Consider the following 106,051-nt stretch of genomic DNA (forward strand, 5'->3'; position numbering starts at 1 on the left):
GCCTCGACCTGCCATTGGGTGCCACTGAGCGCTACCTGCCCGCACCGGCCCCGGCGCTGCAAGCCCCCGGCACTGTGCGCGTAGCAGTGGTGGGCGCGCACCTCACCGGCATGCCGCTGAACGTGCAACTGACCCGCCGCAACGCGGTGCTGGTCGAGCAAACCCTGACCGCCGACACCTACCGCCTGTACGCACTGCCAGGCACCGTGCCGCCCAAGCCGGGCCTGGCCAGGGCCGACAGCGGGCAGCCGATCATCGTCGAGCTGTGGGACATGCCCATCGCGCGCTTCGGCGAGTTCGTCGCCGAAATCCCCGCGCCGTTGGGCATCGGCAACCTGCTGCTGGCGGATGGGCGCAGCGTCAAAGGCTTTATCTGCGAGCCCTGGGCCTTGGCGGACGCGCTGGATATCACCGAGTTTGGCGGCTGGCGCGCCTTCATCGCAAGCCGGGGGTAAGCATGCAACTGGCCACGCTCAGAACCACCAAGGCCCGGCCGGACAGCCTGGCCGAACAGGTTTACACGCAGCTCAAGGCGGATATCTTCGAGTTCCGCCTGTTGCCCGGTGACCGTTTCAGCGAAGGCGAAGTCGCCGAACGCATGCACGCCAGCCGCACGCCGGTGCGCCAGGCGCTTTATCGCCTGGAGAAGGAAGGCTACCTGGCGGTGTACTTTCGCAGCGGCTGGCAGGTCAAGCCGTTCGACTTCGCGTATTTCGAAGAGCTGTACGACGTCCGCATCGTGCTGGAACTGGCGGCGGTCAGCCGTTTATGTGCAATGGACGAACCGAGCCCGGTGTTGCAGCAATTGCAGTTGACCTGGCAGGTGGAGGAGGACGAGCGCCTGCAGGAGACCCAGGCCGTGTCGGCGCTGGATGAGCGTTTTCACTGCGCCTTGGTGGAAGCCACCGGCAACCGTGAGATGGCGCGGATGCACTACGCCATCACCGAAAAGATCCGCATCATCCGCCGGCTCGACTTTACCCAGGCTGCGCGTATTGCAGCGACCTACGAGGAGCATGGGCAGATACTCGACGCCATCGCGCAGCGCCAGTGCGAACTCGCGCAGCAGTTGCTTGCACGGCATATCGAGCTGAGCAAGCAAGCGGTGCGCGAGATCACCTTGCACCGGCTGCAGCTGGCCAGGCAAAAGGCCCCGTGAGTGAACTTCTGTGGCGAGCAGGCTTGCCACAGGTTAGTCATTCGACGATAGATTTCAGCCGGGCCACTACCGCCTCACTCGCCCGCTGCATCGGCGCACGCAATTCGCTGCCGATCAGCCCCTGCAACGCCAACGCCGCTTTCACCGGCGCCGGGTTGGGCTCCAAAAACATCGTAGTGATCAACGGCACCAACTCCAGAAACGTCGCCCTGGCCTGCGCCAACTGGTTATCCCGCACCTGCTGCCACAGCGCCACAAACTGCTCGGTGCGTACATGCGCCGACGCCGCGATCGCCCCGCTGGCGCCCAGGCACAGCGCGTTGAACAGCTGGATATCCTCGCCACACAACACATCCACCTCACCACTGGCCAGCAGCGCCAGGGTATTGCCCAGGTTGCCGCCACAGTCCTTGATCGCCACGATTTGCGGGTGCGCGACGATGTTCAGCAAGGTTGCCTGCTCGAAGGTCACGCCGGTGCGGTAGGGAATGTCGTAAAGAATGATCGGCACGCTGGACGCGTCGGCCACCGTGCGGAAGAACGCTTCAAGCCCAGCCTGGGAGGGCCGGATGTAACTCGGCGCCGGCACCAGCAAACCGGCGACCGGACGCTTGAGAACTTCGCCCTGGAACTGCAGCAGTTCGAGCTGGTTGTTACCCGCCAGGCCCATCACCACGCGGTGCGCGGGCACCTCTTGCAGCACCGCATCCAGCACCGCCAGTTGTTCCTGGCGGCTCAGCGACGCGGCTTCACCGGTGGTGGTGCACACCATGATGCCGGCCACGTGCTTTTGCAGCAGGTGGCTGACCAGCCGGCGCAGGCCGGCAAAATCGATGGCGCCGTCCTGAAACGGCGTGACGATGGGCACCCAGATACCTTGAAACGAGGACATGCATTTTCTCCTGATGTTGACCGCAAAAGTCACCGTCAGAAGGGCATGGGAGATTGTGCAAAGGGCGGGAGTCCGTGGCGCTCAATGTCCTGTCAGCTCATTTGACGGGACAGCGCGCCCCGGTCACATGAGCGACTGTTTCTTCGATTTGAGGGCGTGCGCAACGCAACCTTGCGCCTTGGCAATCAAGCCAATGGCGCAAAGGTTAACGGATAAGGTTGCGGACATTCGCTGACACACCCTGAATAAGGCCTCCATCTTCATGGACTATTACGAGGTGTGTCAACAGCGCAGGCGGGGTTTATTCAAACTTTTCGATACGGGTATCGGCGTAGTAAAACGCGTTCTTGTCGGTGCTCGCCTCGAAGAAGTACGCATAGTCAGTCAGGTAGTAACGGTGGCTGACGCGCTTGTATTCATCGTTGTCGTAAGAGCACGACAGCGCCTTGGCGGTGCCCAGCAGGTTCGGGTTGAGCTCGCGGGCCTGCAACTCGCGCTCCACCACGCAGCGTGTGGTTTCAGGCTTGCCGTAGTTGCCGATGATGCTGTTCAGCGTTGAGCGCGTGGCCTGGTAAATCACCGTGTCACCTACGGGCAAGGCCTTCCAGTTACCGGTGAAGCTCAGCTGGGTCAGGGTCGAGCTTTCGGCCATGCCGCCACCGCCAAAGGTGGATTTGGACACCAGGTCAATCAGGTTGCGCCACTTCACCGATTGCGACTCATAGCCCTTGCCGCGGTTGGCTACGCTGAGTTGGCCGCTGGGCCTGTCCTGGCCAATGAAGTATTCGCTGGACAGTTCGCTGGTCGTACCTTTGTAGGTCGAAGTGCCGGTCATCTTCACGTAGTTGAGCGAGCGGGTCGGCGGGTCGAGGTTCAACTGCGTGATTGCGGCCAGCACCTGGGGTTGCACCGAGTTCAGGGCGATGGCCACCGGCGCTTTCAGGCGCGGCTTGAACGGCGGCAGGGCGGCGATTTTTTCCGGGTTCACGCAGACCTTGTTGAACAGCAGTTCGTAGTCGGCGTTGCTGCCGGCGATCTTTTGTGGCGTGGGGAAACTGTCGACCCGACCATCGCTGACGCGGTTATCGGCGTCCATGTCGTAGCCGGCCAGTTCCTTGTACGTAGCGTCCTTGCAGGACACCGCGAAGCGCTCGCGTTTTTGCGCGTAAGGGGCGTTGTAGGGCAGGTCGTTAAGCACCGTCGGGTTGTCGAACGCGGCCCAGAAATGCGTTTCGCCATTGAGCGTCTTCACGCTGCTGGCGTCGATCAACACTTGGTTTTCACGCTCGTTGGTCTGCACCAGGCGCCAGTCCGGCTTGGGCGTTTCGGCGCAGGCGCGCACGAAGGTCTGGTTGGCGGCCAGGGCTGCATAGGCCTGCGACGGCAATTTTTGCGCTGAGCCATAACGGCCGACGCTCCCAGGGTAAAGCCGCTGGGCGGCGTCCATGTACAGCAGGTAAACCTGCGGCGTAGAACAAGCGGCTTCAATCTGCAGCGTGCGGCGCACCGCGTTCGGCACAGTGGGCATCAGTAGCTCAAAGCTCAACGTATCGCCTTCGCGCACGATGCTGTTTTCAACCAGCGGCTGGCTCAGAGCCAGGGTGTACATTTGGTCGAGTTTGGCTTTCTGGGTGACACAGCCGGACAAGGTGGCGACGCCACCGATCAGCAAAAGGGAAGTAATAACGCGCACAAGAGCCTCGTTGAGTCCATTCGGAGAGAAGTCAGTGCGCAAGGGTAACGTATTGATACATATGGCACCAAGGCATCACGGAGCCCAATCATCGGATTGAACGCCTGCGCGCCGGTTGTCAGCCCATCAGTACGGCGTCACAGGTGGATGCGTGAGTGGGGTTCAGACGGCAAGCTGTTGTGCAATCGCCGCCTTGTCGATCACCGACCAGACATGCGCAAAGCGGCCGTCGATGACTTCGTAGAACACGTTCTCATCGAAGCTCACTTGCCTGCCATGGATCGGCAGCCCGAAGAATTCGCCCCTGGGCGTGACATGGAAATTCAGGCGAGTGGCAACCGTGGGCGGATCGGCTACCAGCAGTTGGATGCGGAACACCAGGTCCGGGATCTCGCGGAAGTCACGCTCCAACATCGCGCGGTAGCCGTCGAGGCCGACACGGCTGCCGTTGTAGGTCACGTCCGAGTGGACGAAATGGCCCAAGCGCGCCCAGTCCTGTTGGTTGAGGCAATCAATGTAGCCACGGTAAAGGTCGGCGAGTTCATTTCTGCTCATCAGTCTTCCCTCAAGCTCTGCGCGCCATCAACAACACCGTGGCCGCCGCCGACAACAACCCGGCGCAGCAACGATTGAACATCCGCTTGCCGCGCGGCTCGGCAAACCAGCGACGCATGTGCAGGCCCATGTAGGCGTAGGCGCTGATGGCGAGCCACTCCAGCACCAGGAACATCGCGCCCAGCAAGGCAAACTGCGGCGTGATCGGCTGCCCCGGCACCACGAATTGCGGAAGGAACGCGGTGAAAATCAGGATGGCTTTCGGATTGCCCGCCGCCACCAGAAACTCCTGACGCGCCAGTGCCCACAATCCCACCTTGGCGCCCGTCGATTGCGCCTCAGCCTGCGGATCCGCCCGCCACAGCTGAACCGCCAGGTAAAGCAGATACGCCGCGCCCAGAATCTTGACTGCATAGAACAACAACGCCGACGTCTGCAGCACCACCGCCAAGCCTGCGCAGGCGAGGGCGATCATCCCGGCGAACGCCAGCAGCCGGCCCATGCCCGCCAGGCACGAAGTGCGGTAGCCGTAGCGCGTGGCGTTGCTGACGGACAACAAGTTGTTCGGGCCGGGCGCCATGTTCAGGGCGAAGCAGGCGGGGAGGAAAAGGGCGAGGGTGGCAAGGTCCATGGCGGCTCCGGGATCGCGTGGGCGGGAAGCCAGGAGGATAAGGGCAGTGGGGCGGTTGGACAATGTGCTGGGCTTGCGACCATTCGCGCGGTTGGACGGCCGACGCCGGGAACGACCCGCTAGGCCTGTAAGTCTACCGATCTCTACTCATGGGTAAGGTGCAGCGAAATGGATAAGACAATCACCGTGGATCAACTGGCGACCACTGACCTTAGATCAATCAACGAGATTTGGCTCGGCGGTACTCACACGCAGCTGTGCCTATGGCGTGGCGAACAAGTCTTCACTCACGAAATGCTCAGCGAGGGCACCCACGATCAGAATGTCCGACGGCTGTGCGTGCAGTTGGTCGACCCTGACGATCAGGCGGCAGTGGCCAGGGTGGAAGTGATCGCGCGTGAACGCCTGGAAAAGATGGGGAAGCAGGGCGAGTTTTATCCGGCAGAAGAGGCGGACACTCACCAATTTGCGGCAAAGCCTGAATGAGTTCTGCAGCCATCTGTTCAGCACTTTTTGCACCGTCGATCCGTAGCCGTCAGCGTACCGCCTGACTGACTTCCTGACCCGTGGCTGCATCTTCCAGCCAGATCCGCAATCGATTGAGCCCAATGTACTCGGAACGCGCGATGATTTTTTGGCCGGGCTTACCTTCAAAACTCAGCTGCGCAAACATGAAGTGCTGAGGCAACCGGTATTCCAGCTGCAAGGTGTACTTGCCAGGCTTCAGCACGGCGCGCTGCGGTGAGTCGTTCCTGTAGTAATAAGTGGAGAAGGGGATATTCCCGACCTTTTTGTCGTTCACCCGAATTATGTTCAGGTTCGGTTGGCCATCGAAGAGACCACGTTGCGGCCTGCCCGCGTACGTGTCGGTTTCGACCACGGTGTAGTGCGATTCATCGCGTGCTTCGCGGGTGTCTACGTTCGAGTAGGCCGGCATTTCGGCGCAGCCGTGCAAGAAGAGCAACAGTGTGAAAAACGGTAGGGCGATCTTACGCATTGACGGGGCCTGCATCATTGTTGATCTGTCGGTCTATACCGCGCGTGCTCATGGCCATCTCCTTGGCTGACGTTCAAGGCGGCGAGTGTAGCGTGTAAGCCTTACGCGTGAAACTTGCGCCCCAGCGCATCCAGCCGCACTGCAATCGGCGGTAACTGCTCGCTGCTGCGTGCCAGGGTTTCCACATCATCGGCAGTATTTTGCGCAATGCTCTGCACCGCCTGCAGCCGCCCGACAATTTCCAGGTTGGCCGACGTCTGCTCGCGGGTGGTGCTTACGATGCGCCCGTTGAGTTCGTCGATGTGGGTGATGTCATCGCCCACCGCGCGCAGCATTTCCACCGCCACCTGGCTGTCTTCCACGCAGCGCTCAACGCCCTGACGGCTGTCGTGCATGGCTTCAACGGCCTGGCGGCTGCCTTGTTGCAAGCCTTCGATGATGGTTTTGATTTCCTGGGTGGAGACGGCGGTGCGTTGCGCCAGGCTGCGCACTTCGTCGGCGACTACCGCAAAACCGCGGCCCTGTTCGCCGGCGCGGGCGGCTTCGATGGCGGCGTTGAGGGCCAGCAGGTTGGTCTGGTTGGCGATGCTGCTGATCACTTCAAGCACGCTGCCGATCTGCTCGGCCTGCACCGCCAGGCCTTCGACGGTCTGGTTGGTGCCGACCAGCCGCTCGGCCAACTGGGTGATTTCGTGCTGCGCGCGGCCGACGCTTTGCTGGCCGCGGATGATCTGTTTGCTGGCTTTGCTCGCGTGCTCCACGGCGTGCCCGACGTGCACGGTGATGTGGCCCATGGCGTCTTCCATGCGCTGCATCGAGCCGGTCATCTGGCTGATTTCGGCCAGCTGATGCCGCGCGCCTTTTTCCAGGGTGCCGCTGGCGCTGGCCAGTTCCTGGCCGAGTTGGCCCAGGCCCTGGGAGTCGCGGGCGACGCCGTCGATCAGGAGCGTGATCTGCTGCAGGAAATGCTCGAAACGCTTGGTCAGGGACACATGCACCTTGCCCTCAGTCCGCGCGGTTTCTACGGTGAACTGGGAGGTAACGGCGAGCATCTTCTCGAGCATTTCCTGGCTCTCGACCGCTTCGCGCTGGCTGTGAATGGCGAGGTAAAGCAAGGCGATGGTTTCCATCACCACGTAGAACGCGTGGACGAACACCATGGCCCAGCCGCCGTGGTGTTCCATCACGAATACCGGGAAGCCTTGATGCTGCAGGGCATGGAACACCACGTGGTGCACGGCAATGGTCAGCGCCGCCACCAGGATCGGCAGCCAGTCGCGGTAAAACGTCAGTACCGCAAGCAGCGCAAAGATGCCGAAGTGCGCTTCGATCACGCCCTGTGCCTGGTTGATATGCAGCGCCGCCATGACCATCAGCCCGGCGCCGAGGGCACAGCGCATCAAACGGGTTCCGCCGAGGCCGCGATAGAGCGCGGTGAGCACCACGCTGGTGCCGCCGCCGACAACCACGGCTTGCAGCAAGGTGTCGTGCCAGAACGCCAGGCCCAGGGAAAACAGGAACATCAGCCAGATCAGCGCCAGCATGATGCGGTCGGCCTTGCGGTAGTGCTCCAGGAAACGTGCGCGTGCGGGCATTCACTCTTACTCCATGTGGTCTAGCCAGGAACAAAGCATGCAGCGTGCCACGATGGCCCGCAGGTGGAGCAAAGCAGTAATCAGGGGGTTGCAGAAACGGTTATCGGCATGGGGGCGGGGGACTTTAGCCACGGCTACCCGGGCGGGCAGCCGTGGAAGGGGTGGGGCTAGAAGGTGTATTTTGCGGTGAGGCCGAAGTTGCGTGGGCTGCCGTAAGTGTCGGTAGAACCCCAGATCGGGCTGCTGCCCACCGCTGAATAGTAGGTGCGATCAAAGACGTTGTTCAGGTTGAGCTGCAGGTCCAGGTTTTTGTTGACCTGGTAGCCTGCCATCACGTCGGCGGTTGCATAACTGCCTTGTTCAAGGCGGTAGGTGCTGGCGTCGGCGAGCACGACGTCGTTGTACATGCGGCTCTGCCAGTAGACGTTGCCACCGATGCGCAGTTTTTCCAGCGGGCCCTGGAAGCGGTAGGACGTGGTGAGCTTGAACATCCGCTCCGGGGTGGCGGGGTCGAAGCGCTGGTTGTTGTTTGCCGCGTTGGTGTCCTTGATGTAGTGCGCACGGGTGTAGGTAAAGCCTGCGCCGACCTGCCAATTTTCGGTGATGCCGCCCTGCAATTCCATGTCGATGCCTTGGCTGCGGACCAGGCCGGAAGCCTCATAACACGCAGCGATTGGGCATCCGGCCTGGCTGTCGGGCTGTGTCGCACGGTTTTTCTGGTCGATCTGGAACACGGCCAGGCTGGCGTTGAGGGCGCCGTTGAAATATTCGCCCTTGATGCCGACTTCGTAGTTTTCACCGACGATAGGTTCCAGGGGCTTGTCCGAAAAGTCCCGGCTCGTTTGTGGGGTAAAAATATCGGTATAGCTGGCGTAGACCGAGTGATGTTCGTCAATGTCGTAGATCACGCCGGCGTAGCGCGTCAGGTTGCGGGTGACTTTATAGTCGCCGTCGCCTTGGCGGTCATCGTAGTCGTACCAGTCCACGCGCGCACCGAGGATCACCTTGAGCGGGTCGGCCAGGTTCAAGCGGGTAGTCAGGTACACGCCGTCCTGCGTGGTGATGCTGTGGCCTTTGCCGTCGCGGGTGAAGTTGGGTTTTCCCCCATTCAGGGGGTAATTGGTGTCGTACGGCGCGTATTCCTTGGAGGTCGCGTCGTAGATGCGTTTGCTGGTACCGACGACCACTTCATGGGTACGGCCGAAGGCTTCCACCGGGCCGCTGAAGAATGTGTCCAGCCCATATTGCTGGTCGTCCTGGTGCGACTGGTAGGCGGTTCGCGCCAGGGTGGTGTTGTAGCGCGACTGGTAAGTCCCGGTGAACACGCCGTCGAGTTGCGACGCCGAGCCGGCGATGTGGAGTTTCCAGTCGTTGTCGAAGCGGTGTTCGATCTCACCGAACGCCGTGTCGATGGTCAGCTTCTTGTTTTCCCAATCGCTGCCGGGGTTGGTGGAGCGGGGCAGGTTCAGGTGATGGCCGTCGGTGCCGATGGGCAGGCCGCCCCAGAAGAAGTTGGTCTGGTCTTCCTGGCGCGAGAAGCCAAGCGTGGCGGTGGTCGCCTCGCTGAGATCGGCTTCACCGATGGCGTAGAACAGGCCGTGATTGCTTTCTTCTCCGTCGCGGAAACTGTTGGCATCACGGTACGAACCGACCACGCGGCCGCGCAAGGTACCGCTGTCGTTCAAGGCGCTGGAGGCGTCGAACTCGCCGCGATAGTCATCCCAGCTGCCGGCAGCACCGGTGATGGAGACCTGTGGCGTGGCGGTAGGGCGTTTGCGCACGAAGTTGAGCGCCGCCGAGGGGTTACCGGCGCCGGTCACGAGCCCGGTGGCGCCGCGAATCACTTCCACGCGGTCGAACATCGCCAGGTTGGGCTGCACGCTGTTGGCGTAGCCGGAATAAGCGCTGGGAATGCCGTCGAACATCATATTGTCGATGTCGAAACCGCGTGATTTGTAGGATTGTCGACCCGGGCCGTCGGCCTGGCTGAGATACAGGCCGGGGGTGTTCTTGACCACGTCGTTGACGCTGGTCATGGCCTGGTCGTCCATGCGCTGGCGGGTAATCACCGTCACCGCCTGGGGCGTTTCGCGCATGGTCAGGGGCAGCTTGGTGGCGGTCGCCATTTCGCCGGTCGTATAGGACTGCGTACCCTCGGTCGTTTCGCTCAGCTGTTGTTCGCTGCTGATTTGCGTGGCGCCCAGTTCAATCGTCCCCGCCGGCTGTTCCGCCTCGGCGGCAAAGGCTGCCGGGGAGCCTGCAAGACAGATGGCCATCGCCATCAAACTGAGTGAAAAACCGTTACCGCCAGGTTGTTGCACAGACATGAAACTGACTCTCCCCGAACGCCCTCCGTGGCGAATAATAAAAGTGTTGATAATTATTCTCATCAGTGTGACAGAGTGTGTCTGAGCAAAAAAGCCTTAAGGGAGAAATAGTTAACGAATTTTTCACATTTTTCAGGGCTGGCGTTTGGCTAGCTTTGATGCCTCAGGCCCGCCCTGGCGGCGTTCACTCGCGCTTGGCGACCGCCACCCGGCTGGTCGCCTTGACCTCGCGCAGCGCCAGGCTCGACTGGATCGAGGCAATCCCCAACTGGCGTCGCAGCACGCTCTCGACAAACTCGCTGTAGCTGTCCAGGTCCTGCGCCAACACCTGCAACAGGTAGTCCGCATCGCCGGTAATCTTGTGGCACGCCAGCACTTGCGGCAGCTCTTTCATCACGGCTTCGAAGGCGTCCGGCGCATGGTCGGTGTGGATGGCGAAGCGCACGTGGACGAAGGCGAGGATGTCCAGACCGAGCAGCTTGCGGTCGAGGTTGGCCTGGTAGTCCTTGATCACGCCTTCTTCTTCCAGGCGTTTGCGCCGGCGCCAGCAGGGCGTGAGGCTCAGGGACAGGCGCTCACTCAGTTGTGCGTTGGAAATGCTCGCGTCTTCCTGCAGCAGGGCGAGGATGGCGAGATCGGTGTCGTCAAGAGCGACCTGCTTGGTTTTATTTTTCATATAAGGCTGCAATAGGGGTAAAAACACCCGATAAAACTAGCAGCGCAAGAAGTAAAAGCAAAGAAACCCCGCAGCCGCCAGAACAAAATAGGTCGGGTCTTTTACTGGCGGATGTTTACAAATGCTGACTGTTTTTAGTGATGACCACCGTTTGCACCATGGCACCGAACTGAAGGACGGTGTGCTCAAGCCCTCGTTCGAACAACCCAGCCGCGCCGACACCGTGCGTGATCGCGTCCGCCACGTTGGCCTGGGCGATATCATCGTGCCGCGCCGCTTTGATCGGGCCTGTTACGTCAACGCCCACAGCGAGCGCTACGTGGCGTTTCTCGAAAGCGCCTGGGCCGAGTGGACCGCCATCGGCCGCAGCCACGACGCGCTGCCGCTGGTATGGCCGGTGCGTGACCTGGCCAACCAGCAGGTGCCGGACTTCATCGACGGCAAGCTGGGCTTTTTTGCCATGGACGCCGGTTCACCGATTACCCGCACCACCTGGGGCGCGGTGAAAACCAGTGCCGACATCGCCTTGACCGGCCTGGCGCTGATCGATGAAGGCCATCACAGCGCCTTCGCCCTCTGCCGGCCACCGGGGCACCACGCGGCCCGCGAGTACATGGGCGGTTATTGCTACCTCAACAATGCCGCGATTGCCGCGCAACAGGCAATCACCCAGGGCGCGACACGCGTTGCCGTGCTGGACGTGGATTTCCACCACGGCAACGGCACGCAGAACATTTTCTACGACCGCCCGGACGTGTTGTTCATCTCCCTGCACGGCGAACCGGCGGTGTCCTATCCGTACTTTTCCGGGTTCAGCAGCGAGCGCGGGGTGGGCGCCGGCGAGGGCTTCAACCTGAATTACCCATTGCCGAAAAACACCACCTGGGCCGACTACCAAGTCGCCCTGGCCGACGCTTGCCGTCAATTGCGCAACTTCGCCCCCGAAGTGCTGGTGATTTCCCTCGGCGTGGACACGTTCAAGGACGACCCCATCAGCCATTTCCTGCTCGACAGCCAGGACTTTGTCGGCATGGGCGAGCTCATCGCCAGCGTCGGCGTACCGACGCTGTTCGTGATGGAAGGCGGCTACATGGTCGATGAAATCGGCATCAATGCCGTCAACGTGCTGCACGGTTTCGAAAGCCAATCCGCCTGATTCCAATAACAACGATTGCTCGACTTTTTTCTGCCAAAACTCAAAAACATAACAAGAGGTTTTGTGATGAAAACAACCACGTCCGGGCTTTGTGAAAAGCCTGCATTGCAACGCACCCTGAGCAACCGCCATATCCAACTGATGGCCATGGGCGGCGCGATCGGCACCGGCCTGTTCATGGGCTCCGGCAAGATCATCGCGCTGTCCGGCACCTCGATCATCCTGATCTACATGATCATTGGCCTGTTCGTGTATTTCGTGATGCGCGCCATGGGCGAGCTGTTGCTGTCGAACCTCAACTTCAAGAGTTTCGCCGACTTTGCCGGTGCTTACCTGGGGCCGCGCGCAGCGTTCTTTCTCGGCTGGTCGTACTGGCTGAGCTGGAGCGTGGCGGTGGTGGGGGATGCGGTGGTGGTCGGCGGGTTTTTCCAATACTGGTTCCCGCAGGTGCCGGCCTGGATGCCCGCCGTCGGCATGCTGCTGACGCTGTTCGCGCTGAACGTCCTGACGGTCAAGCTGTTTGGCGAGGTGGAGTTCTGGTTCGCGATCATCAAGATCATCGCCGTGGTGACCTTGATCGGCGTGAGCGTGGTGCTGATCGCCAGCTCGTTTGTTTCGCCCAACGGGGTCACGGCGTCGTTGAGCCACTTGCTGGACAAACAAGCCGCGTTTCCGAATGGCCTGTTCGGGTTTTTCGCCGGGTTCCAGATGGCGATTTTTTCCTTTGCCGGCACCGAGCTGATCGGCACCGCCGCCGCCGAAACCCGCGCACCGCAGAAGACCTTGCCCAAGGCGATCAACTCGATTCCGCTGCGCATCATCCTGTTTTACGTGCTGGCTCTGGCGTGCATCATCGCGGTCACCTCGTGGCAGCAGGTATCGCCGAGCAAAAGCCCGTTCGTGGAGTTGTTCCTGGTCGCGGGGTTTCCCGCCGCGGCGGGGATCGTCAACTTTGTGGTGCTGACCTCGGCGGCGTCGTCGGCCAACAGCGGGGTGTTTTCCGCCAGCCGCATGTTGTTCGGCCTGGCGGACCTGGGGGATGCGCCGGGGATCTTTCGGCGGTTGTCGCGCAGCAGCGTGCCGTTTATCAGCCTCGCGTTTACCACCTTGCTGATGCTGGCGGGCCTGGTGTTGCTGTTTGTGGTGCCGGAGGTGATGACCGCCTTTACCATTGTGTCGACGGTGTCGGCGATCCTGGTGATTTTTACCTGGTCGATGATTCTTGCGTCCTACATTGCCTACCGCACAAAGCGCCCGGACCTGCACGCCAAATCCGTCTACAAAATGCCCGGCGGCGTGCCCATGGCCTGGTGTTCCCTAGGCTTCCTGGCGTTTGTGCTGTGCTTGCTGGCGTTGCGGCCGGATACGCGCTTGGCGCTGTGCGTGATGCCGGCCTGGTTTATCGGGCTGGGTGTTGCCTACCCGTTTTCACGCCTTAAAGCGGCGCGATACACGCCGGCCTGAGGCTACGAAAACACAATCTCGTAGGGCTCGCGCATACGCTCGAGCAGTACCTGGGCGAGCATCGGCGCCAGGCCGATCTGCGGGTCGCCCATCAACTGGCTGGCGTAAGCGTGAGCGGCGTGGAGTTTGCGCGCCACGCTCCAGCTGTCGAGGCGCACCTTGCGCGCGCGCTGCCAGGGGATCATCGCCGCGTCGCGCGCAGGCCAGTGCCAGGCCCAGATCGGCAGCTCGTACAGCTGTGCGCCAACGAGGCTGCAGGCCTTGGCGCTGGCGCGACCGACGGCGTCGTGGTCGTCGTTGCCATCGTTGCGCCAAGTGGAAAACACCACATCGCCCGGCTGCAGGTAACGCGCGATAAATTGGCTCAGCTGCGGTTCGCGGGCGGCGAGGGCGTTGTCGCAAAAGCCGCCGCGAATCCACTTCAGGCTGTGCAAGGGCATGCCCAGGCGGCGCAAGGCTTCGGCACTTTCCTGGGGCCGCACTACGCTCAGGCGGCTGGCCGGCCACACATGGGAGCCGGGGTGGCTGGCGCTGCCGTCGGTGATTGAGATCAGTTGCAGCGGGTGTTCGAGGGTGCTGAGCACTTGCAGCAAACCGCCGCAGGCGAGCACCTCATCACCCGGATGGGGCGCGATGATCACCACACGTGCGCCAGGTGGCACCAGCGCGTTTGGCGCGATAGGGGGGATTTGCGCCAGCTGCGGCGCGCTGTTCCAGACTTGCGCGGGGCCGCGGCGGCCTTCGCTTAAGGAAGCAAGCTTCATGGGTGACACATCCTTGTCGATTGATGCTGGGTCGTGGCCCGTTGACGGGACGACGCTCTTTTATCCACCGCAGGCTCCGCTGCGGCGGTTGCAGGGCCATTCAATCCTGAATTGCGCTGCACGGCATAACCAGCATAGCCAAAGATCAGTCGTTTTTACATTTAGTCATGTCGTTTTTTTCAAGACGCGAGTATCAGGCTCTTCAGATAATCGCCGAACCCACCTTGCGCACGCGCGTCCAGGCGCGCGCTGGTAATGACTTGCGGGGCATGGCTCCAGGCGATCAATGCGCCGCAGCGCTCCAGGTTGCGTACCAGCTGCACGTCTTCATGGCACGCCAGCGGCTCGAAGCCGCCGGCCCGCACATAGGCGCCGGCGCTCACGCCCAGGTTCGCGCCGTGGATATGCCGGTGGCCGTCACGGGCTTGATACGCCTGGTTATAACGAATCTGCGCCGCCGGGTCGAACCCTTCGCTCCAGGCATCGACGGTGACCGTACCGCACACCGCATCGGCCTCCAGTGCCAACTGCGCAACCAGCCAGTCGGGGGCGACACGGCTATCGGCATCGGTACAGGAAATCCAGCGCGCACCCTGATTGAGCAGGTGCCGCGCGCCGACGCCACGCCCATGCCCGACGTTGCGCGCGTGGACCTCCAGGCGTTGCACGCCAAAGCGTTCGGCAATCGCGGCACTGGCATCGCTGCAACTGTCGAGCACCACCAGGATCTCCACCGATTCACCCGCCAACCCGGGGTGGCGGGCAGCCGTCAACGCCGCCCCCAGGCAGTCGCCCAGCAACGCCTCTTCGTTATGTACCGGGATCAGAATGCCGATCATCGCAGGCCCTCAAGCGTGGCGACCGAGGTGCCATCGCGGCTCCACAGGTCGAGTAGAAAATCCTGTTCGTGGTGACGGACGACCAGCGGCATGCCCAGCCGTTCGTGCAGCAACCCATGCACTTGCTCGGCGGTCTGCGGGCAGCCTTCGATAGGCGGGCGCCAATGGCAGGCCAGCACCTGGCCGTCAGGCGTCAGGCTGGCGACTGCACGCTCGATCAAGCGGCTGAGGTCCTCGGCGTCGAGGTAGTAGCACAGCTCGCTCAACACGATCAGCTCGAACTGCTCGGCCGGCCATTGCTCGGGCAGGCGGCTCTGCTGCACCTGGGCGTGGGGGAACCCGAGCAGGCGGCCGCGCGCCAGGGCGACGGCAGCCGAGGCGGTGTCGCAACACAGCAGGCGATCACAACGCGGCGCCAATTCGGCGCTCAGCTCGCCGTTGGCGCAGCCGGGTTCGAACACCGAGGCGTAGCGCGGACGCGTCAACAGCGCCAGGGTCAGCGCGCGTTTACGTCGCTCGTACCAGCGCTGGCGAAACGCCCAGGGGTCGTCGTTATCGGCAAACAGTTGGTCGAAATAAGGCGTGGCCACACTCATACAAATACCACTTCAAAAGGTTGCAGCAGGCGTTCCACCACATACGGTGCCAGCACCGGTGGCAGACCGATCTGCGGGTCGCCCTCGAGCTGGCTGGCGAACGCATGGATGGCATGGCGTTTACGCGCGACCGCTTCGCAACTCAGCGGGATTTTGCGGGCGCGGTGCCAAGGCACCTGCCTGTCTTCCGGCGTGGCCCAATGCCAGGTCCATACCGGCAGCTCGTACAGCGTCGCACCCACCGCCTGCGCGGCGTTGGCGCTGGCGCGGCCCACGGCTTCATGGTCGCAATGGCCGTCTTCGCGCCAGGTGGTGAACACCACGTCGGTGGGTTTGAGGTAGCGCTGGATAAAGGCGCTCAACTCTTCTTCTCGCGCCGCCACCTGGCTGTCGCTGAAGCCTGCGCGCAGCCATTTCAAGCTGTGCAAGGGTAAACCCAGGCGATGCAGGGCCTGGGCCGATTCCTGCGGGCGAATCACGCTCAAGCGCTCGACTGGCCAGCGCAACGAACCCGGGTGGCTGGCGCTGCCATCGGTCACCGAGATCAGCTGGATCGGCCGGTCCAGCGCGGCCAGGCCCTGCAACAGCCCGCCACAGCCCAACACTTCGTCATCCGGGTGCGGGGCGATGATGACCGCACGATGGCCGTCGGGCACCAACTGCTCGACGCTGATCTGTGGCAACTCGGCCATCAATGTTGAAGACTGCCAGTGATGCAGTGGCGTGCCCTGGCCGACAATCGGGTTGGGTTTCATAACAGCCACCTGTCTTGCGCGTCACCAGCAACTTGCTCGCCCAGCGCGGCCAGATCGCGTTCGGCATGGCTCTGGCGCAGGTACACCGGCAGATCCGCCATCAACTGTGCGAAGTGCGGGTCTTTGCAGTAGGGCCCGGCACCCAGGGCGCGTCCGACATGGCGCATCACTTGCTCGACGGTGTCTTCGATACAGGCACGGGCCTGCTGGGCCAGTTGGCGGGCATCGGCCTTGGGTTCGCGGTCGATCTGTTGCGCACTGGCGCGCAATACGCACGCTGCGCTGTTGAGCGCCGCGTCGACTGCACCGAGGTGGGCGAGAGCATGCGGATCCGGGCGTTTGCTGCAGTTTTCACGCAGCACTTCGGCCAGGCGCTGCGCCGCGCCATACCAGCAGGCGGCGATACCGACCCCGCCTTGCCAGAAGCCGGGGCGGGAAAGGTAGTCGCCGGGGCCGCCCACGGCAATTGCACCGGCACCGTCAAATACCACTTCGACGCTGCCGGTGGCGGCCATGCCCACGGCGCTCCAGCCATCATCTGTCACGGTGATACCCGGTTGGTCCATTTGCACCGCGACCAGTTGCTGGCGACCCTGGGTATCCCACGCCGTCAACAACCCATGGCTGACGACGGCCGCGCCGGAACACCAGGCCTTGCGCCCCTGCAGCAGCAGGCGCTGGCCCTCCTGGTGCACCTGCACTTTGGCGTTCGGCGGCTCTGCGGCCCACATGCCCCAGGTGCTGCCCATAGGCGGCAAGGGGCTGCCGAGCTCGGCGATGATCGCCAGCGCATCGGTGTGGCCTTCGAACAATTTGCACAAGCGCAGGTCATGGCCTGCGACTTGTGCCAAGCGGCTGAACCGCGCCAGGGTCTGGCCGCCGCCAGGCAGCGGCAGCTGGTCCAGGCCTTCCTCCTGAAGTGCCTTCAGGGCTACGCCCAGGGCTTGCGTGTCCGCATAGCCCTGGAAGCCTTGAAGGAATCCATGCAGTGCCATTTCACACCTCTTCGTCACGCTGCAATTCAAATAGCAACAGCGAGCGGCCAGTCACGGCGTACTCGTGATCAAACTCAAAACGCTCCTGACCACGCACGGCCGGCTCATTGGTGTCGAGCATGCAGGTCCAAAACTCACCTTCGGGCACTGGCGGCAGGCGGAAGTTGACCAGGTCGTGGTGGGCGTTGACCACCAGCAGCAACGTGGCATCGGCGCCGGCGCGGCGGATCCCGGTTTCCTGGGCGCGGCCGTCCATCAACATGCCCAGGCACCGGCCATGGCTGTCTTCCCACTGTTCGGTGGTCATCTCGTTGCCATCCGGCGACAGCCAGGTGACGTCCTTCACGCCGATGTCTTCGTTGTAGTCGCCCACCAGGAAGCGACCGCGACGCAGGATCGGATAGGCCAGGCGCAGCTTGATCAGGCGTTTTACAAACTTGAGCAAGGCCTTGCCGTCGTCATCCAGTTCCCAGTTGACCCAGCCGATTTCGCTGTCCTGACAATAGGCATTGTTGTTGCCGTGCTGAGTGCGCGCGAACTCATCACCGGCCACGATCATCGGCGTGCCTTGGGCCAGCAGCAACGTGGCGAAGAAGTTGCGCATCTGGCGCAGGCGCAGCGCGTTGATTTCCGGGTCTTCGGTCGGGCCTTCGACGCCGTGGTTCCAGGACAGGTTGTTGTTACTGCCATCCTGGTTGTTTTCGTCGTTGGCTTCGTTGTGTTTGTCGTTGTACGACACCAGGTCGTGCAAGGTGAAACCGTCGTGGGCGGTGATGAAGTTCACTGAGCTGTAAGGGCGGCGGCCACGATGGTTGAACATCTCGCCCGAAGCCGTCATGCGCCCGGCGAAGTCTGCCAGCTGGCCGTCGTCGCCTTTCCAGAACGCACGCACGGTGTCGCGGAAACGGTCGTTCCATTCCACCCAGCCCGGTGGGAAGTTGCCCACTTGATAGCCGCCGGGGCCGCAGTCCCAGGGTTCGGCGATCATTTTCAGCTGGCGCAGGACCGGGTCCTGGCGGCAGGCAACGAGGAAGCTGTGGCGTTCGTCGAAGCCGTCACGGTAACGGCCGAGAATGGTTGCCAGGTCGAAGCGGAAACCGTCGACGTGCATCTCGGTGGCCCAGTAACGCAGCGAGTCGGTAACCATCTGCAGCACGCACGGGTGACTCAGGTCGAGGGTGTTGCCGGTGCCGGAGTCGTTGATGTAGAAGCGCTTGTCGTCAGGCATCAGGCGGTAGTACGACGCGTTGTCGATGCCGCGCATGGACAGGGTCGGGCCGCGCTCATTGCCTTCGGCGGTGTGGTTGTAGACCACGTCCAGAATCACTTCCAGCTTTTGCTCGTGCAGGTGCGCGACCATTTCCTTGAACTCGGCGATCTTGCCGCTGGCCAGGTAGCGCGGGTCGGGAGCAAAAAACGCAATGCTGTTATAGCCCCAGTAGTTGGTCATGCCTTTTTCCAGCAGGTGCTGGTCGTTGACAAAGGCGTGCACCGGCAGCAGTTCCACCGAGGAAATGCCCAACTGGCGAATGTGCTTGAGCACGTCATCTTCCATCAAGCCGGCGCAGGTGCCGCGCACTTCTTCGCCGACCGAAGGGTGGCGCATGCTGATCCCGCGCAGGTGGGTTTCATAGATGATCGTGCGGTCCCATGGCACCCGCACCGGCTGGTCGTTACCCCAGGTGTGCGCCGGGTCGATGACCTTGCACTTGGGCACGAACGGCGCGCTGTCGCGTTCGTCGAAACTGAGGTCGTCGTCCGGGTGGCCGATGGTGTAGCCAAACAACGCCTCGGACCATTTGAGTTCGCCCACCAGTTGTTTGGCGTAGGGGTCAATCAAGAGTTTGTTGTGGTTGAAACGATGTCCGTTGGCCGGGTCGTAAGCACCATACACGCGATAGCCGTAAATCAGCCCAGGGTGGGCGTCGGGCAGATAGCCGTGGAAGGTCTCGTCGGTGTATTCGGGCAGCTCGATGCGCTCGAGTTCCACTTCGCCGGTGTCATCGAACAGGCACAGCTCGACTTTGGTGGCGTTCGCCGAGAACAGCGCGAAGTTGACCCCAAGGCCGTCCCAGGTGGCGCCGAGCGGGAAGGGCAAACCTTCTCGAATCCGCGACGGTTCGTTGCCCGGCGTCGAAGGGGTTTTATGCGGTTTGCTCATTGTGTTGCTCCTGCAAAGGGCTTTTTTCAGGCCGAACGCGGCCGTACTGACGAAAATTCAGTGGACGAGAAAGAAAATGAAATCACCTCTTGCCGAGCGTGCCGGCAAGAGGCTTGGGGTCAAGGCTTGGGCTCTTTCGGCGCCGGTGGCTTTTTAGCGGCCGGGGCTGGCGGCTTGCTCGCGGCAGGTGCAGCGGGTTTGGGCTTGGCCGCAGGTTTGGGTGCGGTCTTGGGCTTGGCGGTTGCTTTAGGCTTGCTCGGCGTCAGCGCTTCGGCTTCGGCGAGCTTGCGTGCCATCTCCCAGTGACGCGCGTCTTCGCCATGGGGCTTGCCTTCAGATTCCCAGATCTGATGCGCCAATTCGCGTATGCGTTTGTCTTCAGTACTCATCACAATGCTCCTCACAGAAAATTTTCAGCTTTCTTGATCATCAGGATTGATAAAGACATTGACCGGGAAATCCCCCAGGGCAGCGCTGATCAACAGCTCCTTGTCTGGTGTGACTGCGCCTGTGTGAAAAAGTCCCTTCCAGTTTTGCGTTGGCGCGTCGAACGGTAATTTCACCCGCGTATCGCCCCAAACCTGCGCATTGATTTGAGGGTGAACCCCGTTTTCAAGCAACTCGAACGACCACCGTGGCACCACCACCAGCAGGCGTTTGCCCTGGTGCTCGCGGCAGAATGCAACCACGCGGTCGGCGTGTTGGCCCACCACCTCCAACGGCGTGTAGGTACCGCTGCGGAACAGTTCGGGATGGGCCTTGCGCAGGGCCAGAACCGCGGCGATCACGGCCTGCTTGATGCGCCCGTCGCGCCAGTTGAATAACAGTTCGCCGATGTCCGCTGGGGTATCGAGCGCGCGCTGCCGCGCGTTGAAATCCACCGGGCGCCGGTTGTCCGGGTCGACCAGGCTGAAGTCCCAGAACTCATCGCCCTGGTACAGGTCCGGCACACCCGGCACGGTGATGCGAAGCAAGGATTGCGCCAGCCCATTCAGGGCGCCGGACGGGGCAATGGCCTGGGCGGCGCTGCCGATGGCCTCGCGCAATGGGCGACCTTCCTCACTGAGCAGCACGCGCGACAGGAAAGCCTCCACGCCTTGTTCATAGGCCTCGTTCGGCGCGCTCCAACTGCTTTGCAGCTTGGCTTCACGCAGGGCTTTTTGCTGCCACTGCCAGAGGCGCTTTTGATAGTCGGCAAAGTCGTCAGCCTGGTCCAGCGGCCAACTGCCCAGCAGCACCTGATACAGGATCAGTTCATCACCCGCCGACGGCGCGCTGGCATCGCTGCGCAACGGCGCGGCAAGGGTGCGCCAGTGTTCGACCTGCTCGACGTACCACGGCGCGCACTCACTCAGCACGGCCAGGCGCGCGCGGGTGTCTTCGCCGCGTTTGTGGTCGTGGGTGGCGGTGGCCAGCAGGTTATCGGGGAAGGCTTGCAGCCGCTGTTGGTTGACCGCATGGAACTCGGCCAGCGGCGCGCTGAACTGCTCGGTACTGAAGCCCACGTCGTTACGCGACAGCAGCACCGCCGAGCGATAAAACGCAGTGTCTTCCACGGCCTTGGCGGCGGCCGGCGAGGTCAGTTGCTGGAAGCGCACGCAGGCATGCTTGAGGATCTTGCGCTCGCGACCCACCGGGCGATTGCGCCACGGTTGGCCGCCGAGCCATTTTTCCAGGTGCTCGAGCACCGGCCAGTCGCCTTCGCCCAGGGTACTGCGCGCGCCGTCCATGGCTTGCTGGAACACCTGGTCGTCGGCGGCGCTGCGTCCGCGGGCGCTGATATAGGTGCGGTACACCGGGAAGTGCACGATCAGTTCCTGCAACGCACGGCGGATCGCCCCCAGGGTCAGGTCGCGGGTCATCACATCGTCGCGGGCTACTTGCAGCAGCGCGCGGGCGACGCTCTCAAAGTCCCCGCCGAGGGAGCCATTGAGGATCTGCTGGCGCGCCAAGCGGGCTTCTTCTATAAACGCCGAAGGCCGCTCGCTGTTGCGCGTCCACAGCTCGGCTAGTGGCTCAAAGCCTTCAGGCTGGTGTTGCAGCAGTGACAGCTGGTTCATGAACTCGTAGCCGGTGGTGCCATCCACACGCCAGTCTTCGCGCAGGGTTTCGCCTTCGCCGAGGATCTTTTCGACGAAGATCGGCAGGTGCCTTTGCGGCGACAGCGAATCCACCCGGCGCCGCAGCTTGCGGCAATACCCGCGTGGGTCGGCCAGGCCGTCGATATGGTCGATGCGCAGGCCATCGATCAGGCCTTCGCCGATCAGCTCGAAAATCTTGCCATGAGTGGCTTCGAACACGGCGGTGCGTTCAACGCGCAGACCACCCAGTTCGTTGACATCAAAAAAGCGCCGCCAGTTGATATCGTCCGCCGCGGTACGCCAACTGGCGAGGCGGTAGGCTTGTTGCTCGAGCAACCGGTGCAAGCGCTGGAAGCCCTCGGGCTGGCGACCGTCGAACCCACTGAGCTGCTGTTCTATGGCGTGCTGCACATCACTTTCGGTGGCGCGCTCGGCCAATGCCTGCTTGAGCCAGGCGGCCTCGGCGTAGGCGTCGTCCTGGTAGGCGAGGGCGGCGAAGCGGTCGGCCAACGGTCTGAGCAGCTCATCGCTGCCCAGGATCGCCGCGTAATCGCGTGGGCAGATCGGAAAACGGTGTTCGTAATGCTCGACGTAAAACGCGCCGTGCACGGCATCGAAATGCAGGGTCAGCGTGCCGGTTTGCAGGGCCTCGCCGTAGTCGCTGCCGAGGAACGGCATCAGCAGCTGTCCCTTGAGCAGCGGGTCAGGCGAATGCCACTGGATGTCGAAGAATTCGCTGTAGGGGCTCAAGCGGCCCCATTCCAGCAGGTCCAGCCACCAGGGGTTATCGGCGCCGCCAACGGCCATATGGTTGGAGACAATATCGAGGATCAGCCCCATGTCGTGCTCACGCAGGGCCGCGACCAGGCGTCGCAGCGCCGCTTCACCGCCCAGTTCCGGGTTGACGCTGGTCGGGTCGACCACGTCATAGCCGTGCATCGAGCCGGCCCGCGCGCTGAGGATCGGTGAGGCGTACAGATGGCTGATGCCCAACCGGGCGAAATACGGCACCAGCGGCACCGCGTCATCGAGGGTGAAACCTTTATGGAATTGCAGGCGCTGGGTAGCGCGCAGGGGCAGTGCTTTCATCGGTCACGCTCATAGGCTTGGTTGCGCGCGACAGCCAGCAGTTCGAGGCGGCGCGCGGCGCCGGCGTTGTCGAGCAGGCTCGAAGCCTCGCCCGGCAGGCGGCGGCGCCAATTGGGGTGGGTATCGGTGGTGCCGGGCAGGTTGGCTTGTTCTTCAAGGCCCAGCGCGTCTTCCAGCGGCAACAGCACCAGCGGCGCACGGGTGTGACCCAGGTAGCGCACGCTGGCATCGATCATGTGGTCGGTTTCGTTGCGGATCTCTTCGACGAAGTTCTGCGGGTCCTGGCTCAAGGCTTGGCGCAGGGCCTGGCGCTCGCGCAGGCGGTGTTCGCTCCATTGCTCCACGGTGGGGGCGTCGATCAGGCCCAACTGCACATTCCAGTCGATATCGCGACTGTGCCACCAGCCATTGAGCGTCGGCAAATCGTGGGTGCTGGTGGTGGCGAGGGCGTTGTCCGGCCAGTCGAGGATCGGCGTGAATTGCCCGTCGTGGCCTTGTTCGAACAACAGCACGCGCATGCCGAGAATCGAGCGGCCGCTGAGTTTTTCGCGCAGGCCGTCGGGCACGGTGCCCAGGTCTTCACCGAGGACAATCGCCTGGTGGCGGTGGGATTCCAATGCCAGCAGGCGCAGCAGGTCGTCGACCGGGAAATACAGGTAGGCGCCTTCACGGGGCGAGGCGTCCATGGGGATCACCCACAAGCGCTGCAGGCCCATCACATGGTCGATGCGCAGGCCGCCGGCATGGGCGAAGTTGGCGCGGAGCATTTCGATGAACGCGCGAAAACCATTGCGTTTGAGGCCTTCGGGGGAAAACGCGGAAATGCCCCAGCCCTGGCCGGAACGGTTGAGGATGTCGGGTGGCGCGCCGACGGTCAGGTCGGCGAGCAGTTCGTCCTGGCGGCTCCAGGCCTGGCTGCCACCGCCGTCGGCACCTACCGCCAGGTCGGCGATCAGGCCCACGCCCATGCCGCTGCCCCGCGCCGCCCGTTGTGCGCGTTCCAGGCAACGGGCGATCAACCATTGGGCAAACGCGAAATAGCCGATCTCTTCGCGGTTGTCTTCGGCGAATTGCACCAGTGCCGGGCTCGCCGGGTTGCGCCAGTCTTCCGGCCAATGGCGCCAGTCGAGGTCTTCGCCGGCCGCCGCGCGCTGTGCTTGCACGGCTTCAAAGCGGCAGTGGTTTTCCAGGGCTTCGCCGCCCGCCTGGCGGAAGCTCAGGAAGTCGGCGTGTTGCGGGTGCTGGCCGTGGCGGAAGTCTTCATACAAGGCGCGCAACAGGCGCTGCTTGGCCTTGGCGGCGGCAGGCCAGTCGATCAGCGTGTGTTGCTCCAGCGCGTGCAACTCTTCTTCAAGGCCCAGTGCCTCGATGGCATTGCGCACTTCGCGCTCACCCAGGATGCAGGCGGGGGAGGCGTAGAGGCTGTTGAGGAACAACCGGCTGGACGGCGAATACGGGCTGTAGCGCTCGGTGTCGGCGCTGAACATGGCGTGCATCGGGCTGATCGCCAGTGCATCGACGCCGCGTTCGGCGGCCGAGCGCGCCAGGTGTTCCAGGGCCAGGGTGTCGCCAAAGCCGCCATCGCCAAGGCGGCGCAGCGCATACAGTTGCGCGCTGAGGCCCCAGGCGCGGGCAGGCTGGGTGTCGACCGCTTCGGCCACGCTGTAGCAGTGGCTGGGGGCGACGGCCAGAGTGAACACCTGGTCATTGATGTGCACCTGGTGGTAACCCAGGGCAATCACTCCGGGCAGCACGGCGTCGCCGTCGAGTCGCAGTTCCAGGGCTTCGCCGCCTTCGAGGTTGACCCGACACAGGGTGTCGGGCTCGAAGTAGCGGGCGAGGTCGAGGCCTTCGCCACTGTCGACGGTCATCAACGGTGGTAACTGTTTGTCTTGTTGCATCCGCTCCAGTTCAAGCAGGCTGGCGTCGATCTCGGCATCGGTATCGGCCGGGTGGCCCAGGCCTTTGAGAACGGCGCGCAGGGCGTCGGGTTTCACTCGTTGCGGGCGGCCGTTTGCGTCGATCCAATCGACGGCCAGGCCCGCGCGGCTGGCGAGGATTTCCAGGTTCGCTTCGCTCAAGGGTGCTCTCCAACAGGGGATAAGGTAACGCGTGCACTGTACGGCGGCAGGTGCGCGCCTTGGTCGGCAGGCGTTTGGTACAGGACGGGCGCGGCCACGGGGAGTTCAAGGGCCGTGGCGCTCAGGTTCAGATCGATCTGCAGCAGGCTGCCATTGCCCAGGCGCCAGCGCGCGCTCACGGCACCCTCTGCCAACACCTGCGCACCCAACGCCAGGCTGCCGGGCAAGTGCGGCACGATGTGGTGGTGGCGCAGGTTCAGCAAGTGGCGGTAGAGCTGGGAGTGTGCGGTGTCGGCAAACGATGGCGCCGACTGCTCGAACGTTTGCAACGCATTGGGATCTGGGATGTGCTCGCGGCGCTCCGGGTCTTTGAATGAGGAGAAGTCGGCAAACTCGTTGCGCCGGCCTTCGCGCACCGCCTCGGCGAGTTCGCCGTGGTGGTCGGTGAAAAACAGAAACGGTTCGTCTGCGTTGACCTCATCACCCATGAACATCAGCGGGATCATCGGCGACATCAGCAGCAAAACGGTCGCAGCTTCCAGCGCCTGAGGCGGACAGAGCTGGTGCAGACGCTCGCCCATCGCGCGATTGCCGATCTGGTCGTGGTTCTGCAAAAAGGCGACGAAGGCCGTGGGCGGCAAATCACCGCTCGGCTCGCCGCGTTCATGGCCGTGCCGGGTGGTATGGCCCTGGTAGATAAACCCCTCGCTCAGGCAGCGCGCGAGTTTGGCCGTAGGGTTTTCGGCGAAGTCGCTGTAATAGGCATCGGTTTCGCCAGTCAGCAGCACGTGCAGCACGTTATGAAAGTCATCATTCCATTGCGCGTCGAAATCCTGCTTCAACAGGCTTGCCTGGTTCAGCTCGTTTTCCAGCACCAGCCACACATGCCGGCCGGTATCCACTTGTTCGCGGACCCGCTGTGCCAACTGTTGCAAGAAACCCGGGTTGTCGATGGCGTGCACCGCGTCCAGGCGCAGGCCGTCGAAGCGGTACTCGAGCAACCACATCAACGCGTTGTCGAGGAAGAAGTCGCGTACTTCGCGGCGGTCGAAATCGATCCCGGCGCCCCACGGGGTGTGCACGTCCTCCTGGAAAAAACCTGCGGCGTACTGGCCCAGGTAATTGCCGTCCGGGCCGAAGTGGTTGTAGACCACATCGAGGATCACGGCCAAGCCGTGCTCATGGGCGCTGTCGATCAGGTGCTTGAGCTGTTCGGGGCTGCCGTAGGAGGAATGCGGCGCGTAGGGCAGAACCCCGTCATAGCCCCAATTGCGCTCGCCGGGAAATTGCGCCAAGGGCATCAATTCAATCGCGGTGATGCCCAGCTCGGCCAGGCGTGGCAGGTGTTTTTCGACGCCGGCGTAGCCCCCCAGGGCACCGACATGCAGCTCGTAGATCACCGCCTCATGCCACGGGCGGCCTTGCCAATTGCTGTGTCGCCACTGGTAGGCGAGCGGGTCGACCACCAGGCTCCAACCGTGCACGTCCGAGGCCTGAGCCCTGGACGCGGGGTCGGGTACGTCGGTTTCTCCATCGATGTTGTAGCGGTAGCGAGTGCCCGCCGGGCACTGCACCTCTGCTTCGAACCAGCCATCGGCCTGAGGCAGCATGGCGATGGAGTTTCCATTTTCCAATTCAACGCTGACATAAAACGCGTCTGGCGCCCACAAGGCAAAACGCGTGTGTTGCGCGTCCAACATGATTGCGCCGTGGGGCCAGGTTTCCAAAGTCCGTAACGGCATCTATGAAGACCTCCCTTGATTATTTAGTCGCTTTCCCCAAAGCCTTGGCGACCAGTTGTTCGTAGAGTTCGGCGTAGGGTTCCACCGCCTGGCACCAGTTGAAAGGTTGGGTCATGGCGCGGCTGCGCATCGCATTGAGCAGACCCTTGTTGGCGAATACCCTGAAGGCGCGGCTCAGTGCTTCTTCGTAGCTTTCTACAGTGGACTCATTGAACAGGAACCCGGTGACGCCATTCTCGATGGTGTCGGCCAAACCGCCGGTGTTGCGCGCGATCGGCAGCGAACCGAAGCGCTGGGCGTACATCTGGCTCAGGCCGCAGGGCTCGTAGCGCGACGGCATCAGCAGGAAATCGCTGCCGGCAAACATGCGGCGCGCGTCGGTCTCGTTGAAGCCGATGCGCACACCGACCTGGCCCGGGAAGCGCAGCGCCAGTTCACGCATGGCTTGCTCTTCTTCCGGCTCGCCGCGACCGATAATCGCGATCTGGCCGCCGTTTTCGACGATAAAGCTGGCGACCGCCTCGGTCAGGTCCAGGCCTTTCTGGTAAACCAGGCGCGAGACCACGGCGCACAGCGGCCCCGTGGATTCGTGCAGGCCGAACAACTCGCGGACGTGGGCGGCGTTGACCGCCTTGCCTTCCCAGTCACCGATATTGAAATTGTGGGTCAGGTGCGTGTCGGTGGAGGTTTCCCAGCTTTCATCAATCCCGTTGGGGATGCCGCTGAGCAGACCTTGCTGGGTCTTGGCGGCGAGAAAGCCGTCGAGGCCGCAGCCGAATTCCGGGGTGGTGATTTCCTGGGCGTAGGTCGCGCTCACCGTGGTGATATGGCTGGAATACGCCATGCCGGCCTTGAGGAACGACATCTTGCCGTAGAACTCCATGCCTTCCTGTTGCAGGGCGTGGGGCGGAATGCCCAGCTCCGGCGTCGAGGCCAGGCTGACAACGCCCTGGTAGGCCAGGTTGTGGATGGTGAACAGGGTCGGCGTACGCGACCCACGCCAGTGCATATAAGCAGGGGCCAGGCCAGCGGGCCAGTCGTGGGCGTGCACCAGGTCCGGGCACCAGTGGATCTGTGCGAGGTTGGCGGCCATGTCGGCGGCGGCCAGGCCCAGGCGCGCGAAACGAATGTGGTTGTCCGGCCAGTCGCGGCCGTTGTTGGCACCGTAGGGGGTGCCTTCGCGTTCGTACAGTTCGGGGCAGATCAGCACATAGATGACCAGCCCGTCCTTGAGGTCCATGCGCCCGATCTTGCACGGCGGCAGCGCGGCATGCCCGCCCAGTTCGCCGATGATGTGGATCGGGTTGTCGCTTTCCATCACCTGCGGGTAGCCGGGGATCAGCACGCGTACATCGTGCAGGTGCGCCATGGCACGGGGCAGGGCTGCGGACACGTCACCCAGGCCGCCGGTTTTCACCAGGTCAGCGAATTCAGAAGTGACAAACAGGACTTTCTTGCGATTTGGATTATGACTCGGGACCGGCCGCACCGTGTTGAGGTCGACTAAAGCTGTCGACCCGCCAACTGGCTGACTAACACGCTCTCCCTGAATACTTGCAGCGGCACTGATCATAGTTCTCTCCACGTGTTGGTCGGCTAATGGCCCGCTGCCATTAGCTCCGTAGGCCGCATCCTGCGGCCAGGCGCACAAGCGCGTATACGCTCTCCACATATTCGGGCAAGGCGTATGCCAGTTGCACGGTTAGCTCAAAAAGAATGGATAGACGGCATCTGGTGTAAAACCGCTCGTGCACGCCTTACCCTAAACCTGACCCATGACAGAGTTGGAAAGTTTAGAATTTTTTCGCGGGGTTTTTGTTTTGGAACGGACCCATCGGTCAACAGTCTAGGACAGATCCCAGCGCTCGTAGGGTTTATGAGATATTTTTGTAGGACAAAAAACTTGTAACCTTATGCGATGTTGTAAATGGCTACATTGTCTGTGGTGAGCAGGCTTGCCCTGCGTTGGTGGGCGAGGCAGCCCCATTTCGATCCCGGTGACCGATCTGATGCATCTGCCGCACCATTTGGGGGCGCTTCGCACTGCAGCGCAGGGCAAGCCTGCTCGCCACAGGCAAGCGCAGCTAACCGGGGGTCAACCGATTAGGCGGATCGGCGCGCTGTCAGCCCAGGCCTGGATATCTTCGATCATCTGCTGATAGAACTGCCGGTAGTTCTGTTCGCTCACGTACCCCACATGCGGGGTGGCCAGCACATTGGGCAAACGGCGGAAGGGGTGGTCGGCCGGTAGTGGCTCCTCGCTATACACGTCCAGCGCCGCCCCGGCCAGTCGTCCCTTTTCGAGTGCGTGTACCAGCGCCCGCTCGTCCACGATGGGGCCGCGTGCGGTATTCACCAGGCGTGCAGTGGGTTTCATCCAGCCCAGGGCCTCGGCATCCACCAGGCCGCGGCTACGTTCGCTGAGCACCAGGTGAATGGTCAGAATATCCGCCTGCTCGAACAGTTCGCGCTTGCTGACCCAGGTCACGCCGGACTCGGCGGCGCGCTCTGGGGTGAGGTTTTCGCTCCAGGCAATCACCCGCATGCCGAATACGTGCGCGAATTGCGCGACCTTCTGGCCAATGCTGCCCAGCCCGAGAATGCCCAGGGTCTTGCCATACAGGTCGCCACCCAGGCCTACCTGCCAGCCGCCAGCGCATAAGGAATTGGCTTCGGCCAGCAGGTTGCGGGTGGAGGCCATGATCAGCGCCCAGGTCAGTTCAGGCGCTGCTTGTTTATAGCTGTCGGTGCCACACACCTGAATGCCCAGCGCCTTGGCGGCGGGAATATCGATGGCAGCGTTGCGCATACCACCGGTGACCAGCAGCTTGAGTTGGGGCAGGCCCTGCAGCAGGGCCTTGTCGAAGCGTGTGCGCTCGCGCATTACGCAAATCACCTCGAAGCCCTTCAGTCGCTCGACCAGGGTGGCGGTGTCCGCCGGGTAGTCATGCAGGAAATGTACCTGGCCGACGGTGTTCAGAACCGACCAGTCCACCACTCCACTGGCCACATTCTGCCAATCATCAATCACTGCGATCTGTACCGACATTCACGCGTGCCTCGAAAAAGGTTGGATTAAAGCGCGTTCAACCCCTGCAACAGCGCCTTGTGGAACCGGGCTGGTTCTTCCATTTGCGGGGCGTGCCCCAACCCCTTGAACTCCACCAGGGTTGCATGCGGAATCAACTTGGCGACTTGCTTGCCCAGCACATCATAGTGACCAAGCCTGGCCTTGACCGCAGGCGGCGCGATATCGCTGCCGATGGCGGTGGTGTCGGCGGTGCCGATCAGCAGCAGGGTCGGCATCTGCACATCCTTGAACTCGTAGTACACCGGTTGGGTGAAGATCATGTCGTAAATCAGCGCCGAGTTCCAGGCCACCTGGGTATGCCCCGGGCCGTTGTTCAGACCGGCGAGCATGTCGACCCAGCGGTCGTACTCGGGCTTCCAGCGCCCCCCGTAATAGGTGTTGAGTTCGTACTGGCGAATGCCGGCGGCGCTGAGTTTGAGCTCGCGCTCATACCATTGGTCAACGCTGCGATAGGGCACGCCCAGGGCTTTCCAATCCTCCAGGCCGATGGGATTGACCAGCGCGAGTTGCTCGGTCTGCTTGGGGTACAGCAGCGCATAGCGCGTGGCGAGCATGCCGCCGGTGGAATGGCCGACAATCGTGGCCTTCTGAATGCCGAGCTTTTCCAGCAGCTGGTGGGTGTTGATCGCCAATTGCTGGAAGCTGTACTGGTAGTGGTCGGGCTTGCTGGAAGTGCAGAAGCCAATCTGGTCCGGTGCAATCACCCGGTAACCGGCGCTGCTCAGGGCCTTTATCGAGTCATCCCAGGTCGCGCCACAGAAGTTCTTGCCGTGCATCAGCACCACGCTGCGCCCGTTGGCCTTGCCCTCGGCGGGCACGTCCATATAACCCATTTGCAAGTCTTTGCCCTGGGATTTGAAGTTGAAGTGTTCGACCTGATAGGGGTACTCAAACCCTTGCAATTGGGGGCCGTACGCAGGGCCTTCGGTGGCGGCTACAGCGGGCAGGGCGGTGCTCAGCAACAGGCCGGCCGCGCAGAGGGAACGGATCAGCGTCATGGGTCAGGCTCCGGAAACAACGGTGTCCGGATCCTGTGTCGAGAGGATTAAGCGAGGATTAACGGCGCGCAGTACAGCACCGCGCGCCTGGGACAGAGCGCTCAGGGCGTCTTGAGGCCTTGCAACAAGGCCTTGTTGAAACGCGCGGGCTCTTCCACTTGCGGCGAGTGGCCCAAGCCTGGGAACTCCACCAAGGTCGCGCGCGGGATCAGTTGGGCGACTTGCTTGCCCAGTTGCTGGTAATTGCCGATCTTCGCGTTGACTTCCGGGGACGCCAAGTCGCGGTTCAGCGCCGTCACATCGGAGGTGCCGATAAACAGCAGGGTGGGCACCTTCAGGTCCTTGAACTCGTAGTACACCGGCTGGGTGTAGAGCATGTCGTAGAGCATCCCTGAGTTGCGCGTGACTTCTTTGCTGCCGGAGCCGTTGCTCAGCCCCACCAGCATGTCTACCCAGCGGTCGAACGCAGGTTCCCAGCGCCCGGCGTAATAGGACTGCTGCTGAAACCTGCGCACGCCCGCGTAGGTCAGGTTGCTCTCGGATTGAATCCACTGCTCCACGGGGCGGTAGGGCACACCGAGGGCTTTCCAGTCTTCCAGGCCGATGGGGTTGACCATCGCCAGCTGTTCGGTTTCTGCGGGGTACATCAAGGCGTAGCGGGTGGCGAGCATGCCGCCGGCGGAATGACCCAGGAGCGTGACCTTTTGAATGCCGAGCTTTTGCAGGAGTTGATGGGTGTTGAGGGCCAATTGCTGGAAGCTGTACTGGTAGACATCGGGCTTGGTGGACGTGCAGAAACCAATCTGGTCAGGCACTACCACGCGGTAGCCAGCATCGCTCAGGGCTTTGATCGAGTTATCCCAGGTGGCGCCGCAGAAGTTCTTGCCGTGCATGAGCACCATTGTGCGGCCATTCGGCGTGCCTTTGGCCGCCACGTCCATGTAACCCATCTGCATCGGTTGGCCCTGGGATGTGAACTTGAACCGTTCGACCGGGTACGGGTACTTGAACCCTTCCAGCTCCGGGCCGTACGTGCCGGGTTTTGGGCTGGCGCAGCCGCCAAGGGTTGCGGCAATCAGCAGGCCGCTGAGATAGAGCGTGAGTTTCATTCGCATAAGACGTCTCCGAAGTGAAAAACGGATGCTGTCGGCAAACGATTAATCGAGGATTAACCGTTTAATGCGGCCGAAGGGCAGGTCTCAAACAGGCTGAAAAAAGGCGCATTCCTACGCTGTACGCCATGAGAGTGCAGGTATGAGAGCGAAATAAAGGTGGCGCGTATAGCTGTCAGAAATGACAGTGGCGACCATTGGTCAAGCGTTACGGAGTCGCGACTTGGCTCACCGTCACCAGCGTCAGCACTGCATACCGCGCGCCCTTGGCTACGCTGACTACCAGCAAGAATCGCCAGAATGGCTCGCGCATCACCCCGGCCACCAGCGTCAGCGGGTCGCCGACAATCGGCACCCAACTGAGCAGCAACGACCAGTAACCCCAGCGCTGATAGTGGCTACGGGCTTTTTCCAGGTGCCTGGGGCTGACCGGAAACCAGCGCCGTGTCTTGAACCGCTCAACCGAGCGCCCCAGCCACCAATTGACCACTGAACCGAATACGTTACCGACAGTTGCAACGATCAATAGCAGCCACAGGCTGTAATGCCCGCTGACCAACAGGCCCACCAGCACCGCCTCCGATTGCAGCGGCAACAGCGTGGCCGCGCCGAAGGCGGCGAGGAACAGCCCCAGGTAGCCGGCAAGCACCGATCAGCGTGCCGGGTATTCGGCCACGACCACGTCCTTGCCGTCACGGGTCAGGCCGATGACCTGATAAGCATCGCTCATCCCGTCCATCTCCATGCCCGGCGAACCCATGGGCATGCCCGGTGCGGCGACACCCAGCAAGTCATCACGCTTGCGCAATGCCAGCACTTGCTCGGCGGGCACATGGCCTTCGACAAACTTGCCGTCGATCACCGCGGTATGGCACGAACCCAGGCGCGGGGCCACGCCGAGGCGCTGCTTGACCGCACTCATGTCCGTTTCGACATGGTCATTGACCTTGAAACCGTTACTCTCCAGATGGCTGATCCATTTTTTGCAGCAGCCGCAATTGGCGTCGCGGTGCACATCGATGGGGATCAGGTCGTCAGCCTGGGCCAGGGTGGTGGTCAACAGAGCGGAGAGCAGCGCCAGGCGCAGGGTGCTTTTCATGGAGGTCTCGAGTGCAGGAATTGGCCAGTGGGATGGCGGCGATCATGACGACGTCATCGCAGGCAAGCCAGCGCCTGCACCTGAGTGAACGCGGCGGTAATGTTTCAAAATTATACGAAGGGCGGGTTTTCCAACCGATGCTTGAGCTGGTCCAGGGCAATCGCCGACAGCTCGATCATGCGCTCGTGCAAGGTCGTCAGCTGCAATTCGGTTTCGTAGGTCAACACGCGTTTGAACAAAGTGCCGCCGCGAAAGGGCTGCAGAAAGTAGTGAATCGAGCCATCGACGGCCAGTGAAGTGAATACGGTCTTGAACTCGCCGGGGCGCCGCGCCACCTGCACGCGGTAACTCATGGGCACCCGTACGCCGAGCAGGTCGATCATTTCGGTAAATCGCGCACCGGCGGGGAGTGAGCCGGTGGTGCCGGTGTCGGCGCTGAGGGAAGTGGGGTGCCATTCATGCCAGCGATCCGGCTGGGTCACATAGTCGTAGACGGCATCAATGGGCGCCTGGATAAAACGTTCCTGACTGATCCGCTCCAAGCGGGTCGATTGCTCGATAGCGCGCATGGCACACCTCCTGTGTAGCGACGTCGAACTGTCAGAATAGTCCGACTCCCGCGCAATGCACGGGAGCACCCAGGCAAATTGTTAACGGACTTTGAAGCGACTCATCAGCGCAATCACCCGGCCATTCGCGTCCAGCAGGCTTTGGGTATTGGTTTCCGTGGCATGCCCGCTTTGCACCAGCTCATCGACCATATGTCGGATCTGCACCATGCTGCGGTTGATCTCCTCGGTCACCGCGCTTTGCTGCTCGGCGGCCGTGGCGATCTGCGTGCTGAGGTTGTTGATATGGCTGACCGAGCCGGCCATCTCGTCCAGGCCGGTGTTGACCCGCGCCGTGGCATCCGCCGCTGACTGGCAGCTGGCCTGGGTGTTTTCCATGGCCGCCACCGACGAACTCACGCCGGTGGTCAGGCGCGCGAGCATTTCATTGATCTGCGAGGTGCTGGCCTGGGTTCGCGCGGCGAGTGCGCGCACTTCGTCGGCCACTACCGCAAAACCACGGCCTTGCTCGCCGGCACGCGCGGCTTCAATCGCCGCGTTGAGTGCCAACAGGTTGGTCTGGCCGGCGATGGCGCCGATCACCCCGAGGGTTTCGGTGATGCGCGCGGCATCCTGGCGCATGTTTTCCACGGTGTGGGTGGCGCTGGCGACTTCGCCGATCAACGCGCTGACGCTGCTCGACGCTTCGCCCACTACCACGCGGGAGCGGTCGGCGTGTTCGTTGGCGCGTTGGGTGAACGAGGCGGTTTCGGCGGCGTTTTGCGCCACCGTGTCGGCGGTAGAACTCATTTCGGTGATGGCGGTGACGGTCTGGTCGGTTTCCGAGGCGTGCCGTACCAGGATCTGGTTGGTGTGCGCCGAGGTCTTCTGCAATTGCTCAAGTCCGGTGGACATGGCGCCGGTGGCCTGGGTGACTTCGCCGATCATGTTTTGCAGGTAGACGATAAAATGGTTGACCGAGTGGCCGATGGCGCCCAGCTCGTCTTCGGCGCGGATGGTGATACGGCGCGTCAGGTCGGCGTCGCCGGCGGACAGCGCGTCGATGTTGGTTTTCAGCGACTTCATGCGCTGTACCAACTGGCGAATGGCGTAGGCCGCCAGCAGCACCAGCAGCAACACCATGGGGATCTGCAGTAACGCCAGGCTACCCAGCACATCATCGCGCTGGGCGGTGATCAGCGAAGTGGGCAGGGCGGTCGCCAGGAACCACGGTGTGCCTTCAATCGGGCGCATGTAGAAGGTGCTGGCCACGCCCTGGTTGTCGAACTCGCTGCGCTGCAGGGCCTGGTCGCGCTGGGCGAGGGCTTTGCTGACCTGGGCGGCGAAGGCCGAGGTGCCGGCCAGTTCGCTGATGTTTTTGAGCACCACCGGGCTGCTCAGGCGTGTGCTGTTGCTGATGATCTTGCCGTCGCCTTCGACGATCAGCATCTGGCCGCCAATGTCTTTCTCTTTGTTGGCCACCAGGTCGTTGAAGAAGCCCAGGGTCACGTCGATAGTGGCCACGCCGTACGCGGCGCCGTCACGCTGGATCGCCATGGCGCAGTTGGTGCGCGGCTCCTGGCTGGCATCGTCCTTGTAGGCCGCCGCCCACGCGCATTGGCCGCGTGGCGAGGCAAGGCCGCCCTTGTACCAGCTCTGGTCGTAATAGTTGGGCGCGGGGTCGCTGTTCCAGAAGGTGTTGACTGCCAGCTTGCCCGACGCATCGCGGTGCCAGAAGGTACTGTGTTTGTTGCGACCGGGGGTGCGCTGGTTTGGCAGTGGCCAGATCCCGCCGCCGAAGACTTTCAACTCGCCGTACTGGTCCACCAGGCCCGGCAGGACCTTGTCGATGGCATCGCTGTCGAGCAGCGCAACGGTTTGGGTGATGCTGCGTTGCTGGGATTGAACCTTGTTCAGTTCACCCTTGATCTGTTCGGCCACTTCGGCGATGCGGTTGAGCACAACTTGCTCTTCGGTATGGCGCAGCGTGGGCGCGACCAACTGGCCGATACCCACGACGGTCAACACAAATAACACCAGGACGAAAAGCACCAGGAACAGGGTGTAGCGGGCTTGGATTGAGCGCAGTGGGGGCATGGGAGTCGTCCTTACGAAGCGTTTATTGTCGACGCGGCTTTGTTAGAGCTTCGTAGGGCTATCGGCTTGGTGGGGACGAGCTTTAGGTACCTTCGTACAAGAAAGTCGGAGCGCTCTGTCAGAGTGATCCGACATTGCATACTTTAGATGTCCAGCATGGCCATCACCGCCTCGGGATAGCGCAGGCCGGCGGTTGCATCCGCCGGGAAAATCGCTTCCAGGCTGGCCAATTCGGCGGCGCTGAGCGTCAGCGAGACCGCCGCCACGTTCTCTTCCAGGTATTTACGCTGCTTGGTGCCCGGGATCGGGATGATGAAGTCGCCCTGGGCCAGCACCCACGCCAGCGCCAGTTGCCCGGCGGTGACGCCTTTGTCGGCGGCGAGTGCCTGGACTTGCTTGACCAGCAGCAGGTTTTTCGCAAAGTTTTCACCCTGGAAGCGCGGGCTGAAGCGGCGATAGTCGTCGGCGTCGAAATCGTCCGGGCTTTTCAGCGCGCCGGTCAGAAAACCACGGCCCAGTGGGCTATACGGTACAAATGCAATGCCCAGGCGCTGACAGGCGGCGAGGCAGCCGTTGTGTTCCTGGTCGCGGCTCCACAGCGAATATTCGCTTTGCAAGGCGCTGATCGGGTGGATTTTATGCGCGCGCTCCAGGGTGGCGGCTGACGCTTCGCTCAGCCCGAGGTAACGCACCTTGCCCTGTTTGACCAGTTCGGCCATGGCGCCGACGGTTTCTTCGATAGCCACGTCCGGATCGATACGGTGCTGGTAGTACAAGTCCAGGGTTTCCACGCCGAGCCGTTTCAGGCTGCCGTCGATGGCGTTGCGGATGTACTCAGGGCGGCCATTGACTCCGCGCAACGCCGGGTTTGCCGGGTCACGCACAATGCCGAACTTGCTGGCCAGGAACACTTGGTCGCGCTTGCCGGCGATGGCTTTGCCGATCAGTGTTTCATTGGTGTGCGGGCCGTAGATGTCAGCGGTGTCGAGAAAGTTGACGCCCAATTCCAGGGCGCGATGCAACGTGGCGGTGGCTTCGACGGTGTCGCCGCCGGTGGTGTAGAAATCCGTCATGCCCATGCAGCCGAGGCCGATGGCGCAGACGCGAGGGCCGTTGTTGCCGAGTTGACGAGTGTGCATGGGTTCAGCTCCTGGATTGGGAAGGGCTCCATTGTTACCCTCGACAAAAACCAGATAAACCGGCTAAAACCACTATCACTGTTCGTAAATTCTAAATAATCCCTACAGGAACTGGCCCTTGGATCGTTTCAACGCGATGCGCGTGTTCACCCGTATTGTCGAACTCGGCGGGTTTGCCAAGGCGGCCGACAGCCTGCAACTGCCAAGGGCCTCGGTGAGCATCCTGATCAAACAATTGGAGTCGCACCTGGGCGTTCAGCTGTTGCAGCGCACTACGCGCCAGGTCAGCCCGACCCTGGATGGCGCTGCGTACTACCAGCGCTGCGTACAGTTGCTGACGGACCTGGAAGAAACCGAAGCGGTTTTTTCCAACCGTCGCCAGAACCCGCGTGGCACGTTGAGCGTGGATATGCCGTCGGGCATCGGGCGCTTTCTGGTGATCCCGGCATTGCCGGCGTTTACCGCGCGTTACCCGCATATCGAGCTGGAAATCGGCCTCAACGACCGTCCGGTGGACCTGATCCGCGAAGGCGTGGACTGCGTGTTGCGCGGTGGCTTGGCGCTCGACGAATCGCTGGTGGCGCGCCCGCTGGCGATGATGGATCAAGTGACCCTGGCCAGCCCCGCCTACCTGGCGCGTAGGGGCGTGCCCGCCAGCCTTGAAGACCTGGCCGATCACCAGATGGTCGAATACGTTTCCAGCGCCAGTGGAAAACGCTTTGGCCTGGAGTTTCAATTGGGTGCCGAGTTGCGTGCGGTCAACCTGCCCAAGGTGGTCGCGGTCAACAGTGCCGATGGCTACTTCTGCGCCTGCGAGGCCGGGTACGGGCTGATCCAGGCGCCGCATTACCACGCCATGCAGCGCCTGGCCCAGGGCACGCTGGTGGAAGTGCTGCCGCAACTGGCAGTACCGAAAATGGCCCTGACCGCGCTGTACCCGCCGCATAGGCAGTTGTCACAACGGGTGCGGGTGTTTGTGGATTGGCTGGTCGAGCTCTGCGCCCAACCCGGCACCGGGCTGCAGCGCTAGGCTTGCGCCTTGCAATAGCCCCCCGGTTTGCGCCAGGAGGCTCGCGGCACCGATCTATTAGTTACCGTCGCCCTGTGCGCTCTTACTGAACTTGTAAAATTGTCTTAACGGTTTACCCATTTCTTGGTTCAGGTCGTTTTCAGTGAATGGTTTCGGATTAATGTTGGTCGGTTTCGTTGAGGGATCACCATCCAGGTCTGCGGCCTCTGCCCCATTGGGTATACCAACGACTTGAAATTCTTGGTTTAAGATATCGTGAGATTCGCCTGGTGTCGGATGCTCTGTGGTTTTACCCGGCAGAAATGTACCTGTTGCGCCATTGTAGGCGTGGGCCATCTCATGAAAAAGCGCTGTTACGGGCACTCCCGTATTAGTGCCGTCGACGTTTTCGGTAATCGACGCCCTGTCATAATTGATCTGCGCACGATTGGCTCGAGAGCCGGGTTTGCCGTCAATGATAACGCCAAACTTCGATTGGTCTGCGTTCTCAAACTCTTCATCACTCATGGCATCGAGTTCAGTACTGCCAAAATCGTAGAATGAACCGGTTGTGGACGGAACGATATTGATTCTGGACTTATCCGCACTTGCTAGCCTGTCCATTTCCGCGAGGGCCTTTTGGCCTAAAGGCGAACTGTTGAAAAATTCGAGGTCGTCTTTTGTACGCTGCAAGAAATCCTCCGCTTGTTGCGGGGATGATTCTTTGCCGCCGTGCAAAAAATAAGCCGTTTTACCTGCATCGCTCGGCTTGACCTCGACGAAAGTCGAGCCTTGGCTACGTTGGAAATGGTCATTGGCGCCCGCGTAAATGAGATCCTGGGGCTGATTATTCCAGATACGGTCATTTCCCTTGCCGGTGTAGAAGGTCGTACGGTCTGCCCCTACCATTTGATCATCACCGTTACCGCCATGCATAACGGTAAGCCCGCAACCGGCAAACATAACATCATTGCCATTGCCGCCGTCCATGTAGGTCTGTTTGGTCGCCGGGCCAGGGCGTGCATACATACGATCATCACCATCGTTGCCGTACATCACGGCATTGCCTGGACCACCTTTGATGATGTCATTGCCATTATTACCCTCGGCATAACCTAGGCCGCGGCCTAACAGTATGAAATCGTTACCGGCACCCCCATAGATCCTGGACCTGCCCCCACCTGCCTGAAGATAGTCATTGCCATCACCGCCCTCAATGTCCAAGCGATTCGTCACATCACTGTCAACGATCACCTTGTCATTGCCGCCATGGACCTTGATCAACAGCCCCTGTTCCGTATCTCCTGGCCCTTTGGCATCGAAAATATGAGACCTGCCATTGACCGTGATCTGCAGCTTGTCGCCTGGCCATTTGCGTACGTGGACATCGTCTGCTTTGTTCGTGGTTTCAATCACCAGCCGGTTTGACTGAATTGTCGGTCCTTTTTTGGGGTCACTTGTGTCCCACACAACTTCCCGATTGAACTTCACATCATTGTTTTCGAGCAGCGAGTGCGTTCTGACATTCAGAGCGCCCGGCTTCAGGTCTTTGGGCGGTTCATAAGGTGAAGGTTTAACCTTATCTCGTTCGATGGGTGCCGCGTAGGCAGGTTGGGTCGCAGTTGAACCATTCACGGAAGTAAGCACGGATATTTCCTTCATATCAATCGTCAAGGGTCCGACTCTTTGTCGGTACTTTTCCTATGTGGAGGATTGATGCGAAGTGGTTCCTAGCTATGTGTAGATTTATCCCGATTATTGGACACGCTGGTGGGTAATCAACCTATGAAACTTTCATAGGTCAACTATTGAGCATTCATGAGTACAACTGCAGCGCTAGGCCTGCGCCTTGCGATACGCCCCCGGCTGCTGCCCGGTGACTTTATGAAACGCCCGGGTAAATGCCGCCACCGACTGATAACCCACCGCGAGCGCCACATCGGCCACGGTCTGGTCCTGCTTGAACAACTGGCAGGCGTGGCGCATGCGCATCATCAGCAGCACTTGCCCCGGCGATTGCCCGCTCAGTTCATTGAAACGCTTGAAAAACGCCGAACGCGACAGCCCGGTGCAGGCCGCCATGCTTTCCAGGCTCCAGGCCTGCGCCGGGTCCGCGATCAGCTGTTCGAGCAAAGTCGCGAATGCCGGTTGGCGGCCGAGTGCGGCCAGCCCGCCGAGCTCGGTGTTATCCAGCACCTGTTGGCGCAGTACATACAAAAACAGCAAGTGACACAGACGTTCGAGCAAGGCGCAAGAGGGCGCCGGGGTGCGCTCGCACTCTTGCAGGATCAGCTCGAACAGGTTACGCGCGGCCACCAGCGACGGGTCGCCGGCGCGCAGGATGATCCACGCGGGCAGGGTCTCGACGATCATCGCCGACAAGCCGGACTGGAAATCAAAGAACCCGCATACCAGCCCCACGCCGTCATTCGCTGAGCTATCGAGGGGCAGCATCGCGCGGCGCGGGCATTCCTGCGCACCTGCCGCCGTGGCTTCACCCGACAGCCGATACTCAAGGTCACGCAGCAGAAATACTGCGTCGCCGTTGTTCAGCCGTATTGGCGTGGGCTCGCCATCGATGTGCAGCCAGCACGCGCCTTGCACAATCAGGTGGAAGCTTGCCCTGGCCAGGCCGTGGGTGCTGGCGTGCCAGTCGCCGCAATAGCGCCCGACATGAAACAGGCTGGTGTTGAGTTCGAGGCTGTCTAATAACCAATCGACAAGTGCACTGGACGAATTCATCTAATGGAAAGACTCAAGAGCAAGTAATCGCTACTTTAGCCTATTGAGGCGATTTTTTATAACCAACAGACTGGGTACACGAACCTATCAGGAGCCCCCTACATGTCCCGTGTACCACTACTTACACCTGAAACCGCGCCGGAAGCGGCCAAGCCTTTCCTGGAAAACGCGCTCAAAGGTTCAGGGTTCATTCCCAACCTGCTGGCCGTGCTGGCTAATGCGCCGGCAGCGCTGGAAACCTACATCACCGTCTCCGGCTTGAATGCCAAGGCTGAGCTGAGTCTGGCCGACCGCGAAGTGGTGCAACTGGTTGCCGCGACCACCCACGGTTGTGATTTCTGCGTGGCCGGGCACACGGCCGTGGCGCGCAACAAGGCCAAGCTGCCCGAAGCGGTGATCGACGCCCTGCGCCGGCACGGCGAATTGCCTGACGCCCGATATGAGACACTCGCTGCCTTCACCCGTGAAGTGATCGCCACCCGTGGCGACGTCAGCGATGCAGGTTATGACGCGTTCCGGGCCGCCGGCTACTCCGAAGGCCAGGCGCTGGAAGTTATTTTGGGCGTGAGCCTGGCAACCCTGTGCAACTTCGCTAACGTGTTTGCGCGTACCCCGCTGAACCCGGAGTTGGCGCAGTACCGTTGGGAACAGCCGGCAAGCTGAAAGCGCGCGTGCGCGGGTGATGTTCCATCTGCTGTAAAAAGGAGAAACATGAATGCTTGACCCAATCTTGAGCCGTTGGCTCGATGTTCAAGCGCAGGCCCTGGATGTGGGCAGTTGCGATCCACAGGAAGTGCTGCCAAGGCTGGCAGAAGCCAATGTGCTGCGCATCGGCGTTCCCGCGCAGCTCGGCGGCCTGGGCGGTGACGTGGCCGGCGCGGTGGAAGCCATCGCCAATGTCGCCAGCCATTCCCTGGCGGCGGCCTTTGTGTGCTGGGGCCAGCGCTCGTTTATCGAATACCTGCTGCAAAGCCCGAACGAGCGGCTGCGCGAGCAACTGCTGCCGGATCTGCTCAGCGGCAAGCTGGCCGGGGCGACCGGGCTGTCGAACGCGATGAAGTTTTTGTCCGGCATCGAGACGCTGCAGATCAGCGCCGAGCCGAACGACCACGGCTGGACCCTCAACGGTCGCCTGCATTGGGTGACCAACCTGCGCAAGAATGGCTTCGTGGCTGCGGCGGCCATCGAGCATGCCGGTGGGGGCGCGCCGTTTATCCTGGCGATCCCGGATTCGGTGGCTGGCTTGCAACGCTCGCGTGACCTGGAACTGCTCGGGCTGCAATCGAGCAACACCGCCGCGCTGGGCCTGGAAGGTGTGGAACTGAGCCGCGACTGGCTGCTGCACGAGGATGCGCGCAAGTTCCTGCCGGCCGTGCGTCCGGCGTTCCTCGGCTTGCAGTGCGGGATGTCGATTGGCCTGGCGCGTCGCTCGCTGGCGGAAGTGGCCAACCATCTGGGCGCGACCCGCACCGTATTGCGTGATGAGCTCGAAGCCTTGCGCGTGACCCTCGATCACCTGGTCACCGAACTGAAGAACGGCCTGCTGGCCGGGCGTTTCGCCGCTGAACCGGTGCCGTTGTTCAAACTGCGTATCGCCCTCGCGGAAACCGCCGCCAGCGCGGTGCAGCTCGAATTGCAGGCCAGCGGCGGCAAGGCCTATCTCACCGCCCACGGCAGCGGCTTTGCCCGGCGTTGGCGTGAGTCGGCATTTGTGCCGATCGTCACCCCGAGCCTGGTGCAATTGCGCACTGAACTGCACCGCCAGGCCAACCTATGAGCCAGGCCGTACTCAGCGCCCAGGGGGTTTGCCTGGGGTATGCGAGTGGACCGGTATTGCAGGGGTTCGACCTGCAGTTGCAGCCGGGCGAGGTGGTGTCGATTCTGGGGCCAAGCGGGGTCGGCAAGTCCAGCCTGCTGCGTGTGCTCGCCGGTTTGCAGGCGCCCCAGGGCGGCAGCGTACGTGTGCTGGGCGAGCCGTTGGCCGGCCCGCATCCACGGGTGGCCGTGGCCTTTCAGGACCCCAGCCTGCTGCCGTGGCTGAGCCTGGAAAAAAACGTCGCCTTCGGCCTGGACTTCGCCCGCCAACCGCACCTCAGCCCGCAAGAACGCCGCCAACGCGTCGACCACGCGATTGCGGCGGTCGGCCTGCAACACGCGCGCTTGCAATTCCCGGCGCAACTGTCCGGCGGCATGGCCCAGCGCACCGCACTGGCGCGCTGCCTGGCGCGTCAGCCGCAGGTCTTGCTGCTGGATGAGCCGTTCGGTGCCCTGGACGAAGTGACCCGCGCCGACATGCAGCACCTGTTGCTCAAGGTCAACCGCGAGCAGGGTTCGGCGGCCGTGTTGATCACTCATGACATTGATGAAGCACTGCTGCTGTCCGACCGTATCCTGCTGCTGGGTAACCGCCCGGCGCGGACCCTCGGCGAATGGCTGATCGACCTGCCGCAACCGCGCGAAGAACAGGTGGAAGCCATCGGCGCACTGCGCATCCAGATTCTCAAAACCTTACGGCAGGCGAGCCGCCCTCAACCCAACCCCCTTGACCTGCCGGAGCCCAGCCATGTGCCTGGATGACCTGACCCACTCGCGCCGTGACTTTCTCAAACTCTCTGCGGTGCTCAGCGCCGCCGGTGCCTTGCCGCTGCTGAACAGCCTGCAGGCGCGCGCCGCCAGCGAGCCGGATGCACCGGTGCGTATCGGCTACCTGCCGATCACTGACGCCACGCCATTGCTGGTGGCGCATAACAACGGCCTGTTCGAAGCCGAAGGCATCAAGGCCGAGCGCCCGGTGCTGCTGCGCAGTTGGGCCCAGGTGATCGAGGCGTTTATCTCGGGCCAGGTCAACGTGATTCACCTGCTGTCGCCGATGACGGTGTGGGCACGCTATGGCAGCAAGGTGCCGGCGAAGGTGGTGGCGTGGAACCACGTCGGCGGTTCGGGCCTGACGGTGGCGCCGGGCATCACCGATGTGAAGCAATTGGGCGGCAAATCGGTGGCGATTCCGTTCTGGTATTCGATCCATAACGTGGTGGTGCAGCAGCTGTTTCGTGACAACGGCCTGACGCCGGTCGCGCGCGCAGCCGGCAGCGCCATCGCGGCGAATGAGGTCAACCTGATCGTGCTGCCGCCTTCGGACATGCCACCGGCACTGGCCAGCCAGCGCATCGACGGCTATATCGTCGCCGAGCCGTTCAATGCCTTGGCGGAGAACCTCAAGGTGGGGCGCGTGCAGCGCTTTACCGGCGACGTATGGCGCAATCACGCCTGTTGCGTGGTGTTCATGCACGAGCACGACCTGACCAACCGCCCGCAGTGGTCGCAAAAGGTGGTGAATGCCATCGTCAAGGCCCAGGTCTGGACCCGCGACAACCGCGAAGAGGCGGTGAAGCTGCTGTCCAAGGACGGCCCGAACCGGTATACGCCGCACGCCGAACCGGTGCTCAGCAAAGTGCTGGCCCCGGCCGCCGCCGACCGCGCCGCCTACCTGGCCGATGGCGCGATCCAGCACGCCAATTGGGACGAGCATCGTATCGACTTCCAACCCTACCCATTCCCCAGCTACACCGAGGAACTGGTACGCCGCCTGAAAGACACACTGATCGAGGGCGATAAGAAATTCCTCGCCGACCTCGACCCTGGGTTTGTCGCCAAGGACCTGGTGGACGACCGCTTTGTGCGCAACGCCATCGAAGCCGTGGGCGGGATGAAGACGTTCGGCTTGCCCGAAGGCTTTGAGCGGACCGAGGAGATTGGCGTTTGAATAACCGCAGAATCCCGGGCTGGTTGCTCGGGTTGAGTGGCTTGGCCGGCTTGCTGTTGCTCTGGTGGCTGGGGGTGAAAGTGTTTGGCGATGCGGGTGGTTTGTCCGCGCGTTTTTCGCTGGCCGCGACCTTCAGCAGTCTGTGGGAATTACTCGGGCGCAGTGAGCTGTACCTGCACATTGCCGTGAGCCTCAAACGCATCTTCGTCGGGCTGTTCCTGGCCTTGCTGGTGGGTGTGCCGCTGGGTTTGCTGGTGGGCAGTTCGCGCAACCTGGAGGCGGCGACCACGCCGGCTTTCCAGTTTCTGCGGATGATCTCGCCGCTGTCGTGGATGCCCATCGTGGTGATGCTGATGGGGGTAGGGGACCAGCCCATTTACTTCCTGCTGGCGTTTGCCGCCGTGTGGCCGATCATGCTCAACACCGCTGCCGGCGTGCGTCAGCTCGACCCGCGCTGGTTGCAGTTGAGCAGCAGCCTGAGCGCTACGCGTTGGGAGACTTTGCGCCGGGTAGTTATTCCCGGCGTGGTAGGGCACGTGTTGACCGGCGTGCGCCTGGCCATCGGCATTCTGTGGATTGTGCTGGTGCCGTGCGAGATGCTCGGGGTCAGTGCGGGGTTGGGGTATTACATCCTCGACACGCGCGACCGATTGGCTTACTCGGAGCTGATGGCGATGGTGCTGCTGATCGGGCTGCTGGGTTTTGCCCTGGATGCGTTTGCACGCTGGCTGCACCAGCGTTGGGTGCACGCCGGATGACGTCTCGCTTTCCCAGGGGAAAGCGAGACCGCTGATCAATCAGCGACGGTAGTCACCATGGCCGCCACCGTCATAGCGATGGTCGTGCCAGCCACCGCCGCCGCCGTGGGGGAAGAAAAAGCAGCCGCTCATGGTCAGCATGATCAGCACGGGAATCAGCAGTGTGATTCGACGCAACATTTGGGAATCCTCTAAGGTACTCACTGGGGCTATCAGGCGCTGGGCAAGCCAAATTATTTCATCGCCTGTAACATGAGACCCTGCCGCTGCCAGTCCATCCCCGCCATCGGGTATGTACTTGGCATGTTCGGCGATACACAGTGGATACATTCTTCAGGTTCAGGAACCCGTCATGACCCAAAAGCAACGTTTGAAATACTCGATTCTGATCGCCCTGGCCGTACTGGCGACGATGTTTGGCCTGTCCTACCTGCAAAACATCGGGGCTATCAGTGAGAAGACGTTCCAGACCATCGCCATTGCCGTCGCGGTAGTCGTGGTGGTGATCAACGGCATCATGCGTCGCAAGGTCAAGCTCTGAGCCACAGAGGTCAGGCTCGACCTTCGAGTACCTTCGCAGCCTCTGCATGGAGGCTGTAGCTTTTATCCGCATTCAGGGTGATCACCCCTTCGCTGCACAGGCGCTTGAGCACCTCGCGCACACTCAGAAACGACAACGGTATGCCCAGTTCCAGCAAATGGCTGTGCACGCCGCGTACCCCCAGGGTGCGCTGGTTGTCGGCGGCCGTGAGCAGGGCGTCGATGACTTTCAGCCGGATCAGGCTGGTGCGCAACCCAAAACACTTGAGCAAATGGCGAATACGCTGGTTGCCTTGCTGTTCGGGCGCTTTGCCGAACGCTTGTGCGCCGCTGCCAAAACTGGCATCGGCGGCCGGTGAATGTCCGTCCATGGGCACTTGCGGGTTGTACATGCAAAAACTCCTTATCAGAGCCTGATCAGGAAAATGATGGCGCTCTTAAGTAATAAGACGTACGAGCGAGCAAAATCATGAAGTGTCGGATGTAGAAATTTTGTCGGTATCGGTTTTGTCACATCCGCATCGCGTTAAATAAACGCCTGGCCAGGCTAAATTTTTCGCGGTTTTTTGCGTCCTTACGGTGGGGTAGCTGGCCCCAGGCAAGGGTGTTCAATTTGACGGTGGAGTCTGCGTGACAATTTCCAATAACGTGTTCAGGGTAGGTGTTGCAGGGGTATTGCTGGGGTTGAGCCTGGCCGCATCAGCGCGCGAGCAGGTGGCGCAAGCGTCGGCAGATATCCGCCGCACCAGTTTCGGCGTGCCGCATATCCGCGCCAATGACGAGCGCGGCCTCGGCTTCGGCATCGGCTACGCGTACGCCCAGGACAACCTGTGCCTGCTGGCCAACGAAGTGGTCACGGTCAACGGCGAGCGCGCAAAATTCTTCGGCCCCGAGCTGTCAACCCTGGAAGAACGCAACAACCTGGCCAGCGACGTGTTTTTCACCTGGCTGAACACCCCGGACGCGGTCGGCGCATTCTGGAAGGCGCAAACCCCGCAGATGCAGCAGCGTATAGAAGGCTATGTGGCCGGCTATAACCGTTACTTGAAAGAGCAGGGCGCGCCGGCCCAGTGCCAGGCGGCGTGGGTACGCCCGCTGGTCGCGCAGGACCTGGTCAAACTGACCCGTAGGTTGCTGGTAGAAGGCGGTGTCGGCCAATTCGCCGAAGCCTTGGTCGGCGCCAAGCCGCCTCAAGCCACCGCCAGCGTGCAACCCAGCGCCAAGGCGTTTGCACTGGCCGCCGCCAATCAACAGCGCTTTACCCTGGACCGCGGCAGTAACGCGGTCGCGGTAGGCCGTGATCGCTCGTTCAATGGCCGCGGCATGTTGCTGGCCAACCCGCATTTCCCTTGGGTGGGCGGCATGCGCTTTTACCAGATGCACCTGACCATCCCCGGCCAGCTGGACGTGATGGGCGCCGCATTGCCGGGCCTGCCGGTGATCAACATCGGCTTCAACCAGCATGTGGCGTGGACTCATACGGTGGATACGTCCAAGCACTTCACGCTGTACCGCCTGACCCTGGACCCCAAGGATTCCACGCGCTACCTGCTCGACGGCAAATCTGTGCCTCTGGAAAAAACCGTGGTGACGGTGCAGGTCAAGCAGGCAGACGGCAGCCTCAAACCCGTGTCGCATCCGGTCTACAGCTCGCAGTTCGGCCCGGTCGTGCAATGGCCCGGCAAACTCGACTGGGACAGCCACTACGCGTTCAGCCTGCGCGACGCCAACCTGGGCAATGACCGCGTGTTGCAGCAGTGGTACGCGATGAATCGCGCCGGCAGCCTCAAGGAGCTGCAAACCTCGGTGCACACCTTGCAAGGCATCCCGTGGGTCAACACCCTGGCCGCCGATGACCAGGGCCAGAGCCTGTACATGAACCTGTCGGTGGTGCCCAACGTCAGCGCCGCCAAACTCGCGCAATGCAGTGACCCCCGCGCAGGCCTGCAGATGATCATGCTCGACGGCGCCCACAGCGCCTGTGCCTGGGACGTCGACCCGCGTGCCGCCCAGGCCGGGATCTTCCCGGCTGATCAGCTGCCGCAATTGCAGCGCACTGACTACGTACAACACTCCAACGACTCGGCCTGGATGGCCAACCCCAAGGCGCCGCTGACCGGCTTCTCACCGGTCATCAGCCAGGACCACATCGGCCTCGGCCCGCGCGCACGTTTTGCCATTCAGCGCTTGCAATCCCTGGAAAAACAGCCGATCAGCGTCACCGACTTGCAAAACATGGTCATGGACAACGAGGTGTATCTCGCCGGCCAGGTCATGCCTGACCTGCTCGAATTCTGCGCCAAACACCTCGGCGCCGACGCCAGCGCCCTGCAACCGCTGTGCACCAGCCTTAAAGCCTGGGACCAGCGCGCCAACCTCGACAGTGGGCTGGGGCTGGTGCATTTCATCAACCTGGTTGAACACCTGCAGCAGACCCCCGACGCCTGGCGCGTCGCCTTCGACCCGGGCAACCCCCTGACCACGCCGCGCGGCCTGGCGATCGAGCGTGAACCCGTGGCCAAGGCCTTGCGCGAAGCCATGCTGGCCTCCACCGCCGATGTCGCCAAGTCGGGCCTTACGGCAAGCAGCAAATGGGGCGACGTCCAGGTCTCCGGCCAAATCCCGATCCACGGCGGCCCGCAAGAGCTGGGCATCTACAACGCCATGCAAACCGTGCCCCGGGCCGACGGCAAACGTGAAGTGGTCAGCGGCAGCAGCTACCTGCAAATCGTCACCTTCGACGACCAGGGCCCGCATGCCCAAGGCCTGTTGGCATTCTCGCTGTCGAGCAACCCCGCGTCGGAACATTCCAAGGACCAGACCCAGGCATTCTCCGAGAAAAAACTGCGCTCGCTGCCCTTCACCGACGCCCAGATCAAGGCCGACCCGCAGTACCAGCAACAGCTCATCAAGGAGTAGGGCAGGCACGCAACCCCTTGATGCCAATGCGAAATATTTTTGAAATCAAGGGGTTGCAGGCAAAAGCAAATGAGTACATAATGGCGCCCATCGAACGCAACGAAGCATTAAAAACTTCAATGTATTCAATGAGTTAGAGTAGAGGCATGGCTTTACAGCCCACTCAAGTTTTTATGCGATGAATGTCAGCAACAAGGCGTTGATCGTTTGAGGCCGAGTAGCAAAATGGTTATGCAGCGGATTGCAAATCCGCCTACGCCGGTTCGATTCCGACCTCGGCCTCCACTCTTAAAACCCCGTAGATCAATGGTCTACGGGGTTTTTTATTGTCTGTGATCTGAGAAGTGTTCCGCAACTTTTGGGATGTGTTCCGCAACCCTACTCATTTTTGATCGTAATGAGGGGGCAGAACAGCGCCAGGTGAGGGCGTGGTTGGCCTATCATTTCGTGGGGTTAACGATCTCACCGACTCGCCGATAGACCTTCTTTGTCATCTCCTCAGTGGAGTGGCCGAGCAGCCGACTTGCGTGCGCAAGTTCTATCTCGCTGGCGGCTTTAGGGCGGATGTCTTTGAACTGAAACTGACGGATTAGTACAGCCAGGGCAGGATCGCCGTCTGCACCGGCCTTGATTGCTGCTTTATCCCGGGCTTCATCCCAGCGGTTGCGTAACATCTGCTGGCTCATCCGAAGGCCGGACGCGTTCGTGATAAGCGTTGAGGTCTTAATCCCATTTAACGATCTGCGTTCAAGCAGGTTATCTAGGAATAGACTAAGCGCTGATTGTTCGCCGGCATCGTCCAGTCGAATCCGCAGAAGTTTGCCGCCCTTGCCCTGGCGCACCCCTACGAAGCCGTTGGCCAGATCGGTAGTTGCCACCTTCAGCACATCAGCAGGGCGCTGGCCGGTCAGGTAGGCAAGGTCCATGGCATCCTTTAGTTCCTGCACTGCCTCTCCATATACCGCATTCCAAACCACTTCGCCGGCATAGTAGTCCCGCGGCTTTTCCTTGTTTCTGCGTACGCCGAAGCAAGGGTTGGCATTGTTGGTCAGTCCCCACTCGCGCGCGATCGTGAACATGTGTGACAACAGCGCGATTTCTCGGTTGGCCCTGACCTTGGCGGTTCTGGCATCTCGATACTGTGCAACTACCTGGGGAGTGATTGAGTCGAGAGGCGCGTTTTCAAATGCCTTGCGCAGCTGTTTCAGTTCCTTGCGGTTGTCGGACTGCGTCCGTATTGATTTGGTAGGGATGATCTTTTTTTCGTACTTGTCGAACAGCGCACCCATTAGATGATTGGGTTTTAGTGGTTCGCGGCGTTCCAGTCGAGCCCACTCGACCCTCGCCGCGTCCAGATCACTGCCCAGCGGTATTTCTTTTCGTTTGCCGTCGGCATCCCTGCCGTTGTAGTAGTACGAAGTCCACATGGCGCCGCTTTTACGCTTGCGAGTGCGCCGTATCATTCGAGGCGGAAGATCGCGATTGGCTATGCTTTTCTGGCGCATCAGTCAGCTCACGTTCGCTAGGTCGAGCGACCAGGTTTCGGTTACGGCGTTGACCGCAGAAGGTTTGACTCCCGCGAGTTTCAGTCGGGCGTAAACCCGACCCACTATTGGCCGGCGAGCGCCTGTCAGAACAAACTCCCAGCGATTTTCGGTCAACCATAGAATTTGTTTGGACGGGATCTGATACCCGGTGATGGTCGCCAGTTCTTCGTCGGCGAGGGTTTCGCTTTGGAATTCCATCATTCGGCTCTCCCCATCAGGGCTCTCGGCCCATGACTTCGGCGTGTGCTCTCCTTAGCAGGCAACTCGATAGTGCCAGGAGCATGCGTATACCCCACAGCAAGCTGCGCGAGCGGGCGTTCCTGAGCGTTTAGCGTTGCATCAGCGAGCGCTGCCCCGCGCAGCTTTTCGTGGGGTATAAGTACCTCCGCAGTGACGCTGGAAGGAGCAATAATGCCTACTGCTTCGCAGCAGTGACTGTTTGTTTCTAGCGTGTTGACGCTGCTCGCTGTGCAGAGCAAAGCGGGCAGGGCCATGGTTTTGTCCTGTGGGTTTTTCATGCCGCTTTCCTCCGATGTTCGATCGCGAGTTGGTCCATCAGGCGCTGGTGGTAGGTGTTGCGTGCTTCTGCGGCAGGCCATGGACGGAGGGTTTCAACCATGGGCTCTATGCCGACCAAACAATCCCAGATAGCCGGATCGGTTGGCATGAGGTCGCGGCGTTCGGTTGCCAGTGCAATCAGGTCAGCATGGTGCACGCTTGCAGGGAGATCGAGGGCCAGGTCGAAGCGCTCACAAACGCGCATCCAGATCACGTCCTCGAAACCTCGGTAGTCGGGCATCCACTGCTTGAGTGGGCGGGTCATGTCACCTAGGTACGCCTCGGTCGCGTCGTGGAGCAATGCCGCGAGCTTGTGCTCTTCCGGCACCAGCTCGGCGACGATGCAGCTGTGTTGGGCCACGCTGTAGAACTCACGGGTGTGGCCGTTGAATCGGCACAGGTGGGCCAGCGCGTGCGAGATGTCCCGTGGGTCGATCATTTCGGCGTAAGGCTCGAACAGGTCGCAGCGTTTGCCGGTGGAGGTGAGGATCCAGTTCATGCGGCTTCCCTCACTAGGTCGGCCAGCAGCAAGGCGTCGTCGGTCGCCTTGTGCAATTGGCGCAGAGCTTCATAGCTGATCAGCGCTTTCAACTGGCGGTCAAACTCTTTGTTGTAGAGGGTCAGTGCGCGCAGTTCCTTGGTGGTCTTGGCGTGTTGCTGCTGCAGCGTGCCGGCGGCTTGGGGTGTCAGGCGCAGCATGGGGATGGCATGGCTCATGCTACATCCCCCTTCAGCTCGAAACGGTCCATCAGCGCAGCCATATTCAGTGCCTTGTCACGTAGGGCAAGTGACTGCGCTGCTTGGCTTTCGGATCTGACGGCGCGGAAGGTGTCTGCGGCGAGCTTCAGCTTCTCGGCAATAGCGAAAAGGGTGTAACGGTCTTGCGGTTCCCGGCTCAATAGGAGTTCGGTGCGCATGCATTGATCTGACATTTCTTTGAGAGAGGCTGCGTATGCGGCTGATGCTTCGTCATGGCCCAAAACGTACCCGTCGGAATGGCCTTCGTCGTAGCCATCATTTTTGCCGTCTGTGAGGCCGCCTCGATAGCCGACCCAGTAGAGGATTCCGGCGGCGATTACGATGCTGATCAATGCGCAGATTTGAATTGCAGTCATGTGGTGTGCTCCTGGTAGTTACGTTGGCTGGTGGTGACAGCCGTTTGGGTTACTGGTCTAGCTCGGTTGGATCGTTTTGCGGTCGCGGCATGTCCTCGTCTGCCTTGTAGGCGCGGATGTCGATCAGTGCCGCGACGTGCTTGATGTGCGCGTACCGCAACGCCTTCACACTGTGATCCAGCGTGGTCACCGGCAGTTGAATCCGGCCGCTGTTGATCGCCTCGGTAAAGGTCTTTTCATTGAGGTTCTTGAAATAGTGCACGCGCAGCTTTTCCAGAGGGATAAGCACGTCGCCGAAGAGTTGGTGCAGCATTTCCACGGTTGCGCTATCCGGTGCGTGTAACAGCCTTAGCGGCGGCTGGTTGGTGGTCATCTCCATGAACTCCCGATCAATCTATATTTTCGTTTCACCGCCGAATGCGTGTTCGCGTCCAGTCCTGAACCTCCGAAAGAACCCATGCTACTGGGGCACTCTTGCCGGTAGCGTCGGTTAGCTTGACTGGGCGAGGAAACTTGTTTTCGGGGTTCTTGAGTAACTTGTAGATTGTTGGACGAGCCAAACCGACAATCTTTGTAACTTCATTCATGCGAATGAGGATGCAACTTGGATCTTTCGCTTCCCTCGCTGTCATCGGTTGCGCGTCGGAGGGTTGATCGATTTTATTTATGCCTGCCACTTCAACCGCAAGTCGTAGAGCGCTCCTAACTTTTTTTGGGGCGCGATCTGAGTGAGGCAATTCAAGTAAGGTTTTCAGCAGGTAATCTAAAAGGTCATGGTTCATTAAGTTTTTTCCGTTTTGGATGATGCCAGGCATTCAGGCAATGGCGTTTGGTCAGCTCCCGCAGATGCTCCGGCACTTCGAGGAGCGCGGCGTTGCGCTCCTCGCGTGTGTGCATGGCGACGATCTGGCGGGCGTACTCCCTAGGCCACGTCACGGTTGTCTGCCGGGATGGCTGGCAGTTCGAGTCCCAACTGGTCGGCGAGCCAGCGGATGCCAGCTTGGCGGACCTTGGTCGACTGGCTGTACTGCATGCCGGCTGTCTCGTGGTACCAGTTGCTGTCCTTGACTCGTAGATACTCGCGATCACGCACAGGGAAGGCCGGTAGGTTGCGGTCGTTGAGCAGGCCCTTTTCACGCATGAGTGCGATCAGCTTGGGGCGGGTGAGGCCGAAGTACTTGGCGGCTTTTTCCAGGCTACGTTCCATGTCGTCCTCCTAGGCAGCATGCGCGGCGGGTGTCGCCACGGCAGCCAGGTGGGTGATGGATTCGGCCACCATGGAGTAGATCTCCACGTCACTGCCGTACACCGTGAAGCACGTGGTGCGCGGCTTCCTGACGCCGATGCTCATGATGGTGGTGATGCCTGCGCGGGTTTTGTTGCGGTGGATTGCCAAGTTGATCGGTTGCTCGAAGCCCATATCGAGGCTGATGGCACCGCCGGTTTGCACTAGGTCGAATACCTGCTGCTTGTGTTCAGTCTCGAATACGCCGTAGCGGCGGTCTGCGTGCGCCAGGGACGATTGATGGTTTGGGGTGGTTGGCCCGTTGACGATCTCCTCAATGAAGTCCGCAAGCTTGAGGTGCATCTTCTTGGTGTTGGCCAGGGTCAGCGTGTGGCGTTCGCTGCCCAGTTCAACGGTGAAGTGCGTGTCGACTTTGCGGCGCTCAACGTTCAGGCGGAAGGCCAGGGCCTCCCGCTGCGTTTCGGCGCGCAGGAGGTGGTTGAAGGTTTCGGTCAAGTTGACCTGGGCCTTGAGCAGGGTCAGAGTGCGATTGTCGAGTTTGTACTTGCTCATGCTGCTTGACCTCCGCCGTTTGGATCGAAGGAGGCTGGTGCGGTGCGCTGTTTCGGCTTGGGTCTGGAGGCGATGAAGGCGCAGCCGCTGTCTTGCGCCAGACGGCGGATTTCGAAGATGCGGGAGGGGTTAGCGGCGGCCGGGTGGACGTGCAGGGTGGCTGTGGTGTGCATGGTGTTGCCTCGCTCTGTGGTGGAAGAGTGAGACAAATATCAACCGTTGGTTGATTTGTGTCAACTGTCAGTTGGGAATTCCTATGCGCTTGCAGTCCCCCCGAGTGCTAGTGGGGGGAGGGACGATGTACTTCCCAACACACTGGTTCTATGATGGCTATAGCATGGCCTTTCGGGGTCGTATGTCATCCACATAATTAAAAGCATAAAGGGATTAAAATGCAAACTGGCCAAATAGAGATACAACTTGATAAAAAGTGGGAGTTGCGAGATTTTTCGGTTTATACAAAAGAGTATGTCCAGATTTATAGTTTTTTTTACATTTTGCAGAGTGTCGCAAAAAACCAAGCGTCGAAGCTTGATTATTCAGGGTTTCAGTGGCGCGGCGGTTATAGTGTCGTTAATTTTTTTAAGAGTGCGTATAGCTTAACTCCAGACGTGCACCGTTTGCAGATTCGCAGAATTCAGTATGCATCGCCCGGAATTATTGAGCTTGCTGGTATCGTGGATGTTGCTCTAGATATCGCGAAATTGGTCGGGACACTTTGTGGCTCAGTATTAGCGATAAATAGGACTTATGATGCGGTTCTGCGTGGTTATACTCAAAGGAAACTGGCTAAAATTGAAGTTAAAAAAGCGCAGTCTAAGCTTGATAAGGACGATATACTTTTTATAAGGAACTCTGTCCGAGATTTAGCGAGTGGTTTCAATCTTGATCCCGCACAGATAAATGCGTTGAAAGAAATTACAGACGGTAATGAGTTGATTCAATTGAAAATGTTGCTTGCTCTATATCGAAGGGCTGAGCCGCTTCAAGAGCAGCAATCTTCTGGTAAAGCCCAGCTTTGATTAATAATTAGTGGAGTAATGCAGGGGTGTTGGGCGTCGACTCTAAGTTGTTGGAATGGTCCGAAATTGCAGGTGATAACTGGAAGTCCTTGCTGCTGGGGAACGGGTTTAGCATAAATATATGGAAAGGGTTTAATTATCCTTCTCTATTTAAAGTTGCTCAGGATGCTGCGGTGCGTCCTAATTTGATGCAAGAGTCTTTGGCGCTATTTAAATATCTTGGTTCATCCAATTTTGAAGATGTTTTAAGAATACTTTATCATGCTAAGTTGGTTGATGATCAATTCGGCGGACCGCAAGAGAAGCAGATCGATGGCGTGTACACCAACACAAAGAATTCTCTGTCGGCGGCCGTGAACTTTGCGCATGTACCTCCTGATTTTCGTGGATTAACGGAACTTAACAAACTATTAAATAGTTTCGAGTCCATATTTACCACAAATTACGATCTCATGCCCTATTGGGCTATTATGAAGGATTCCTACGGTTTTAGAGATTTTTTCTGGGGGGCAGGTAATACTTTTGACCTGAGCGATATTGCCGTGCAGGGCGGAAAAACAGTTTTATATTATCTTCATGGTGCTGTGCATTTGGTAGAGAAGCCAGATGGTACTACTAAAAAACTTGTAGGTTCTGGTTTTGAACGCCTATCTGATTTATTTGATTTGGATCATCCGGAACAGATTCCTTTAATGATTTCCGAAGGCAGTTCCTCTTCTAAGCTTTCAAGGATCAGAAAGAATGATTATCTGCGATTTTGCTCAGGGCGATTAAAGAGCTTGCAAGGTAATCTTGTTGTGCTTGGGCATTCCCTGCATCAGGACTATGACCAACATATTTTGGACTCAATCAAGGCGAGTGACGTGGAGAGGGTTGCGGTTAGCGTTTGGCCTCATATGACAGAGATTGATATCTTGTCTTTTAAGACCAGGATTATGCGTGAGCTTGAAGATAAGGATCTATATTTTTTCAGCTCTTTGACCCATCCGCTCGGAGCTCCAGAATTATGCGTGAATGAAGAGTTTTAAATTATTCTGGAATAAATGATCCAACTACTTTTCCGCAAATGTGCGTCTCCTCCGTGATATCGATGATTGGGTATTGCGGATTGATTGGCCTCAAAAATTGTCGTCCTGCATCTTCTACTAATATTTTGAAAGTTGCCTCATTTGTGCGTGGGACTCTAGCAATTACTCGGTCGCCAGTTTTTGCTTCCGCTTCCGGGTCTACAAAAATTATGCAGCCTGTTGGATAACTACGGCCAGGCCCAGGATTTGTCATCGAGTCACCAAGTACTTTTAGCGCGTAACCACTTCCGCTAATAGGGACCGGGCAAGATAGCCAAGTTTCACCATCAGGCTGATCAATGTTGGCTTCACACCATGCCCCTGCTTGAACCCAAGATATGAGCGGAACCTTGCCAAATCGCCTCGTGATCTCTCCTACGTTGCTTCCCTGTTCGGAGGGAAGTTGGTGAACATTGGTGTAACCAGTCTGCTCTTTCGGTAGAACTCCATATTCAAGCCATTCTCGTCTGACCTTCAACCAAGAGCAAAGCGCAACCATGCTGTCCGCCTCTGCTACTGACTCACCGTTCAACCACTTACTGATCGCCTGCGTACTTTTGTGAACCCCAAATGACTTCAGTTTCGACTGAATATCCACCCCACGTCCCCGGGTGCGTACACCGGCATCGTCGAGTGCTTCGTGAAGGCGCGCCGTGAAAGCTGCCCGTAGCTCGTTCTTATCAACCATGAGTTGATACTCTCACAGGGGTTGCGCAATAGTCAGTTGATGTTAATATCAACCTCGGGTTGATAAATGGAGGTTGCCATGTTGGATCCGGCAGATTTTCCGAGCGCCATCGCGTTCGCATTTGAAGCAGTCGGCGGAATCGGAGCCGCCGCCAAGGTGTGTGATAGGAGTTATCAGGCGCTCAATAAATGGCGCTTGGCTGCCAGCCTTCCACGCACCGATTACACCGGCGAAACGCACTACGCAAAACTGTTAGCGACCGCTGCAGAGAAAAATGGCAATGCGTTTGACGCTGCCTGGTTGCTCAACGCATCGGCCCCGCAAAAAGCTGCAGCGTAGATAGAAAAAAGGCGACCCTAGGGCCGCCCAGTTCCTCCCGGCACACACCACCACAGTGCTGTCGGGTCGCGACGAAGGTAGGAGGGCACACCACATGCAAACCACCTCCCTTTATCGCGCTGCCAAGACATGGATGTCTTGGGTTGCTGCCTTTTCCACCACAGATTAGGCAGCTGTTGCGCCAGAGGTGAGCAACGGATTGTTCGCCTCGGCACGGTGCCGGTTTCGATCCCTAGATCTAGCCGGCGTTTGGGCCCTTTCAAGCCACGCGGCAAATGTATCACCACTACACGTCGCGGGGCACTGGCAACTTAGTAGGATTAATGCCATGAGCCGAGTAGCTTTAAGCTGTGTTGATCGAGCGCAAAAGGAAGTACTGACGCTCGAATTAGCCCTGTACCACGCCGCACGGGACTATCCCGGCGGTGCCGCAGCAATCGCCGCCACCACCGGCCGCAATGCGACCACGCTGCAGCACAAGTTGTCTCCCACCCATCCCTCGCACACCGTCAACATCCAGGAGTTCGGCGAGATTCTCGAACTGACCAAGGACCGCCGCATTCTTGATGCGGTGCACGCCCTTGTCGGCGACACGATCTGGCAGGAGCTGGCTGAGGCGTACACCAATGACATGCCTGAGACCCTGACCACGGGTATCGCCATGTTTTTCCGGCAGGTTGCCGATTTGTCCGAAACCTGGGCCAAGCACATTGGCGACGGCAAGGTCGATGACCGTGAGCTGGCCGAGATCCGCCAGTTAGTGTTTCGCGGTATCCAGGGTTTGTTGGGCATGTACAACCGCGCGCGCTACGTTAACCAGACGACTTCTGGGGTGGAACGTGGCTGATATCGCTGACTTCGCAAATGACCTGGTGCAAGAGCGCATCGATCAGGCCGTCGCTGCACGTCTGTCGCTGATGTCCACCACGGCTCAGCATTCGCTAATGTTCTGTGACGAATGCGATTGCCCCATCCCCGAGGCCCGTCGTTTGGCTCAACCCGGTTGCACGCTCTGTATAGAGTGCAAGACCGTCGATGATCAGAGGGCTGCCCGTTATGCTCGATGATGTGATCAATCAGTTCGCGGACTATGGTCTTGAGCCCGCCCAACCCTTGGTATTCGGCAAGCTCACCCGCTGCAAAACCACCCAGGACAAAGGCAAAGAGAAAAACGGCTGGTACGTAATCCACGAACACCGCACTGAAAAAAACGAGACGCTGATCTTCGGCAGTTTCGGTGACTGGCGGTCTGGCGATACCCAAAAGATCAAGGTCAAGCCCGGACGCATGAGCCCCGAGGAGCGCGAAGTCATGCGCGCTCGCCAGGAAGATGCCAAGCGTAAGGCTGCCGAGATCGCGGCCAACGCATCACGCCGAGCTGCCAACCGTGCTGCCGGCCTGTTCAAGCGCATGCCCGAAAAGGGTAAGAGCGCCTATCTGGATAGAAAGCAGATCGTAGGCTTCAAGGTTCGCTATGCGCCACGTACCGGCGCATTTTTGGTACCTATGTGCAACGTTCGCGACCAGATCGTCGGACTGCAGGTTATCTTCCCAGCCAAGCAAGAAGACACTGGGCGGGATAAGCAGTACTGGCCGCCCGGTATGTCAAAAGAGGGCGCTTTCCACCTGATCGGCCCTCACCCAGAGCCCGGCGAACCGGTGCTGGTGTGTGAAGGCTTCGCCACGGGCGCAAGCCTGCATATGGCGACGTCGCTCACTGTCGCCATCGCCTTCGACGCGGGCAACCTGCTGCCTGTCTCCAAGGCCATGCGCGAGCGCTTCCCTGGCTGTCCACTTATCATCTGTCGGGACGACGATTGGAAAACCAAGCGTCCCAATGGTGACCCCTGGAACCCCGGAGAAGAGAAAGCCAACAACGCCGCGCTGGTCGTCGGTGGTCAGGTGGTTGCCCCGGTGTTCTCCGGCGAGCGGGAGATCAAGTGGACCGACTTCAACGACCTGCACGTCGCCGAGGGGTTGGAGGCCGTCCGCCGCCAGGTGCTTGCGGTGGTCAAGCCTCCTGCAGCGGGTGGCTGGAAGGACCAACTGGCTCGCACCGAGAACGGCTCGCTGATTGCGCACATGCAAAACGTCGAGCTGATCCTGGGCAATGACGAACGCTGGGCCGGTGTCATCGGCTACAGCGTGTTCAGCTCCAAGATCGTCAAGCTGCGGTCTGCGCCCTTCGGTGGCGGTGCCGGCGACTGGGCAGACATCGACGACATGCGAGTGATGAAGTGGCTCGCGCAGCAATACAACCTGCGGGTCAAAGCGTCCCATGTGATCGAGGCGGTCAGCGTGGTTGCCCACGACCACGCCTTTCATCCGGTGCGTGAGTACCTGGAGAAGCTGGAATGGGATCGCGTGCCGCGTATTGAAACCTGGCTGACCGACGTGCTGGGCGTTCAGGCCAGTGAGTACTCGGCAAAGGTCGGTAAGCGTTGGCTAATCTCGGCTGTGGCTCGGGTTATGCGCCCAGGCTGCAAGGCCGATTCTGTGATGATCCTCGAAGGCGGGCAGGGCGCCGGTAAGTCCACGGCCATGGGCGTCCTCGGCGGCGAGTGGTTCATGGACACTCCCTTTGCCCTCGGTGATAAGGACAGCTTCCAGGCGATTCGCGGCAAATGGATCGTCGAGCTGGGTGAGCTGGACAGCTTCAACAAGGCGGAAAGCACCAAGGCCAAACAGTTCTTCTCTGCGTCCACTGACACCTACCGCGAGAGCTATGGCCGCAGAACGAATGACGTGCCACGCCAGTGTGTCTTCGTGGGCACCACCAACCAAGAGGAGTACCTCAAGGACGCTACGGGCAACCGTCGTTACTGGCCGGTGTTCTGCAACAAGGTCGATCTGGAGCAACTGCGCGAGATCCGCGACCAGCTGTGGGCCGAGGCGCTGTTCTGCTTTGAAGCGGGCGATATCTGGTGGGTGAACAAGGACGAATCCAAGATGTTCGCCGAGGCTCAAGACGAGCGCTTTGTGGTGGATGAATGGGAAGGGCCGATCCTGGCCTGGATGGAAGAATCCCAGATCGGGGAGACCGCTACCGGCAACGAGATCCTGACCCAGGCGCTGAAGCTGGACTTCGGACATTGGGGCAAGCCCGAGCAGATGCGAGTCGGGGCGATCATGCACCGGCTGGGATGGCGCAAGCGGCGTATGCCCGCGCTGCCAAAAAGCGGAGTGCGGCCATGGGCCTATGAAAAGCCTGCGGGCTGGGGGCGTGCGTCTGCGTTGCAGCAGGCGGTGATCGAGGAGCCTTGCTTCGATGATTAAGCGAATCGACGAGATGCTCAAACTCTGGGCGCAGGATCTGCATTCGCCTGTGCCGGACGGTGCTGGCGGGCCGAGTGGCGGCAACATGATCGCCATGCTGATGGAGTGCAAAGGTGAGTTGATACGCGGCACGCGGGGTAGTCGGGTGCTGTTGGATGAATCGGCCGACATTGAGCTGATCGTCAACAAGCACTTGCCGCCGCAGCTGTCGCTTGTCGTACGCGAGCACTACTGCAACCACGAAAGCTTTCTGTCGCAGAAGTACATCCACTGCGGATGCAGCCGGGATACCTATTACCAGCGGCTCCATGAGGCACACCTGCACATCGCCGGCATGCTGATGGGGAAGGCTGCATGATCCTCGGGATCACTCCGCGTGCCTCTGTCCTACTGTCCTGCTTTGTCCGACTGCCATTTGGCGCAGTTGGACAGGCGCAGGTCACGCCGTTGCTGGGCTGTCCTACTGTCCAACCTTTACCCGCCCCACGCACACATGAGCATAGCGGGCACGTAGCCGCGCCTATGGCGCGCACGCGTGCTTTTAACTTTCTCTCTATACACAAGAGAAAAGAAATAAAGGTAGGACAGTAGGGCAGAGCCCCGTATTTAGGCGCCTGTAGCTGTCCTACTCCGATCTAGAATAGTGGGACAAGTAAGACAGGGCACCAGAAGCGATAGCCGAATGAACGCGTTGTCCCTGCGTTGCACCTGCGTCATACCTGTATTGCACCCATATTGCGCCATGGCATTAAAAATCCATTGCTGCCACCGGAATCCACCTGTAAAAAGTACCCATCTTCGATAGGTGCGACCGCAAGCAGCGGGACTCACCACCACACTGAACCCGGCCATTGCGCCGGGTTTTTGCGTTTATGGGGTAGGGCGATGACGAACGAGCAGCAAGCACTTATTGAGATGCCGGTGTGGATGGTGATCTTACTGTCCCTGGTCGGCGGGATTTCCGGCGAGGCATGGCGGGCCGACAAGGCGGGGGTGAGCGGCTGGTCGCTGGTCCGCCGCTTGCTCCTTCGGTCCGGGGCCTGCGTGGTCTGCGGACTGTCCACCATGATGTTGTTGCACGCATCGGGCATGTCGGTCCTGGCGGCGGGGAGCATTGGCTGCCTCACCGCGATGGCCGGCGCCGATGTCGCCATTGGCCTGTACGAACGCTGGGCTGCCAAGCGGTTGGGCGTGTGCGATGTGCCGACCTCGGGCAGTGGTAAGGCTTGATGGGCTGGAGGCCGCGTAATACGTGATCTGTAGTGGTTCGCACAAAACTGGTGCACCAAAAGTCGCAGGGGACCCTGGCGGCATTCGAGGGGTACGGGGCATGAAACCCGCGGGAAAGCGTTAGCGAACGGGCTGCCAGCTTACTGAAATTCAATCCATTGAAATTGAAAGGTTTCCATTGAAAAGCCGTTGAAAAGGAGGGCTTATGACGGATTCACTCTTTCTGTCTAAAAGCGCTTTCGCGGCTCGCATCGGCAGGACGCCGAGCTATATCACTTGGCTCAAAGGCAACAACCGCCTGGTGTTGTCGCCCGACGGCAAGATGGTGGACGTGCTGGCAACCGAAGCGCTGATCCTCGAAACCGCCGATCCCAGCAAGGCCGCCGTCGCTGCTCGACACCAGCAGGACCGGATCCAGCGTGACGTTTACAGCCAACTGTCCCCCCAGGTCGAGCCGACTAACACGGCTGCGCCGCAGCAGCCTATCGCTGTTGGCGCCAAGGGCCACGACTTCCAGAAGGCTCGCGCCATGCGCGAACACAACCTGGCGCAACTGGCCGAGATCGAGCTGCACAAGGCGCAGGGCTCGCTGGTTGCCAGGGATGCGGTGGAGCTGGGGGCCTATAACGCGGGGCGACATCTGCGTGACCAGTTGTTCGGCCTGCTCCCCCAGCTTTCCCACAAGGTGGCAGCCATGACCGATCCCTGGGACATCGAGAAACACCTGGCGGCGACACTTCGTAAATCACTGGAAGAGGCTGAGCGCATGTCCTCGTCCGACCTTGAACGAGCAATGACAACGAGCTGACCTATGACCACGGAATTTCCTGACGGTGACCGTGCGTACCGTGAGGCGTATTTCCGTGGGCTGCGACCCGACCCAGACCTCTGGATCGACGAGTGGGCCGACGAGTACATGCGCATCCCGCGAGATACCGGCGCCCCTGAGCCCGGCCAGTACCGCACGGATCGGACGCCGTACGCTCGCGAACCCATGCGCTGCCTGTCACCGGCCCACCCTTGCCGGCGAGTCGTCACCATGGTGGCTTCGCAGCTGATGAAAACCCAGATCGCCTTGAACTGGATGGGCGGACTGATCCACATGGCACCGTCCAACATCCTGGCGCTGTTGCCCAGTCTGAGCCTGTCCAAGCGGGTGTCCGGACGGATCAGCAAGACGATCAAGGCGACCCCAGAACTGGCGAAGCGAGTAGCGGCCAGCCGCTCGCGGGATGCCCGCAACACCATGGATACAAAGGAGTTTGAGGGCGGCGCCTTGTACGTCACCACAGCGGGTTCGGCTGCAAACCTTTCCGAATTGTCGGCACGCTACATCTACGGCGATGAGGTCGACCGATGGGAGAATGACGTCGGCCAGGAGGGTGATCCCATCGTGCTGGCAGAGACGCGGGCGACCAACTTCGGGCGCAATGCCAAGATCTACTTTTCTAGCTCGCCGACGATCAAGGGCGCCTCGCGGATCGCGGACCTGTTCGAGTCCAGCGACCAGCGTTACTACTACGTGCCGTGCCCTTCATGCGGGCATATGCAGGTACTGGAGTGGGAGCGGCTGCTCTATAGCAAGGACTACCGCACGGTTCACTACCAGTGCGCCGCGCCTGAATGTGACGTCCTGATCGAGGAGCATCACAAGACCGACATGCTCGCCCGTGGTGAGTGGCGTGCCCATGGCAGCGGCGATGGCAAAACGGTGGGTTTCCATCTGAACGCGCTCTATTCGCCGATTGGCTGGAAAGACTGGGCCTCGCTTGCGGAGGAGTTCGAAGACGCCAAGAAGGCCCAGGCCAAGGGCGACATGGGGCTGATGCAGGTGTTCTACAACACCCGTCTCGCCAAGGTCTGGGACAGCGCGCAAGAGCAGACCAAGGCTGAAGTACTGATCGCTCGTGCACGACTGGAGACCTACACCCTCGGCAGTATGCCGCTGGGCGTGCTGATGCTGACCGGCGCCGTCGACGTCCAGGCCAACCGCCTGGAGCTGATGGTGATGGGCTTTGGTGTCGGCATGGAACGCTGGGTGGTCGATCACCAGGTGATCTGGGGCGACCCTGCCGATGAGCGTACCTGGGCGGTGTTGGACGAGAAGCTCAAGGTTCGATATCGGCATCCGTGCGGTGTCGCGCTTGCGATCCTGGCGACGGGCGTTGACTCCGGCGGTCACCACACCGACGAGGTGTACCAGTTCTGCCGTGTGCGGCGCTGGCGAAACATCTTCGCCATTAAGGGCGCGAGCAAGCCCGGCAAGGCGGTGATTGCTCAACGACCGTCCATGGTCGATGTGACATGGAAGGGTCAGACCGAACGTGGCGGCGCCGAGCTGTGGTTTGTCGGCACCGACACCGCGAAGGACTGGATCTATAACCGCTACGCCTTCGAGGACGGCCCTGGTTCGCTGCACTTTGCCAACGACCTGCCGGACGAGTTCTTCGCCCAGTGCGTTGCTGAGCGCAAGGTCGCCCGATATGTCAAAGGCTACAAGCGTATCGAGTGGGTCAAGGGCAAGGCTGAGCGCAACGAGGCGCTCGACCTGATGGTGTATTGCCTGGCAATGGCGCATTACCTGGGCATCAACCGCTACCAGGAACACGACTGGGAGCGGGTGCGACAGGCGCTGGCTCAGTCCGGTTTGTTCGACGATGTGTTGGGCGTCAAGCCCGTACAAGGCGAGCGCGTCGACGCTGACGAAACACCGGCTCCGGTGGCGGCGCGTCAGTCGCTACCTGCACCGCCACCTGCAGCACCTGTGGCCCAACCGCGACCCGCTGCACCCCCACAACGCCGCAGCTCCACAAGCGGTTACTTGAAGAGACGTTGAATCAAGAAGATAGACCTACGAGTGGGCTGATCAACTTCGCCCCGAGACCTAGTACTTCTGAAACTAATGAACGCATCGTTTCCCGGCCTTCCTCTTTTGCAGCTTTGCTCAACCGGTCTCCGAAGGAAGGGCCACCCTCAACGCTGGATGGTGTGCGTTTTAAGATTTCTAGACCCTTTGCAGTTAGTACGGCTTCCCGGATGTAACTCAGTCTTTCTTCTCGGCAGTGAATGTAGCCAGACATCACAAGCCATCTCGCTGTAGCTAAGAAGATACGTATCTCTTCATTGATATCGTCGTCCTTATTGGCAGCTAGGCCGTCGGTTTCTAGGTCGACAAACTCGCGCGGGACTATCGATGTAGGTACCGGGAAGCTTTGATAAAGGTAGGCGAAAATTTGCCCGGTGTATTCATCAAACCGCTTGATGTTTTGTGTTGTCACTTCGAATCAACTCCTTCTGGTCACGTTTTTTCAGAATATCTAGAACGTTGACTCACCGCCATCACGTTTAGGGTTGCCACCAATGTCCTTTACTCCCAAACACCTCGAAGCCATCGAGCGCGCCATTGCACGCGGTGAAAAAACCGTGCGCTACAGCGACCGCACGGTGGAGTACCGCTCCATCGACGAACTGCTCAAGGCTCGTGACGAGATCCGCACGTCGCTGAGCCAAGCCGCCGGGCCCCGCTCTCGCGTGATCCGGCTTACCCACGGAGGCAAGGGAATCTAATGGCCCGACATTATCCGACGCTGACACGTAACGGATTCTTGCTGCCGTCGAATATCAAGGCCAGTTACGAAGGCGCCGGGGAGGGCCGTCGCTCGGCCAGTTGGGAAGCCACCGATGACGGCATTAACAGCATCAATACCCCGGCCCTGCGCAACCTGCGGGCGCGTTCGCGGGCGGCGGTGCGCAATGACCCGTACGCGTTCAACGTCATCGACAAGCGCGTCAGCAACCTGATCGGCACGGGCATCACGCCCAGGCCGACCACGGACGACGCCGCGCTGCGCAAGCTCAAGCAGCAGCTGTGGGACGACTGGGTGGATGAGGCCGACGCCGATGAGCTGACCGACTTCTACGGCATGCAGGCCCTGGTGGCGCGCACCGTTGAAACGGCCGGCGAGTGCTTTGTGCGGCTCCGACCGCGTAGCCCGAGCGAAGGCTTGGCGGTGCCGCTGCAGCTGCAGGCGCTGGCCCCGGAGTTTGTCCCTCACGACAAGTTCGAGACCGCCAAAAACGGCAACGTGATCCGCGCCGGGATCGAGTTCAACCCAGCCGGCAAGCGCGTGGCGTATTGGATGTACCTGTCGCACCCACGGGATTCGTCGTCGTCGAACGCGGGCTATAACCAGCTGGTGCGTGTGCCGGCGGCGCAGGTGTTGCACATCTTCGAACCGATGGAGCCGGGGCAGTTGCGCGGGGTGCCGCGTCTGGCGCCAGTCTTGAAGCGCTTGCGCAGCCTGGATAACTACGACGACGCGGTGCTGTTCCGCCAGGAAGTGGCGAACCTGTTCGCCGGTTTCATCAAGCGGCCATCACCGGAGATGGGGCAGCAACCGCGTGACCCTGTCACGGGGCAGTTGTTGACCACTGACCGCGACGGTTTCACACCGATGGTCGCCCTGGAGCCCGGCACCATGCAGGAACTGGGGCCAGGTGAAGAGGTGGAGTTCTCCAAACCACCGGACGCCGGCAACAACTACCCGGACTTCATGCGTCAGCAGCTGATGGCTGCGGCGGCAGGGTCGGGAACGCCTTACGAGATCCTCACCGGCGATATGCGGGAGGTCAACGACCGGGCGCTGCGGGTGGTGCTCAACGAGTTCCGGCGGCGCCTGGAGCAACTGCAATTCGGCGTGTATGTGCATCAGCTGTGTCGCCCGGTACGTGCTGCCTGGATGGACATGGCGGTGTTGTCCGGCGCCCTGGTTCTGGAGGACTACGCGCAACGCCGACGGGAATACTTGCGTACGCGTTGGGTACCGCAAGGCTGGGCCTACATCCAGCCGGTTCAGGACGTACAGGCGCGGCGGATGGAAGTGCAAGCGGGCTTTGCGTCGCGCAGCGAGATGGTGCTGCGTACCGGCTACGACGCGGAAACGGTCGACACGGAAAATGCCGCGGACCTCGCCAGGGCCACGGGCCTCGGCCTCAACTACTCGACTCTTGAAGCCATCGAGGTGATCGATGACAAGGAACTACCATGAGCAAAAAAACCAAACCCCGCGTCTATGACAAGGCCGGCAAGCAGGTAAAAGTCGCCGACAAAAGCTGGTACACCTTCCAGGCTAGCGGCGAGGCCGAGCAGCGCAGCATCGAGATCTTCGTCTACGGCGAGATCGGCGCCTGGGGCGTCACCGCTAACCAGTTCGTGCAGGATCTGCGCGCTATGGATGACGGCGTGTCGCCGGTGATCGCCGCGTTCAACAGCGTCGGCGGCGAGCTGTTCGACGGCTTGGCGATCCACAATGCACTGTCGCGCCTGGGCGAACGCTGCACCGGGCGCATTGATGCCCTGGCAGCCAGCGCGGCCAGTGTCGCGGTGTGTGGCGCTCACAGGGTGGTGATCGCGGCCAACGCCATGTTGATGATCCACAACCCCTGGACCTACGCGGCAGGCGATGCCGATGACTTACGCAAGGTCGCCGATGCGCTGGACCAGACACTGGAAGCGATCATTGCTGCGTACAAATCCAAGGCGCCGGACATCGACGAAGCCGAACTGCGGCGCATGGTCGACGCCGAAACCTGGCTCACTGCCAACGAAGCGGTAGCGCTCGGCTTGGCCGATGAGGTGGGCGATGGCCTCAAGGTCAAAGCTTGCCTGGGCCAGGGCAGCGTGTTGCAGCGTTTCCAGCATGCCCCGGCCGACCTGCTCGCGCAGTTGGATGAAGAGCCGGAAGTCGAGCCGCCAGAAGCGGACCCCGCACCGGTACTGGACGCGGCCAAGCTGGCGCTGATGATCACGCAGGGTTGCGCAACGGCGGGTATCAGCAACCTGGTCGATTCATTGCTCGCCACCACCAAGCTGGAAAGCGAAGCCGTGGTCCAGGAGGCGCTGACCAAGGCCAAAGCGCTGCATGGCTTGTGTGTGGCCGCCCGACTGCCGGAGCTGACCGGCGAGTTCATCAGCGCGGGCCTGGACGAAGCCGCCGTCAGGGCGCGCCTGTTCGACAAGCTGGTGGGCAGCGGCGGTGGCTTTGAAATCAACAGCAGCCTGCCACTGGATGATGATCCAGCCCCAACGATCAAAGCCAAGCAGGTCGACACCCACGCCATCTGGAACACCCGTCAGGCGGCTCAGAACGGAACCTCGAAAGGAGTAAGAGCATGAAAACTGAATCGATGCACGCAGGCGAGTTCCTGCTGTCCGAGGGCGCGGGCAATATTTCCCGTGAGGCGATCAACGTCGCCGCCGGTGTCGCCCTAGATCCGGGCCAGATCCTCGGTCTGGTCACCCTCACCAGCGAGTTTGCCCCGTATCAGCCGACCGCCGAGGACGGCACTGAGAACGCCGTCGCGATCCTCTACGGGCCGTTGGGCGAGTCGGATGTTGTTCGGCGCGGTCGTGCCATCGTGCGTCTGGCCGAGGTCAGCGAAGCGCACTTGACCGGCCTCGACCCCGCCGCTGAAAAGGCTCTGTCCACCCATTTCGTGATCGTCCGCTAAGACGCTCGTTCTGTTTACCCATCCCGCCGAATGCGGGATTTTTCGTTTCTGGAGAGTACCCCATGGCCGATATCGCCATTTTTGAAGACGATGCGTTCAGCGTCTCGTCGCTGACTGCTGCAATCAATGACCAGGAATACCTGCCGGGCCGCATCAGCAGCCTGGGCCTGTTTCGCGAAGAGGGCATCAGCACGCTGACCGTGCAGATCGAGAAAGACGGCGACACACTGGCCCTGGTGCCGGCGGGTGAGCGCGGTACCTCCGGCCTAGTGGTTGGCGGCACCAAACGCACGTTGATTCCATTCAACACCGTGCACCTGCCGGAACGCTTCACCATCAAGGCCGACGAGATCCAGGGCATCCGCGCCTTCGGCACCCGCAGTGAGTTGCAGGCGGTGCAGGATGTGGTCAACAAGCGCCTGGCGAAAGCCCGCCGCCAGTTGGATGCCACCCACGAATTCCAACGCATGGGCGCGTTGAATGGTCAGGTCCTGGATGCCGATGGCAAGACAGTCCTGTTGGATATTTACAAGTCCTTCGGCGTGGAGCGGCAGAAGCTGAAGATGGGCCTCAACGCGCCCGAAACCCAGCTGCGGGTCAAATGTGGCGAAGCGCTGGATATGCAAGAGGATGCCCTCGGAAGCGTCACCAGCACGGGCTCCCGTGCAATGTGCGGCAAGAATTTCTGGAACAAGCTGATCGTGCACGATTCGGTCAAAGAGACCTATCTCAACACCATGCAGGCCGCTGCTCTGCGCGGTGATGCCCGTGAAAGCTTCGAGTTCGGCGGCATCGTCTGGGAGCGTTATCGCGGCAAGGTTGCTGGCATTTCGTTCGTCCACGACGACAAGGCGCTGCTGATTCCCGAGGGCGTACCTGACCTGTACATCTCGTCCTTCGCGCCGGCCGATTACATGGAAACGGTGAACACTCAGGGCATCCCCTACTACAGCAAGATCGAGCCCATGCAGTTTGGCAAAGGCGTGGCCGGTGAAGCGCAGTCCAACCCGTTGCATCTGTGCACGCGGCCTCGGGCGCAGATCCTGCTGGAACTCTAACCGTGGCCTTCCGCGACCTGATCGACGATATCGACGACACCGTGTTCGGCGTACTCGCCGATCAGGCCCAAATCGAAGGCCGCGCCGAGCCGGTGCTGGGCATGTTCTCGGCACCGTGGAAGCAACCGGCCTTCGGCAAGCTCCACACAGCGATACGCGAGCCTCGCTTTGAGATCCGCGTGAAGGATTCTGACGGCCTGAGCAAAGGTCTACGGGTCACGGTCGACGTGCCGACACTGGACGGCGGCGGCGATTACGACCTCTTGCAGTTGGAGCCCAATGGCAATGGCCTGGTGGCCCTTATTTTGAGGAAGCGCCCATGAGTGTCGGCAGCTACGTACATCAAACGCGCGACAGCGGGATGCTCAACATCCAGCCGTCGGCGGTGCACTCCCAGGCCTTGCGCGAGTTCGGTCAACTGGTGCCCAAGGCTGCGGCAGCGGCTCAGCGTCGGGCTATCAACAAGACGCTGGGCTGGCTGCGTACCCACATCGCCCGGGCCGTGGGCAAGCAGGAGCGTATTGCCATTGGCGCCGTCCGGCAAAGACTGCGGGCTTACCCGGTCAGCGGAGGGACGATGCGTGGCAAGTTGTGGTTTGGAGTAAACGCCATCGAGGCCAGCCGGGTCGGCAAAGCGCGGCAAACCCGCGCCGGTGTATCGGTGGCAGGCCGGCGGTACCAGGGGGCTTTTTTCAAGCAGGTTTACGGCAGCGGTCCCGACATCTGGATCCGCACGTCGAGCAAGCACTTCAATGCGGCGGACTACCCCGACAGCACGCAGGGGCGGCGCAGCTCTGGCTTCATCGCGGAAAGCGACAACCGCTTCCCGCTGGCGAAAGCCAAGGTCTCGCTGGACCAGGTTCGACCCCACTTCGACAGCTGGGTAAAACGCGCGGATGAACGCTTGCTGGAGATCCTGAAACAAGAACTCAACTTTGAACTGCAGAAGTACCTCAAGGGGACAGCCCGTGCCTGATCAGCCATTCAGCCTCGACCGTCTGTACGACGCCATCGAGCAGCACCTGCAGGAGCACTTGCCGGGGATTCAGGGCGCATCGTTCTGGCCGGATCTGTCGGCAGACACCAGCATTCCCACGCCAGTGGTGCTGCTGGAGATGGCTGAGATGGAGCCCGCGACAGATACCGGCACCGGCGAAACTTCGCTCACCTGCAAGTTTGAGGCGCGGATCATCGTCGACTCGATCAGCGCGGATCCGCAACGCCAGGCCGTGCAGCTGGCTTCCCAACTGGCTGTGCTTCTGCGGGGGCAGAGTTGGGGGCTGGAGGTCGATTGCGCGGTGTTTGTGCGGTCTACTCAGGACTGGACGAAGCCCGAACTGGACGGCTATTTCGTCTGGCTAGTGGAGTGGGACCAAACGGTTTACCTGGGCGCGGAGGAATGGCCGTGGCCGGATGAACCGCCGGGCTCGCTGGTCATTGACCTGGGGCCGGGCGTCGGGCCAATCACTCCGGGGGATCTGCAATGAGCTACGCCGTTGCCCAGCACGACCGGATGATTGCCTCGACCGTGATCCCCTGCGTTGTTGTGGCGGTGGATCTGACCACCGCCATGGTGCGTGTGAAGTCCGGAGATTGGAGCAGCGCCTGGGTGCGCTGGCATAGCCAGGCTGCTGGCAAAGCACGCCACTGGCGGGTGCCCAGCTTGGGCGAGCAGGGCGCATTAATCAGTCCCAGCGGCGAGCCGGCGATGGGCACGTTCATTCCCGGTCTGTACGGCGATGCAGGCGCCCAGCCGGACAATCGCGATCACGTTGAGGTTTGGCGATTCGAGGATGGGGGCTCACTGGTCTACGACTGGCAAGCGCACAGCTACACCATCGACCTGCCGGCGGGCGCCGTCACCATCAAGGTCGGCGGTTCGGTATGGGAGATGACACCGGACAGCGTGCAATTGGTATCGGGCACCATCAATCTGGTGGGTGCACTCACCATCGACGGCGCTACGCAGATCAACGGCACGTTGAATACCACCGGCGACATCAACAGTGCCGGCAAGGTCATCGATGTCGGCGGTAACACGCCGAACCACAAACACTGACCAACACCGGCCTTGTGCGGGTTTTTCGTTTTAGGAGCATCCGTTGATGAGCAAGATCAAACCCGACAGCCCGGACGATGCTGGGCCTGGCCGCGTGTTCCGCGACACGCTCTTCACCTCGCGCACGCTGGTTCTTCCCGATGGCAGCACCATGGCAGTGAGCAAAGCGCGCGTGACGGCCACCACCGATGAACAGTTCGCCTTCCTCAAGGCTCACCCGGAACTGCAGCAGGAGTAATCCCGATGATCGGAATGGATCGCCACACCGGCCAACCGTTGTCCGGGCACGACCATCTCCGACAGTCCGTTGGGGACATTCTCGGCACGCCCGTGGGCAGTCGGCGTATGCGGCCTGAATACGGCAGCCTGATCCGGCGCTTTGTCGATCTACCGGTTAACGCCGGTTGGAAGAGTGCGGTACAGGCTGAGGTGGCTCGTTCGTTGGGGCGCTGGGAGCCGCGGCTGAAGCTGGAACAGGTGCAGGTCGTTGCCATCGTCAGCGGCCGCATCGACTTCAAATTAACCGGTGAGTATCAGGGCGAACGCCTGCTGCTGGAGGTGTCGGCATGAGCACGGTGGATTTATCGGCGTTGCCGGCGCCCCAGGTGCTGGAGAACCTTGATTACGAGGCGTTGTACCAAGAGGGGCTCGCAGCTTTTCGCGGCTACATGGGGGAGAACTGGTCAGCGGCGCTGGAGAGCGACCCGGTGGTCAAGCTGGTGGAATTGGGGGCTTACGGCAAGATGCAGAACCGGGCGCGGGTCAATGACGCGGCCAAGGCGCTGATGTTGGCGTATGCGGAAAAGGAAGATCTGGATCAGCTCGCGGGCAACGTGAAGCTACAGCGCCTGGTTATTCAGCCGGCCAATCTGCTGGCGGTTCCACCGGTGGAAGAGGTTCGGGAATCGGACGACGCCCTGCGTGAACGCATACAACTGGTTTACGAAGGGCTGACCACGGCGGGCCCGCGCAACAGCTACATCTTCCATGCACGCAACGCCTCGGCGCTGGTGGCGGATGCCACGGCTGAAAGCCCTGCGCCGGCCGAGGTTGTGGTCACTGTTCTAAGCCTGATTGGCAGCGGCCAGGCCGATCAACCTCTGCTGGACCAGGTATTCGCCAAGCTCAGCGATGATGACATCCGCCCGGTGGGCGACCGCCTTACCGTGCAGAGCGCCGAGATCCTGGAGTATCGGATCGATGCCGTGTTGCACATGATCGGCGCAGGCCCCGAAAACGACGCCATCCTCACCGAGGCCATTAAACGGCTCGCGGCCTGGATTAACCCCCGTAAGCGCCTGGCACTGGAGGTTGCCCGTTCAGCTATCGACGCGCAGTTGCACATCAGTGGCGTGGGGCGAGTCGAGCTGCGTGACTGGATCGACCTGAGCCCGACCAAGTTCCAGGCGGCATATTGCACGGGCTTCAGCGTTGTCCTTGGGGGGCCGACATGACCAGTCTGCTTCCTCTGAACAGCACTCAGTTGGAGCGCGCCATTGAGGCCGCGCTGGTCGAGAAAACCAAGATCCCACTGCGGACTCTGTACAACCCGGACACTTGCCCAGTGCAACTGCTGCCGTGGTTAGCCTGGTCTTGGTCAGTCGACCGCTGGGATAACAAATGGTCGGAAGCCATTAAGCGCTCGGCCATCCGCTCTGCGTTCTTCGTGCATGCCCACAAGGGCACCATCGGTGCGCTGCGGCGGGTGGTCGAGCCCTTGGGCTACCTGATCGAGGTACTCGAATGGTGGGAGACCACTCCGATCGGCATCCCTGGCACCTTCGCCTTGAAGGTCGGCGTGCTGGAAACCGGCATCACCGAAGAGATGTACCTGGAGCTGGAGCGCCTGATCGACGACGCCAAACCCGTCAGCCGACAGTTGACCGGCTTGGCGATCAGCCTCGAAACCCAAGGCGCCATAAACATCGGTGTCGCCCTCTACGAAGGCGACGTAATCGACGTCTACCCACCCGTGCAGCGTGACATCGAAGTCACCGGCTACATCGGCGTGGCCGGGCGCGAACACAGCATAGACACTCTGGACGTTTACCCATGATTGATCGCAACTCGCAATTTATGGCGATCCTCACCAACGTGGGGGCCGCAAAGCTGGCTAACGCCAACGCCTTGGGCATTCCCTGGAACCTAACCGCTCTGGGGGTTGGAGATGCCAATGGCGCCGACCCCATCCCCAGCGCGACTCAGACTAGGCTGATCAATGAACAGCGCCGGGCGCCGCTGAATCAGCTGCGTGTAGATCCGGTGAATTCGGCGGTAATCATTGCCGAGCAAGTGATTCCAGCGGATGTCGGCGGCTGGTGGATCCGTGAGATTGGCTTATACGATTCGGACGGAGACCTGGTCGCGGTATCGAACTGTGCGCCCAGCTTTAAGCCAGCGCTGGATCAGGGGTCAGGTCGTACGCAGATTGTGCGAATGAACTTCATCGTTTCCAGCACCAACAACATTGTGCTGAAGATTGATCCCGCAGTGGTGCTGGCGACCCGTGAATATGTCGATCTGGCAATCACTGAGGCCGTCAACCGGCAAGATTTCAAGCATTCTGTGGTGGCAGCCACCACTGCGGCGATTGCACTCAACGGACCACAGACTATCGATGGCGTGGCTGTGGTTGAGGGCAATCGGGTGCTGGTGAAGAACCAGGCACAGGCCAAAGCCAACGGCATCTATGTGGCTGCCAGCGGCGCCTGGGCGCGAGCGCAGGACGCGGACGCCAGTGTTGAAGTGACGCCGGGTTTGTTCGTCCACGTCGAGAAAGGTACGGACAACGGTGACAGTGTCTGGCAGTTGGTGACGGATGCGCCGATTGTGCTCGGCACCACTGAGCTGGTGTTTGAAATGGTGATAGGGCGCACCGGAGTTAGTGCTGGCGCCTATACCAAGATCACAGTCGATAAGTTTGGGCGAGCCATCGCAGGTTTGAATCCCACGACGTTGGCTGGATACGGAATCACTGATGCGTTCACCAAGGAGGTGATTGCGTCTATGTTTGAGGAAGGAGACGCTATCGTTGCGGATCTGAAAACGCGGGTAAATCAACTCGACAGCGCTCTCACCAGCCAGCTCAGGAAGATTGTTGACGGAAAAGCTTTCAGGGTGATCAACATTACGTATACCAATACGACGGGCAAGCTCATGTTTGTTAACGTCGCGTTGACCAGTACGGCAAGTAATCAAACTGCGGTGCTTAACGTGGACACCTTCAGCTTTGTTGGGTCTTCCTTTCCAGGTGCTAACTTCAGTATTTCTGTGTCTGCCCCCGTCCCTGCTGGCTCGACCTACAAAATTCCTCCCGGTAACTACACGATTTACTCTTGGACGGAGATGAGCTCATGAAGTATTTCGTGAATGACGTCGGTGAGGTATTTGCGTTTGATCTCGAGGCAGATGCGCCGGATTCGCTTCGTGCTATCTCAGAAGATGAAGCGATGGTCCTGGCTGCTGGTCCAGCTCCTTTACCTGATTTAACAGCTATCGAGCGGGTATGGCGTGATACTGAGTTATTGGAAGTGACGTGGCTGCGTGATCGTCATCGTGATCAACTGGAAATTGACTTAGCTACGACCCTTTCGGCAAGTCAGTTTAAAGAGCTATTGATTTACATGCAGGCTCTACGTGATTGGCCACAATTGCCTGACTTCCCGAATACCAGTCACCGCCCCATAGCCCCTGCCTGGATCGCTGATCAGTCCAAGTAACGGCCCGCATTGAAGGGGCGTTTTCTTTCTCGCAACCCGAACACCCCACAGCCTCGCATATGCGGGGCTTTCTCGTTTCTGGAGTTCAACCATGAGTGCAAGTGGATTCTTTCACGGCGTCACCGTGACCAACGTCGATACAGGCACGCGGCCCATTGCGGTGCCGTCGTCGTCCATCATCGGCCTTTGCGACACCTTCACCCCAGGCCCCGACGCCAGTGCCTTACCCAATCAGTTGCTGCTGATCACCCGCGAAAGCGAGGCTATCGCCGCATGGGGTGCTGACTCGGCAATCACCAAAGCGATCCAGGCCATCTACGTACGTTCCAAGGCTGTGATCGTCGCCTGTGGCGTGGCGAAGCTGGCGGACGCCGCCGCGCAGACCTCTGCCATCATCGGCGGCGTGTTGGCAAATGGCACCCGTACCGGCATGCAGGCGCTGCTGGATGGCAAGAGCCGCTTCAACGCTCAGCCACGCTTGCTGGCCGCTCCCAAACACACCGCGACCTTGCCCGTTGCTACGGCGCTGGTGGCGCTGAGTGAAAAACTACGCGCTCTCGCCATCATCGACGGGCCCAACACCACCGACGAAGCTGCGATGGAATACCGCGAAAACTTCGGCAGCAAACGCGTGTTCCTGGTCGACCCTGGTGTGCAGTATTGGGACACCGCACTCAGTGCCACCGTCGATGCGCCGAGCTCCGCCTGGGTCGCTGGGCTCTTCGCCTGGACCGATTCGGAATACGGCTTCTGGGCCTCGCCGTCGAACAAGGAGTTCGTCGGGGTCACCGGCACCGGTCGCCCCATTGAGTTTCTGGACGGCGACGAAACCTGCCGGGCCAACCTGCTCAACAACGCGCAGATCACCACGATCATCCGCGATGACGGCTACCGCCTGTGGGGCAACCGCACCTGCTCCAGCGACCCGAAGTGGGCGTTCGTCACCAGAGTGCGGACCATGGACATCGTGATGGACGCGATCCTCTACGGCCACAAATGGGCAGTCGACCGCTCGATCACGAAGACTTATGTCAGTGACGTGACCGAAGGCCTTGGCAATTTCATGCGCGATCTGAAAAACCAGGGCGCGGTGATCAACTTCGAGGTGTTTGCCGATCCTGGCTTAAACACAGCCAGTCAGCTGGAGCAGGGCAAGGTGTACTGGAACATCCGTTTCACCGATGTGCCGCCGGCAGAAAACCCCAACTTCCGGGTCGAGGTCACCAATCAGTGGCTTACCGAAGTGCTCGACACCAACACCTAAGGAGAACGCCCAATGGTTCCGCAAACGCTCTACAACATGAACGCCCATATCGACGGCGTCAGCTTTGCCGGGGATATCACCAGCGTCACGCTGCCCAAGATGACCTTGAAGACTGAGGAGCACCGCGCGGGGGGGATGGATGCGCCGGTGGAGATGGACCAAGGCATGGAGAAGCTGGAAGCCAGTTTCGCCGGCAAGGGTGTACGCCCGGAAGCCATGAAGTTTTACGGCTTGGCCGACCAGACCGCATTCAACGCAACGTTCCGTGGTTCCTTCAAAGGCCAGAAAGGCGCGACCACGGGCGTTGTCGCCACCGTACGGGGAATGCTCAAAGAAGTAGATCCCGGCGACTGGAAAGCCGGTGACGCGGCCGAGTTCAAGTACGCCGTGGCGTGCAGCTATTACAAGCTCGAAGTCGGCGGTCGGCTGATGTACGAAATCGATCCGGTCAACTGCGTGCGGGTCATCAACGGTGTGGATCAACTCGCCAGCGTCCGCCGCGACCTGGGCCTGTAACGGAAACCTACCCCATGAAAAAACTGAAAAAGCTGCCTGCCTGGCTCACGGTCGGTCCTGATAGCGCGATGATCACCCTGACGCGGCCGTACGATGTCAACGGCGTGAAGGTAGACCAGTTGCCTCTGCGCGCTCCGACGTTGCGCGACGTGCGTGCCTCTGACGCACTCGGCGGTGATGACGTGGTGCTGCGCGAGGTGACTCTGTTCGCTTCGTTGTCTGACGCTGGCACCAAGGACGTCGAAGGGCTCAAGCTGACGGACTACGCGCGGGTGCAGAGCGCCTATTCGAGCTTGCTCCGGGACGTCGGTATCCCTGAAAACAAAGATGAAATGCCCAGTTGGTTGGTCGTTGACACAGAGGGCGCTGTTGTCGCGCTGTCCAAAGCCTATGACGTCAACGACATTAAAATCGACCGCCTGACCTTGCGCGCACCCACCGTTCGAGATGTTCGTGACGCGTCGTCTGCCTCCAACGGCGACGACGAACAGCGCGAGACGATCCTCCTGGCCAACTTGTCCGAGTCCAGTACCAAGGATCTGGAGGGGCTAAAGCTAACGGACTACCAGCGGCTGCAAGCCGCCTACTTTCGCCTGGTGCAGGACGGCGGGGTTTAACGCCTCCCTGCAGAAGCAGGTCGCGAAACGTTTGGCGACGCAGTATTCATTTGCCGCCAATGAAATCGAGACCATGCCCTATTCCACGATGATCTGGTGGCTCATGGACTGAGCCCCGCATCCCTGCCTGGAGTGTTCTCATGGCAAACAACCTGGCGCTCGGCCTAGTCATCGGAGGCGTCGTCAGCTCCACGGTCGGCGCCGCCTTCAAGGACGTTGAAGGCCGCATCAAGAAACTCGGCGAAACCGGCACAAAGGCGCGCGTGCTGCAGAGCACCATCGGCGACACCATCCGCCTGCGGGATGAGTGGAAGAAAGCCCACGACACCGGTGCGGTATCGGCTGACGGCCTGCTGAGCAAGCTTGAAAAAAACCTCAAAACCCTGAAAGAGCAGGGCATTGAAGTCGGCAAACTGCGCAAGGAATACCAGGCCCTCGGCCAGGTAGCGCGCGGCGCCGAACTCAAGGCCTTGGGCCACACGCAGATCCAGCAGGGCAAAGAGGGAATGAAGAACTCCCTCGGCAAAGCGGCAGCGCTCATGGCGTCGTTGGCGATTCCGACCAAGATCTCCGGCGACTACCAGGCGCAGATCCGCCAGATGTCGTTGTGGGCACACACCGCCGGCACCGGCGGCGAGGCCGAACTGGCGGCGAGCATCAGCAAGGTTGCGGCAGAGAAGGGCATGAGCCAGCAGTTGCTGGCGAAGTCGGTCGGTGCCTTGATCGAGAAGGGCGTGGATTGGGACGTGGCCGCCTCCTATGCAGGGCAGATCGCCGACCTGATCGACGGCCAGGGCATGGAGCCCGAAACCATCGCTACCCTGATCAACTCCTTCAAGGAAGCTGGGGTCAAGCAAGGAGACATGGCGGCGATGCTGGGCCAGGTCGCGGCGGCCGGAGACATCGGTGCGTTCGGTCCCAAGGAGATGGCCAAGTACTTGCCGGCCATGCTCGGCAATATCAAGCGCCTGGGCATGGAAGGCCCTGAGGCGGTGCGCTTCCTCGGTGCTAGCCTGCAGTCGCAGTACTCGCAAACCCAGGACGCTGCAGCGGCAGCCACCAACATGAACAACCTGCTCAATGCGGTGATCAGCAACACCAGCCAGGAACGGTTCGCCAAGGAAGGCTACGACCTGGCCGGCTCGATCCTTGCCGCGACCAAAGGCGGCAAGGCTGCCAACCCGGTCGATGCTTTCATCATGCTCAGCGAGCAGTTGATCAAGAAACAGGATCCGGCCAAGGCCAAGAAAATCGAGGCGCTCAAGGCCAAGATCAAGGCTTCGGCGGATGGCAGTGCCGAGGAAGAGCAGGCCATGGTCGCCCTGACCGAGGCGGCCGGGCTGGCGAACATCGTCAGCGATCAGAGCGCCAGTGCGGGTTTGCTTGCACAGATCAAATACGGCGACCGGATCAAGGCCGACATGACGACCATCGAGAAAACGGACGGAAAGGCCAAGATCGAGGCGGATGCGGCGAAGGCGCGGGAGACTTCCAACCGGAAGTGGGCGACAGCGACTGCCGGTATGGAATCGTCGATGACGCGAATTGGCGATGCATTGCGGCCGCTGACTGACCTGGCGGCGGATGGATTGGCGAAGCTGGCGTATGGGCTTGGGGAGCTGGCCGGGAAATTTCCAACGGTGATCAGCGGGGCGACGGTGCTGGCGGCCGGTGTTGTGGGCCTGGGCACTGCGATCAATGCGATCAAGATTGGTAAAGGTCTGTTGAACATCGGGCGTGGGTCGCTGATGGGCAACCCGAATGTGATCCAGCGGGTGTTCGTCACCAACCCTTCCGGCGGTACTGGTGGGGTCGACGGTGGGGAAGGGAAGCGGCGCCGTGGCAAGGGCAAGCGCGGACGCGGTGGTCGCGGAGCTGTCGCGAGTGCGGCATCCGCAGCCCCTGTCGAAGCCGCTGCCAGCAGATTCGCGCCCAAGGCCATGATGGGCAAAGGCCTTGGGTTCGCCAAGGTCGGTGCGCCCATGGCGCTGATCGAGGCGGGGTTGATCGCTGCTGACACCTATCAAAACGCCGAAACCCTCGACGAGAAAGCCGAGGGCTATGGCAACGCTGCCGGCACATTGGCAGGCACGCTTGCCGGTGCTGCAGCGGGCGCCGCGATTGGCTCGGTGGTACCGGTAATCGGCACAGTAGTCGGTGGATTGATCGGCGGTTTCCTCGGCAGTTGGGGCGGCGGCGAGCTGGGCGGCGCGGTGGGTAAGGCTGCATTCGGTGGGCCGGACACACCCATTGAGCGCCTGGCACGGCCTTCGCCTTTGCTGTTGCCGGCATCCAGCGGGCCGGGAATGTCGCGACTTGCTCAGTTGGCGCCAACGCCGGCGACGGGTCCACTTATGGGGGATGTCGCTCGTTCACTGGCGGCTACTCCGTCAGCGGCGGTGCCAGCTTTGCTGAGCGCAGGTGCTGCAGCGAAGCCAGAGCCGACGCGTGTCGAACAAGCCTGGACGTTTGCCCCAACCATGCCGGTGACGGTGCGGGGCGACGTAAAAGATCCACGGCAACTGGCGCAGGAAATGATGCCGTACATGCGTCAGCTGTTCGAGGAGTTCAGCCGGGAGCAGGCGCGGCGCAACCTGTTCGATGCCCCTCACGTTTAAGGAGTTGTCATGGCTTACATGGAGCAACTGCAGTCCGGCTTCAAATCCCTGGTCCAGGCCGGGGAGGCGGGCCGACATAGCATCGACGGCATGATCGGCCCGGTGAACGGCGCCATTGGCGAAATCACCGGGGCGGCTGATGAACTGTCCAGTATTCCTGGTGTGCCGCCCGGTGTCGGTGAAAAGCTGCAGCGGGTGATACGTGGGATCGGTGCGGCACAATCCAAGGTCGGCGAGGTGTTGTCGACTTACAGCAAGGCAACGCGCGCAATGTCGACCATTGATGAGCGCCTGGGCACCCTGAAGGAACAAGCAGCACGGGCCAGTACGGCGATCAATCAAATGGCCGGTAAGGTCAGCCCAAGCCTTGCGAACATCTTGCCTACCAGTGCCTTGGCGCCAAATGCGACACCCCTGGCGGAGGCGGTCAAACCGTTCCCGCACCTACTGATCCTGCAGCCGCTACAAACCAATGCTCAGCCGTTCTACTTCAACCTGGACACGGCGGCGTTCGACGAATTGCGCCGGCAGACGGAATTCCGCTGGGCCTCGCAAGAGCGTCTCAGTCGTCGACCGGCGCAACAGGCCGTGGGCATGGGGGAGGAGAAACTCAACCTTAAGGGCGCCATCTTCCCCACGTTCAAAGGCGGTCTCAAGCAACTTGACACCCTCCGCTCCATCGGTGCCCAGCTGTTGCCATTGAACCTGACCACCGGCTACGGCGTAGTCCTCGGCACTTGGTGCTTGCGCAGCCTGGAGGAAGAGCAGGGCGCACTGCTGGCTGGCGGGATCCCACGCAAGCAAACCTTTAGTTTGGAGTTCACACGCTATGGCGATGATATGCAGAACGTCTGACGGCGACCTGCTGGATACGCTGTGTTACCAGCATTACGGGCACCTGAATGGCACGGTCGAGGCGGTGCTCGCGGCCAATCGGTTGTTGGCGGATGAGCCGCAGCCGTTGCGCACCGGGTTGTTGATCACCTTTCCTGACTTGCCTGAACCTTTGGGTGAGCAGGTGCAGTTGTGGGACTGATGGCTCGTTGCCCATGAAATCGGCGCGCTGATAGACTCCTTGGCTTATTTGCATGTGTGGAGTCCTCTATGGAAAGAGTCAGCGAGATTCGGCTGGTCAAACGGAGTTTTTGGGGTGAACTGAGCTACCGGTCAAACTGGTTTATCTTCGGTCTGATCGCTTGCATTCTTTTAGCATTCATCCCGATTGTCGGTTGGTTCATGGCGGCCGGGGTATTCGTGGCGATTGTGTGGAAAACCTCCGGCCTCAGGGAAAAGCAAAAGGTCGGGGACTGTCCTGTGTGTACCCAGACGCTCTTGATTGAGCCCAAGGTTGAAGGGATCGATTGCCCTGTGTGCCAGAGTTACGTTGAAATTAGTGACAACCAGCTGATAGTCGAGAGCTGAAATCGCGTTTCGCTACACCAGGTCAAGCCCTGCCATCGTGCGGGGCTTCGTTGTTTTTGGAGGTTTACTTTTGAAGCCGATCTTTCGGATCGTCGCTGACGGCGCTGACATAACAGCGCTGATCAATGACCGTTTGCTGTTGCTGCGCACCCTCGACAAGCCCGGCATGGAGTCGGACGAATTCGAGCTGCGCATCGATGACCGTGACGGCGCCGTTGCACTCCCCAAAAAAGGCGCAGCCATTGAGATCTACCTGGGATATGACAGCAAGGCACTGGCCCGCCTGGGGCGCTACACGGTAGACGACATAGAGGTCTCCGGCCCACCCGACACCTTAGTCATTCGTGGCAAGGCCAGCGACATGCGCGGCAGCGGCAAGACCACACGCAGTGGAGGTTGGGAAAATGTGCCGTTGTCGAGGATCGTCAGCGACATTGCTGCACGCAATGGCTGGAAGCCTGAATGCCCTGTCGCCACGGTCGTGCCCAGGGCTGATCAGATGAACGAGTCGGACTTCAACTTCATCACCCGGCTCGCCAAGGATCACGACTGCACGGCCAAGGTCTCTGACAGCAAGCTGCTAGTGCTACCTCGCCAGAGCGGACAGACCGCCAGCGGTAAGAATCTGCCAGCGATCACCATCCGCCGTAGTGACGTTAGCCGCTGGCAATTCCGCTTCACCGACCGAACCACGCAGAAAGCCGTCAAGGCCAGGTATCAGGACAAGAAAACTGGTGAGCTGGTTAACCTTACCCTGGACAACGACGACGCGCCTGTTGGGCTGCCGCCGGTTCATACCGACCGGCATATCCATCCGAATAAGTCTGCTGCTGAACAGGCTGCCAAGGCACGGCTTGCAGCTTTCAATCGATCCACCGCAGAGGTTCGGCTGGAGATGGTCGGACGTACAGATTTGTTTGCCGAGCGGCAGATCAACGCGTTGGGCTTCAAGGAGGGGCTGGACGGTGAGTTTCTGGTGGACTCGGTGGAGCATGTGTTCACCCAGTCTGGCTGGAGCACTACCGCTGAATGTAACGCAGGTAAGAAGGGTAAGGCGAAGGCGGCCGCTAAGGTAACGAAAAAGTCCAAAGAGGTGAAAGTCCTGGAACTGTAAGAGTCCGTACCAGCTTCACCATCCGCCGCCATCGAGCGGTATTTTTTTGTCTGGGAAAAAGCGATGTCCATCACAGAGCAACAACTCCAACGCATCATGCCCAACGCCCGCCGCCAAGCGGGCGTTTTTGTATCCGCGCTGAACGCGGCCATGACCAACCGCAAGATCGATACGCCGAGGCGTCAGGCGGCGTTCCTCGCGCAGATCGGTCATGAGTCCGGCCAACTGCAATACGTGCGTGAACTGGGAAGCGATCAATACGTCAGCAAGTACGACACTGGCCCTCTGGCGGCCAAGCTGGGGAACACGCCGGCAGCAGACGGTGACGGCCAACGGTATCGCGGCCGTGGGCTGATCCAGATCACAGGTCACAACAACTACCTACGTTGCAGCCTGGCGCTGTTCGGCGATGAGCGATTGCTACTCACGCCAGAGCTACTGGAGCTACCGCAATGGGCGGCAGAGTCTGCAGCGTGGTTCTGGACAGTGAACGGGTTGAATGCTCTCGCGGACCGAGAGCAGTTCTCCACCATCACCCGCCGGATCAATGGCGGGCTCAACGGCCTCGAAGAGCGGCTGCAGCTGTGGTACAGGGCCACGGAGGTATTATGCGTTTCCTCGGCCTGATCCCCGCGCAGTTCCGAGCGGCCGTTGTTGGCTTGTTGCTGGTCATTCTGGCTGCCGGATCTGCTGTATCGGCATGGACCGCTCAAGGCTGGCGGTACGGTCAGCTGCTGGAACATCAGGCGCGGCTCCATGCAGACACCCTTGCCGAGTTATCCCTGGCCGCTGCCGCCCTGCAGCGCGTCGAGCAGGGTAAGCGCTTCGCCCTAGAGCAGCGCCTGCAGAACAAAGACGAAACCCACTACAAGGAATTGACCGATGAGCAAACCAAGCAAGCTCGTCTGCGTGATCGCCTGGCCACTGCTGATCTGCGGCTGTCAGTCGTACTCGCCGCCACCGATGCCACCAGCAACTGTTCAGTGCCAGCCACCGCCGCCACCGGCCGCGTGGTTCATGGCCCCACAAGAGCCCAACTTGACCCAGCGCATGCTCAACGAATTATCGGAATCACCGATGCCGGCGACCAAGGATTGATCGCCCTGCGGGCCTGTCAGTTTTATGCGAAAGAAGTTTCCAGCGACTTGTAAGCATCATAGATGGGGGCAGATGACCTTTTTAGGTTATCTGCCTAGGTGAATTGCTACACGGCGGGAGCGATCTTGTTGCCTTCAAGAGTCACTACTATATGAGTTGCGCCTTCAACAGTGCCCGATAGTGAAATTGTTCCTCTTTCATAGTTGATTTCGCCACTCGCATTCAATGTGTAGTTGTCGAGTCCGGTGATATTTGTATTGCCAGCCCGCCACATACTTACTGTGAATTGGCCAGTGAAAGGTCCAGAGATCGACGGAACTTGACCCTGATAAAGATAGTTAGGATCCCCGCCATTAGCGGACCCATCTTTGATTACAACTAATCCGCCGCCATTATCAGGACGGTTTGATCGGAAAATTACTGAAAATATACCGTTCGGCATTTTACAACTCCTATTGCGATGGCGAATTGATGCTAGCTGAGTATCGCGATTATGCAATTAGCGCAGAGGAGAAGTGAAACTCTATGAGTTAACTAACTGTTTTATATGAAAAAAGAGCGGTCCATATGAGTGCTTCAACATTCATACGGACCACTGACCCCGCAGATCATCCCTGCAAGTCCAGCCAAGGCTCCTGCTTCGTGCACAAAGCGGAGCGAGCCTAGCACTGTTTATCCATACAGCAAAGGTCTTGCTTCTATGTCTACACCCATCGTCCCTTGGATGGGCGGCAAACGCCGCCTGGCCGACCGCCTTATCCCGCTCTTCCCACCCCATGAATGCTACGTCGAAGTCTTTGCCGGCGGCGCCGCGCTTTACTTCATGCGCCCCCAGGCCGCCCCGGTTGAAGTCCTCAACGACATCAACGGCGACCTAGTTACGCTGTACCGCGTCGTGCAGAACCACTTGGAAGAATTTGTGCGCCAGTTCAAATGGGCGCTCAGCTCCCGCCAGGTGTTCGAATGGCAGAAGATGACCAGGCCTGAAACGCTCACCGACATCCAGCGGGCGGCGCGGTTTTTCTACCTGCAGCACCATGCGTTTGCGGGAAAGGTCAGCGGGCAGACTTTCGGTACAGCCACCACTGGCCCTACCATCAACCTGCTGCGGATCGAGGAGAACCTGTCTGCCGCCTGGCAACGGCTGTCGGGTACCTACGTCGAGAATTTGGGCTGGCTGGAATGCGCGGAGCGGTACGACCGGTCGCATACCTTCCACTACATGGACCCGCCTTACTGGCAGACCGCAGGCTATGGCGCGGACTTTCCTTTTGAAAACTACGAGCGGATGGCCGATTTCATGCGCCGCTGCAAGGGCAAAGTGATGGTCAGCATCAATGACCACCCTGACATCCGATGTGTGTTTGACGGGTTTCACTTTGAAACCGTGGACATTCGGTACAGCACTACCAATCAGCGGCAGGGTAGGTCCGAGGTCAGCGGCGAACTGGTGATCATGAACTGGGAGCCCGATGCCTTCGGGGGGCTGTTCTAAGGAACGGGCTCAATCAAGCTGGCGTCCTTATTTCTCACGTTGCCCACGGCGGTGCTGACCTTGAACCATTCGAAGGTTTCGGAAGGCTCGCCCTGGTGCAACACAATCTGCTCGGCACGTTCCTTCGGCGTTGCCGGATCCAGCCATTCGCGGGCAAGGTCGGGCGTAAGTACCACGGGTCTCCTGTCGTGGATGTCCACCATGCCACCAGCGCTATCGGCGGTGATAATCACAAAGCCGTCATGCTCGCCTGGTCCTTCATCGGCGTCTGGTTGTTGCCCGATAGCTGCACATAGGATCGGCGCGCCATCCCGCCTGCGGATCAGATAAGGCTGTTTCTTCGGACCACCTTCATCCACCCATTCAAACCAGTTGTCTACGGGTGTTATTGCCCGGTGCGGCCAGATCGCCCGGAAGAAGGGGCCGTGGGCTACCTTCTCGACGCGCGCATTTATGGGCGCAGCTCTGTCTTTTGCCCAATGCGGACGCCACCCCCACCGCACCGGATCGGCGTGCAGCAGGTCGCGCTGCAGGTGTAGTAACGCCACGTGCGTCGTTGGGGCAACGTTGTATCGCTCGATCGGCTGATCACCCACCGAGTTTGCCTGGGCGTTTGGCATGCTCAGTGCCGCAACAAAGTCGTGGATTCCCCGGTACTGCGACAGTCTTCCGCACATGGCAACCCCCCTTTCTGATTGACCTTAGACAATCGTGGTAGGTCGAGGTCTCATTTCATTGACGATCCGTCGCAACTCGTCGGCTTCCCGTCTGTTCACATTTGCCGAGGTGGTGAGTTCGGCGATTTGCTTACGCATTACTGCCGCTTCGGCGCCGCGCTCACGGAGATATCCCCCAAACTCAATGTTCTTCGCCTGGGTTTCCAGCAGCATCTGACTGATACCGAAGACGTCTGCTCGCGCTTTGCGTAATTGCTGGTTCAGTTCCTGGATTTCGTTCTCCAGTAGACGGCAATGCTGTCGGTACATCTGTAGGGGGGTGGGGAGGCCAAGCCATTCGAGGGTGTCTTCATCATCGTTCATGGGCACGAATCCAATACTGTATGCACATACAGTAAATGACGTTTGATCATGACGCGATTTGAGGCGACGAGCTGTAGGGGAGAGGCGGAGATTAGGCCGAAAAAATCAGCTGGGATAGATGAAAGTTTGCCCTTCAGCAACGTGAAAAACCTCATTCCAACATAGCATTTGATGGCTGTAACGGCATGCATAGGTGGATGCGAGGGCCAATAAAACCTGGCCCTTCAGCCTGTTTTGGCCTGCCGGGCAGTCGCAGACAGGACAGGCCTCGGCTCGCCGCCGCCAGTCTGGGGAGTTGGCGTGCAACAATCAGGCCACTGACGTGCCACAAGTGAGACGGAGTGGCGTGCTTCAGCACTCGGCGCGCGCCGTCGTCCCCCCACCTCGCCTGCGGGCTAAATGGGTGATTTTTTCTGCGCACCTGCAGACCAGTCGGGGCGGTTCAGGCTGGGCGCTTGCTTGTTGTTTGGGAAGTGGAACCTGCCAAATCGACCAATTTTTTTCTGTGATCTGTAATCATGTACCGGATGAGCGCTAGCATAACGCCAAAAAATGCCCCTAAAACCAATGCAAAAGATAGGTATTTTAACTTCGACGGCTTTTGGGGTCCTATAGGTTCCTGGGCGCGGCGATCAATAGATACTAAACCCAATCCGCTCATGTCTGTGTTAATGCTATGCAATCTAGCCCTTTCTGATCGTAAGGTATCAATATCTTGGAGGAAGATATCTTCATTTTTTCTTTGCTGTAAGACTTCAACTTTGCGATTAACCTCCAGCATTTTTAGTTCTTTTCTAATTTGCGCAATTCGTGCATTTGATAAGTCATCAATGGATTGTTGTCTTAAAATCGCTCGCTCAGCTTCAAGCGCATCTGTACCCAAAAAGTAAAGTGGGATAGCCTGGTTATTAACTTCGGTGCGCATTATTTGATTGGAGCTTGATGTTGATGCGTTGGCGAAGGAAGATGGAGTGCTTGGGTGCTTAATGCCCAAGGTTTTTGCTACGGAGATTGCATCGGTTAGTTCAGATATTCGATTGTTGCGTAAAACGTTCATCTGAAGATGAAGTCCAGCGAGTTCGTCTTTGAGTTGGGCTCTCTCAACCTCGTCGTCTTCGAGAAGCTTCGCAATCTGGGAATCCTTCGCCGACTCATAATTAGATCGCGCAGCATCAATTTTACCCTGTAACTCTGAAATACGGTTCGCGACGATGATTTTAAGGTCAGCGCTGATCTGCTCACGCTCCATTTTCAAAGCAAAATCAACAAACCCATTCAAAATGGCAGGACCGTCAACTCCATCAGGGTAGAGCATCTCCAGGCGAATAGAACTGCTAAGTTCGGTTCTTTTCGGATCTGGTAAAACTAGATTTATCGAATTACGATTAAATAGCTCAAAACTCTGTTCCGAGCTCTGACCAGGCTTGTTGAATTTTTCGAAAAGCTCTGGGTGCGCGTTGAAAAAGGCAAAACGTGCATCGTAAGAATCTAGCCGAGCTCCGACTTTGTTTAAAGCTTCGGTAGGAGGCAGGGTATATACCTGAGAGCGATTCAGTGCATCAAGGTCATTGATGGCTGTGGGGCGCAATACAGAACTAGTTGCATATTCTTTGGGTGTAAATAAGGCAATTAATAATCCTATAAAGCCAACTAATATTACAGAGATTAGAATGAGGGATCGTTGACTCCACACACCTTGCATGAGTGCAATTAAATCAACTTCATCTGGTTGTATTATTCGCTGAGCCTTTGACAGATCACTCAAAATCTTTTCTTCCTTAATAGGCAACGCACAAAAGAGAGGCTTTTAGTACAGGGATGGTCTCATTTTCTGATAATCAATTTCAGACCTCCGTGGGCATCGTAAGCTTTGTCTGTTTAGGACGCAACAGGTCACCAAAGCCAGCCATCGGCTGCCCATTGGAAACCAGTTTTTGCCCTGACTATGTCTCATATCTCCATTGGATTTTAGCCATGGTTCCATTGATCTCGATCTCGACCTTTGATGTTGAACCTAAAAAGGGCATGACGAATGCAGACTTCGCCAAGTAAAGTCGGTATTTCGGAAATTGCAACAAAGCACGGATTTCAGTGTAATAACCTAAATCGATGGGCTGTCGGGAGAGTGCTCACCTAGTCTGTCTTCCTACGGCAGCGCCCATGGGAATGAAATTGCTCTGTCAGCTAGCTTGTCTTTGGGGTGACATGCCTGCCTTAATGTGAAGAAGGACGCTGGGCGAGCTCATTTGCAGGCTACCAAAGGTTGAGCATTTTGATGTCGCGTCGGAGTGAAGTAGCTTTTATCGGACGAGCGGTCGTTTTAGATTAGACCTCCGCCCATCCTTTCACTGAAAATTGGACCTAGATTTCAAAGGAATGCATCTGCCATGAATCGAAACAATCAAGTGATTGTCGAAATTAACCGCTTCGTAGTAAACACCCTGATTCTCTTGGCTTTTGTAAGCCCTCTGGGTGCGATTTTCATTTTGGCGGAAGCCGATCACTGGGTAGGGTGGGTTCAGGCGGTGGGAAGCATTGAGGCAATCATTGCCTCATCGATGGTTGCAACCCGTACGCATCGCCTGAGCATTAAAGCAGAGCGTGCGAAACAGGCTGTAGAACATGCACGAGTTTTCACCAACCTAAAAAACCTAATCGAGCAAACATATTCCTACCTCTTATACATTTGTGATCACGCTGTCGGGGGACTCGATAAAAAGAATTCGGCGAATCTCTTTCCTCCCGGTCTGGGAAGCAACAAAGGTCAATGGTCCAGCTATGGATTTAAGGCAGCAGACATCAGACGAAGCATGTCTCTATTTGAAAAGAATCTTGATCAGCTATCGACGCTCAGCTTTGCTGAGATAGGGGATCCCGTTATAGCAAGTAAAATCGCCAGTTTTATTTCCCATAGTAAAACTCTTGTTGAAGAGATAAGCGTAGGCTGGGATGTCCCTGAGTATAAAGGAGAAATGCCGGATAATAACGAGCGCAACTATGAAAGTGATTCATTTTCTTACCCGCCGGGTACACCTAATTTGACTCAGTCTCAAAAGAGAATTGGGTTGTCCCACGCGATCGCGCGTGGGTACATGAATTATTATTTTTGTAATGATTTTCCTAATAGAATTGCCGAAGTATATCAGTCTCTCACGGCTGAGCTTTGTGCGAAGAGTGTAGTGCGGTACCGTAGTTGATATGAAGTCGCCTTCCAGTATCGTTAATAATTGGGAGGCTCTACGCTTTTTTTCTAAGATCTATAAAATACTATTCGCTACTAATTTTTCGAATTGGATATGTTGATCCGTTTGGGAAGTGATTGCTGAGAGTTTTGAGTTTTTCCTAGTGATCGATAGCCACTGATTAAAATATAGATACTATAGTTGGCGAGTTCCATCCTGCGTCCTGCTATGCTTCCTTTGAAGTGGCATATTTCTCTTGTACAGCTAGCGCGATACAGGAACACTGCCGCGCTAAGACGCAGTTTCACGTATGTTTCACAAATTTATATCTGCATATGAGATATGTTTTTACTCAGGTGAAGCTATAAGATCTTGGTTCGAAGTTGTTGCAGCATGGCCTAGCAGCAATAGACGCAAAGATCTATATCTGAACGTTCGCAAAGAGGTGGAGCAGTGGGGGATCAATACTTCGTGCATTAGTACGAAAGTGATACGAAAAATCATAAGTCATGCTGCAGACCTTGATCTCAAGTTGCTGTGGATTTGACGTATCCAATCCATCACCGAAAAGGCTATTGATTTTGCTCCTGACTGTTGCCAGTTGGCCCACACCTGTCGGCCATTTGCGACAGGAATTAGCCCAAAGTGGTCTTTCAGAGGCGTCCAGAAAATCCAATATGACTTAGATGCTATTTCGACGGCTTCACCATTAATGATGGCTTGGTAATATCATGCAATCCGGCTGCCTGAAATATGAAACCGGGAGTCTTATGGCATTCACCAAGGAGGAGTACGACACATGACTGCAAAATCGAAGTTTGGCGTTCCAATGAACTCTGGGGAGTACGCAAAGGAGTGGCAAGTAAACTCTGCTGGCTTTGAAAGCCATGGTGATTACAAATGGATGGCGACACAGCTTGGAAATGCCGACACCGTGCTGGAAATTGGGTGCGGCTCGGGTAACGGTACGTTGGAGTTGGCTAAACAAGGCCGACGATTCGTCGTGATCGAGCCTAATGCCGAACTGGCTCAAATGGCCTTAAACACCCTCAGGAATGCAAACATCTCAGTCGACTATGTGGCGGCTAGCGCTTTACACACCACTCTACCGACGGGAAACGTGATCATCGACGCTGACATATTCGATAAGAGCCTCGATCGGCTTCTTGCGAGCACTCAATTCGACGCCATTGTGTGCTGGCTGATCGGTGCTGAGCCTGAAAGGGTTGCGTCAAATCTCAATGTCGCGTTCGACGAGTTTCAGGGGGGTGAACCGACTCTGTATCGGGAAAGATTGCATGCTCGTTGCGGTGAGCTAGGTGCTCTTTGCCTTAAACCGCGTGGGCTAATTCATGTTGTCGACAGGCAGGGCGTCAGTCATATGGATGACTGCAAACCGTTCATTCCAATCATTGTTGAGAATCATTCGAAAGTCTTTGGTCCTCGTTACTCGGTCTCATCGCAAAGTATTTCCTTTAGAGAGCTCAGTACTAGTCTCGCCGCGGATTCCCGCATGCAGTACTCCTCCAATCAGACTGTTACCGCTAAGGGAATTCTTATCTTCGTATCTGTAAAAGCCGTTCTTAGCTGATCAGTTGAAAGGTGGGAGTAGGATATCGGGCTCAAAAGATTACGCTGTTTTTTTCCTGCTCCCGCCGCCAGTGAGGTTTCGGTCGTCTTGGTTCATTCCGTAAGCGTAATTGTTCTGCCCCTTATCCAATAGTTGTGTGTTTTTGGCCGATAACTGACATTTAGGTGAGGTCTGCCCTTCCCAATCGAGCCAGGCCTTGCTTGATATGGCCCGCGTTTTCACCAATCGTGTGAAGTGCCCCTCGAACATTCTCACCCAATTCTAAAGCGTTTTGCTGCTCAGCCCAAAGAGTCAGCTCCATCACAGCCGCTTCCAGTGCCAGTTGATTTTGATAAAACCGTTCCAGCACGTCCTTCAGTGAATACTCGCTTGCCATGGTTTGCGGCTCGTTTTGAAAAAAATAAGCATAGCAGTGGCAGCTCACGAATTTGCGAAATCCAGTGAAAAAGGAGGCAGGAGGAGTGCCTGGGAGTAGTGGTGGTACGAAAGTGGCACTGGAGGGTGGCGGGAGCGCTGTAGTGCTCGTTTTGTGAGGCCTTGAGGATTAGTTGTTCCAATCCATCATCGGACGGATCGTTTCTCTAGAGCCTCGAGCGCTGAGCGTGGGGCAAAAATGGGGCAAACCATACGCCAATCTATGCCCTTCAATGCCAAATATGCGTTTATGTAACTTGATGCATGTGCGCATTTTAAGCCAGCAACCACAGGCATATTTCCCAAAATCCATTACATACCCTTGCATAATCGGGGTGTGCTTTGTCAGGGACGATTGGTTCGTAGCTTCGCTAAGCCCTGCTTGATGTGCTCAGCGTTTTCGCCGATCACGAATAGAGCACCACGTACGTTATTACCAACCTCATCCAAGCCTTGCTTTTCGCTTTGGAGAGCCAGCTCCATCAGAGCTGCTTCCAACGCGAGCTGATTTTCGTACATTCGTTCAAGCAAATCCGGGAGTGAGTATTCTCCTGACATGGTGCTACCCCATCTAAAAAGAGCTAAGCATAGCAGTGGCCTACCAAATAGGTGCTTGCTTAGAAATTGCTACGAGATCGGCTGCTTAATGCCAGAAAAGTAGCGATAGCAGTGGCTTTGGGGAGGGCTACGTCCACTCCATCATCGAGGCCATAGAAAACCGGCGGGGCAGGGCTGCGTCGGACTGTGTCTGAGGGCGTTGGAATCTGGTGATGGAGAACGCGAAGGGTGGGGATTTTATTAGGAATAGGTTACAGGCGGCTGGGTGTTGATTGTGTGACAGGAGCTCCCGATATTTCTATAAAACCTTCCCTCCTGCTACAGTCGTCTGGTTAGGGCTGCGTTATCGACAAGATGAATGATCGACTGAATTGTTTTAAGGATTGCTATGGCTAATGAGAGCACGTCGTCCCAGCGAAGCTGGGCAGAACATCCAGTTTATGTAGCCGGAGTTTCGGTCGCTGGAACAATCGCTATATGTATTGCTTTGTATAAAGAGGTTCTGCTGCCAGCTCAAATGGCCGCAAGTGATTATAAAGTGAGCGAGCTAGAAAGGCAGCTTAAGGATGCTAATGCTCAGAGGTTGATCATAGAACAAGTTGCAGAAAGAACTAAGGTTTCTAATTTGTCTGAGAAAAAACAGCTGTCGAGTGAGTTGGCATTGGTTAAGGCAGAATTGGAAAAAACAAAATTAGAATTTTCAAATTTTAAGTTGGGAAATCTCTTTTTTGAGGGTGGGGTTTATCCATCATCTTTTGATAAGGTAAAAGTCGGGCAGCCAATTAGTGTGGTGGAGAAGGTCTATGAGGGTTTTCATGTCAAAAAAGAAGATGGATTTGTCACTGTAAATGTAGATCACCCTTTCTTCGGAAGTGTCGTATACTATTATCTTGATGACGCCCCACAAAATATATATCAAATTATGTATATGGCTCGATATGGTGCCGAGTTAGCGGTTGGTGGGAATTATCTTCAGGGCCAGCTAGAGAAAGCATTTGGTGAGCCCGTAAAAATGTCAGAAGATAAATATTATTGGAAAGCTAGCGATGGGGTTAACATTTTTAAAGATGATGACACTTTCTTGATTACTACCGGGAATAATCGTCCTGGCGGTTGGGATAGATTGATTGAAAGATACTGGAAATCAATTGATGCGCAGAAAGAAACTACTAAGTAAGTTAATGAGCTTTCGCTCAGCAGGGAGATCAGCGTAGTACTCTTGTTGCGCATATCACCGAAGGCCCAGCCCTCCTTGGATCACTTGTGAAGCTCCTTCGTTAGCGGTGCTGACATTCTGCACAGCGCTTCTTACGGCGCTGTAGGATCTAGAAAAGCTCTAGCGACCACGCCACCGGCTACGTCGACGTTCTTTCGACGTATACCCGACAGGAGGCGACGAAACATAGGAATCCATTCCGCAACCGACATAGAACCTCCCGATTTGCAAGGGCTCCAGCGGGGCTGGGATTTACGGGATGCGGAACTGAGGGGAATGTAACTTATTGAAAAATCGTAGGATATTCGTGGATTGCAAATCCGCCTACGCCGGTTCGATTCCGACCTCGGCCTCCACTCTTGAAAACCCCGTAGATTAACGTCTACGGGGTTTTTTATTGCCTGGGGTTTGGTCACCGCTTCCGCAATTTTGTGGAGAACTAATCACGTTATCGCCTTATACAGGCACGCCCATCGACAAACTGCTAACACGGTCTTTCAAGGCTTACTGCCGCTTGCCGGCAACCATCAAGCCGAATGTTTAGCCAAGAGCGATAGGGCTACATGTCGAATAGCGAGCGGTACTTAATTCGACGAAAAGTTCCGGAAACAAAACTGCCGACGCCAATAGACATGAATACTTAACAATATCGAAAAATCATTGCCCGAATGGACATTTAACCGTAAATTTTTGCGCATGTCGCGGCACTCTAACTGTCAAAAATATACTAGCCGGACATGTTCTGTAACATCTGAATTCGCTTTTTTTCTAATTTCCATTAAGGTTTGCCCGTCTGAGAATAGCCAGCTCATTAAATTTTTAGGATGTGAGTACTGATGAACAAGCATGTAGCGCTTCGGATAATTATATTTGCTGTTAGCATGCTATCCATTTCCGCAAGTGCTGACTGCTCGTTTGTTAGCAGTAAAGGTATTGATAATTTTACCTATAAGGTGTCGAAAGAGGACTGCGAGCTAATAGATTTTAACGGCGAGAGCGTGGCGACCATTCATGTTGAATATCCCGCGATGAAGTTGGTGAGCTATAAAAGTAAGGATGACAATGTCGTCACATTGAGAATATCACCGATCGACGTTCCACCGTTTGATATAGATCGTTCTTATTCCGACATAAAAGTCTTAGGTACTGTAGATGGGCTGGATCTATTAGAGGGGAACGAGACAACCTACAGGCGAGTCGGTAGCGATGGAGCGAATGCCTATATTGTCAAGTGGCAAGCCATTTTTGTCGGTAAAAGAGCCTATAAAGACAAGTTAATGGTTCAATATACCTTTGATCATAAGCTCTCAGACATCAAAAGGATCGATGAGTTTGTTTTAGGTTTTTTAAATAGATTCATAGCTTATTAGATTTAGATAAAACACAGCTTCCACTCTCTAATGCCGATATTTTTTATTTAAAAGTCGGGCTGTCTGTAGAAGATTGTACAGGCGGCTACCGCTACCTTTATGATTTGGTGTAAAAAAGCTATTTCGAATGAAAAGGACGAAATTGCGAGAGATCAACTGTTGATGGCGCGAACTGGCTTTATTTCTGCCTGGTATCACGAAAAACTTAGCACGGAGCAGCGTAATGGCGGATTTATCCTCGGCTGTATTCTTCATGGGTGCGATATTCAGCCTTCAACCCAACTAGTCGAACATTGCCGGCTTTTCGATTACCGCCACTCCATCGCGTCTATCCTTCCTCCGGCTGGGGAATACGACGTAACACGTCGTCATAAGCCGGCATGTCGAGAAACGCCGTCACCTCTGTCGCACGGCCTTCCTTCATACGGAAGATCCAGACGTAGCTGTTGACATAGAGCTTTGCGTCGCGAGCGACGGCTTCGCCTTTCCAGTGAATGATGACGTGGTCGCCATCGGCCCAGAGCTGCTTTGACACCGGCCGGATTGGCGTCTTGAGGCGCACGGTGAGGGGGCGTACGGCTCGCGCCATCAGGTCATCGCGGCCGCGGTAAGTGCCGGAGTTAGGCCCTGACCCCTCAATGGTCCAGACCACGTCGGGTGCCACGACCTCGTTGAAGAAGTCAGTGCCGCCAGCCGCCCAGCGATCGAACGCCGCTGCCACAAAGGTCTTGTTGTCTGCGCTTCGCTCAACATTGGCCGAGGCAGTGGGCAAAAAGCAGGCAAGCAAGGCGCAAATGACCAGCCTGTAAGTGTGATTGGCGAAACGGATACTGGCCATGGTATTTGCTCCTGTTACCGACAGCGTTGTTGCTATACATGAGTTATCGCCCATTGCTACTTGCAGCGCTTATCCGGCCCGCCCCTGCACCTTGGCGCCGCCAAATACCAGTTGCTGGACCATCGGGGTGGCAACAAACCGGCCCGGAAAAATCGGCGCCGGCGCGCTTGCCTGATCCAGGCGGGCGATGTGCGATTCGGCCAGCTCGATGCTCAGTGCCTTCAAGTTGTCATCGGCCTGTGCCAGTGTCCGCGCGCCGATAATGGGCGCCACCACGGCGGGGTTTTGCAACGTCCACGCAAGCGCTACCTGGGACGGTGTCGCGTCGATTTGCGCAGCGATATCAACTACCACACTGGCGATTTGCAATGAGCGCTCGGTCAAGTGCCCCGATGAACTGATCACGCCTTTGCGTTCCGCTGCTACACCGGCTTCGGTACTTTTGCCCAGGTCGTCACGCCCGTATTTGCCGGTCAGAATACCGCCGCCCAGCGGTGACCACGGCATCACGCCCAGTCCCATTTCTCGCGCCATCGGCAGCAGCTCGTGTTCCACCGTGCGCTCCACCAGGCTGTACTCAATTTGCAGTGCGACCAGGGGCGCCCAACCGCGCAGTTCGGAGAGCGCTTGCAACTGCACCACCTTCCACGCGGGCGTGTTACAGATGCCCAGATACAGCACCTTGCCGCTGCGTACGAGGTCATCCAGGCCGCGCATCACTTCCTCCGCGCTGGTGGTGAAGTCCCATGCATGCAGGTGCAGCAGTTCAATGCGGTCGGTGTCCAGCTGGCGAAGGCTGGTTTCCACCGAGCGCATCAGGTTAAGGCGATGATTGCCGCCTGAGTTGGGGTCGCCGGGGTCGCGGGCCATGGTGTACTTGGTTGAAATAACCAGACGCTCGCGCCGCCCCTTCATGAGCTGGCCAAGAATGCGCTCGGAAGCGCCGTTCGTATAATTGACGGCGGTGTCGATAAAGTTGCCGCCCGCCTCGACATAGGCGTCGAAAATTTGCCGGGCTCCGGTGGCGTCCGTCCCCCAGCCCCAGTCAGAGCCGAAGGTCATCGTGCCCAATGCGAGCGGAGAAACGCGAACGCCGGAGCGGCCGAGCAGGCGGTAGTGATCGAGTGCTGAAGGGGTAGACATTGGAACTCCTCACGAAACACAGGTTGATTTCTGTAGGAGAATTTTGCGTGGTGGCGACGACTTGCACGTATACGGATCGTCCCGCATCCTTGCATCATCCTCCGAACTACTCTGCGTTCCGCAGTAGAACGTCTTGAGGCACACCATGAACCTGCGGCAAAAACTGATCGACCTCATCAGCCGTCATGCGCCGTCAAATGGCTTTCACTCGACGCCGTTGAGGGGCGTTACGCTGGTCCGCTCTGACACCCCGACAGTGCCCATGCCCGTGGTGTATGAGCCGACGCTCTGTTACATCGTGCAGGGCCGTAAGCAGGTGTTGGTAGGCACCACGGCCTACGTTTACGACGCGGCCAACTACCTGGTGGCCTCGGTGGATATTCCGGTGATGGGTTCGGTTATCGAAGCCAGCGAGGCAGAACCCTATTTGTGCCTGGTGCTCGACCTGGACATGGCGGTGCTAAGCGAGCTGGCCTTGCGCAATCCACCGACCAGCCGCGAGAAAGTCGCCCCGGTGTCGACTGGCATCGGACTCAATGGCAGCACACCGGAGCTGCTCGACGCGGTGACGAGGCTGGCTGGTTTACTGGACACGCCACAAGACGCCGCCGAACTGGCTCCGCTGGTGGTGCGTGAGGTGCTCTATCGCCTGCTCACCCGACGTGGCAATGACATGCTCTGGCAAATGGCCAAGGCTGACAGCCGTCTCGGCCAGATCGCCAAGGCGATTACCTGGCTGCGCGCCCACTACCAGGAAGCGTTGCGCATTGACGATATTGCCGACATCGCGGGCATGAGCCGCTCCACCTTTCATGCTCATTTCAAAGCGGTGACGTCGATGAGTCCGCTCGAATTCCGCTGCCTGCTGCGCCTGCAGGAAGCCCGGCGCCTTATGGTGGCCGAAGCGCTGGACGCAGCCACTGCAGGTTACCGCGTGGGCTACGAGAGCCCGTCCCAATTCAGCCGTGACTACGCGCGGATGTTTGGCCTGCCACCGGCCCGAGATGCCATGCGCTTGCGCAGTGGCGCTATGACCTGATTCATTCGCGGGGTGAACACGTACATCCACCTCTGGCAGGAGGATCTGGGGCGAAGAATCTGATCGCTGCGAATAATGCGTTTTTCGACGAGTGACGCGTCTAGATCAAGGCTTCCAAGCCGAAGAGGGTTGTCAGACGCGGATTTGCCGACTACCCTGAAAATGTTCGAATTGTTACGAATAATTTCGGTGGTGGCCGTTTTTGGGTCACGCTACTTCAGGATGAGGAACGAAAGATGTTTTCACACGAAGGTCCCGCAATAGAGCTGTTGATGTTTGTTATTGGCCTGTCTGGCTTGCTCTTGGTCGTCTGGTTCATTCACCACCAATACGAACGAAGAAACGGGAAGGGCGTAAGAAAACAACAAAATCGTAACGAGCGGCAGTCGACTTGATTTTTGCCATGTACCTGTCGAATCGAGCCAGCCGGTTTTCGGCTGGTTTTCAGTCGCGATTCAGCGGTTCGCTTCGGCCCTTGCAATTCGTTGCTCCTTCACTTCCCGCGCATAGCCGTCCAGCTTTTCCTGCTGAGCGCCCAGCAACCCACCTATTTTCATCAACGCCAACGCCTCATCCGGGGTTTTCGCGTTTGCCGCCAGGGCCGTCAGCTCGACCACTGACCATCCAATCACCGCTGCCGCGTCTTCAAGGTCGTAAAACAGTTCCTGCTGCGCAGTTCGGGGGCCGTCGAGGCCGTGTATCAACGCTTCCATCTACTTCTCACCTGATGCTGATTGTTGAAGACGAAACGCCTCACTTGCCTCCAGTGACATCCAGAAACGTCCCGGTAATAAACGAAGCTTCCTCGCCCGCCAGCCACACTATAGCTCGCGCCACTTCTTCGGGTTGTCCGCCCCTGCCCATGGGGATCGATTCTTTTACCCGGTCCACGCGCCCAGGTTCGCCGCCGCTGGCGTGCATGTCGGTGTAGATGTGGCCGGGGCGGATGCAGTTGACGCGGATACCTTCGCGCGCCACTTCTTTGGACAGGCCGATGGTGAACGATTCGAGGGCGCCTTTGGAGGCGGCGTAGTCGACGTATTCGTTGGGGCTGCCGAGCCGTGCGGCACCGGATGAGATGTTGATCACGCTGCCGCCCTTGCCGCCGTGGCGAGTCGACATGCGCTTGACCGCGTGTTGCGCGCAGAGCATGGGGCCGATCGCATTGATCGCGAAGATGCGCTGCATGCGCGTGACGTCGATGTGTTCAAAGCGCGATTGGGGCGCGATGATCGCGGCGTTATTGACCAGTACGTCGATGCGGCCAAAGGCATCGTCGATGGCGGCGAACAGCTGCACCAGCTGTTCCGCGTCGGCGCTGTCTGCGCGGATGGCCAGGCCGCGGCGCCCCAGGGATTGCACATCGGCCACCACACCAAGCGCGGCGGCCTCATTGGCGACGTAGCTGATGGCCACATCGTAGCCTTGTGCTGCCGCGAGCCGCGCCGTGGCTGCGCCTACGCCACGGCTGCCGCCAGTGATCAGGATCAGGGGTGTTGAGGAGGCTGTAGTCATGTCGAGCACCTTATAGTGGAAGGGTAGTCAGGATCAGCCGATCAGGCTGGTGCCGATGGCGATGACCACGCAGGCCAGTACTTTTCGCACGGTCAGGGCTTCGCCAAGGAACAGGTAACCGATCATCGCCGCAAACAACACGCTAGTTTCGCGCAAGGCCGACACCGCGCCCATGGGGGCGTGGGACATGGCGTAGATCACCAGCCCGTAGGCCAGCAGTGACACCAGCCCGCCCATGAACGCCGTGGCGAAACCGGGTCGTGGTTTGAACAGGCTGGCGGTGTCACGCAGGCCGATATAGACCAGTGGCATCAACACGCCCCACAGCGCGCACATCCACACGGTATAGGCCAGCGGCGCACCGGAGAGTCGCGCGCCAATACCGTCGGTGACGCTGTAGGCCGCAATGAAGAAACCCGTACCCAGGGCATAGGGCAAGCTGGGCACGGCGATTTTGCGTCCTTTGAATGCCAGTGAAATGATCCCGCCCGACACCAGCGCAATGCCGAGCAAAGCGCCGGGGCCGACCGTCTCGCCGGCGAAAAACGCGGCGAACAGGGTGATCAGGATCGGCGAGGAACCACGGGAAATCGGGTAGGTCTGCCCCAGGTCGCCGACCTTGTAGCTGCGCACCAGGAACAGGTTATAGCCGACGTGCAGCACCGCCGACAGCACGGCATAGGGCCAGCTGGCTTCGGCGGGTGCTGTCAGGAACGGGGCGATCACGGCGCTGGCGATGGCGACGGCCAGGCACATGACGGTCATCGACCACAGGCGGTCGGCGCCGCCTCGCAGCAAGGCGTTCCAGCTGGCGTGCAAGAGGGCGGCGAACAGGATGAGTAACACGATGTGTAAGGGCATGCGCCATCCTACGCAAAAGGCCGCAGGGACTAAAGCGAAGTCCCCTCATCCTGGCATGAGCATAACCTCATGTTTTAACCATAACGTTGCTGGGCCTGTTTGGCCTCTGCCAGGAGCCAGTCGCGAAAGCTGGCGACATGCGGTTGGGATTCCAGGCCTTTGGGGCAGACGAAGTAGTAGGCAACCGGCGAGGCGAACGGCAGGTCAAATATTCTCACCAAGCGACCATCGCTGATTTCAGCTTCGACGTGCCCGCTACGCGCCAGTGCAATGCCCTGGCCCAGCAGCGCGGCTTCGATGGTCATGTTGGTGTCCGCGAACCTGACGCTTTCCTTGAGTGCGCCGATGCCGACGCCGATGTGCTGGAACCACGCCTCCCATTTCGGCACAAGGTCGGCACCCTCTCGCGTGAGCAGCGGGTAGCGCAATAATTCAGCCGGCGTCTGCGGGGTGCCAAAGCGGTTCAGGAGGTCAGGGCTGGCCACCGGGAAAATCTGTTCCCTGAGCATGAATTCCGAGTGCAGGCTCGGGTAGTTGCCATTGCCCAGGCGGATCGCCACGTCAGCTTCGGCGCTGGAAAAGCTGATGGCTTTGTCGCTGGTCTCCAGCGTGACCAGGATTTGCGGATGCTGGTGTGACAGGCTCGGCAACCGCGGAAGCAGCCATTTCAACCCGAAGGAATAGGTGGTGCTGACCTTGAGCCGCACCCGGCCGTTTTGCTCCCTGAGGTCAGCGAGGGTGGCTGCCAGGTTCATGAAAAACTCACGCACAATCGGCGCAAGCGCTGCACCCGCCGGGGTCAGGCGCAGGGATTTGCCGCGCTGGAAAAGCTGCAAGCCCCAGATATCTTCAAGGTGTTTCAACTGATGGCTGACGGCGCTTTGGGTGACGTGCAGCTCTTCGGAGGCTGCGGTGAAAGTGGCGTGCCGGGTCGCCACTTCAAAGGCACGCAGGCTGGCAGTAGGCGGTAGGTCTCGCATTTGAGGGGTCTCGACAAGCCGATTGGAAGGCAGCTTCCATGAGTGGAGGCTCATGATAGTTGATTTACAGCAGGCACTTGCTCCGCGAGTTCGACCGAGCCCAGCTGCTAGCGCAAAGACGCAAGCTGGATGCGCAAGCGCGACCTTGTACCGGTGCCCTTACAAACCCTACCAAGGCGTTACACGAAAGCCGTGACGCACGTGGCTTTGCACGGTCATACCTGGCGAGAAGTTAATCTCGTCAAGTAAGAGAGTGTGGTCATGAAGTTGAAATACCTAACCAAGGCGGCTGTGGTTGTCGCGCTGTTGTCGAGCTTGTCCGGCTGCTGGATGTTTATGCCACCCGGTGGCGGTGGTGGGCATGGGGGCGGCGGGCATGGTCAGGGCGGTGGGCCTGGCGGCCCGGGTGGCGGTGGCGGCCAGCGCTGAGGCAAAAAAGAGGCAAGCCATGTTGCGTGGCTTGCCTCTTTTTTTGCCTGTGATAAATCCGCCACGGCGCTTGGCACGCCACAGGCAGCTTATGCCAGGCAAAGAAAAGCCCGCGATGGGGAGCGCGGGCTAAAGGGATGTTCACTAGGAGCTGGGTTCAACATAGGCCCTCGTCTGTGAAAGGTTTGTGAAAGCGTCGAGAAATTTGCCGAGCCAAAGTGTATTCCTCGATCCACCACCAGCTGTACGGGGCATTGGCGTGCAGATCCCTTTACTGTCGCAGGCATACCACCCCCGCCTGGATGCCGCCTCATGTTTATGTCCACCAGCCTGCTGTCAGCCTTTGTGCTGTTCGCCTTTGTGTCTTCGATCACGCCCGGTCCCAACAACACCATGTTGCTCGCCTCGGGGGTGAACTTCGGGTTTCGCCGCTCGATGCCCCACGCGCTGGGGATCAGCATAGGTTTCATGGTGCTGGTGATTTCGGTGGGCCTGGGGTTGGGTGAAGTGTTCAAAGTGTTCCCGTGGGCCTACACGCTGTTGCGCTATGTGGGCGCGACGTACCTGTTGTACCTGGCATGGAAAATCGCCACGGCCGGCGGCATGTCCGAGAGCGATGACGAGCGCGGCAAGCCCATGACCTTCCTCGGCGCGGCGGCGTTCCAGTGGGTCAATCCCAAGGCCTGGATCATGGCGCTGGGCGCCATCACCACCTATACGCCGGCCGAAGGCTACGTGACCAACGTGCTGGTGATTGCGCTGGTGTTCGCGGTGGTCAACCTGCCCAGCGTGTGCGTATGGGTCGGGTGTGGCAGCGGTTTGCGTAACGTGCTGCGCGAGCCGCGCTGGGTACGCCTGTTCAACTGGTCGATGGCGGCGTTGCTGGTGCTGTCGTTGTACCCGATGGTGTTTGTCAGCTGAGGGTCAGACTGGCGAGATGGTTGCCAGCAGGCCGATACCGATGGTCAACACCAAAAAGCCGAACAGGAAAAGTGCCATCTTGGTCATAAGGCCTCCGAAAGGCAGGAAAGGGGAATGGCGCCATTGTCCGCCCGGGCAGTATTTCGGTACAGACGCAGATAACAAAGAAAAAACCGTATCAGATGCAGTTGTCGCGGTTCTGCCACAGGCTTTGCGTGAGTTCGGCTTTGTGAGGATCAGTGCCTGAGACAGCCACCGCATTTGCCCCTAAGATGGCGGCCACTGCATCAACAATAAGAGTGGCCAACCCTCGATGGAAAGACGCCAATTCAGCGGTGGCATGCAAGGCAAGAACCTGCGCTACCTCAACGAGACTTCCCGGCAGCCGGCGCTGGTGACCCGCGTCGGTTTCCTGCTGCTCGAGCACTTTTCACTGCCTGCGTTCACCCAGACCCTCGACACTTTCGTCACCGCCAACCTGCTGCGCCCGCAACTGTTCGCCTCGCGCACATTCGGCTGTGGTGACGGCGAAGTCGTCAGCGACCTCGGCCTGGTGATTCGCCCCGATGCTCGCCTTGACGCCAACGCGCTGCACGACCTCGACCTGCTGGTGATCTGCGGCGGCTTCCGCACCGAACTCAAGGCCGACGACGCTTTCATCCAGCTGCTGCGCGCCGCCGCCGAGCAGGGCGTGAACCTCGCGGGTGTGTGGAACGGCGCATGGTTCCTGGGGCGCGCCGGCCTGTTGCAAGGCTACCGCTGCGCGATCCACCCCGAACACCGCCCAGCGCTGGCCGAGGTGTCCAAGGCCGCGCACGTCACCAGCGAACCCTACGTGATCGACCGCGACCGCCTCACAGCGTCCAGCCCATCCGGTGCCTTCCACATGGCGCTGGACTGGATCAAGAGCCTGCACGGCAAGGCCCTGGTCGAGGGCATTGAAGACATCCTGGCCTTTGAAGAGTCGCGCTACCGGCGCATCAAGCCCACCGAAAACGTCAGTGTCAGCGCACCCCTGCGTGAGGTGGTGAAACTGATGGACGCCAACCTCGAAGAGCCGCTGGAACTCGACCAGCTTGCGGTCTACGCCGGCCGCTCGCGCCGCCAGCTCGAGCGCCTGTTCAAGGAACAACTCGGCACCACGCCACAGCGCTACTACATGGAACTGCGCGTGACCGAAGCCCGACGCTTGTTGCAGCACACCGAACTGTCGCAAGTGGAAGTGCTGGTGGCCTGCGGGTTTGTGTCGCCGAGCCATTTCAGCAAGTGCTACAGCGCCTATTTCGGATATCGCCCCTCCAAGGAGAAGCGCTTGGTGAAGTAGCATGGGCATGGCCCGGAATTTGTCTGGACGAATTTTATTCAAGGAATGCTAATGACCCTCACGCTTTCAGACCGCTATCGCGGCAGTTTGCTCGGTTTGGCCTGCGGCGATGCGGTGGGCACCACGGTGGAATTTTCCCCACGCGGCACGTTCAAGCCGGTCACGGACATGCTCGGCGGCGGGCCTTTCCAGCTCAAGGCCGGGCAATGGACCGACGACACTTCCATGGCGCTGTGCCTGGCCGAAAGTCTCTTGCGCAAGAATGGCTTCGACGCCGCAGACCAGATGGCGCGCTACCTGAACTGGTGGCAGTGGGGCTACCTGAGCGCAACCGGTGACTGTTTCGATATAGGCACCACGGTCCGCGCAGCCCTGGCGGCCTTTCAGGAACTGGGTGACCCGTTCGCAGGTCCGACCGACCCTTATTCCGCCGGCAACGGCTCGATGATGCGCCTTGCGCCTGTGGTGCTGTTTTATTACCCGGACGCGCAACGGATCGACCACTTCGCCCGGCAAAGCTCGCGTACCACACACGGTGCTCAAGAGGCTATCGAGTGCTGTGTGGTACTGGCGCGTGCAATCAGCCTGGCCTTGAGCGGTGCACCCAAAGAGCAACTGCTGAGCCTCTCGACTGCCGGGCTGCACGCGCCCAAGGTTGTGGCAATTGCCCAGGGTGACTATCGCGATAAATCTCGCGAGCAGGTCACCGGTTCCGGTTACGCCGTCGCGTCGTTGGAGGCGGCACTCTGGTGCGTAGTGAACACCGAGCGTTACGCTGACGCCGTGTTGATGGCTACCAACCTTGGGGACGACGCGGACACCACTGCCGCCATCGCCGGCCAACTGGCCGGTGCCTTCTACGGGGTGCAGGGCATCCCGGAAGGGTGGTTGGAAAAGGTCTGGATGCGAGACGACATCCAGGAAATGGCGGATGGACTGTTGAAGGCGGCCAGTGGGCATCCGATTTAACAGCGGGCCGCCACGTCCCCTTGTGGTGAGCGAGGCAAGCCCGCTCGCCACAGAGAGCCGGCTTTCAGCCTGATTTTGCGTTTGGTCAGAATCGACTCAGACGGTAAGGCTCCGCCACCATCCCCTCCGAGTTTGCCAACCGCCCGACCCTCTCCGCCGTCACCGCCGCCTGCGTCAACCCCAAATGCTGGTGACCAAACGCCAGCAACACCTTGCCATCGCACACCCGGTCTATCACCGGCAGCGAATCCGGCAGCGACGGCCTGAAGCCCATCCATGGCGTGGCCTCTTCGGCATTCAGGTCCTGGCGAAACAACCCATGACTCAGGCGATGCAACTGCCAGGCGCGCTGCATATTTGCCGGGCGTTTCAGGCCGGCGAATTCGACCGTGCCGGCCAGGCGCAGGCCGCCGGCCATGGGCGTCATGATGAACTTGCGTTCCAGGGACGTGACGGCAAAGGGCAGGCGCTGTTGCTCGTGGGGCAGCATCAGGTGGTAGCCGCGCTCGGTGTCCAACGGGATTTTTTTGCCGGTGAGGGCGGCGGTGAGCGTGGCTGAGTGAGCACCGCAGGCGATCAGCACCTGGCCCGCCTGCAACGGCCCCTGATCGGTGACCAGCGTGACGCCCTGAGTATCCACTCGCCCGTCCAACACTTGACGCTGCAGAAATTGCACGCCCAGCGCCTTGGCCGCCTCAACCAGTTCACACACCACCTGGTAGGGGTCGAGAAAGTGCCCGGTGCGCGGGAAAAACAATCCGCCCTGGATGCCGTCGCTCAATTGCGGGGCGGCCTTGCGTATGGCATCGCCCGACCAGAACGCCACCGGCACCTGTTGCTGTTGCATCCGCTGTTGCAGGGCATCCAGGGCCGCTTTCGACTCTGCCCGCTCAAACACCAGCAGCGAGCCGTCTTCGCGCAGCAACGGCGACCGGTCGATGCTGTGCAGCAGGCGTTGCCACGCCCCCAGGCTGCCTTCGTTCAACGCACGAATGCCCGCCACCGTGCGCTGGTAGCGCGCCGGGCGCAGGTTCAACAGCAGCCGGACAAACCAGGGCAGGGCGTGCGGCATGTATTTCCAGTCCAGGCGCAGCGGGCCCATGGGGTCCATCAGCATCGCGGGCAGGCGCTTGAGGATCGACAGGTCGGCAATCGGAAACACCTGCTCGGTCGCCAGGTGGCCAGCATTGCCATAGGAGGCGCCCATACCGGGCGCCTGTTGGTCGACCACCACCACCTGCCGCCCCTGGCGCGCCAACTTCAACGCGCAGGCGACCCCGATAATGCCGGCGCCGACCACGGCGATATCTGCACGGTTCACCATCGCCTAAGCCTCCCGCTGGCCATCGAGCAGGCGCCGCAGCAGCCAGGGGTTGCCCTGCTGGAGCGCGTCCGGCAGCAAGGCGTCGGGGAAGTCCTGATAACACACGGGGCGCAGGAACCGCTGGATTGCCGCCGTGCCCACCGAGGTACTGCGCGCATCGGACGTCGCCGGGAACGGTCCGCCATGCACCATGGCATCACCCACTTCCACGCCGGTCGGCCAGCCATTGACCAGCAGGCGCCCGGCCTTGCGTTCCAGCACCGGCAGCAGTGCCTTGGCGTTTGCCAGGTCAGCTTCATCCAATTGCAGGGTGGCAGTGAGTTGACCTTCCAACTGCTCGGACACCTGGCGCACTTCTTCAGCATCCGTGCACACCACGATCAACGCCGCCGCGCCAAACACCTCGGCTTGCAGGTGTTCGTTGCTCAAAAACGCCGCGGCCCGGGTCACGAACAGCTGCGCCTGGCCCTGGTTGGGACCTTGTGCCGGCAAGCCCTGCGCGGCGACCTCGGCGTGCTGGGTCAGGCGACCGACAGCGGATTGGTAGGCAGCAAAAATGCCGGGGGTAAGCATGGTCTGTGCCGCGCTGAGCGACAGCCGTTCGCCGGCCACCTTGATGAAGTGATCGAGGGCCGGCCCGTGAACGGCAATCACCAGTCCGGGGTTGGTGCAGAACTGCCCTGCACCCTGGGTCAACGACGCCACAAAGCCTTGGGCCAACGCTTCGCTGCGTGCTTCAAGCGCAGCGGGGAACAGGTACACCGGGTTGATCGAACTCATTTCCGCATACACCGGTATCGGCTCCGGCCGTGCCTGCACAGCCTGGGTGAGTGCCATGCCGCCACTGCGCGAACCGGTAAAGCCCACGGCCTTGATGCGTGGGTCGGTCACCAGCGCAACCCCCACCGCGTAACCGGAATCATAGAGCAGGGAAAACACTCCCTCCGGCAAACCACAGTCCTTGACTGCCTGAGCCACGGCCCGGCCCACCAGCTCACTGGTGCCGGGATGCGCGCTGTGCGCCTTGACCACCACCGGGCAACCGGCGGCCAGTGCCGAGGCGGTATCGCCGCCGGCCACCGAAAACGCCAAGGGAAAGTTGCTCGCACCAAACACCGCTACCGGGCCCAGCGCTATGTGGCGC

At 59.5% G+C, this 106,051-nt stretch carries 114 protein-coding genes, 1 tRNA gene and 3 pseudogenes; 60 read left to right on the forward strand and 58 right to left on the reverse strand.

The features are described 5' to 3' along the window. Together WBR57_RS05495 and WBR57_RS05500 are read left to right on the forward strand one after the other, a co-directional pair. Positions 1-455, forward strand: a 455-nt coding sequence (locus WBR57_RS05495; RefSeq protein WP_424082867.1) for an allophanate hydrolase-related protein, incomplete at its 5' end; no start/stop codon positions are given. Between the two features lie 2 nt (positions 456-457). Next, complete coding sequence (locus tag WBR57_RS05500) at positions 458-1,159, forward strand: GntR family transcriptional regulator (protein WP_424082869.1); 702 nt, start codon at positions 458-460, stop codon at positions 1,157-1,159. Positions 1,160-1,196: 37 nt separating this feature from the next. Here WBR57_RS05500 and dapA read toward each other — a convergent pair whose 3' ends face one another. The 4 genes from dapA to WBR57_RS05520 form a co-directional block, all read right to left on the reverse strand. Further along, positions 1,197-2,051, reverse strand: a complete 855-nt coding sequence (gene dapA / locus WBR57_RS05505; RefSeq protein WP_424082871.1) for a 4-hydroxy-tetrahydrodipicolinate synthase — start codon at positions 2,049-2,051, stop codon at positions 1,197-1,199. Positions 2,052-2,352: 301 nt separating this feature from the next. After that, positions 2,353-3,744 (reverse strand): hypothetical protein, encoded by a 1,392-nt coding sequence (locus WBR57_RS05510; RefSeq protein WP_424082873.1) that lies wholly within the window; start codon positions 3,742-3,744, stop codon positions 2,353-2,355. Positions 3,745-3,906: 162 nt separating this feature from the next. Continuing rightward, a complete protein-coding gene (locus WBR57_RS05515; protein WP_424082875.1) occupies positions 3,907-4,299 on the reverse strand; it encodes an ester cyclase in 393 nt (130 codons plus the stop codon). A 10-nt stretch (positions 4,300-4,309) separates the two neighbouring features. After that, the gene (locus tag WBR57_RS05520) at positions 4,310-4,930 is read right to left on the reverse strand and encodes a LysE family translocator (RefSeq protein ID WP_424082877.1); all 621 of its coding nucleotides are present in this window, start codon (positions 4,928-4,930) and stop codon (positions 4,310-4,312) included. Positions 4,931-5,098: 168 nt separating this feature from the next. On the opposite strand from WBR57_RS05520, the gene WBR57_RS05525 reads away from it, so the two are divergent. Further along, the gene (locus WBR57_RS05525) at positions 5,099-5,416 is read left to right on the forward strand and encodes a hypothetical protein (RefSeq protein WP_424082879.1); all 318 of its coding nucleotides are present in this window, start codon (positions 5,099-5,101) and stop codon (positions 5,414-5,416) included. 49 nt (positions 5,417-5,465) lie between these two features. Here WBR57_RS05525 and WBR57_RS05530 read toward each other — a convergent pair whose 3' ends face one another. From WBR57_RS05530 to WBR57_RS05545, 4 genes are all read right to left on the reverse strand, one after another. Next, positions 5,466-5,927, reverse strand: a complete 462-nt coding sequence (locus WBR57_RS05530; protein ID WP_424082881.1) for a hypothetical protein — start codon at positions 5,925-5,927, stop codon at positions 5,466-5,468. Between the two features lie 101 nt (positions 5,928-6,028). Then, positions 6,029-7,522, reverse strand: a complete 1,494-nt coding sequence (locus WBR57_RS05535) for a methyl-accepting chemotaxis protein (RefSeq protein ID WP_424082883.1) — start codon at positions 7,520-7,522, stop codon at positions 6,029-6,031. Positions 7,523-7,689: 167 nt separating this feature from the next. Continuing rightward, positions 7,690-9,849 (reverse strand): TonB-dependent siderophore receptor, encoded by a 2,160-nt coding sequence (locus tag WBR57_RS05540; RefSeq protein ID WP_424082885.1) that lies wholly within the window; start codon positions 9,847-9,849, stop codon positions 7,690-7,692. Between the two features lie 184 nt (positions 9,850-10,033). Next, complete coding sequence (locus WBR57_RS05545) at positions 10,034-10,525, reverse strand: Lrp/AsnC family transcriptional regulator (RefSeq protein WP_424082887.1); 492 nt, start codon at positions 10,523-10,525, stop codon at positions 10,034-10,036. Between the two features lie 121 nt (positions 10,526-10,646). Between WBR57_RS05545 and WBR57_RS05550 the strand changes: the two genes are divergently transcribed. Together WBR57_RS05550 and WBR57_RS05555 are read left to right on the forward strand one after the other, a co-directional pair. Then, a complete protein-coding gene (locus WBR57_RS05550; protein WP_424082888.1) occupies positions 10,647-11,681 on the forward strand; it encodes a histone deacetylase family protein in 1,035 nt (344 codons plus the stop codon). Between the two features lie 66 nt (positions 11,682-11,747). Continuing rightward, positions 11,748-13,145: an amino acid permease gene (locus WBR57_RS05555; RefSeq protein ID WP_424082890.1), complete on the forward strand. Its 1,398-nt coding sequence runs from the start codon at positions 11,748-11,750 to the stop codon at positions 13,143-13,145. A 2-nt stretch (positions 13,146-13,147) separates the two neighbouring features. On the opposite strand, the gene WBR57_RS05560 is transcribed toward WBR57_RS05555, so the two are convergent. The 20 genes and pseudogenes from WBR57_RS05560 to WBR57_RS05655 form a co-directional block, all read right to left on the reverse strand. Then, entirely contained in the window at positions 13,148-13,909 is a 762-nt protein-coding gene (locus tag WBR57_RS05560; protein ID WP_424082892.1) for a PIG-L deacetylase family protein, read from the reverse strand. 179 nt (positions 13,910-14,088) lie between these two features. After that, positions 14,089-14,748 carry a glycosyltransferase gene (locus WBR57_RS05565; RefSeq protein WP_424082894.1) on the reverse strand — a complete coding sequence of 220 codons (660 nt, stop codon included), beginning with the start codon at positions 14,746-14,748 and terminating at the stop codon, positions 14,089-14,091. Continuing rightward, entirely contained in the window at positions 14,745-15,344 is a 600-nt protein-coding gene (locus WBR57_RS05570; protein WP_424082896.1) for an SAM-dependent methyltransferase, read from the reverse strand. Before WBR57_RS05570 ends, WBR57_RS05565 begins: the two co-directional genes overlap by 4 nt. After that, positions 15,341-16,099 (reverse strand): PIG-L deacetylase family protein, encoded by a 759-nt coding sequence (locus WBR57_RS05575; protein WP_424082898.1) that lies wholly within the window; start codon positions 16,097-16,099, stop codon positions 15,341-15,343. Before WBR57_RS05575 ends, WBR57_RS05570 begins: the two co-directional genes overlap by 4 nt. Beyond that, positions 16,096-17,094: an acyl-CoA dehydrogenase gene (locus WBR57_RS05580; RefSeq protein ID WP_424082900.1), complete on the reverse strand. Its 999-nt coding sequence runs from the start codon at positions 17,092-17,094 to the stop codon at positions 16,096-16,098. The genes WBR57_RS05575 and WBR57_RS05580 overlap by 4 nt, the downstream gene beginning before the upstream one ends. 1 nt (position 17,095) lies before the next feature. Then, positions 17,096-19,255 carry a glycogen debranching protein GlgX gene (glgX, locus tag WBR57_RS05585; RefSeq protein ID WP_424082901.1) on the reverse strand — a complete coding sequence of 720 codons (2,160 nt, stop codon included), beginning with the start codon at positions 19,253-19,255 and terminating at the stop codon, positions 17,096-17,098. 119 nt (positions 19,256-19,374) lie between these two features. Beyond that, complete coding sequence (locus WBR57_RS05590; protein ID WP_424082903.1) at positions 19,375-19,644, reverse strand: DUF2934 domain-containing protein; 270 nt, start codon at positions 19,642-19,644, stop codon at positions 19,375-19,377. 24 nt (positions 19,645-19,668) lie between these two features. After that, on the reverse strand, positions 19,669-22,425 hold the full coding sequence (locus WBR57_RS05595) for a malto-oligosyltrehalose synthase (RefSeq protein ID WP_424082905.1): 2,757 nt from the start codon (positions 22,423-22,425) through the stop codon (positions 19,669-19,671). Next, positions 22,422-24,506, reverse strand: a complete 2,085-nt coding sequence (gene malQ, locus WBR57_RS05600; protein WP_424082907.1) for a 4-alpha-glucanotransferase — start codon at positions 24,504-24,506, stop codon at positions 22,422-22,424. The genes WBR57_RS05595 and malQ overlap by 4 nt, the downstream gene beginning before the upstream one ends. Then, complete coding sequence (gene treZ / locus WBR57_RS05605) at positions 24,503-26,248, reverse strand: malto-oligosyltrehalose trehalohydrolase (RefSeq protein ID WP_424082909.1); 1,746 nt, start codon at positions 26,246-26,248, stop codon at positions 24,503-24,505. The genes malQ and treZ overlap by 4 nt, the downstream gene beginning before the upstream one ends. 19 nt (positions 26,249-26,267) lie before the next feature. Then, positions 26,268-27,821 (reverse strand): glycogen synthase GlgA, encoded by a 1,554-nt coding sequence (gene glgA / locus WBR57_RS05610; protein ID WP_424082911.1) that lies wholly within the window; start codon positions 27,819-27,821, stop codon positions 26,268-26,270. A 522-nt stretch (positions 27,822-28,343) separates the two neighbouring features. Then, positions 28,344-29,297, reverse strand: a complete 954-nt coding sequence (locus tag WBR57_RS05615) for a D-2-hydroxyacid dehydrogenase family protein (protein WP_424082912.1) — start codon at positions 29,295-29,297, stop codon at positions 28,344-28,346. Positions 29,298-29,323: 26 nt separating this feature from the next. Continuing rightward, positions 29,324-30,337, reverse strand: a complete 1,014-nt coding sequence (locus WBR57_RS05620) for an alpha/beta fold hydrolase (RefSeq protein WP_424082914.1) — start codon at positions 30,335-30,337, stop codon at positions 29,324-29,326. A gap of 101 nt (positions 30,338-30,438) precedes the next feature. Continuing rightward, positions 30,439-31,452, reverse strand: a complete 1,014-nt coding sequence (locus WBR57_RS05625) for an alpha/beta fold hydrolase (RefSeq protein ID WP_424082916.1) — start codon at positions 31,450-31,452, stop codon at positions 30,439-30,441. Between the two features lie 205 nt (positions 31,453-31,657). Next, the gene (locus tag WBR57_RS05630; protein ID WP_424082918.1) at positions 31,658-32,098 is read right to left on the reverse strand and encodes a YqaA family protein; all 441 of its coding nucleotides are present in this window, start codon (positions 32,096-32,098) and stop codon (positions 31,658-31,660) included. Positions 32,099-32,101: 3 nt separating this feature from the next. After that, entirely contained in the window at positions 32,102-32,548 is a 447-nt protein-coding gene (locus WBR57_RS05635) for a DUF411 domain-containing protein (protein ID WP_424082920.1), read from the reverse strand. Between the two features lie 110 nt (positions 32,549-32,658). Next, positions 32,659-33,117: an SRPBCC family protein gene (locus tag WBR57_RS05640; protein WP_424082922.1), complete on the reverse strand. Its 459-nt coding sequence runs from the start codon at positions 33,115-33,117 to the stop codon at positions 32,659-32,661. An 81-nt stretch (positions 33,118-33,198) separates the two neighbouring features. After that, positions 33,199-34,044: a methyl-accepting chemotaxis protein gene (locus tag WBR57_RS05645; protein ID WP_424083053.1), complete on the reverse strand. Its 846-nt coding sequence runs from the start codon at positions 34,042-34,044 to the stop codon at positions 33,199-33,201. A gap of 15 nt (positions 34,045-34,059) precedes the next feature. Further along, positions 34,060-35,193, reverse strand: a pseudogene (locus WBR57_RS05650) (cache domain-containing protein); the annotation flags it as partial. Positions 35,194-35,336: 143 nt separating this feature from the next. Continuing rightward, on the reverse strand, positions 35,337-36,332 hold the full coding sequence (locus WBR57_RS05655; protein ID WP_424082924.1) for an aldo/keto reductase: 996 nt from the start codon (positions 36,330-36,332) through the stop codon (positions 35,337-35,339). Between the two features lie 118 nt (positions 36,333-36,450). Here WBR57_RS05655 and WBR57_RS05660 point away from each other — a divergent pair, with 118 nt between their 5' ends. Continuing rightward, positions 36,451-37,362: a LysR family transcriptional regulator gene (locus WBR57_RS05660; protein WP_424082926.1), complete on the forward strand. Its 912-nt coding sequence runs from the start codon at positions 36,451-36,453 to the stop codon at positions 37,360-37,362. Positions 37,363-37,419: 57 nt separating this feature from the next. On the opposite strand, the gene WBR57_RS05665 is transcribed toward WBR57_RS05660, so the two are convergent. Together WBR57_RS05665 and WBR57_RS05670 are read right to left on the reverse strand one after the other, a co-directional pair. Further along, a complete protein-coding gene (locus WBR57_RS05665; RefSeq protein ID WP_424082929.1) occupies positions 37,420-39,015 on the reverse strand; it encodes a M91 family zinc metallopeptidase in 1,596 nt (531 codons plus the stop codon). Positions 39,016-39,177: 162 nt separating this feature from the next. Next, positions 39,178-40,083 (reverse strand): AraC family transcriptional regulator, encoded by a 906-nt coding sequence (locus WBR57_RS05670; protein ID WP_424082931.1) that lies wholly within the window; start codon positions 40,081-40,083, stop codon positions 39,178-39,180. Positions 40,084-40,185: 102 nt separating this feature from the next. Here WBR57_RS05670 and WBR57_RS05675 point away from each other — a divergent pair, with 102 nt between their 5' ends. From WBR57_RS05675 to WBR57_RS05695, 5 genes are read left to right on the forward strand one after another with little or no spacing between them, the layout of a single operon-like run. Further along, positions 40,186-40,746 carry a carboxymuconolactone decarboxylase family protein gene (locus WBR57_RS05675; protein ID WP_424082933.1) on the forward strand — a complete coding sequence of 187 codons (561 nt, stop codon included), beginning with the start codon at positions 40,186-40,188 and terminating at the stop codon, positions 40,744-40,746. Between the two features lie 52 nt (positions 40,747-40,798). Then, positions 40,799-41,860, forward strand: coding sequence for an acyl-CoA dehydrogenase family protein (locus tag WBR57_RS05680; RefSeq protein WP_424082934.1), 1,062 nt, complete (start codon positions 40,799-40,801; stop codon positions 41,858-41,860). Next, positions 41,857-42,660, forward strand: a complete 804-nt coding sequence (locus tag WBR57_RS05685) for an ABC transporter ATP-binding protein (RefSeq protein WP_424082935.1) — start codon at positions 41,857-41,859, stop codon at positions 42,658-42,660. Before WBR57_RS05680 ends, WBR57_RS05685 begins: the two co-directional genes overlap by 4 nt. After that, entirely contained in the window at positions 42,647-43,846 is a 1,200-nt protein-coding gene (locus WBR57_RS05690; protein ID WP_424082936.1) for an ABC transporter substrate-binding protein, read from the forward strand. The genes WBR57_RS05685 and WBR57_RS05690 overlap by 14 nt, the downstream gene beginning before the upstream one ends. Next, a complete protein-coding gene (locus WBR57_RS05695) occupies positions 43,843-44,604 on the forward strand; it encodes an ABC transporter permease (protein WP_424082937.1) in 762 nt (253 codons plus the stop codon). Before WBR57_RS05690 ends, WBR57_RS05695 begins: the two co-directional genes overlap by 4 nt. Before the next feature lie 39 nt (positions 44,605-44,643). Here WBR57_RS05695 and WBR57_RS05700 read toward each other — a convergent pair whose 3' ends face one another. Next, positions 44,644-44,784: a hypothetical protein gene (locus WBR57_RS05700; RefSeq protein ID WP_424082938.1), complete on the reverse strand. Its 141-nt coding sequence runs from the start codon at positions 44,782-44,784 to the stop codon at positions 44,644-44,646. A gap of 172 nt (positions 44,785-44,956) precedes the next feature. Between WBR57_RS05700 and WBR57_RS05705 the strand changes: the two genes are divergently transcribed. Then, on the forward strand, positions 44,957-45,145 hold the full coding sequence (locus tag WBR57_RS05705) for a hypothetical protein (RefSeq protein WP_016978057.1): 189 nt from the start codon (positions 44,957-44,959) through the stop codon (positions 45,143-45,145). Positions 45,146-45,155: 10 nt separating this feature from the next. Here WBR57_RS05705 and WBR57_RS05710 read toward each other — a convergent pair whose 3' ends face one another. Continuing rightward, positions 45,156-45,536, reverse strand: a complete 381-nt coding sequence (locus tag WBR57_RS05710) for a fe2+ zn2+ uptake regulation protein (RefSeq protein ID WP_424082941.1) — start codon at positions 45,534-45,536, stop codon at positions 45,156-45,158. A 238-nt stretch (positions 45,537-45,774) separates the two neighbouring features. Between WBR57_RS05710 and WBR57_RS05715 the strand changes: the two genes are divergently transcribed. Beyond that, entirely contained in the window at positions 45,775-48,063 is a 2,289-nt protein-coding gene (locus WBR57_RS05715) for an acylase (RefSeq protein WP_424082943.1), read from the forward strand. 211 nt (positions 48,064-48,274) lie between these two features. Further along, positions 48,275-48,348, forward strand: a tRNA-Cys gene (locus WBR57_RS05720). 155 nt (positions 48,349-48,503) lie between these two features. Here the strand turns inward: WBR57_RS05720 and WBR57_RS05725 are convergent. The 10 genes from WBR57_RS05725 to WBR57_RS05770 form a co-directional block, all read right to left on the reverse strand. Then, positions 48,504-49,568, reverse strand: coding sequence for a phage integrase (locus WBR57_RS05725; RefSeq protein WP_049713140.1), 1,065 nt, complete (start codon positions 49,566-49,568; stop codon positions 48,504-48,506). A gap of 3 nt (positions 49,569-49,571) precedes the next feature. After that, positions 49,572-49,808: a DUF4224 domain-containing protein gene (locus WBR57_RS05730; protein WP_049713553.1), complete on the reverse strand. Its 237-nt coding sequence runs from the start codon at positions 49,806-49,808 to the stop codon at positions 49,572-49,574. A 316-nt stretch (positions 49,809-50,124) separates the two neighbouring features. Continuing rightward, positions 50,125-50,667, reverse strand: coding sequence for a phosphohydrolase (locus WBR57_RS05735; protein ID WP_424082946.1), 543 nt, complete (start codon positions 50,665-50,667; stop codon positions 50,125-50,127). Continuing rightward, positions 50,664-50,885 carry a hypothetical protein gene (locus WBR57_RS05740; protein WP_424082948.1) on the reverse strand — a complete coding sequence of 74 codons (222 nt, stop codon included), beginning with the start codon at positions 50,883-50,885 and terminating at the stop codon, positions 50,664-50,666. The genes WBR57_RS05735 and WBR57_RS05740 overlap by 4 nt, the downstream gene beginning before the upstream one ends. Beyond that, positions 50,882-51,283: a hypothetical protein gene (locus WBR57_RS05745; protein ID WP_424082950.1), complete on the reverse strand. Its 402-nt coding sequence runs from the start codon at positions 51,281-51,283 to the stop codon at positions 50,882-50,884. The genes WBR57_RS05740 and WBR57_RS05745 overlap by 4 nt, the downstream gene beginning before the upstream one ends. A 49-nt stretch (positions 51,284-51,332) precedes the next feature. Further along, complete coding sequence (locus tag WBR57_RS05750) at positions 51,333-51,656, reverse strand: pyocin activator PrtN family protein (RefSeq protein ID WP_058411281.1); 324 nt, start codon at positions 51,654-51,656, stop codon at positions 51,333-51,335. A 34-nt stretch (positions 51,657-51,690) separates the two neighbouring features. Continuing rightward, positions 51,691-51,915, reverse strand: coding sequence for a helix-turn-helix transcriptional regulator (locus tag WBR57_RS05755; RefSeq protein WP_058411280.1), 225 nt, complete (start codon positions 51,913-51,915; stop codon positions 51,691-51,693). Between the two features lie 290 nt (positions 51,916-52,205). Next, positions 52,206-52,490, reverse strand: a complete 285-nt coding sequence (locus WBR57_RS05760) for a phage antirepressor KilAC domain-containing protein (protein ID WP_058411124.1) — start codon at positions 52,488-52,490, stop codon at positions 52,206-52,208. A gap of 9 nt (positions 52,491-52,499) precedes the next feature. Next, positions 52,500-53,081, reverse strand: a complete 582-nt coding sequence (locus tag WBR57_RS05765; protein ID WP_424082953.1) for a hypothetical protein — start codon at positions 53,079-53,081, stop codon at positions 52,500-52,502. Further along, on the reverse strand, positions 53,078-53,254 hold the full coding sequence (locus tag WBR57_RS05770) for a hypothetical protein (RefSeq protein ID WP_424082955.1): 177 nt from the start codon (positions 53,252-53,254) through the stop codon (positions 53,078-53,080). Before WBR57_RS05770 ends, WBR57_RS05765 begins: the two co-directional genes overlap by 4 nt. 219 nt (positions 53,255-53,473) lie before the next feature. Between WBR57_RS05770 and WBR57_RS05775 the strand changes: the two genes are divergently transcribed. Both WBR57_RS05775 and WBR57_RS05780 read left to right on the forward strand, forming a co-directional pair. Continuing rightward, positions 53,474-54,103 (forward strand): hypothetical protein, encoded by a 630-nt coding sequence (locus WBR57_RS05775; RefSeq protein WP_424082957.1) that lies wholly within the window; start codon positions 53,474-53,476, stop codon positions 54,101-54,103. 26 nt (positions 54,104-54,129) lie between these two features. Beyond that, entirely contained in the window at positions 54,130-55,131 is a 1,002-nt protein-coding gene (locus tag WBR57_RS05780; RefSeq protein ID WP_424082960.1) for a DUF4917 family protein, read from the forward strand. 1 nt (position 55,132) lies between these two features. Here WBR57_RS05780 and WBR57_RS05785 read toward each other — a convergent pair whose 3' ends face one another. Then, a complete protein-coding gene (locus WBR57_RS05785) occupies positions 55,133-55,858 on the reverse strand; it encodes a LexA family protein (protein WP_368944686.1) in 726 nt (241 codons plus the stop codon). 78 nt (positions 55,859-55,936) lie between these two features. Between WBR57_RS05785 and WBR57_RS05790 the strand changes: the two genes are divergently transcribed. The 8 genes from WBR57_RS05790 (at position 55,937) to WBR57_RS05825 (ending at position 63,539) form a co-directional block, all read left to right on the forward strand. After that, entirely contained in the window at positions 55,937-56,197 is a 261-nt protein-coding gene (locus WBR57_RS05790; RefSeq protein ID WP_058411120.1) for a hypothetical protein, read from the forward strand. 328 nt (positions 56,198-56,525) lie between these two features. Beyond that, positions 56,526-57,044 carry a phage regulatory CII family protein gene (locus WBR57_RS05795; RefSeq protein ID WP_424082963.1) on the forward strand — a complete coding sequence of 173 codons (519 nt, stop codon included), beginning with the start codon at positions 56,526-56,528 and terminating at the stop codon, positions 57,042-57,044. Continuing rightward, positions 57,037-57,264, forward strand: coding sequence for a TraR/DksA C4-type zinc finger protein (locus WBR57_RS05800; RefSeq protein WP_424082965.1), 228 nt, complete (start codon positions 57,037-57,039; stop codon positions 57,262-57,264). Before WBR57_RS05795 ends, WBR57_RS05800 begins: the two co-directional genes overlap by 8 nt. Further along, positions 57,254-59,473, forward strand: a complete 2,220-nt coding sequence (locus tag WBR57_RS05805; protein WP_424082967.1) for a VapE domain-containing protein — start codon at positions 57,254-57,256, stop codon at positions 59,471-59,473. Before WBR57_RS05800 ends, WBR57_RS05805 begins: the two co-directional genes overlap by 11 nt. Beyond that, positions 59,466-59,831, forward strand: coding sequence for a hypothetical protein (locus tag WBR57_RS05810; RefSeq protein ID WP_424082969.1), 366 nt, complete (start codon positions 59,466-59,468; stop codon positions 59,829-59,831). The genes WBR57_RS05805 and WBR57_RS05810 overlap by 8 nt, the downstream gene beginning before the upstream one ends. Positions 59,832-60,358: 527 nt before the next feature. Further along, positions 60,359-60,703 carry a phage holin family protein gene (locus WBR57_RS05815; RefSeq protein ID WP_424082971.1) on the forward strand — a complete coding sequence of 115 codons (345 nt, stop codon included), beginning with the start codon at positions 60,359-60,361 and terminating at the stop codon, positions 60,701-60,703. A gap of 205 nt (positions 60,704-60,908) precedes the next feature. Then, positions 60,909-61,511, forward strand: coding sequence for a terminase small subunit (locus WBR57_RS05820; protein ID WP_424082972.1), 603 nt, complete (start codon positions 60,909-60,911; stop codon positions 61,509-61,511). 3 nt (positions 61,512-61,514) lie between these two features. Beyond that, positions 61,515-63,539, forward strand: a complete 2,025-nt coding sequence (locus WBR57_RS05825) for a phage terminase large subunit family protein (RefSeq protein WP_424082974.1) — start codon at positions 61,515-61,517, stop codon at positions 63,537-63,539. 1 nt (position 63,540) lies between these two features. Here WBR57_RS05825 and WBR57_RS05830 read toward each other — a convergent pair whose 3' ends face one another. Further along, positions 63,541-63,981, reverse strand: coding sequence for a hypothetical protein (locus WBR57_RS05830; RefSeq protein WP_424082976.1), 441 nt, complete (start codon positions 63,979-63,981; stop codon positions 63,541-63,543). Between the two features lie 82 nt (positions 63,982-64,063). On the opposite strand from WBR57_RS05830, the gene WBR57_RS05835 reads away from it, so the two are divergent. The 26 genes and pseudogenes from WBR57_RS05835 to WBR57_RS05960 all read left to right on the forward strand — a co-directional run bounded on the left by WBR57_RS05835 (position 64,064) and on the right by WBR57_RS05960 (position 82,751). After that, positions 64,064-64,270: a phage head-tail joining protein gene (locus tag WBR57_RS05835; protein WP_032889620.1), complete on the forward strand. Its 207-nt coding sequence runs from the start codon at positions 64,064-64,066 to the stop codon at positions 64,268-64,270. Then, on the forward strand, positions 64,270-65,751 hold the full coding sequence (locus WBR57_RS05840) for a phage portal protein (protein WP_424082978.1): 1,482 nt from the start codon (positions 64,270-64,272) through the stop codon (positions 65,749-65,751). Before WBR57_RS05835 ends, WBR57_RS05840 begins: the two co-directional genes overlap by 1 nt. After that, positions 65,748-66,878: a head maturation protease, ClpP-related gene (locus WBR57_RS05845; protein WP_424082980.1), complete on the forward strand. Its 1,131-nt coding sequence runs from the start codon at positions 65,748-65,750 to the stop codon at positions 66,876-66,878. Before WBR57_RS05840 ends, WBR57_RS05845 begins: the two co-directional genes overlap by 4 nt. Next, positions 66,875-67,213: a head decoration protein gene (locus WBR57_RS05850; RefSeq protein WP_424082982.1), complete on the forward strand. Its 339-nt coding sequence runs from the start codon at positions 66,875-66,877 to the stop codon at positions 67,211-67,213. The genes WBR57_RS05845 and WBR57_RS05850 overlap by 4 nt, the downstream gene beginning before the upstream one ends. Positions 67,214-67,275: 62 nt before the next feature. After that, positions 67,276-68,271, forward strand: coding sequence for a major capsid protein (locus WBR57_RS05855; protein WP_424082984.1), 996 nt, complete (start codon positions 67,276-67,278; stop codon positions 68,269-68,271). 2 nt (positions 68,272-68,273) lie between these two features. Then, a complete protein-coding gene (locus WBR57_RS05860; RefSeq protein WP_424082986.1) occupies positions 68,274-68,594 on the forward strand; it encodes a head-tail joining protein in 321 nt (106 codons plus the stop codon). Then, positions 68,591-69,247 (forward strand): phage tail protein, encoded by a 657-nt coding sequence (locus WBR57_RS05865; RefSeq protein WP_424082988.1) that lies wholly within the window; start codon positions 68,591-68,593, stop codon positions 69,245-69,247. The genes WBR57_RS05860 and WBR57_RS05865 overlap by 4 nt, the downstream gene beginning before the upstream one ends. Next, entirely contained in the window at positions 69,240-69,758 is a 519-nt protein-coding gene (locus WBR57_RS05870) for a hypothetical protein (protein ID WP_424082990.1), read from the forward strand. Before WBR57_RS05865 ends, WBR57_RS05870 begins: the two co-directional genes overlap by 8 nt. Continuing rightward, positions 69,755-70,330 carry a phage baseplate assembly protein V gene (locus WBR57_RS05875; protein ID WP_424082992.1) on the forward strand — a complete coding sequence of 192 codons (576 nt, stop codon included), beginning with the start codon at positions 69,755-69,757 and terminating at the stop codon, positions 70,328-70,330. The genes WBR57_RS05870 and WBR57_RS05875 overlap by 4 nt, the downstream gene beginning before the upstream one ends. 46 nt (positions 70,331-70,376) lie before the next feature. Beyond that, a complete protein-coding gene (locus WBR57_RS05880; protein ID WP_424082994.1) occupies positions 70,377-70,568 on the forward strand; it encodes a hypothetical protein in 192 nt (63 codons plus the stop codon). A gap of 5 nt (positions 70,569-70,573) precedes the next feature. Further along, a complete protein-coding gene (locus WBR57_RS05885; RefSeq protein WP_424082995.1) occupies positions 70,574-70,900 on the forward strand; it encodes a GPW/gp25 family protein in 327 nt (108 codons plus the stop codon). Continuing rightward, positions 70,897-71,784, forward strand: a complete 888-nt coding sequence (locus WBR57_RS05890) for a baseplate assembly protein (protein ID WP_424082997.1) — start codon at positions 70,897-70,899, stop codon at positions 71,782-71,784. Before WBR57_RS05885 ends, WBR57_RS05890 begins: the two co-directional genes overlap by 4 nt. Then, on the forward strand, positions 71,781-72,386 hold the full coding sequence (locus WBR57_RS05895; RefSeq protein WP_424082999.1) for a phage tail protein I: 606 nt from the start codon (positions 71,781-71,783) through the stop codon (positions 72,384-72,386). The genes WBR57_RS05890 and WBR57_RS05895 overlap by 4 nt, the downstream gene beginning before the upstream one ends. Continuing rightward, positions 72,383-73,195: pseudogene (locus WBR57_RS05900) on the forward strand (phage tail protein); the annotation flags it as partial. The gene WBR57_RS05895 and the pseudogene WBR57_RS05900, both read left to right, overlap by 4 nt. 488 nt (positions 73,196-73,683) lie before the next feature. Further along, positions 73,684-74,049, forward strand: coding sequence for a phage tail assembly chaperone (locus tag WBR57_RS05905; protein ID WP_424083001.1), 366 nt, complete (start codon positions 73,684-73,686; stop codon positions 74,047-74,049). 91 nt (positions 74,050-74,140) lie between these two features. Continuing rightward, complete coding sequence (locus tag WBR57_RS05910; protein WP_424083003.1) at positions 74,141-75,313, forward strand: phage tail sheath subtilisin-like domain-containing protein; 1,173 nt, start codon at positions 74,141-74,143, stop codon at positions 75,311-75,313. A gap of 12 nt (positions 75,314-75,325) precedes the next feature. Then, entirely contained in the window at positions 75,326-75,829 is a 504-nt protein-coding gene (locus WBR57_RS05915; protein WP_424083005.1) for a phage major tail tube protein, read from the forward strand. Between the two features lie 68 nt (positions 75,830-75,897). Then, positions 75,898-76,116: pseudogene (locus WBR57_RS05920) on the forward strand (phage tail assembly protein); the annotation flags it as partial. A 45-nt stretch (positions 76,117-76,161) separates the two neighbouring features. Continuing rightward, entirely contained in the window at positions 76,162-76,446 is a 285-nt protein-coding gene (locus WBR57_RS05925) for a phage tail assembly protein (protein WP_424083054.1), read from the forward strand. Between the two features lie 140 nt (positions 76,447-76,586). Continuing rightward, positions 76,587-79,064: a phage tail tape measure protein gene (locus WBR57_RS05930; RefSeq protein WP_424083007.1), complete on the forward strand. Its 2,478-nt coding sequence runs from the start codon at positions 76,587-76,589 to the stop codon at positions 79,062-79,064. 9 nt (positions 79,065-79,073) lie between these two features. Beyond that, positions 79,074-79,919, forward strand: coding sequence for a phage tail protein (locus tag WBR57_RS05935; protein WP_424083009.1), 846 nt, complete (start codon positions 79,074-79,076; stop codon positions 79,917-79,919). Beyond that, positions 79,894-80,100: a tail protein X gene (locus WBR57_RS05940; RefSeq protein WP_424083011.1), complete on the forward strand. Its 207-nt coding sequence runs from the start codon at positions 79,894-79,896 to the stop codon at positions 80,098-80,100. The genes WBR57_RS05935 and WBR57_RS05940 overlap by 26 nt, the downstream gene beginning before the upstream one ends. Positions 80,101-80,168: 68 nt before the next feature. Further along, positions 80,169-80,486 carry a hypothetical protein gene (locus tag WBR57_RS05945; RefSeq protein ID WP_424083013.1) on the forward strand — a complete coding sequence of 106 codons (318 nt, stop codon included), beginning with the start codon at positions 80,169-80,171 and terminating at the stop codon, positions 80,484-80,486. A gap of 70 nt (positions 80,487-80,556) precedes the next feature. Next, on the forward strand, positions 80,557-81,600 hold the full coding sequence (locus WBR57_RS05950) for a phage late control D family protein (RefSeq protein ID WP_424083015.1): 1,044 nt from the start codon (positions 80,557-80,559) through the stop codon (positions 81,598-81,600). 63 nt (positions 81,601-81,663) lie between these two features. Beyond that, positions 81,664-82,227 carry a glycoside hydrolase family 19 protein gene (locus WBR57_RS05955; protein WP_424083017.1) on the forward strand — a complete coding sequence of 188 codons (564 nt, stop codon included), beginning with the start codon at positions 81,664-81,666 and terminating at the stop codon, positions 82,225-82,227. Further along, positions 82,209-82,751 carry a lysis protein gene (locus WBR57_RS05960; protein ID WP_424083019.1) on the forward strand — a complete coding sequence of 181 codons (543 nt, stop codon included), beginning with the start codon at positions 82,209-82,211 and terminating at the stop codon, positions 82,749-82,751. The genes WBR57_RS05955 and WBR57_RS05960 overlap by 19 nt, the downstream gene beginning before the upstream one ends. 53 nt (positions 82,752-82,804) lie before the next feature. Here WBR57_RS05960 and WBR57_RS05965 read toward each other — a convergent pair whose 3' ends face one another. After that, the gene (locus WBR57_RS05965) at positions 82,805-83,140 is read right to left on the reverse strand and encodes a GrlR family regulatory protein (RefSeq protein WP_424083021.1); all 336 of its coding nucleotides are present in this window, start codon (positions 83,138-83,140) and stop codon (positions 82,805-82,807) included. 258 nt (positions 83,141-83,398) lie between these two features. On the opposite strand from WBR57_RS05965, the gene WBR57_RS05970 reads away from it, so the two are divergent. Continuing rightward, positions 83,399-84,193, forward strand: coding sequence for a DNA adenine methylase (locus WBR57_RS05970; protein WP_424083023.1), 795 nt, complete (start codon positions 83,399-83,401; stop codon positions 84,191-84,193). Here WBR57_RS05970 and WBR57_RS05975 read toward each other — a convergent pair. The 3 genes from WBR57_RS05975 to WBR57_RS05985 form a co-directional block, all read right to left on the reverse strand. Beyond that, positions 84,190-84,870: an SOS response-associated peptidase family protein gene (locus WBR57_RS05975; RefSeq protein ID WP_424083025.1), complete on the reverse strand. Its 681-nt coding sequence runs from the start codon at positions 84,868-84,870 to the stop codon at positions 84,190-84,192. The two genes, WBR57_RS05970 and WBR57_RS05975, sit on opposite strands and share 4 nt — an antisense overlap. Before the next feature lie 24 nt (positions 84,871-84,894). After that, positions 84,895-85,233: a hypothetical protein gene (locus WBR57_RS05980; RefSeq protein ID WP_424083027.1), complete on the reverse strand. Its 339-nt coding sequence runs from the start codon at positions 85,231-85,233 to the stop codon at positions 84,895-84,897. Positions 85,234-85,675: 442 nt separating this feature from the next. Then, positions 85,676-86,989, reverse strand: coding sequence for a Wzz/FepE/Etk N-terminal domain-containing protein (locus tag WBR57_RS05985; RefSeq protein WP_424083055.1), 1,314 nt, complete (start codon positions 86,987-86,989; stop codon positions 85,676-85,678). A 631-nt stretch (positions 86,990-87,620) separates the two neighbouring features. On the opposite strand from WBR57_RS05985, the gene WBR57_RS05990 reads away from it, so the two are divergent. Both WBR57_RS05990 and WBR57_RS05995 read left to right on the forward strand, forming a co-directional pair. Then, positions 87,621-88,430, forward strand: coding sequence for a hypothetical protein (locus WBR57_RS05990; protein ID WP_424083029.1), 810 nt, complete (start codon positions 87,621-87,623; stop codon positions 88,428-88,430). Positions 88,431-89,214: 784 nt separating this feature from the next. Beyond that, positions 89,215-90,006, forward strand: coding sequence for a class I SAM-dependent methyltransferase (locus tag WBR57_RS05995; RefSeq protein ID WP_424083031.1), 792 nt, complete (start codon positions 89,215-89,217; stop codon positions 90,004-90,006). A gap of 160 nt (positions 90,007-90,166) precedes the next feature. Here the strand turns inward: WBR57_RS05995 and WBR57_RS06000 are convergent, their stop codons facing one another. Further along, positions 90,167-90,382: a hypothetical protein gene (locus tag WBR57_RS06000; RefSeq protein ID WP_424083033.1), complete on the reverse strand. Its 216-nt coding sequence runs from the start codon at positions 90,380-90,382 to the stop codon at positions 90,167-90,169. Positions 90,383-90,765: 383 nt separating this feature from the next. Further along, entirely contained in the window at positions 90,766-90,978 is a 213-nt protein-coding gene (locus WBR57_RS06005) for a hypothetical protein (RefSeq protein ID WP_424083035.1), read from the reverse strand. A 388-nt stretch (positions 90,979-91,366) separates the two neighbouring features. Between WBR57_RS06005 and WBR57_RS06010 the strand changes: the two genes are divergently transcribed. Both WBR57_RS06010 and WBR57_RS06015 read left to right on the forward strand, forming a co-directional pair. Next, positions 91,367-92,155 carry a hypothetical protein gene (locus tag WBR57_RS06010; protein ID WP_424083037.1) on the forward strand — a complete coding sequence of 263 codons (789 nt, stop codon included), beginning with the start codon at positions 91,367-91,369 and terminating at the stop codon, positions 92,153-92,155. An 875-nt stretch (positions 92,156-93,030) separates the two neighbouring features. Further along, positions 93,031-93,564 (forward strand): hypothetical protein, encoded by a 534-nt coding sequence (locus WBR57_RS06015; RefSeq protein ID WP_424083039.1) that lies wholly within the window; start codon positions 93,031-93,033, stop codon positions 93,562-93,564. Positions 93,565-93,892: 328 nt separating this feature from the next. Here WBR57_RS06015 and WBR57_RS06020 read toward each other — a convergent pair whose 3' ends face one another. Together WBR57_RS06020 and WBR57_RS06025 are read right to left on the reverse strand one after the other, a co-directional pair. Beyond that, positions 93,893-94,402, reverse strand: coding sequence for a nuclear transport factor 2 family protein (locus WBR57_RS06020; RefSeq protein ID WP_424083041.1), 510 nt, complete (start codon positions 94,400-94,402; stop codon positions 93,893-93,895). A gap of 69 nt (positions 94,403-94,471) precedes the next feature. Further along, positions 94,472-95,545 carry an aldo/keto reductase gene (locus WBR57_RS06025; protein ID WP_424083042.1) on the reverse strand — a complete coding sequence of 358 codons (1,074 nt, stop codon included), beginning with the start codon at positions 95,543-95,545 and terminating at the stop codon, positions 94,472-94,474. Between the two features lie 145 nt (positions 95,546-95,690). Here WBR57_RS06025 and WBR57_RS06030 point away from each other — a divergent pair, with 145 nt between their 5' ends. Next, positions 95,691-96,584: an AraC family transcriptional regulator N-terminal domain-containing protein gene (locus WBR57_RS06030; protein ID WP_424083043.1), complete on the forward strand. Its 894-nt coding sequence runs from the start codon at positions 95,691-95,693 to the stop codon at positions 96,582-96,584. Positions 96,585-97,039: 455 nt separating this feature from the next. Here WBR57_RS06030 and WBR57_RS06035 read toward each other — a convergent pair whose 3' ends face one another. The 4 genes from WBR57_RS06035 to gcvA form a co-directional block, all read right to left on the reverse strand. Further along, complete coding sequence (locus WBR57_RS06035; protein ID WP_424083044.1) at positions 97,040-97,297, reverse strand: hypothetical protein; 258 nt, start codon at positions 97,295-97,297, stop codon at positions 97,040-97,042. A 40-nt stretch (positions 97,298-97,337) separates the two neighbouring features. Beyond that, on the reverse strand, positions 97,338-98,099 hold the full coding sequence (locus tag WBR57_RS06040; protein WP_424083045.1) for an SDR family oxidoreductase: 762 nt from the start codon (positions 98,097-98,099) through the stop codon (positions 97,338-97,340). A gap of 33 nt (positions 98,100-98,132) precedes the next feature. Then, positions 98,133-98,960, reverse strand: a complete 828-nt coding sequence (locus WBR57_RS06045) for a DMT family transporter (RefSeq protein WP_424083046.1) — start codon at positions 98,958-98,960, stop codon at positions 98,133-98,135. Between the two features lie 74 nt (positions 98,961-99,034). Continuing rightward, positions 99,035-99,940 (reverse strand): transcriptional regulator GcvA, encoded by a 906-nt coding sequence (gcvA, locus tag WBR57_RS06050; protein WP_424083047.1) that lies wholly within the window; start codon positions 99,938-99,940, stop codon positions 99,035-99,037. Between the two features lie 261 nt (positions 99,941-100,201). Here gcvA and WBR57_RS06055 point away from each other — a divergent pair, with 261 nt between their 5' ends. The 4 genes from WBR57_RS06055 to WBR57_RS06070 all read left to right on the forward strand — a co-directional run bounded on the left by WBR57_RS06055 (position 100,202) and on the right by WBR57_RS06070 (position 103,583). Beyond that, the gene (locus tag WBR57_RS06055) at positions 100,202-100,369 is read left to right on the forward strand and encodes a hypothetical protein (RefSeq protein WP_424083048.1); all 168 of its coding nucleotides are present in this window, start codon (positions 100,202-100,204) and stop codon (positions 100,367-100,369) included. Positions 100,370-100,681: 312 nt separating this feature from the next. Then, the gene (locus tag WBR57_RS06060; RefSeq protein WP_424083049.1) at positions 100,682-101,290 is read left to right on the forward strand and encodes a LysE family translocator; all 609 of its coding nucleotides are present in this window, start codon (positions 100,682-100,684) and stop codon (positions 101,288-101,290) included. Positions 101,291-101,630: 340 nt separating this feature from the next. Further along, positions 101,631-102,614 carry a GlxA family transcriptional regulator gene (locus WBR57_RS06065; RefSeq protein ID WP_424083056.1) on the forward strand — a complete coding sequence of 328 codons (984 nt, stop codon included), beginning with the start codon at positions 101,631-101,633 and terminating at the stop codon, positions 102,612-102,614. Between the two features lie 51 nt (positions 102,615-102,665). After that, entirely contained in the window at positions 102,666-103,583 is a 918-nt protein-coding gene (locus WBR57_RS06070; RefSeq protein WP_424083050.1) for an ADP-ribosylglycohydrolase family protein, read from the forward strand. Positions 103,584-103,668: 85 nt separating this feature from the next. Here WBR57_RS06070 and WBR57_RS06075 read toward each other — a convergent pair whose 3' ends face one another. Both WBR57_RS06075 and WBR57_RS06080 read right to left on the reverse strand, forming a co-directional pair. Next, the gene (locus WBR57_RS06075; RefSeq protein WP_424083051.1) at positions 103,669-104,907 is read right to left on the reverse strand and encodes an NAD(P)/FAD-dependent oxidoreductase; all 1,239 of its coding nucleotides are present in this window, start codon (positions 104,905-104,907) and stop codon (positions 103,669-103,671) included. A gap of 3 nt (positions 104,908-104,910) precedes the next feature. Continuing rightward, on the reverse strand, positions 104,911-106,051 hold a 1,141-nt coding region (locus WBR57_RS06080; RefSeq protein WP_424083052.1), incomplete at its 5' end, for an aldehyde dehydrogenase (NADP(+)).

This window comes from Pseudomonas sp. (genome assembly GCF_049590575.1).
GTDB lineage: Bacteria > Pseudomonadota > Gammaproteobacteria > Pseudomonadales > Pseudomonadaceae > Aquipseudomonas.

Coding starts and splice junctions, on each gene's coding strand:
- WBR57_RS05500 (WP_424082869.1), top strand. CDS start 458: ATGCAACTGGCCACGCTCAGAACCACCAAGGCCCGGCCGGACAGCCTG.
- dapA (WP_424082871.1), bottom strand. CDS start 2,051: ATGTCCTCGTTTCAAGGTATCTGGGTGCCCATCGTCACGCCGTTTCAG.
- WBR57_RS05515 (WP_424082875.1), bottom strand. CDS start 4,299: ATGAGCAGAAATGAACTCGCCGACCTTTACCGTGGCTACATTGATTGC.
- WBR57_RS05520 (WP_424082877.1), bottom strand. CDS start 4,930: ATGGACCTTGCCACCCTCGCCCTTTTCCTCCCCGCCTGCTTCGCCCTG.
- WBR57_RS05525 (WP_424082879.1), top strand. CDS start 5,099: ATGGATAAGACAATCACCGTGGATCAACTGGCGACCACTGACCTTAGA.
- WBR57_RS05530 (WP_424082881.1), bottom strand. CDS start 5,927: ATGCGTAAGATCGCCCTACCGTTTTTCACACTGTTGCTCTTCTTGCAC.
- WBR57_RS05535 (WP_424082883.1), bottom strand. CDS start 7,522: ATGCCCGCACGCGCACGTTTCCTGGAGCACTACCGCAAGGCCGACCGC.
- WBR57_RS05540 (WP_424082885.1), bottom strand. CDS start 9,849: ATGTCTGTGCAACAACCTGGCGGTAACGGTTTTTCACTCAGTTTGATG.
- WBR57_RS05545 (WP_424082887.1), bottom strand. CDS start 10,525: ATGAAAAATAAAACCAAGCAGGTCGCTCTTGACGACACCGATCTCGCC.
- WBR57_RS05550 (WP_424082888.1), top strand. CDS start 10,647: ATGCTGACTGTTTTTAGTGATGACCACCGTTTGCACCATGGCACCGAA.
- WBR57_RS05555 (WP_424082890.1), top strand. CDS start 11,748: ATGAAAACAACCACGTCCGGGCTTTGTGAAAAGCCTGCATTGCAACGC.
- WBR57_RS05560 (WP_424082892.1), bottom strand. CDS start 13,909: ATGAAGCTTGCTTCCTTAAGCGAAGGCCGCCGCGGCCCCGCGCAAGTC.
- WBR57_RS05565 (WP_424082894.1), bottom strand. CDS start 14,748: ATGATCGGCATTCTGATCCCGGTACATAACGAAGAGGCGTTGCTGGGC.
- WBR57_RS05570 (WP_424082896.1), bottom strand. CDS start 15,344: ATGAGTGTGGCCACGCCTTATTTCGACCAACTGTTTGCCGATAACGAC.
- WBR57_RS05575 (WP_424082898.1), bottom strand. CDS start 16,099: ATGAAACCCAACCCGATTGTCGGCCAGGGCACGCCACTGCATCACTGG.
- WBR57_RS05580 (WP_424082900.1), bottom strand. CDS start 17,094: ATGGCACTGCATGGATTCCTTCAAGGCTTCCAGGGCTATGCGGACACG.
- glgX (WP_424082901.1), bottom strand. CDS start 19,255: ATGAGCAAACCGCATAAAACCCCTTCGACGCCGGGCAACGAACCGTCG.
- WBR57_RS05590 (WP_424082903.1), bottom strand. CDS start 19,644: ATGAGTACTGAAGACAAACGCATACGCGAATTGGCGCATCAGATCTGG.
- WBR57_RS05595 (WP_424082905.1), bottom strand. CDS start 22,425: ATGAAAGCACTGCCCCTGCGCGCTACCCAGCGCCTGCAATTCCATAAA.
- treZ (WP_424082909.1), bottom strand. CDS start 26,248: ATGCCGTTACGGACTTTGGAAACCTGGCCCCACGGCGCAATCATGTTG.
- glgA (WP_424082911.1), bottom strand. CDS start 27,821: ATGATCAGTGCCGCTGCAAGTATTCAGGGAGAGCGTGTTAGTCAGCCA.
- WBR57_RS05615 (WP_424082912.1), bottom strand. CDS start 29,297: ATGTCGGTACAGATCGCAGTGATTGATGATTGGCAGAATGTGGCCAGT.
- WBR57_RS05620 (WP_424082914.1), bottom strand. CDS start 30,337: ATGACGCTGATCCGTTCCCTCTGCGCGGCCGGCCTGTTGCTGAGCACC.
- WBR57_RS05625 (WP_424082916.1), bottom strand. CDS start 31,452: ATGCGAATGAAACTCACGCTCTATCTCAGCGGCCTGCTGATTGCCGCA.
- WBR57_RS05635 (WP_424082920.1), bottom strand. CDS start 32,548: ATGAAAAGCACCCTGCGCCTGGCGCTGCTCTCCGCTCTGTTGACCACC.
- WBR57_RS05640 (WP_424082922.1), bottom strand. CDS start 33,117: ATGCGCGCTATCGAGCAATCGACCCGCTTGGAGCGGATCAGTCAGGAA.
- WBR57_RS05645 (WP_424083053.1), bottom strand. CDS start 34,044: ATGATCGGCGAAGTCACCCAGGCCACCGGCGCCATGTCCACCGGACTT.
- WBR57_RS05655 (WP_424082924.1), bottom strand. CDS start 36,332: ATGCACACTCGTCAACTCGGCAACAACGGCCCTCGCGTCTGCGCCATC.
- WBR57_RS05670 (WP_424082931.1), bottom strand. CDS start 40,083: ATGAATTCGTCCAGTGCACTTGTCGATTGGTTATTAGACAGCCTCGAA.
- WBR57_RS05675 (WP_424082933.1), top strand. CDS start 40,186: ATGTCCCGTGTACCACTACTTACACCTGAAACCGCGCCGGAAGCGGCC.
- WBR57_RS05680 (WP_424082934.1), top strand. CDS start 40,799: ATGCTTGACCCAATCTTGAGCCGTTGGCTCGATGTTCAAGCGCAGGCC.
- WBR57_RS05685 (WP_424082935.1), top strand. CDS start 41,857: ATGAGCCAGGCCGTACTCAGCGCCCAGGGGGTTTGCCTGGGGTATGCG.
- WBR57_RS05690 (WP_424082936.1), top strand. CDS start 42,647: ATGTGCCTGGATGACCTGACCCACTCGCGCCGTGACTTTCTCAAACTC.
- WBR57_RS05700 (WP_424082938.1), bottom strand. CDS start 44,784: ATGTTGCGTCGAATCACACTGCTGATTCCCGTGCTGATCATGCTGACC.
- WBR57_RS05705 (WP_016978057.1), top strand. CDS start 44,957: ATGACCCAAAAGCAACGTTTGAAATACTCGATTCTGATCGCCCTGGCC.
- WBR57_RS05710 (WP_424082941.1), bottom strand. CDS start 45,536: ATGTACAACCCGCAAGTGCCCATGGACGGACATTCACCGGCCGCCGAT.
- WBR57_RS05725 (WP_049713140.1), bottom strand. CDS start 49,568: ATGCGCCAGAAAAGCATAGCCAATCGCGATCTTCCGCCTCGAATGATA.
- WBR57_RS05730 (WP_049713553.1), bottom strand. CDS start 49,808: ATGGAATTCCAAAGCGAAACCCTCGCCGACGAAGAACTGGCGACCATC.
- WBR57_RS05735 (WP_424082946.1), bottom strand. CDS start 50,667: ATGAACTGGATCCTCACCTCCACCGGCAAACGCTGCGACCTGTTCGAG.
- WBR57_RS05740 (WP_424082948.1), bottom strand. CDS start 50,885: ATGAGCCATGCCATCCCCATGCTGCGCCTGACACCCCAAGCCGCCGGC.
- WBR57_RS05745 (WP_424082950.1), bottom strand. CDS start 51,283: ATGACTGCAATTCAAATCTGCGCATTGATCAGCATCGTAATCGCCGCC.
- WBR57_RS05750 (WP_058411281.1), bottom strand. CDS start 51,656: ATGACCACCAACCAGCCGCCGCTAAGGCTGTTACACGCACCGGATAGC.
- WBR57_RS05755 (WP_058411280.1), bottom strand. CDS start 51,915: ATGACAGCGAGGGAAGCGAAAGATCCAAGTTGCATCCTCATTCGCATG.
- WBR57_RS05760 (WP_058411124.1), bottom strand. CDS start 52,490: ATGGAACGTAGCCTGGAAAAAGCCGCCAAGTACTTCGGCCTCACCCGC.
- WBR57_RS05765 (WP_424082953.1), bottom strand. CDS start 53,081: ATGAGCAAGTACAAACTCGACAATCGCACTCTGACCCTGCTCAAGGCC.
- WBR57_RS05770 (WP_424082955.1), bottom strand. CDS start 53,254: ATGCACACCACAGCCACCCTGCACGTCCACCCGGCCGCCGCTAACCCC.
- WBR57_RS05775 (WP_424082957.1), top strand. CDS start 53,474: ATGCAAACTGGCCAAATAGAGATACAACTTGATAAAAAGTGGGAGTTG.
- WBR57_RS05785 (WP_368944686.1), bottom strand. CDS start 55,858: ATGGTTGATAAGAACGAGCTACGGGCAGCTTTCACGGCGCGCCTTCAC.
- WBR57_RS05790 (WP_058411120.1), top strand. CDS start 55,937: ATGTTGGATCCGGCAGATTTTCCGAGCGCCATCGCGTTCGCATTTGAA.
- WBR57_RS05795 (WP_424082963.1), top strand. CDS start 56,526: ATGAGCCGAGTAGCTTTAAGCTGTGTTGATCGAGCGCAAAAGGAAGTA.
- WBR57_RS05805 (WP_424082967.1), top strand. CDS start 57,254: ATGCTCGATGATGTGATCAATCAGTTCGCGGACTATGGTCTTGAGCCC.
- WBR57_RS05810 (WP_424082969.1), top strand. CDS start 59,466: ATGATTAAGCGAATCGACGAGATGCTCAAACTCTGGGCGCAGGATCTG.
- WBR57_RS05815 (WP_424082971.1), top strand. CDS start 60,359: ATGACGAACGAGCAGCAAGCACTTATTGAGATGCCGGTGTGGATGGTG.
- WBR57_RS05820 (WP_424082972.1), top strand. CDS start 60,909: ATGACGGATTCACTCTTTCTGTCTAAAAGCGCTTTCGCGGCTCGCATC.
- WBR57_RS05825 (WP_424082974.1), top strand. CDS start 61,515: ATGACCACGGAATTTCCTGACGGTGACCGTGCGTACCGTGAGGCGTAT.
- WBR57_RS05835 (WP_032889620.1), top strand. CDS start 64,064: ATGTCCTTTACTCCCAAACACCTCGAAGCCATCGAGCGCGCCATTGCA.
- WBR57_RS05840 (WP_424082978.1), top strand. CDS start 64,270: ATGGCCCGACATTATCCGACGCTGACACGTAACGGATTCTTGCTGCCG.
- WBR57_RS05845 (WP_424082980.1), top strand. CDS start 65,748: ATGAGCAAAAAAACCAAACCCCGCGTCTATGACAAGGCCGGCAAGCAG.
- WBR57_RS05850 (WP_424082982.1), top strand. CDS start 66,875: ATGAAAACTGAATCGATGCACGCAGGCGAGTTCCTGCTGTCCGAGGGC.
- WBR57_RS05855 (WP_424082984.1), top strand. CDS start 67,276: ATGGCCGATATCGCCATTTTTGAAGACGATGCGTTCAGCGTCTCGTCG.
- WBR57_RS05865 (WP_424082988.1), top strand. CDS start 68,591: ATGAGTGTCGGCAGCTACGTACATCAAACGCGCGACAGCGGGATGCTC.
- WBR57_RS05875 (WP_424082992.1), top strand. CDS start 69,755: ATGAGCTACGCCGTTGCCCAGCACGACCGGATGATTGCCTCGACCGTG.
- WBR57_RS05880 (WP_424082994.1), top strand. CDS start 70,377: ATGAGCAAGATCAAACCCGACAGCCCGGACGATGCTGGGCCTGGCCGC.
- WBR57_RS05885 (WP_424082995.1), top strand. CDS start 70,574: ATGATCGGAATGGATCGCCACACCGGCCAACCGTTGTCCGGGCACGAC.
- WBR57_RS05890 (WP_424082997.1), top strand. CDS start 70,897: ATGAGCACGGTGGATTTATCGGCGTTGCCGGCGCCCCAGGTGCTGGAG.
- WBR57_RS05895 (WP_424082999.1), top strand. CDS start 71,781: ATGACCAGTCTGCTTCCTCTGAACAGCACTCAGTTGGAGCGCGCCATT.
- WBR57_RS05905 (WP_424083001.1), top strand. CDS start 73,684: ATGAAGTATTTCGTGAATGACGTCGGTGAGGTATTTGCGTTTGATCTC.
- WBR57_RS05910 (WP_424083003.1), top strand. CDS start 74,141: ATGAGTGCAAGTGGATTCTTTCACGGCGTCACCGTGACCAACGTCGAT.
- WBR57_RS05915 (WP_424083005.1), top strand. CDS start 75,326: ATGGTTCCGCAAACGCTCTACAACATGAACGCCCATATCGACGGCGTC.
- WBR57_RS05925 (WP_424083054.1), top strand. CDS start 76,162: ATGCCCAGTTGGTTGGTCGTTGACACAGAGGGCGCTGTTGTCGCGCTG.
- WBR57_RS05930 (WP_424083007.1), top strand. CDS start 76,587: ATGGCAAACAACCTGGCGCTCGGCCTAGTCATCGGAGGCGTCGTCAGC.
- WBR57_RS05935 (WP_424083009.1), top strand. CDS start 79,074: ATGGCTTACATGGAGCAACTGCAGTCCGGCTTCAAATCCCTGGTCCAG.
- WBR57_RS05940 (WP_424083011.1), top strand. CDS start 79,894: ATGGCGATGATATGCAGAACGTCTGACGGCGACCTGCTGGATACGCTG.
- WBR57_RS05945 (WP_424083013.1), top strand. CDS start 80,169: ATGGAAAGAGTCAGCGAGATTCGGCTGGTCAAACGGAGTTTTTGGGGT.
- WBR57_RS05955 (WP_424083017.1), top strand. CDS start 81,664: ATGTCCATCACAGAGCAACAACTCCAACGCATCATGCCCAACGCCCGC.
- WBR57_RS05960 (WP_424083019.1), top strand. CDS start 82,209: ATGCGTTTCCTCGGCCTGATCCCCGCGCAGTTCCGAGCGGCCGTTGTT.
- WBR57_RS05965 (WP_424083021.1), bottom strand. CDS start 83,140: ATGCCGAACGGTATATTTTCAGTAATTTTCCGATCAAACCGTCCTGAT.
- WBR57_RS05970 (WP_424083023.1), top strand. CDS start 83,399: ATGTCTACACCCATCGTCCCTTGGATGGGCGGCAAACGCCGCCTGGCC.
- WBR57_RS05975 (WP_424083025.1), bottom strand. CDS start 84,870: ATGTGCGGAAGACTGTCGCAGTACCGGGGAATCCACGACTTTGTTGCG.
- WBR57_RS05980 (WP_424083027.1), bottom strand. CDS start 85,233: ATGAACGATGATGAAGACACCCTCGAATGGCTTGGCCTCCCCACCCCC.
- WBR57_RS05990 (WP_424083029.1), top strand. CDS start 87,621: ATGAATCGAAACAATCAAGTGATTGTCGAAATTAACCGCTTCGTAGTA.
- WBR57_RS05995 (WP_424083031.1), top strand. CDS start 89,215: ATGACTGCAAAATCGAAGTTTGGCGTTCCAATGAACTCTGGGGAGTAC.
- WBR57_RS06000 (WP_424083033.1), bottom strand. CDS start 90,382: ATGGCAAGCGAGTATTCACTGAAGGACGTGCTGGAACGGTTTTATCAA.
- WBR57_RS06005 (WP_424083035.1), bottom strand. CDS start 90,978: ATGTCAGGAGAATACTCACTCCCGGATTTGCTTGAACGAATGTACGAA.
- WBR57_RS06010 (WP_424083037.1), top strand. CDS start 91,367: ATGGCTAATGAGAGCACGTCGTCCCAGCGAAGCTGGGCAGAACATCCA.
- WBR57_RS06015 (WP_424083039.1), top strand. CDS start 93,031: ATGAACAAGCATGTAGCGCTTCGGATAATTATATTTGCTGTTAGCATG.
- WBR57_RS06020 (WP_424083041.1), bottom strand. CDS start 94,402: ATGGCCAGTATCCGTTTCGCCAATCACACTTACAGGCTGGTCATTTGC.
- WBR57_RS06025 (WP_424083042.1), bottom strand. CDS start 95,545: ATGTCTACCCCTTCAGCACTCGATCACTACCGCCTGCTCGGCCGCTCC.
- WBR57_RS06030 (WP_424083043.1), top strand. CDS start 95,691: ATGAACCTGCGGCAAAAACTGATCGACCTCATCAGCCGTCATGCGCCG.
- WBR57_RS06035 (WP_424083044.1), bottom strand. CDS start 97,297: ATGGAAGCGTTGATACACGGCCTCGACGGCCCCCGAACTGCGCAGCAG.
- WBR57_RS06040 (WP_424083045.1), bottom strand. CDS start 98,099: ATGACTACAGCCTCCTCAACACCCCTGATCCTGATCACTGGCGGCAGC.
- WBR57_RS06045 (WP_424083046.1), bottom strand. CDS start 98,960: ATGCCCTTACACATCGTGTTACTCATCCTGTTCGCCGCCCTCTTGCAC.
- gcvA (WP_424083047.1), bottom strand. CDS start 99,940: ATGCGAGACCTACCGCCTACTGCCAGCCTGCGTGCCTTTGAAGTGGCG.
- WBR57_RS06055 (WP_424083048.1), top strand. CDS start 100,202: ATGAAGTTGAAATACCTAACCAAGGCGGCTGTGGTTGTCGCGCTGTTG.
- WBR57_RS06060 (WP_424083049.1), top strand. CDS start 100,682: ATGTTTATGTCCACCAGCCTGCTGTCAGCCTTTGTGCTGTTCGCCTTT.
- WBR57_RS06065 (WP_424083056.1), top strand. CDS start 101,631: ATGCAAGGCAAGAACCTGCGCTACCTCAACGAGACTTCCCGGCAGCCG.
- WBR57_RS06070 (WP_424083050.1), top strand. CDS start 102,666: ATGACCCTCACGCTTTCAGACCGCTATCGCGGCAGTTTGCTCGGTTTG.
- WBR57_RS06075 (WP_424083051.1), bottom strand. CDS start 104,907: ATGGTGAACCGTGCAGATATCGCCGTGGTCGGCGCCGGCATTATCGGG.